106 protein-coding genes and 1 tRNA gene (2 of these 107 only partly in view) are annotated in these 115343 nt (G+C 45.4%); 20 read left to right on the top strand and 87 right to left on the bottom strand.

The window, feature by feature from the left end:
• From acpP to yceD, 7 genes are all read right to left on the bottom strand, one after another.
• Positions 1–58 carry the 5' end (the start) of an acyl carrier protein gene (gene acpP, locus FIU99_RS05010; protein ID WP_004406112.1) on the bottom strand. The gene continues 176 nt to the left of window position 1, outside the view, so only the first 58 of its 234 coding nucleotides appear in the window; its start codon is at positions 56–58; its stop codon lies off the left edge, out of view.
• Between the two features lie 235 nt (positions 59–293).
• Positions 294–1028, bottom strand: a complete 735-nt coding sequence (fabG, locus tag FIU99_RS05005) for a 3-oxoacyl-ACP reductase FabG (protein WP_029236328.1) — start codon at positions 1026–1028, stop codon at positions 294–296.
• Positions 1029–1051: 23 nt separating this feature from the next.
• Positions 1052–1975: an ACP S-malonyltransferase gene (gene fabD, locus FIU99_RS05000; RefSeq protein ID WP_006959286.1), complete on the bottom strand. Its 924-nt coding sequence runs from the start codon at positions 1973–1975 to the stop codon at positions 1052–1054.
• A 77-nt stretch (positions 1976–2052) separates the two neighbouring features.
• Entirely contained in the window at positions 2053–3003 is a 951-nt protein-coding gene (locus tag FIU99_RS04995; protein ID WP_152472068.1) for a beta-ketoacyl-ACP synthase III, read from the bottom strand.
• A 5-nt stretch (positions 3004–3008) separates the two neighbouring features.
• A complete protein-coding gene (gene plsX, locus FIU99_RS04990; protein ID WP_006959288.1) occupies positions 3009–4034 on the bottom strand; it encodes a phosphate acyltransferase PlsX in 1026 nt (341 codons plus the stop codon).
• Between the two features lie 9 nt (positions 4035–4043).
• Positions 4044–4214 (bottom strand): 50S ribosomal protein L32, encoded by a 171-nt coding sequence (rpmF, locus tag FIU99_RS04985; protein ID WP_006959289.1) that lies wholly within the window; start codon positions 4212–4214, stop codon positions 4044–4046.
• 31 nt (positions 4215–4245) lie between these two features.
• Positions 4246–4770 carry a 23S rRNA accumulation protein YceD gene (yceD, locus tag FIU99_RS04980; protein ID WP_006959290.1) on the bottom strand — a complete coding sequence of 175 codons (525 nt, stop codon included), beginning with the start codon at positions 4768–4770 and terminating at the stop codon, positions 4246–4248.
• A gap of 148 nt (positions 4771–4918) precedes the next feature.
• On the opposite strand from yceD, the gene FIU99_RS04975 reads away from it, so the two are divergent.
• Positions 4919–5500: a nucleoside triphosphate pyrophosphatase gene (locus FIU99_RS04975; protein ID WP_099609742.1), complete on the top strand. Its 582-nt coding sequence runs from the start codon at positions 4919–4921 to the stop codon at positions 5498–5500.
• A 75-nt stretch (positions 5501–5575) separates the two neighbouring features.
• Here FIU99_RS04975 and rluC read toward each other — a convergent pair whose 3' ends face one another.
• Positions 5576–6520: a 23S rRNA pseudouridine(955/2504/2580) synthase RluC gene (gene rluC, locus FIU99_RS04970; RefSeq protein WP_152472067.1), complete on the bottom strand. Its 945-nt coding sequence runs from the start codon at positions 6518–6520 to the stop codon at positions 5576–5578.
• Between the two features lie 569 nt (positions 6521–7089).
• On the opposite strand from rluC, the gene rne reads away from it, so the two are divergent.
• Both rne and FIU99_RS04960 read left to right on the top strand, forming a co-directional pair.
• The gene (gene rne / locus FIU99_RS04965; protein WP_152472066.1) at positions 7090–10020 is read left to right on the top strand and encodes a ribonuclease E; all 2931 of its coding nucleotides are present in this window, start codon (positions 7090–7092) and stop codon (positions 10018–10020) included.
• Positions 10021–10319: 299 nt separating this feature from the next.
• The gene (locus FIU99_RS04960) at positions 10320–11879 is read left to right on the top strand and encodes a SulP family inorganic anion transporter (RefSeq protein ID WP_019277913.1); all 1560 of its coding nucleotides are present in this window, start codon (positions 10320–10322) and stop codon (positions 11877–11879) included.
• A gap of 53 nt (positions 11880–11932) precedes the next feature.
• On the opposite strand, the gene rnd is transcribed toward FIU99_RS04960, so the two are convergent.
• The 8 genes from rnd to FIU99_RS04920 all read right to left on the bottom strand — a co-directional run bounded on the left by rnd (position 11933) and on the right by FIU99_RS04920 (position 19662).
• Entirely contained in the window at positions 11933–13048 is a 1116-nt protein-coding gene (gene rnd / locus FIU99_RS04955; RefSeq protein ID WP_043007335.1) for a ribonuclease D, read from the bottom strand.
• Between the two features lie 99 nt (positions 13049–13147).
• The gene (gene fadD / locus FIU99_RS04950) at positions 13148–14836 is read right to left on the bottom strand and encodes a long-chain-fatty-acid--CoA ligase FadD (RefSeq protein ID WP_152472065.1); all 1689 of its coding nucleotides are present in this window, start codon (positions 14834–14836) and stop codon (positions 13148–13150) included.
• A gap of 110 nt (positions 14837–14946) precedes the next feature.
• Positions 14947–15804, bottom strand: coding sequence for an alpha/beta fold hydrolase (locus FIU99_RS04945; RefSeq protein ID WP_152472064.1), 858 nt, complete (start codon positions 15802–15804; stop codon positions 14947–14949).
• Positions 15801–16358, bottom strand: a complete 558-nt coding sequence (locus FIU99_RS04940; RefSeq protein ID WP_152472063.1) for a Slp family lipoprotein — start codon at positions 16356–16358, stop codon at positions 15801–15803. The genes FIU99_RS04945 and FIU99_RS04940 overlap by 4 nt, the downstream gene beginning before the upstream one ends.
• 19 nt (positions 16359–16377) lie before the next feature.
• The gene (locus tag FIU99_RS04935) at positions 16378–16680 is read right to left on the bottom strand and encodes a hypothetical protein (protein ID WP_006959299.1); all 303 of its coding nucleotides are present in this window, start codon (positions 16678–16680) and stop codon (positions 16378–16380) included.
• A 20-nt stretch (positions 16681–16700) separates the two neighbouring features.
• Positions 16701–17402 carry a tRNA (adenosine(37)-N6)-threonylcarbamoyltransferase complex dimerization subunit type 1 TsaB gene (tsaB, locus tag FIU99_RS04930; protein ID WP_043007329.1) on the bottom strand — a complete coding sequence of 234 codons (702 nt, stop codon included), beginning with the start codon at positions 17400–17402 and terminating at the stop codon, positions 16701–16703.
• 12 nt (positions 17403–17414) lie between these two features.
• Positions 17415–19340 (bottom strand): ATP-dependent DNA helicase, encoded by a 1926-nt coding sequence (locus tag FIU99_RS04925; RefSeq protein ID WP_152472062.1) that lies wholly within the window; start codon positions 19338–19340, stop codon positions 17415–17417.
• A gap of 121 nt (positions 19341–19461) precedes the next feature.
• Positions 19462–19662, bottom strand: a complete 201-nt coding sequence (locus FIU99_RS04920) for a hypothetical protein (RefSeq protein WP_006959302.1) — start codon at positions 19660–19662, stop codon at positions 19462–19464.
• A gap of 195 nt (positions 19663–19857) precedes the next feature.
• Here FIU99_RS04920 and purU point away from each other — a divergent pair, with 195 nt between their 5' ends.
• Positions 19858–20691: a formyltetrahydrofolate deformylase gene (gene purU / locus FIU99_RS04915; protein ID WP_006959303.1), complete on the top strand. Its 834-nt coding sequence runs from the start codon at positions 19858–19860 to the stop codon at positions 20689–20691.
• A 70-nt stretch (positions 20692–20761) separates the two neighbouring features.
• Here purU and FIU99_RS04910 read toward each other — a convergent pair whose 3' ends face one another.
• Entirely contained in the window at positions 20762–22774 is a 2013-nt protein-coding gene (locus tag FIU99_RS04910) for an NADPH-dependent 2,4-dienoyl-CoA reductase (RefSeq protein ID WP_172974070.1), read from the bottom strand.
• A gap of 197 nt (positions 22775–22971) precedes the next feature.
• On the opposite strand from FIU99_RS04910, the gene sppA reads away from it, so the two are divergent.
• The 3 genes from sppA (at position 22972) to FIU99_RS04895 (ending at position 26955) form a co-directional block, all read left to right on the top strand.
• Entirely contained in the window at positions 22972–24822 is a 1851-nt protein-coding gene (sppA, locus tag FIU99_RS04905; protein ID WP_152472061.1) for a signal peptide peptidase SppA, read from the top strand.
• Positions 24823–24956: 134 nt separating this feature from the next.
• The gene (gene ansA, locus FIU99_RS04900; protein WP_006959306.1) at positions 24957–25973 is read left to right on the top strand and encodes an asparaginase; all 1017 of its coding nucleotides are present in this window, start codon (positions 24957–24959) and stop codon (positions 25971–25973) included.
• 151 nt (positions 25974–26124) lie between these two features.
• A complete protein-coding gene (locus FIU99_RS04895) occupies positions 26125–26955 on the top strand; it encodes a CPBP family intramembrane glutamic endopeptidase (RefSeq protein ID WP_172974069.1) in 831 nt (276 codons plus the stop codon).
• A 57-nt stretch (positions 26956–27012) separates the two neighbouring features.
• Here FIU99_RS04895 and serS read toward each other — a convergent pair whose 3' ends face one another.
• The 4 genes from serS to FIU99_RS04875 all read right to left on the bottom strand — a co-directional run bounded on the left by serS (position 27013) and on the right by FIU99_RS04875 (position 31059).
• A complete protein-coding gene (serS, locus tag FIU99_RS04890; RefSeq protein WP_152472059.1) occupies positions 27013–28320 on the bottom strand; it encodes a serine--tRNA ligase in 1308 nt (435 codons plus the stop codon).
• 96 nt (positions 28321–28416) lie between these two features.
• Positions 28417–29763, bottom strand: a complete 1347-nt coding sequence (locus tag FIU99_RS04885) for a replication-associated recombination protein A (RefSeq protein ID WP_021457163.1) — start codon at positions 29761–29763, stop codon at positions 28417–28419.
• Positions 29764–29765: 2 nt separating this feature from the next.
• Positions 29766–30362: an outer membrane lipoprotein chaperone LolA gene (gene lolA, locus FIU99_RS04880; protein WP_152472058.1), complete on the bottom strand. Its 597-nt coding sequence runs from the start codon at positions 30360–30362 to the stop codon at positions 29766–29768.
• Positions 30363–30444: 82 nt separating this feature from the next.
• Positions 30445–31059, bottom strand: a complete 615-nt coding sequence (locus tag FIU99_RS04875) for an SEC-C metal-binding domain-containing protein (protein ID WP_099609731.1) — start codon at positions 31057–31059, stop codon at positions 30445–30447.
• A gap of 258 nt (positions 31060–31317) precedes the next feature.
• Between FIU99_RS04875 and FIU99_RS04870 the strand changes: the two genes are divergently transcribed.
• Both FIU99_RS04870 and dusC read left to right on the top strand, forming a co-directional pair.
• The gene (locus tag FIU99_RS04870) at positions 31318–31860 is read left to right on the top strand and encodes a prepilin-type N-terminal cleavage/methylation domain-containing protein (protein WP_006959312.1); all 543 of its coding nucleotides are present in this window, start codon (positions 31318–31320) and stop codon (positions 31858–31860) included.
• 61 nt (positions 31861–31921) lie between these two features.
• On the top strand, positions 31922–32875 hold the full coding sequence (gene dusC / locus FIU99_RS04865) for a tRNA dihydrouridine(16) synthase DusC (protein ID WP_006959313.1): 954 nt from the start codon (positions 31922–31924) through the stop codon (positions 32873–32875).
• Here the strand turns inward: dusC and FIU99_RS04860 are convergent.
• The 6 genes from FIU99_RS04860 to cysB form a co-directional block, all read right to left on the bottom strand.
• Positions 32872–34338 carry a GGDEF domain-containing protein gene (locus FIU99_RS04860; protein WP_006959314.1) on the bottom strand — a complete coding sequence of 489 codons (1467 nt, stop codon included), beginning with the start codon at positions 34336–34338 and terminating at the stop codon, positions 32872–32874. The two genes, dusC and FIU99_RS04860, sit on opposite strands and share 4 nt — an antisense overlap.
• Before the next feature lie 121 nt (positions 34339–34459).
• Positions 34460–35254, bottom strand: coding sequence for an ABC transporter ATP-binding protein (locus FIU99_RS04855; protein ID WP_006959315.1), 795 nt, complete (start codon positions 35252–35254; stop codon positions 34460–34462).
• On the bottom strand, positions 35251–36195 hold the full coding sequence (locus FIU99_RS04850) for an ABC transporter permease (protein ID WP_006959316.1): 945 nt from the start codon (positions 36193–36195) through the stop codon (positions 35251–35253). The genes FIU99_RS04855 and FIU99_RS04850 overlap by 4 nt, the downstream gene beginning before the upstream one ends.
• A 56-nt stretch (positions 36196–36251) precedes the next feature.
• On the bottom strand, positions 36252–37217 hold the full coding sequence (locus FIU99_RS04845; RefSeq protein WP_006959317.1) for an ABC transporter substrate-binding protein: 966 nt from the start codon (positions 37215–37217) through the stop codon (positions 36252–36254).
• 173 nt (positions 37218–37390) lie between these two features.
• Positions 37391–38587, bottom strand: coding sequence for a methyltransferase (locus FIU99_RS04840; protein ID WP_006959320.1), 1197 nt, complete (start codon positions 38585–38587; stop codon positions 37391–37393).
• Positions 38588–38641: 54 nt separating this feature from the next.
• Positions 38642–39616, bottom strand: coding sequence for an HTH-type transcriptional regulator CysB (cysB, locus tag FIU99_RS04835; protein WP_006959323.1), 975 nt, complete (start codon positions 39614–39616; stop codon positions 38642–38644).
• Positions 39617–39912: 296 nt separating this feature from the next.
• Here cysB and FIU99_RS04830 point away from each other — a divergent pair, with 296 nt between their 5' ends.
• On the top strand, positions 39913–40677 hold the full coding sequence (locus tag FIU99_RS04830; RefSeq protein WP_006959324.1) for a hypothetical protein: 765 nt from the start codon (positions 39913–39915) through the stop codon (positions 40675–40677).
• Between the two features lie 66 nt (positions 40678–40743).
• Positions 40744–41520 carry a tRNA isopentenyl-2-thiomethyl-A-37 hydroxylase MiaE gene (locus FIU99_RS04825; RefSeq protein WP_006959326.1) on the top strand — a complete coding sequence of 259 codons (777 nt, stop codon included), beginning with the start codon at positions 40744–40746 and terminating at the stop codon, positions 41518–41520.
• A 62-nt stretch (positions 41521–41582) separates the two neighbouring features.
• Here FIU99_RS04825 and FIU99_RS04820 read toward each other — a convergent pair whose 3' ends face one another.
• From FIU99_RS04820 to tig, 14 genes are all read right to left on the bottom strand, one after another.
• Complete coding sequence (locus tag FIU99_RS04820; protein ID WP_021457154.1) at positions 41583–42785, bottom strand: hypothetical protein; 1203 nt, start codon at positions 42783–42785, stop codon at positions 41583–41585.
• A 149-nt stretch (positions 42786–42934) separates the two neighbouring features.
• A complete protein-coding gene (pyrF, locus tag FIU99_RS04815; RefSeq protein ID WP_006959329.1) occupies positions 42935–43633 on the bottom strand; it encodes an orotidine-5'-phosphate decarboxylase in 699 nt (232 codons plus the stop codon).
• A gap of 88 nt (positions 43634–43721) precedes the next feature.
• On the bottom strand, positions 43722–44891 hold the full coding sequence (lapB, locus tag FIU99_RS04810) for a lipopolysaccharide assembly protein LapB (protein WP_006959331.1): 1170 nt from the start codon (positions 44889–44891) through the stop codon (positions 43722–43724).
• A gap of 25 nt (positions 44892–44916) precedes the next feature.
• A complete protein-coding gene (locus FIU99_RS04805; protein ID WP_006959333.1) occupies positions 44917–45198 on the bottom strand; it encodes a LapA family protein in 282 nt (93 codons plus the stop codon).
• Positions 45199–45336: 138 nt separating this feature from the next.
• Positions 45337–45618, bottom strand: a complete 282-nt coding sequence (ihfB, locus tag FIU99_RS04800) for an integration host factor subunit beta (protein WP_006959336.1) — start codon at positions 45616–45618, stop codon at positions 45337–45339.
• 210 nt (positions 45619–45828) lie between these two features.
• Entirely contained in the window at positions 45829–47499 is a 1671-nt protein-coding gene (gene rpsA / locus FIU99_RS04795) for a 30S ribosomal protein S1 (protein WP_006959338.1), read from the bottom strand.
• A 103-nt stretch (positions 47500–47602) separates the two neighbouring features.
• Positions 47603–48283: a (d)CMP kinase gene (gene cmk / locus FIU99_RS04790; RefSeq protein ID WP_006959340.1), complete on the bottom strand. Its 681-nt coding sequence runs from the start codon at positions 48281–48283 to the stop codon at positions 47603–47605.
• A gap of 140 nt (positions 48284–48423) precedes the next feature.
• Positions 48424–48723: a helix-hairpin-helix domain-containing protein gene (locus FIU99_RS04785; RefSeq protein WP_019277884.1), complete on the bottom strand. Its 300-nt coding sequence runs from the start codon at positions 48721–48723 to the stop codon at positions 48424–48426.
• A gap of 139 nt (positions 48724–48862) precedes the next feature.
• Positions 48863–50722, bottom strand: coding sequence for a peptidylprolyl isomerase (ppiD, locus tag FIU99_RS04780; RefSeq protein ID WP_006959344.1), 1860 nt, complete (start codon positions 50720–50722; stop codon positions 48863–48865).
• A gap of 173 nt (positions 50723–50895) precedes the next feature.
• Complete coding sequence (locus FIU99_RS04775) at positions 50896–51168, bottom strand: HU family DNA-binding protein (protein WP_004414742.1); 273 nt, start codon at positions 51166–51168, stop codon at positions 50896–50898.
• A gap of 192 nt (positions 51169–51360) precedes the next feature.
• A complete protein-coding gene (gene lon / locus FIU99_RS04770; RefSeq protein WP_021457152.1) occupies positions 51361–53712 on the bottom strand; it encodes an endopeptidase La in 2352 nt (783 codons plus the stop codon).
• A gap of 129 nt (positions 53713–53841) precedes the next feature.
• The gene (gene clpX / locus FIU99_RS04765) at positions 53842–55125 is read right to left on the bottom strand and encodes an ATP-dependent protease ATP-binding subunit ClpX (protein WP_006959348.1); all 1284 of its coding nucleotides are present in this window, start codon (positions 55123–55125) and stop codon (positions 53842–53844) included.
• 73 nt (positions 55126–55198) lie between these two features.
• Positions 55199–55825 (bottom strand): ATP-dependent Clp endopeptidase proteolytic subunit ClpP, encoded by a 627-nt coding sequence (clpP, locus tag FIU99_RS04760; RefSeq protein ID WP_006959350.1) that lies wholly within the window; start codon positions 55823–55825, stop codon positions 55199–55201.
• A gap of 105 nt (positions 55826–55930) precedes the next feature.
• Positions 55931–57235, bottom strand: a complete 1305-nt coding sequence (tig, locus tag FIU99_RS04755; protein WP_006959351.1) for a trigger factor — start codon at positions 57233–57235, stop codon at positions 55931–55933.
• Positions 57236–57743: 508 nt separating this feature from the next.
• Between tig and FIU99_RS04750 the strand changes: the two genes are divergently transcribed.
• Positions 57744–59552, top strand: coding sequence for an ATP-binding protein (locus FIU99_RS04750; protein WP_095665645.1), 1809 nt, complete (start codon positions 57744–57746; stop codon positions 59550–59552).
• Positions 59552–60895: a sigma-54 dependent transcriptional regulator gene (locus FIU99_RS04745; RefSeq protein WP_006959356.1), complete on the top strand. Its 1344-nt coding sequence runs from the start codon at positions 59552–59554 to the stop codon at positions 60893–60895. Before FIU99_RS04750 ends, FIU99_RS04745 begins: the two co-directional genes overlap by 1 nt.
• 44 nt (positions 60896–60939) lie before the next feature.
• Here the strand turns inward: FIU99_RS04745 and FIU99_RS04740 are convergent, their stop codons facing one another.
• The 13 genes from FIU99_RS04740 to FIU99_RS04680 all read right to left on the bottom strand — a co-directional run bounded on the left by FIU99_RS04740 (position 60940) and on the right by FIU99_RS04680 (position 74529).
• A complete protein-coding gene (locus FIU99_RS04740; protein WP_006959358.1) occupies positions 60940–61173 on the bottom strand; it encodes a DUF2789 domain-containing protein in 234 nt (77 codons plus the stop codon).
• Positions 61174–61314: 141 nt separating this feature from the next.
• Positions 61315–62676 carry a TRAP transporter large permease gene (locus tag FIU99_RS04735; protein ID WP_006959359.1) on the bottom strand — a complete coding sequence of 454 codons (1362 nt, stop codon included), beginning with the start codon at positions 62674–62676 and terminating at the stop codon, positions 61315–61317.
• Positions 62677–62679: 3 nt separating this feature from the next.
• Entirely contained in the window at positions 62680–63351 is a 672-nt protein-coding gene (locus FIU99_RS04730) for a TRAP transporter small permease (RefSeq protein ID WP_006959361.1), read from the bottom strand.
• Positions 63352–63462: 111 nt separating this feature from the next.
• Positions 63463–64458 carry a TRAP transporter substrate-binding protein gene (locus tag FIU99_RS04725; RefSeq protein ID WP_021457148.1) on the bottom strand — a complete coding sequence of 332 codons (996 nt, stop codon included), beginning with the start codon at positions 64456–64458 and terminating at the stop codon, positions 63463–63465.
• Positions 64459–64949: 491 nt separating this feature from the next.
• Positions 64950–66065 (bottom strand): ABC transporter ATP-binding protein, encoded by a 1116-nt coding sequence (locus tag FIU99_RS04720; RefSeq protein ID WP_152472057.1) that lies wholly within the window; start codon positions 66063–66065, stop codon positions 64950–64952.
• Positions 66066–66070: 5 nt separating this feature from the next.
• On the bottom strand, positions 66071–66928 hold the full coding sequence (locus FIU99_RS04715; RefSeq protein WP_019277875.1) for a carbohydrate ABC transporter permease: 858 nt from the start codon (positions 66926–66928) through the stop codon (positions 66071–66073).
• Complete coding sequence (locus FIU99_RS04710) at positions 66925–67848, bottom strand: carbohydrate ABC transporter permease (RefSeq protein ID WP_019277874.1); 924 nt, start codon at positions 67846–67848, stop codon at positions 66925–66927. The genes FIU99_RS04715 and FIU99_RS04710 overlap by 4 nt, the downstream gene beginning before the upstream one ends.
• Positions 67849–67953: 105 nt before the next feature.
• Positions 67954–69201 carry an ABC transporter substrate-binding protein gene (locus FIU99_RS04705; RefSeq protein ID WP_006959371.1) on the bottom strand — a complete coding sequence of 416 codons (1248 nt, stop codon included), beginning with the start codon at positions 69199–69201 and terminating at the stop codon, positions 67954–67956.
• A 138-nt stretch (positions 69202–69339) separates the two neighbouring features.
• The gene (locus FIU99_RS04700) at positions 69340–70788 is read right to left on the bottom strand and encodes an ATP-binding protein (protein WP_038161026.1); all 1449 of its coding nucleotides are present in this window, start codon (positions 70786–70788) and stop codon (positions 69340–69342) included.
• A gap of 3 nt (positions 70789–70791) precedes the next feature.
• Entirely contained in the window at positions 70792–71514 is a 723-nt protein-coding gene (locus tag FIU99_RS04695; protein WP_152472056.1) for a response regulator, read from the bottom strand.
• Positions 71515–71673: 159 nt separating this feature from the next.
• A complete protein-coding gene (locus tag FIU99_RS04690; RefSeq protein ID WP_152472055.1) occupies positions 71674–73146 on the bottom strand; it encodes a YdiU family protein in 1473 nt (490 codons plus the stop codon).
• A gap of 496 nt (positions 73147–73642) precedes the next feature.
• The gene (locus FIU99_RS04685; protein WP_152472054.1) at positions 73643–74251 is read right to left on the bottom strand and encodes a DUF2913 family protein; all 609 of its coding nucleotides are present in this window, start codon (positions 74249–74251) and stop codon (positions 73643–73645) included.
• 201 nt (positions 74252–74452) lie between these two features.
• Positions 74453–74529, bottom strand: a tRNA-Arg gene (locus FIU99_RS04680).
• 201 nt (positions 74530–74730) lie between these two features.
• Here FIU99_RS04680 and folD point away from each other — a divergent pair.
• Complete coding sequence (gene folD / locus FIU99_RS04675) at positions 74731–75594, top strand: bifunctional methylenetetrahydrofolate dehydrogenase/methenyltetrahydrofolate cyclohydrolase FolD (protein ID WP_006959385.1); 864 nt, start codon at positions 74731–74733, stop codon at positions 75592–75594.
• Between the two features lie 47 nt (positions 75595–75641).
• On the opposite strand, the gene recR is transcribed toward folD, so the two are convergent.
• The 7 genes from recR to FIU99_RS04640 all read right to left on the bottom strand — a co-directional run bounded on the left by recR (position 75642) and on the right by FIU99_RS04640 (position 81275).
• A complete protein-coding gene (gene recR, locus FIU99_RS04670; RefSeq protein ID WP_006959387.1) occupies positions 75642–76241 on the bottom strand; it encodes a recombination mediator RecR in 600 nt (199 codons plus the stop codon).
• 16 nt (positions 76242–76257) lie between these two features.
• Positions 76258–76587 carry a YbaB/EbfC family nucleoid-associated protein gene (locus FIU99_RS04665; RefSeq protein ID WP_006959389.1) on the bottom strand — a complete coding sequence of 110 codons (330 nt, stop codon included), beginning with the start codon at positions 76585–76587 and terminating at the stop codon, positions 76258–76260.
• Between the two features lie 71 nt (positions 76588–76658).
• Positions 76659–78743, bottom strand: a complete 2085-nt coding sequence (gene dnaX, locus FIU99_RS04660) for a DNA polymerase III subunit gamma/tau (protein ID WP_152472053.1) — start codon at positions 78741–78743, stop codon at positions 76659–76661.
• 12 nt (positions 78744–78755) lie between these two features.
• Positions 78756–79301, bottom strand: coding sequence for an adenine phosphoribosyltransferase (gene apt, locus FIU99_RS04655; RefSeq protein ID WP_006959393.1), 546 nt, complete (start codon positions 79299–79301; stop codon positions 78756–78758).
• A 162-nt stretch (positions 79302–79463) separates the two neighbouring features.
• A complete protein-coding gene (locus tag FIU99_RS04650) occupies positions 79464–79829 on the bottom strand; it encodes a YbaN family protein (RefSeq protein ID WP_050778619.1) in 366 nt (121 codons plus the stop codon).
• A 47-nt stretch (positions 79830–79876) separates the two neighbouring features.
• On the bottom strand, positions 79877–80008 hold the full coding sequence (locus tag FIU99_RS27685; protein WP_006959397.1) for a hypothetical protein: 132 nt from the start codon (positions 80006–80008) through the stop codon (positions 79877–79879).
• 166 nt (positions 80009–80174) lie between these two features.
• Entirely contained in the window at positions 80175–81275 is a 1101-nt protein-coding gene (locus tag FIU99_RS04640) for a response regulator (RefSeq protein ID WP_006959399.1), read from the bottom strand.
• Between the two features lie 244 nt (positions 81276–81519).
• On the opposite strand from FIU99_RS04640, the gene FIU99_RS04635 reads away from it, so the two are divergent.
• Positions 81520–82395 carry a LysR family transcriptional regulator gene (locus tag FIU99_RS04635; protein WP_019277863.1) on the top strand — a complete coding sequence of 292 codons (876 nt, stop codon included), beginning with the start codon at positions 81520–81522 and terminating at the stop codon, positions 82393–82395.
• A 43-nt stretch (positions 82396–82438) separates the two neighbouring features.
• Here FIU99_RS04635 and FIU99_RS04630 read toward each other — a convergent pair whose 3' ends face one another.
• The 3 genes from FIU99_RS04630 to fadI all read right to left on the bottom strand — a co-directional run bounded on the left by FIU99_RS04630 (position 82439) and on the right by fadI (position 86522).
• Entirely contained in the window at positions 82439–82987 is a 549-nt protein-coding gene (locus FIU99_RS04630) for an NAD(P)H nitroreductase (protein WP_006959402.1), read from the bottom strand.
• Between the two features lie 104 nt (positions 82988–83091).
• Positions 83092–85215 (bottom strand): fatty acid oxidation complex subunit alpha FadJ, encoded by a 2124-nt coding sequence (fadJ, locus tag FIU99_RS04625; protein WP_006959404.1) that lies wholly within the window; start codon positions 85213–85215, stop codon positions 83092–83094.
• Complete coding sequence (gene fadI, locus FIU99_RS04620; protein WP_006959406.1) at positions 85215–86522, bottom strand: acetyl-CoA C-acyltransferase FadI; 1308 nt, start codon at positions 86520–86522, stop codon at positions 85215–85217. Before fadI ends, fadJ begins: the two co-directional genes overlap by 1 nt.
• Positions 86523–87149: 627 nt before the next feature.
• On the opposite strand from fadI, the gene FIU99_RS04615 reads away from it, so the two are divergent.
• The 4 genes from FIU99_RS04615 to FIU99_RS04600 all read left to right on the top strand — a co-directional run bounded on the left by FIU99_RS04615 (position 87150) and on the right by FIU99_RS04600 (position 91632).
• Positions 87150–87725, top strand: coding sequence for a sigma-70 family RNA polymerase sigma factor (locus FIU99_RS04615; protein WP_029236321.1), 576 nt, complete (start codon positions 87150–87152; stop codon positions 87723–87725).
• Complete coding sequence (locus FIU99_RS04610) at positions 87718–88446, top strand: DUF3379 domain-containing protein (protein ID WP_006959410.1); 729 nt, start codon at positions 87718–87720, stop codon at positions 88444–88446. Before FIU99_RS04615 ends, FIU99_RS04610 begins: the two co-directional genes overlap by 8 nt.
• 265 nt (positions 88447–88711) lie before the next feature.
• Positions 88712–89998 (top strand): outer membrane protein transport protein, encoded by a 1287-nt coding sequence (locus tag FIU99_RS04605; protein ID WP_006959412.1) that lies wholly within the window; start codon positions 88712–88714, stop codon positions 89996–89998.
• A gap of 323 nt (positions 89999–90321) precedes the next feature.
• Complete coding sequence (locus tag FIU99_RS04600) at positions 90322–91632, top strand: outer membrane protein transport protein (RefSeq protein WP_006959414.1); 1311 nt, start codon at positions 90322–90324, stop codon at positions 91630–91632.
• A gap of 51 nt (positions 91633–91683) precedes the next feature.
• Here the strand turns inward: FIU99_RS04600 and FIU99_RS04595 are convergent, their stop codons facing one another.
• From FIU99_RS04595 to sixA, 23 genes are all read right to left on the bottom strand, one after another.
• Positions 91684–92454 (bottom strand): VacJ family lipoprotein, encoded by a 771-nt coding sequence (locus FIU99_RS04595; protein ID WP_006959417.1) that lies wholly within the window; start codon positions 92452–92454, stop codon positions 91684–91686.
• 63 nt (positions 92455–92517) lie between these two features.
• Positions 92518–93738: a c-type cytochrome biogenesis protein CcmI gene (gene ccmI, locus FIU99_RS04590; RefSeq protein ID WP_006959420.1), complete on the bottom strand. Its 1221-nt coding sequence runs from the start codon at positions 93736–93738 to the stop codon at positions 92518–92520.
• Positions 93738–94217, bottom strand: a complete 480-nt coding sequence (locus FIU99_RS04585; protein ID WP_006959423.1) for a cytochrome c-type biogenesis protein — start codon at positions 94215–94217, stop codon at positions 93738–93740. Before FIU99_RS04585 ends, ccmI begins: the two co-directional genes overlap by 1 nt.
• Positions 94214–94768 carry a DsbE family thiol:disulfide interchange protein gene (locus FIU99_RS04580; protein ID WP_006959426.1) on the bottom strand — a complete coding sequence of 185 codons (555 nt, stop codon included), beginning with the start codon at positions 94766–94768 and terminating at the stop codon, positions 94214–94216. The genes FIU99_RS04585 and FIU99_RS04580 overlap by 4 nt, the downstream gene beginning before the upstream one ends.
• Positions 94768–96726: a heme lyase CcmF/NrfE family subunit gene (locus tag FIU99_RS04575; protein WP_006959428.1), complete on the bottom strand. Its 1959-nt coding sequence runs from the start codon at positions 96724–96726 to the stop codon at positions 94768–94770. The genes FIU99_RS04580 and FIU99_RS04575 overlap by 1 nt, the downstream gene beginning before the upstream one ends.
• A complete protein-coding gene (ccmE, locus tag FIU99_RS04570) occupies positions 96723–97208 on the bottom strand; it encodes a cytochrome c maturation protein CcmE (RefSeq protein WP_006959430.1) in 486 nt (161 codons plus the stop codon). Before ccmE ends, FIU99_RS04575 begins: the two co-directional genes overlap by 4 nt.
• Positions 97205–97411: a heme exporter protein CcmD gene (gene ccmD / locus FIU99_RS04565; RefSeq protein ID WP_006959431.1), complete on the bottom strand. Its 207-nt coding sequence runs from the start codon at positions 97409–97411 to the stop codon at positions 97205–97207. Before ccmD ends, ccmE begins: the two co-directional genes overlap by 4 nt.
• A gap of 3 nt (positions 97412–97414) precedes the next feature.
• Positions 97415–98167, bottom strand: a complete 753-nt coding sequence (locus FIU99_RS04560) for a heme ABC transporter permease (RefSeq protein ID WP_006959432.1) — start codon at positions 98165–98167, stop codon at positions 97415–97417.
• Positions 98168–98284: 117 nt separating this feature from the next.
• On the bottom strand, positions 98285–98953 hold the full coding sequence (gene ccmB, locus FIU99_RS04555) for a heme exporter protein CcmB (protein ID WP_006959433.1): 669 nt from the start codon (positions 98951–98953) through the stop codon (positions 98285–98287).
• 2 nt (positions 98954–98955) lie between these two features.
• Positions 98956–99576 carry a cytochrome c biogenesis heme-transporting ATPase CcmA gene (gene ccmA / locus FIU99_RS04550; protein WP_006959434.1) on the bottom strand — a complete coding sequence of 207 codons (621 nt, stop codon included), beginning with the start codon at positions 99574–99576 and terminating at the stop codon, positions 98956–98958.
• Positions 99577–99767: 191 nt separating this feature from the next.
• Positions 99768–100262, bottom strand: coding sequence for a DUF2802 domain-containing protein (locus FIU99_RS04545; RefSeq protein ID WP_006959435.1), 495 nt, complete (start codon positions 100260–100262; stop codon positions 99768–99770).
• Positions 100262–100756: a chemotaxis protein CheW gene (locus FIU99_RS04540; protein ID WP_006959436.1), complete on the bottom strand. Its 495-nt coding sequence runs from the start codon at positions 100754–100756 to the stop codon at positions 100262–100264. Before FIU99_RS04540 ends, FIU99_RS04545 begins: the two co-directional genes overlap by 1 nt.
• A gap of 37 nt (positions 100757–100793) precedes the next feature.
• Positions 100794–101804, bottom strand: a complete 1011-nt coding sequence (locus FIU99_RS04535) for a chemotaxis protein CheW (protein WP_006959437.1) — start codon at positions 101802–101804, stop codon at positions 100794–100796.
• Entirely contained in the window at positions 101797–102573 is a 777-nt protein-coding gene (locus tag FIU99_RS04530) for a ParA family protein (RefSeq protein WP_006959438.1), read from the bottom strand. The genes FIU99_RS04535 and FIU99_RS04530 overlap by 8 nt, the downstream gene beginning before the upstream one ends.
• A 9-nt stretch (positions 102574–102582) precedes the next feature.
• Positions 102583–103713 carry a chemotaxis response regulator protein-glutamate methylesterase gene (locus tag FIU99_RS04525; protein WP_006959439.1) on the bottom strand — a complete coding sequence of 377 codons (1131 nt, stop codon included), beginning with the start codon at positions 103711–103713 and terminating at the stop codon, positions 102583–102585.
• Between the two features lie 24 nt (positions 103714–103737).
• Positions 103738–106032, bottom strand: a complete 2295-nt coding sequence (locus FIU99_RS04520; protein WP_006959440.1) for a chemotaxis protein CheA — start codon at positions 106030–106032, stop codon at positions 103738–103740.
• Positions 106033–106041: 9 nt separating this feature from the next.
• Positions 106042–106761 (bottom strand): protein phosphatase CheZ, encoded by a 720-nt coding sequence (locus FIU99_RS04515; protein WP_006959441.1) that lies wholly within the window; start codon positions 106759–106761, stop codon positions 106042–106044.
• Positions 106762–106801: 40 nt separating this feature from the next.
• Positions 106802–107170, bottom strand: a complete 369-nt coding sequence (cheY, locus tag FIU99_RS04510) for a chemotaxis response regulator CheY (protein ID WP_019277848.1) — start codon at positions 107168–107170, stop codon at positions 106802–106804.
• Positions 107171–107215: 45 nt separating this feature from the next.
• Positions 107216–107950 (bottom strand): RNA polymerase sigma factor FliA, encoded by a 735-nt coding sequence (locus FIU99_RS04505; RefSeq protein WP_006959443.1) that lies wholly within the window; start codon positions 107948–107950, stop codon positions 107216–107218.
• On the bottom strand, positions 107943–108830 hold the full coding sequence (locus FIU99_RS04500; RefSeq protein WP_019277847.1) for a MinD/ParA family protein: 888 nt from the start codon (positions 108828–108830) through the stop codon (positions 107943–107945). Before FIU99_RS04500 ends, FIU99_RS04505 begins: the two co-directional genes overlap by 8 nt.
• 13 nt (positions 108831–108843) lie before the next feature.
• Positions 108844–110325: a flagellar biosynthesis protein FlhF gene (gene flhF, locus FIU99_RS04495; RefSeq protein ID WP_006959445.1), complete on the bottom strand. Its 1482-nt coding sequence runs from the start codon at positions 110323–110325 to the stop codon at positions 108844–108846.
• A gap of 30 nt (positions 110326–110355) precedes the next feature.
• Complete coding sequence (gene flhA / locus FIU99_RS04490; RefSeq protein ID WP_039951694.1) at positions 110356–112449, bottom strand: flagellar biosynthesis protein FlhA; 2094 nt, start codon at positions 112447–112449, stop codon at positions 110356–110358.
• Positions 112450–112602: 153 nt separating this feature from the next.
• Positions 112603–113067 (bottom strand): phosphohistidine phosphatase SixA, encoded by a 465-nt coding sequence (gene sixA / locus FIU99_RS04485; protein WP_006959447.1) that lies wholly within the window; start codon positions 113065–113067, stop codon positions 112603–112605.
• 240 nt (positions 113068–113307) lie between these two features.
• On the opposite strand from sixA, the gene FIU99_RS04480 reads away from it, so the two are divergent.
• Positions 113308–115343: the 5' portion of an insulinase family protein gene (locus FIU99_RS04480; RefSeq protein ID WP_152472052.1), read on the top strand. 739 nt of this gene lie beyond the right edge of the window; the window shows 2036 of its 2775 coding nt (coding positions 1–2036); its start codon is at positions 113308–113310; its stop codon lies off the right edge, out of view.

Genomic DNA, 115343 nt, shown 5'->3' with positions numbered 1-115343 from the left:
CGTCCACACCTAGCTGTTCAACAATGATTTTCTTTACGCGTTCTTCGATGTTGCTCATTTTTTCTTTTCCTTTACAGATTTCGCTCAATGCGATGATTCCGTAGTTTATTCGAACTATTGAAAGTTGCAAGGGGGTCCTTGCTGGTCAAACCACAATTTTCGCGATTTTAACCGAAATTCAATACATTTTTGACTTATATCATGCACAAATGTTGCGCATATCAATGCCAGTTATCACAAACTATAGGCTATTTTTGTGACAGCAAATAGCCCGTTTTGTTCCAACTTAGGCATTAAACCATATACATGCCACCATTAACATGCAGAGTTTCACCAGTAATGTAAGCAGCTTCTGGAGAAGCTAAAAACGCTACTGCTGATGCAATTTCACGAGGGTCACCTAGACGGCCAGCAGGAACGTTCGCTAACGTTGCTGCACGTTGTTCGTCATTTAGCGCCTTGGTCATGTCAGTTTCGATAAATCCTGGTGCAACAGTGTTAACAGTTACACCACGAGAAGCCACTTCACGTGCCATAGATTTAGTGAAACCAATCACACCTGCTTTTGCTGCTGCGTAGTTAGTTTGACCTGCATTACCCATAGTACCAACAACAGAACCAACGTTGATGATACGACCTGCACGCTTCTTCATCATGCCACGAAGTACAGCTTTAGACATGCGGTAGATCGGTGTCAGGTTAGTGTTGATGATGTCATTCCACTCATCGTCTTTCATACGCATAAGTAAGTTATCACGCGTAATACCTGCATTGTTTACCAGAATGTCGATTGCACCAAACTCATCGTTAATGTTTTTCAGAGTTGCTTCAATTGATTCGATATCTGTCACGTTTAGTGCCAGACCTTTACCATTTTCACCAAGGTATTCACTGATTGCAGCGGCACCATTTTCTGAAGTCGCAGTGCCGATAACCGTCGCACCACGTTCAACAAGAATTTCAGCGATAGCACGACCAATACCACGGCTTGCGCCAGTGACCAGTGCAATCTTGCCTTCTAGGTTCATCATGATTGTTATTCCTTAAAAGTTTACTTAGCGGCTTCTAGAGATGCAGCATCATTTACTGCAGCGCCACTTAGTGTCTTCACAATACGTTTTGTCAGACCCGTTAGAACTTTACCTGGGCCTAATTCAAGAAGTTTTTCAACACCTTGCTCGCTCATTAGCTGTACACTTTCAGTCCAGCGGACTGGGCTGTATAGCTGGCGCACAAGTGCATTTTTAATTTTTGCAGGGTCAGTTTCAGCAACAACATCAACGTTATTGATCACTGGCAACTGAGGTGCATTGAATTCAATCTCTTCAAGAGCGACAGCCAGTTTGTCGGCTGCTGGCTTCATCAAAGCACAATGAGAAGGCACGGAAACAGGTAGCGGTAGAGCTCGCTTAGCACCAGCTTCTTTACACAAGGCACCTGCGCGTTCGACTGCGTCTTTACTACCTGCAATCACTACCTGACCTGGTGAGTTGTAGTTTACAGGCGATACCACTTCACCTTGAGCCGCGTCTTCACATGCTTTAGCAATAGATTCGTCATCTAGACCGATGATCGCGAACATAGCACCAGAGCCTGCTGGCACAGCTTCTTGCATCAGTTGACCACGTAGTTCAACCAGTTTGATTGCTTCTTTAAAGTCAATCACACCAGCACATACTAATGCCGAATATTCACCTAGACTGTGGCCCGCAAGGTTTGCTGGCTGTTCTAGGCCAAGCTCTTGCCAAACACGCCAGATAGCCACCGAGGATGCTAACAGTGCTGGCTGAGTACGGAAAGTTTGGTTGAGATCTTCAGCTGGGCCATTTTGAACCAACGCCCATAGGTCGTAACCTAATGCCTCAGATGCTTCCGAAAAAGTGTTTTTTACTACTTCATACTGTTCGCCAAGTTCAGCAAGCATTCCGACTGCTTGTGAGCCCTGACCTGGAAATACGATAGCAAAATTGCTCATTTTCTTTTCCTTTAAAACAAAGTAAGAAAGATTAAGATGCCTAAAAAGGCATCTTAATCTTTTAAATTTGGTTGGGATTAGAACTTAACCAGTGCTGAGCCCCAGGTAAAGCCGCCACCAAATGCTTCTAGTAGAAGCGTCTGACCGCGTTTAATTCGTCCGTCACGAACAGCCTCATCAAGTGCCGTAGGTACAGTAGCTGCAGACGTATTGCCATGTCTGTCTAGTGTAATGACAACTTGATCAAGCGACATAGATAGTTTCTTTGCTGTTGCAGAAATAATGCGATAGTTCGCTTGGTGAGGCACTAGCCAGTCTAGTTCAGACTTATGCATATCGTTGGCAGCCAGCGTATCTTTAACGAGTTTTGATAGCTGTGTCACAGCAACCTTAAAGACTTCGTTACCCGCCATGTGTAGCCACTTGTCAGCATCTTTGCCGCGCTCAGGAACTTCAAGGCTTAGCAACTCACCAAAACGGCCATCCGAGTAGATATGCGTTGAAAGAATCCCAGGCTCTTCACTTGCACCAACAACAACAGCGCCTGCACCATCACCAAACAGAATAATGGTTGAACGATCAGTTGGGTCACAGGTTTTAGACAGAGTATCTGAACCGATTACAAGCACATTTTTACACATGCCTGTTTTAACATGCTGATCTGCAACTGAAAGCGCGTAGACAAAACCTGAACATGCAGCGGCAATATCAAATGCGGGGCAATCTTTAATGTCCAGCTTAGCTTGAACTTGGCAAGCAGAAGAAGGGAAAGTGTGGCTGCTACTGGTGGTCGCTACGATGATCAGGTCAATATCATTCTTATCGATGCCTGCCATTTCGATCGCGTTTTGAGCAGCGATATATCCCATGTCGGCGACGGTTTCATTCTCGGCTGCGATACGACGCTCTTTAATACCTGTGCGAGTGACAATCCACTCATCACTTGTATCTACCATTTTCTCCAAGTCTGCGTTTGAACGCACCTGAGATGGCAGGTAGCTGCCAGTACCTAAAATTTTGCTATACATGAAGACTAATAATGCCTCTCGAGTAAAACCGCTTCCAAACGATCGCTAATACGGCTTGGTACTTGTCGTTTGACCTCGTGTAACGCTTCACCAATGGCATTGATGACCGCGTCTACATCAGCACTTCCGTGGCTTTTTATGACAATGCCGCGCAATCCTAGCAAACTTGCGCCGTTATACTGGTCGGGGTTCAATGTTTTTAGTTCATTAAATAACCCAGAAAATAATTTTCTTGCAATCCAACCCTTTATAGATGAGGCCATCATGCTTGATTTCAACTTATCGATAAATAGCTGGGCTGTACCTTCACATGCTTTGAGGCAAACATTACCAACAAAACCGTCACATACCACCACATCCGCGGCATCGTGGAGTAACTGATTACCTTCAATATAGCCGACAAAATTCACGGACTGCGTCTGAGACAACATTTCAGCACAGCGTTTGACGAGATCGTTGCCTTTGATTTCTTCAGCACCGATATTAAGAATCGCAATACGTGGAGGTCGGTCTAAGTATTGTTCAGTTAACGCACTTCCCATCACAGCAAATTGGAACAATGAATCAGCATCACTGGACACATTGGCTCCTAGGTCAAGCATCCAAGTTCTGCCACCGGAAGCTGTAGGTAAGGCAGAAATTAACGCTGGACGTTCAATTCCTGGTAATAATTTCAACCGAAAACGTGACAAAGCCATGAGTGCACCAGTGTTTCCACTGCTGACACAGGCATCGGCAGTACCTTGAGCGACAGCATCAATCGCCATCCCCATGGAGGTGCCATTGCTGTTTCGAAGTGCGAGAGAAGGCTTTTCTGAGTTTGAGATCACTCGGTCACTATGCTGAATACTCAGGCGAGCATCAGGCTGATAACCAAGAGACAATAATTGAGTTGTGATCGCGGTCTGATCACCTGTGAGGATTACTTTCAGCTCTGGGAAATGCGACAGTGCCTGCACGGCGGCAGGCACTGTGACGCGAGGACCGAAATCCCCGCCCATTGCATCAAGTGCAACGGTTATATTAGGCAAAGGTCAACCTTACTTGTTGATAACCTTTTTACCACGGTAGTAACCTTCAGCAGTTACGTTGTGGCGCAGGTGAGTTTCACCTGAAGTTGCGTCTACAGATAGTGCAGCTGTAGATAGGGCATCGTGTGAACGACGCATGCCACGCTTTGAACGTGATTTCTTGCTCTTTTGTACGGCCATTGACCCTACTCCTATGTTAATTCTTAAAGAATTACTTCTTTAAGTTTTTTAAAACATCGAATGGATTCGGCTTTTCTTCCACAATTTCTTCTGGAATTTCACCAAATACCAAATTGTCTGATTTAACGCTGCAATCCGCTTCTTCGTGCTTTGCGATTTGAGGCAAGTTTAGAATGAACTCGTCTTCAACTAACTGTATCAGGTCAATTTCACCGTACTCGTTCAGATCTACCAAATCGTACTCTTCCGGTGCTTCCTCTTCAGTCTTTTCACCTTTGTAAGGTGTATAAGTGAATTGGACATCGCACTCATGTGCGAAAACCTCATTACAGCGTTGACACTCTAAATCAACTTCGATGTTAGCTTTACCAGAGATAACAACGAGTCGCTGTTCATCTAACTCAAATGACAATGACACTTGAGCGTCGCGTTTAACGCCTTCAACTGATTCGAACAAACGCTTAAAAAGACTAACCTGAATGATACCATCATAATCAAGTCGCTTCTGAGCAGCGCGTGCCGGATCAACCGTTCGCGGTATTTTTACCTTTTGCATAGGGCGCGAATTCTATCTTCCAATTCGTTTTGAGTCAAAGAAAAAGGATAAAAAGTTGCAGTTTTTTTCCTTCTTATTAGAAGAGCTAGGATTACCATCATAATATCCATTAAGCTATCGCTAACTCCCTGAAAGATTGTACTGGAAAATGCCACAATACCAACTTGTTTTAGCATCGACTTCACCGTTTAGAAAACAACTGCTCAATAAACTATCAGTCCCTTTTGAAACCGCCTCACCTGACTGTGACGAAACACCATTTTCTGACGAGCGACCTGAGGATCTAGTGAAACGTCTTGCGAAGGAAAAAGCAGAATCATGCCATACCAATCAGCCTAGTCTTATCATCGGCAGCGACCAGGTCTGTGTGATTGATGGAAAAATCATTGGCAAACCTCTGAATCGAGAAAACGCTATCCAACAATTAAGCCGCCAAAGCGGTAAGGCCATCCAGTTTTATACCGGGCTTGCGCTTCACAACACCGAAACGAATATCACAGATGTCAAACTGGATACGTTCACTGTTCATTTCCGCCAGCTAACCCAACAACAGATCAGCCGCTATGTAGAGAAAGAAGAGCCGTATTACTGCGCTGGCAGTTTTAAAAGTGAGGGGTTGGGTATCGCACTATTTGAAAAGTTAGAAGGGAAAGATCCCAATACTTTGGTTGGGCTACCACTGATTGACTTGATTGATATGCTTGAAACGCAAGGTTTCCCAATCTTGTAAAAGCGGAATAACTAGAGTTGGCCTTCTTAATCGAAGCAAACAACTCTAGTCTTCGAGTGAGAGAGTTCACAGCTCTTACAGCTTACGTAAACTCGCTAGCGCCTTCTCCAACTTTGCTTCCATTGGCGCACTCACTTCCATCCACTCGTCATTGGATGGGTGTTTAAATTTAATATTAGCGGCATGAAGAAACAGTCGGTCTAACCCAACTTTTCCTGTGTAAGCATCAAAACGTCGATCACCATAACGGTCGTCCCAAGCAATTGGATGACCAGTATACTGAGTATGGACACGAATTTGATGCGTACGCCCCGTTATTGGGCTCGCCTGAATCAAAGTAGCCTCAGCAAACTTTTCAATAATCTTAAAACGAGTCTCAGAAGGCTTACCCTGTGGGTTGACGCGAACGATACTGTTCACTTCATTTTTCAATAGTGGTGCGTTTACGACCTTGCAACTACTCTTCCACTGCCCCATCACCAATGCGAAATAGTATTTCTGCACGGTTTTCTCACGAAACTGAGCTTGAAGATGACGCAGCGCTGAACGCTTTTTCGCAACCAAAAGAATTCCCGAAGTATCACGATCAATACGATGCACTAACTCTAGAAAACGAGCTTGCGGTCTCAGTGCCCGTAAAGCTTCAATAGCACCAAATTTAAGCCCACTTCCTCCGTGAACTGCCGTACCCGAAGGTTTATTGAGGATAAGCATATGTTCATCTTCATAGATGATCATATGTTCTAGCTCAGCGACTTTATTCAGTTTGGTACTCGGTGCAACTTCGTCTTGCTTCTCTTCAATCGTAACTGGAGGAATTCTGACCAAATCCCCCGCCTTCAATTTATATTCAGCTTTAATTCGTTTTTTGTTTACGCGAACTTCTCCCTTGCGCAAGATCCGATAAACCATGCTTTTAGGAATACTTTTCAGTTGGTTGCGTAAAAAATTATCGATACGCTGGCCAGCCATATCTTCGTCGATATCGACAAATTGGACTTTTGTTCTAATTTCGCTCATTTCGATATTCTATCATTCTAACTTGCGTAAGTTCACGTTTTCTAGGCAACAATCTGGTAAATCGCTCTCTAAGAATGAATTTCTGTTCAGCTACGGATAAAAATCCATCAACATATTTACAATTCTCAGAAACTATCACACAAAGCCTTTAAATACAGAATCTTACAAAAATTAAAAATGGGTTTTTTAGCGTTTTATAATAAAGCAGATTGCTGAGTTTAATGGGTACTGCTATAGTTCACACCTGCAATGAATGATTAGGTTGCATTTTAATCAAACCCAATCGTTTTTGAGCAAGATATTGAGTAGCCCGCTAATTTACCAAAATGCAGCACACGGCGTAAGACATTTCCGGGATTAGTACAACTTGTTGCCCTACTCATAAATCTTTCATGTTGAGTATTATCCGCCATCATTGCGGCTTACAAGCCAAACTTGTTTGTAAGACTGACGTGCCCAAAGAGCATCCCTCCAGCCGGGAGGCTGCACAAATTTAAGCCATGGGATCCGGCACCGTGAAAGACACATCAAGGCAGCAAGAAAACATAGAATGACAACGAGATTTATCAATGAAAAGAATGTTAATCAACGCAACTCAAAAAGAAGAGTTGCGTGTTGCTTTGGTTGATGGTCAGCGCTTATATGATTTAGATATCGAAAGCCCAGGCCACGAATCCAAAAAAGCAAATATCTACAAAGGACGTATCACTCGCATCGAACCAAGCCTGGAAGCAGCCTTTGTTGACTACGGTGCCGAACGACACGGATTCCTCCCTCTAAAAGAAATTGCCCGCGAATATTTCCCTGAAGGTTACACTTACCAAGGTCGTCCAAGCATTAAAGAAGTGCTGACTGAAGGTCAGGAAGTAATTGTACAGGTTGAGAAAGAAGAACGTGGCAGCAAAGGTGCTGCACTAACGACATTCATTTCTCTTGCAGGTAGTTACCTTGTTCTGATGCCTAATAACCCTCGTGCTGGCGGTATTTCCCGTCGTATCGAAGGTGATGAGCGTACTCAACTGAAAGCTGCACTGGACACCTTGGACCTACCTAAAGGTATGGGCCTTATCGTACGTACAGCAGGTGTAGGCAAAAGCGCTGAAGAATTAGAGTGGGATCTTAACGTTCTACTTAATCACTGGGGTGCCATCAAGCAAGCTTCTGATGCCAACCCTGCGCCACTGCTTATTCACCAAGAAAGTAACGTTATAGTCCGAGCTATTCGCGACTATTTGCGTCGTGACATTGGTGAAATTCTCATCGATAGCAACACCATCTATGAGCGTGCACTAGAGCATATCCAACTAGTTCGTCCAGACTTCGTCAATCGAGTCAAAAAGTACGACGGCGAAGTTCCACTGTTTAGCCACTATCAGATCGAAAGCCAGATTGAATCGGCGTTCCAACGAGAAGTGCGTTTGCCATCTGGTGGCTCAATCGTTATTGACCCAACCGAAGCATTAACGTCAATCGATATCAACTCAGCCCGTGCAACGAAAGGCGGCGATATCGAAGAAACTGCACTGAACACCAACCTTGAAGCAGCCGATGAAATTGCACGTCAACTTCGTCTTCGTGACCTAGGTGGCTTGGTTGTTATCGACTTCATCGATATGACGCCAGTGCGTCACCAACGTGAAGTTGAGAACCGCCTGCGTGACGCAGTTCGCCTCGACCGTGCTCGTGTTCAGATTGGCCGTATCTCACGCTTTGGCCTACTAGAAATGTCTCGCCAACGCTTGAGCCCATCTCTAGCAGAAGCAAGCCATCACATCTGTCCTCGCTGTAGCGGTACAGGTGTGGTTCGTGATAATGAATCTCTTGCTCTTTCTGTTCTTCGTTTGATCGAAGAAGAAGCATTAAAGGACAACACAGCTCAAGTTCTGGCTGTTGTTCCTGTTCCGATTGCGTCTTACCTTCTGAACGAAAAGCGTCGTTCAATCAACCACATTGAACGCATTCAGGAAGTTAAGATCACGGTAGTTCCTAACGCAGATATGGAAACGCCGCATTTCGAAGTGATTCGAGTTCGTGAAGGCGAAGAGTTTGATTTGCTGTCTTACTTGCTGCCTAAGAAGCTCGAGTCGATGAAAGAAGCAGAAGGTCGTGAGGTTGTAGAGCCTGAAGTTAAGCCTAAGAAGCTTGAAGAGCCTGCACTAAAAGGTTTTGCAGCACCGGCTCAATCTGCGCCAGCGCCAAAGCAACCAGTGAAGAAAGCACCAGAGAAAAAGTCAGAGCCTCGTGATGAAAAGCCAGGCTTAGTATCTCGATTCTTCAAAGCTCTGGGTAGCTTCCTATTCAGCTCTGAACCTGAAAAAGAACAGGTTGAAGAGAAACAAGAAAAAGCAGCGAAGAAAGACGGTCAGCGTAACAACCGCAACCGCCGTAATCGCAACGACCAACGTCGTCGCAATTCTCGTGACAATCGTAACGAGAGTCGTGAAGATAAACGCGATAACAAACGCAATAAACCTCAACGCGAACGTGATGAAGCTGCCAATGAAAATAAAGCAGCATCGAACGAACGTAAGCAACAAAATCGCAAGCCTAAGCAGGATCGCCGTAACAAGCAGCGAGACGACGCGAAAGCGAGCAAAGTTGCAGAGGAAGGTTTGAAACTTGCGGCTGAAGCGCAAAAAGACGACAAACCGAATCGTGCAGAAGAAAAAACGACCAAGGTAAAAGAGCGCCGTCAACGTCGTAAACTGAACAAGCAGGTTCGAGTTAAAGACCAGAAAGCGAAAGCTGAAGCGGTTGAAGAAGTAAAACAGGTTAAAGCTGAAGCTGTAGCAGAAGCCATCGAGCAATCGACTGAAGAAATCGCAGCCGAAGATGCAGAACAACCTAAACAACGTCGTAATCGCCGTTCTCCACGTCATCTACGTGCCAGCGGTCAACGTCGTCGTCGTGGTCGCGATCGTCGCCCTAACCCGTTCCGCTTACGCAAAGGTGGTGTTGCTTCTCCAGAAATGGCAATGGGTAAAGTCATGCCAAGCTACGGTATCTCTAAACCAGAACCGAAGCACAAAGCAAAAGCTGAACAGGCTGCGGCACCAGAAGTGGTCACTCAAGCACTTGGTGGGTTCGCTTGCCCTGAAATGGCAATGGGCAAAGTTATCGTACGTCGCCAAGAGCCAGTGATTGAAGAGCCGAAAGTTGTTGAGCAAGCTGCTACGGTTGAAGCCACACCTGTGAAGACACCTGCACCTAAAGCGGTTGAGTCACAAGTTGCTCCAGAACCAGTTGCAGACACGGCTGCTATTGTAGAAGCGGAAGCAGCACCTGCCCCTGTTAATACAAGCTCTGAGATTATCGTACCGACAGCATTTAAAGGCCACGCCTCTGCTCCGATGGCGAAAGCACCAGGAACCACAGAAATGAAAGAGATTACTGTGATTGCTGCACCTTTCCGAGAAGAGCGCTACCTATCTAAAGGTGCAGGCAGCCAGGTTGCTAGCAATAAAGCCAGCGCTGCAATGGCAAAGCCTCAAAGCTTTTAATTAGGTTTGATGAAGAATAAAAACAGCCCCATAACGGGGCTGTTTTTTTATGTATATATGGTAACGAGCATGACTGTTCTCACTATTTGTCACAAATATTAGCCAATATCTGCTTCTTTGTTGAACTTAATCACACTTTTAGGTAGCATTCGCCGACTCGATCTGAATCATTCGCTTGGTTTTCAGTGCTCTTTTACATCGCATTTTGCTCACATGAAAACTAAGCCAGAACCTATACTTAAATCTGTCGTTCTCTGGTATTCAGAATAACCGTAAACATTTAGCATAACTGAGCAAGCATGTTTGAATTCCCTCAATTTTCGAAACACTCTGTAAAAAATGACGTGTTATCAGGCCTGACCGTTGCACTTGCATTGGTTCCTGAAGCCGTTGCCTTTGCCTTCGTGGCTGGTGTCGACCCTATGGTTGGCCTGTATGCAGCATTTATTGTCGGCCTAATTACTTCCATTTTTGGTGGCCGCCCAGGCATGATCTCGGGTGCAACAGGTGCAATGGCAGTCGTAATGGTGTCGCTAGTCGCATCACACGGTGTCCAGTACCTTTTTGCTGCCATATTACTTGCTGGTATCCTTCAAGTAGCCGCAGGTCTATTTAAGTTAGGTAAGTTCATCCGCATAGTGCCGCATCCAGTTATGATTGGCTTCGTTAACGGTCTAGCGATTGTGATTTTCTTAGCTCAGCTTGGTCAGTTCAAAGCGCCAGACATTAACGGCATGCTAACTTGGTTACCTCAAGATCAAATGATGCTGATGCTGGGTTTAGTAGCGCTAACCATGGCTATTATTCACTTCCTGCCAAAATTCACTACCGCCGTACCATCATCCTTGGTAGCGATCGTCACAGTGACAGCTTTGGTAGTAGGCTTAGATCTGGAAACACGTACAGTTGTCGATTTCCTACGTACAATGTCTGGTGATGATGCAGCAACGCTGGCAGGCTCACTACCAACGTTCTCTGTCCCAGCAGTACCGTTAACACTGGAAACACTACAAATCATCCTCCCGTACGCTATCATTCTTGCGGCGATTGGTCTGATTGAATCTCTGCTAACACTGACTGTTCTGGACGAAATGACAAACACTCGTGGTCAGTCTAACCGTGAATGTATCGGTCAGGGCATGGCAAACATGACGTGTTCAGTATTTGGCGCTATGGGTGGCTGTGCGATGATTGGTCAGTCGATGATCAACGTTAACTCAGGTGGTCGTGGTCGTTTGTCAGGCATTGTTGCTGCTTCTGCACTGCTGATATTTATCCTGTTCGCTTCTTCACTTATCGAAATGATCCCACTAGCCGCACTAGTCGGTGTGATGTTCATGGTGGTTATCGGTACTTTTGAGTGGGCAACATTCAAACTGGCTCGTCGCGTACCAAAACAAGACTTCTTTGTAATTGTACTCGTAACGGTCGTAACGGTAATGACCGACCTTGCTATTGCCGTCTTCGTTGGTGTTATTGCCTCTGCTCTGATGTTTGCTTGGCAACACGCTAAACACATCTATGCCGATACAAGTATCAACGCAGAAGGTTCTAAAGAGTACAAAATTCACGGCCCGGTATTCTTCGGTTCAGTCGCAAACTTCCTTGAGATTTTCGATGCGCATGAAGATCCAAGTGATGTTATCGTCGATTTCGCTGATTCACGTGTAACCGACCACTCAGCGATCGAAGCTATCGAAACACTAGCCGAGCGTTATTCTGCTCAGGGTAAGACACTTCATCTACGCCACCTAAGCCCAGATTGTCGTAAGCTTCTCGACAAAGCAGGCAGCTTGGTAGAGATTAACGTCAAGGAAGACCCAAGCTACAAAGTCGCAACCGACGTGCTAGCGGGTTAAGCAGACGAAAAAAGGGCTTCCATTTGGAAGCCCTTTTAACTTATCGTTAATACTTACAACAATTTATTGAGTTTTTCACCCATCAGTTCCAAACGCCAGCTTTGCATCACATCTGGTAATATTGATGGATCGCGATCTTTTTTCCATACCCAGCTAATCAACTGATTCAATTGTTTCTTGGACGCCAAAAACTCCGTCGCCAGCCCAGAAGCCTGAGAGGCTTTTTTCACTTCATCTTTAAGGGTTTTAAACTTCTGCTTGTAGCCTGGCATATCCATCAAGCGCTCAATTTTAGCCGGATACTCATCTACAGGCGTCATTTTGGCTGATTTAACAATCGAGATAATACGTGCGCTGTGGCGTTGCACAGAACGAATATCTAATCCTTCCTGCTCCATTCTTTGTTTGTTCTGTAAGCCTAAACGAGCGACAGTAAGTAGATCATGTTCTTTAAAGACGAAATTCAGTGCTAGGTCACGGCGAATCGCCTCTTTGAAGCGCCAAGTAGCAAGCGGCTTTAATAAAGCTAACTCACTCGGTTTCAGTTGCCAAGCGCCCTTAACATCCAAGTAGGCTTTTTCAGGATCAAGTGACTTGATACGCTTGGTAGCCAGTAAATCACTTTCCTGCTGAGCCGCTTCCCACCAGCCAGCCTGAGTAATTTCTTCAAGCAGCTTTTCATACAATGGCAATAGATAGTGGACATCTGCGGCCGCGTAGTCGAGCTGTTTATCCGTTAGCGGTCTGGCAAGCCAGTCTGTACGAGATTCACTTTTATCCAGTTCTACGCCAAGATAAGACTCAACCAAAGAAGCAAAGCCCGTTGACAATCCGTGGCCCAAGAATGCCGCCATCAGTTGGGTATCCACCATCGGGTAAGGCAGGCAACCAAAGCTGTTGTTAAACACTTCCAAGTCTTCACCACACGCGTGTAAAACCTTTAACACTGATGTGTCCTTTAGAAGGTGAACAAACGCCGTCATATCATCAATGACTGTTGGATCAATCAGAGAAAGTGTTTCACCATCAAATAACTGAATAAGGCCAAGCTGAGGGTAGTAGGTTCGTGTTCGGACAAACTCGGTATCAAGCATGACGACATCTGCATTTCTAGCTTGTTCACACACTTTTTCTAGCTGGTCTGGGCGGGTAATGATTTGATAATTCACAAAGCTCTCACTGTGACTGATGGGGTCTGCAAATAAAAATGCCGACTGGTATTAGTCGGCATTTTAACACTAAACACTTGGTTCTGCTTATTTTTAACTTTAGCTAGCCTTTGCCAAGTTTGCATCATTCTCTTCACGCAAAACACGGCGTAGTATCTTACCGACATTGGTTTTCGGTAATTCATCTTTGAATTCAACTAGCTTAGGCACTTTATAGCCCGTCAGGTGCTGACGACAGTGAGCAATGAGCTCGTCTTTCGTCAGGCTTGGGTCTCGCTTGACAACGTAAATTTTCACGAGCTCACCCGACACTTCATGCGGCTGACCAATCGCTGCGACTTCCAGTACTTTTCCATGCAGTGCCACGACATCTTCAATCTCATTTGGGTACACGTTAAAGCCGGACACCAGAATCATGTCTTTTTTGCGATCCACAATGTGAATCAAACCTTGCTCATCAAACTTAACGATATCGCCCGTCGACAGCCATCCTTCACTATTAATGACTTCTTTGCTGGCTTCTGGTCTTTGCCAATAACCTTGCATCACTTGAGGGCCACGAACCTGCAGTTCACCAACTTCAGTATTCGGTACAGGATTCCCTTCATCATCAACAATACGCACTTCTGTAGAAGGGACAGGCAAACCAATTGCGCCTGTGTATTCTGTGAGGTCATATGGGTTCACCGTCACCAAAGGTGAACATTCGGTAAGACCATAACCTTCTAATAGGTGTACACCAGTTGTCTTCTTCCACTGCTCAGCAACCGCACGTTGAACGGCCATACCGCCACCTACCGCTAACTTTAGATTGCTAAAGTCCAGCTCGTGGAAATCTTCATTATTGACCAAAGCATTGAACAGCGTGTTCACACCGGTAATTGCAGTGAACGGACACTTTTGTAGCTCTTTGACAAAACCTGGGATATCTCTCGGGTTAGTGATCAACAGGTTACGTCCGCCCAGTTCTAGGAACAATAGGCAGTTCACCGTCAAAGCAAATACGTGGTAAAGAGGCAGCGCGGTCACAACAACTTCCCGGCCTTCTTTTAGTACCGGCCCATACATTCCTTTGGCCTGCAAAATGTTTGCAATCATATTGCTATGAGTCAGAATGGCCCCTTTCGCAACCCCTGTCGTACCACCGGTGTACTGAAGGAAAGCAATATCATCCCCGGACATAAAAGGCTTAACGTATTGCAAGCGTCGACCTTTATGCAGTGCCTTACGCATTGAAATTGCCCCTGGTAGGTCATACTTAGGCACCATGCCTTTCACGTACTTAACCACAAAGTCGACCAATGTGCCTTTTGCGCGTGGAAGCATCTGACCTAAGCTGGTCAGTACAACATGCTTAACAGGAGTATTGTTTACGATTTGCTCTAATGTATTCGCAAAGTTAGATACGATTACAATCGCTTTCGCACCAGAGTCATTTAGCTGGTGTTCAAGTTCACGTGGCGTGTATAGAGGGTTCACATTAACAGCGATCAGACCTGCACGCAGGACGCCAAACAATGCCACTGGGTATTGTAGAAGGTTTGGCATCATCAAAGCAACGCGGTCGCCTTTTTCCAGCTTAAGTTCGTTCTGTAGGTAAGCAGCAAAAGCGCGGCTACGCTCTTCAAGCTTACGAAATGTCATTACCGAGCCCATGTTCATAAAGGCAGGCTGATCAGCATATTTCTGTACTGACTGCTCAAACATTTCCACCAATGACGGATATTGATCAGGGTTGATATGCTCAGGCACATCACTTGGATAACGTGATAACCAAGGTTTATCCACGGTAATACTCCTCGAATTAAGCTGACTGTTGTCGACGAAACGCCGTGTTTTTACTGACGACTATTACAACACAGGCAAAGGGGTTGAGCACGAAAGACTCAAACACTTGTTTAAATTTTGTTAACTAAGCCAAAAATTAGGTTAGATACTCTAGAAGGGACTTGTAGATGGCAGTGATGTCCACCCTCAACCGTAAAAATTTCGGCCGGATTAGGAGTGTCATCCTGTGTTTTCTGCAAGTGGGAGAAACCTTGTTCGCCTAGCACAACAATCTGCGGACAGGTGATCTGTCGGCTGATTGATTGTGCATGCTCAAATGACATGCGATACAAAGACTGGCTTTGTAATTTCTCATCGTGACGCCATATCCAACCATCATTGGTCTTTACCAATCCTCGCTGGACGATGGGTCTGATAAGGTCAGAAGCAATTTGATTAACCTTAGCCCTGACATCAACAGCAGTGGCATCAGACTCAAATGCTCTAGTTGGTTTGCTACGAATTCTATGACGACTCAAAACGCCTTCTCTCAAACGAGAAACCGTTTCGCTCTCTTCTTCCGCCAAAGGCCCGTGCCCTTCTATCTGAACCAATCCACTGATCTGTTCAGGAAAGGCGGCACTATAGCAACTTGCAATCAAAGCACCAAGAGAATGACCAACCAACACCAGTCTGTTTGGCGATAAGTTAGCCAAAAACTGATAAACATCGTCAATATAGTCATGAAATGGGTAGAAATTACTGCCTGGCTTATGACTAGAATAACCATGACCGGGCAGGTCAATAGCGCACAAGTGCAGTGAAGGGGCGGATTGATGCAGCTCTTGCATCAAGGATTCAAAGCTGGCGGCATTGTCCAACCAGCCATGAAGAAAAACGATAGAGCAGTCTGCTGTCTGGCTATAACCGTATTCGATTGCGGCTAGGTGACCATCGGCTAAGGGGTAACGTGTGTCTCTACAGGTCATTTGACTTCTTGAATCACCTTGCCCTGCCTGGTACCTCGGGTGAGGTCACGACAATACAAACTGCGGCAAGGGTACATTGATGGCCCAAAGTCATCGTGCACAATCACACGCTCTTCAATTCGCCACAGATGATAACTCTTGATCTTCATGACTGGAAAATCATAGCTATATTCACCCACTTTGGCAGCTTCAGTGCCACTGCTATCACCGAGCAAGGTAATCAATCGCCCTTCTGACAGCGTTACTGGATCGGCGAAGCCATCAATATAGCCTACGAATCGGCCTTGAGGTTCTTGGTCAATATCAGGCTTACCATTGGAACTGATGGGTAAATTAACGACTTCCACTCGCGTCTTGTCTTTCAGGTTAGTCACACTGGCAATCACACCGCCCAAGCGAAGTTCCTGCTTTTTTGCTGCAGAAGCTTGCCAGCCGGAGTAATCCGTTTGTAGGTCTGGGTTATCTGACGCGAGGTTTTCTGGAAGAGTACTGCACGCGGTAAGTGCAACAAGCACACTGGCCATAGAAACAAGTTTAAAAACACGTGGCATCATAAGGACTTACCAAAAAGGGTTATATATAAATATCGACACCTAACAGCTGCGATAGTTCATCACGCTTAGACTGATTCATCACATTCATATACTCTTCCATCGCTTTGCGGCCCTGCCCTTCTGGCAAGTCGTATTGCACTTGAGCTTTATGAATGTCTGACTCATTTACGTGACGGATAGAATGCGCCACCGCGTTGGCGACTTTGGATGGCTGGCCAACGGATGACTTCTCCTGAGATTTTTTTACCTCATTCTTTTTTCCGGTTTTATTGGCCTTATTCGGTCCCGGAACCGAAGGAGGCAATCCATTAATCGAAACCATACTATCCGTCTAATTACACCTTATTCTCTGCCTGGCAATTTCTTCCATGCTACGGTATCACGCAGATACACAGGGCTGGCATCTTCTACCGTCACGGTGTTACCCTGCTCCAATTCGAATTTCGCCAGTGCGACGATATCTTCCGCATCAGGGAAAAGAACCTCTCCCGCCGCGACTTCAAATTTCAGCTCAGCTAGCGCTTCCTGATACGCTTCCCAACCCGTTCCTGCAGTCAACCAGCGTTGTTCATCACTTTGGCTATTTTCAGCCAAAACCGCAGGTGGAATAACACATTCGGCATCAGTAGCCATCCAAGTGCCATCTTCTTGACGCGAAAAACGACCCCAGTAGACTTCGCTCATACGTGCGTCAATCGCACACGCCACGTGGCTTACACCGTGTTTACGGTAACTACCTTGAGCCATTGCTTGCAATGTTGAAACACCAATCATAGGCAGGTCAGCACCAAACGCTAAACCCTGTGCAATACCAATGCCAATGCGGACACCTGTAAAGCTACCCGGTCCACGACCAAACGCGAGCGCGTCAAGTTCAGCCAGAGTGATCCCCGCTTCTTTCAGCACTTCATCTACCATAGGGAGAATCTTTTTGGTGTGGTCTCGCGGTGCTACTTCACTGCGAACATAGATCTGGTCATTAACTAGCAATGCAACAGAACAGTTCTCTGTTGCCGTGTCTAAGGCAAGAATTTTTGCGCTCATTGAATTCTCTGATTATTCGGTTGTTTCTGAAATTTGTTTAAGGAAATCCTGCACTAACTCTAAATCCCGTGTTCGAGGAATTGGAGGTAAGCTGGCAAGGAATACGCCGCCATATTCGCGCGTCACCAATCGATTATCACAAATGATCAGCGCACCTTTGTCTTTCTTATCTCGAATTAAGCGACCAACCCCCTGCTTGAGGGTAATCACAGCATCCGGTATCTGGACCTGAGAAAATGGATCCCCGCCTTTAAGCTGGCAATCTTCTATCCGCGCCTTAAGCAACGGGTCATCAGGTGCAGTGAAAGGTAATTTGTCGATAATAACACAGCTCAGGGTGTCACCTCTAACATCAATCCCTTCCCAAAATGCTCCGGTCGCCACCAGCAAAGCATTACCCAGCTCCATAAACTCTGCCAGTGTTTTTTGTTTACTGGTTTCTCCTTGCAGCAGCACCGGAATACTCAAGCACTCTCGGAACCTTTCACCAAGCTCTCGCATCATGCTATGAGAGGTGCAAAGGAAAAAGCAGCGACCCTGATTCTGTTCAATCAAAGGGCTGAGCATGCGAACAAGCTTATCCGCCATACCCGGGCTGTTCGGCTCAGGAAGGTAACGCGGAACACAAAGCCTTGCCTGACTTTGATAATCAAATGGACTTGGCAAAGACATTTCCGTCTGAGGTTTTAGACCCAGCCGAGAAGTAAAGTGGCCGAAATCCCCTTTAACCCCCAGAGTTGCAGAAGTAAATATCCACGCCCCTTGCTTTAGCTCGATCTGTTCTTGAAACTTATCTGATACCGAAAGCGGGGTGATATGAAGACTAAAATGACGCGGAGTCGTATCGTACCAATAGGAGTATCCCGTAATGGAAACTTCACAAATTCGCTCTAATCGAGCTTGAATCGTGCTGGCCCGTTCATACGCCGTATCCAACAACTGGCTTCGGCCCAGCGCTAATTTGAGCACTTCGAGACAAAAATCCAGCGACTCACGTAATCTTTCTAGTTCTCTGGCAATTGAGGGAGATTGAATCGCTTCACGCCAGTTGCCTCGGAAACCTGGTTCGCCGAGGGCAATTCTTAAGTCCATCGCACTTTGCAGCAATTTCTCACTGATCTTCTGCAATTGGCGCATGTCTTTCGCTTCGGTGCGATAGCCAATTTCAATATCCTTGGATAGCTCCTGAATCTGACGACTGGACAGAGACTGGCCAAAGTACTGACTGGCAATATCAGGTAGCTGATGAGCTTCGTCGAAGATAAACACTTCTGCTTCTGGTATCAGTTCCCCAAACCCCGTTTCTTTTATCGCTAAATCTGCCAAAAACAGGTGATGATTGACGACCACTACATCCGCATCCATGGCTTTTTTGCGAGCCTTAAGAACAAAGCAATCTTGATAACTTGGACACTCTTTACCTAAGCAATTGTCGTTGGTTGAAGTGATTGTTGGGATCACTGGGCTGTCTTCAGCGATTTCGTCACAGTCGCCTAAATCCCCACTTTTGGTCTCGCTCGCCCATGAGCGCACTTTAACCAACTGGCTAAGCAGTGTTGGATCCGCATGATGTCCATGACTCTCTACCATTTGGCGGCTAAGGCGATCTAAACACAAATAGTTTGCTCGGCCTTTAAGTAACGCCACTTGCCCGTAAAAGCCCAAGGCATCGGTCATTAAAGGTAAATCACGATGGAACAACTGTTCCTGCAGGTTTTTCGAGCCCGTGCTGATGATGGTTTTTTTGTCGCTCAGCAAAGCTGGAACCAAATAAGCGAAGGTTTTCCCCGTTCCGGTTCCTGCTTCAATGACCACTTGCTGGTCACTTTTTATCGCTTTAACCACAGATTCAGCCATATCTAGCTGAGCCTGTCGTGGTTGGAACCCAGGAATCGCTTTACCTAGAGCACCATCTGCTGAGAACGTTTTAGAGATCATCAAAGGCTGTAATTTGAGTTGAACAAGATTAGGAACGAGGGATTATGGCAGGTTTAAAGACGTGGCGCGAATGCAAATCTGATCCGCGCCGATAGGTCACTTTATTGATGAGTAAATTGTGTTAACGACGGTTGAGATAACGCGATAGCCAAGCGGGACCAGCAAACTCATTCTGACTATCCATCATGGCTCGAGCTGCTTCACTGGGCGACGCTTTGTTTTCCCACATTTCATTGAGAAGCTCTTCATTGATTTCGTGGTCACCTAGTAGCGCACTGACTCTTTCGGAATACAACTTACGTGCTAGTAGATCTTTATCCATACGTACCACCTGTCGGGCTAAAATCTGACAATTTTTAAACAAATTCGCCAAGCTAATCGGTTAACTCGGATTAATTGTTGAAACCATCTTGATATTAGTTTAATTGTAGCTTCCATATTGTGGGGCGCTTCACCGTTCAACGCCCGACAAAAATTTCAGAATACGAAAAAAATAATTCACGGAAGTTTTAACCCAATGGAAAAGAAAACACTGCTCACTCATTGTACAGATGCACCTGGCTTGATTTCTAAGATCACCAATATCTGTTACAAGCACCAACTCAACATCATCCACAATAATGAATTTGTCGATAATACCAGCGGCCATTTCTTCATGCGTACTGAGCTGGAAGGTTACTTCAATGATCAAACCTTCCTTGCCGATCTCGACCAGGCTCTGCCTCAAGGCGCTAAACGAAAGTTGATTGGCCCAAACCGTAAACGCATTGTCATTCTCGTCACCAAAGAAGCGCACTGTATTGGTGATATCCTAATGAAAAACTACGACGGCAGTCTGGATGTCGATATTGCGGCAGTGGTGGGCAACTATGATACGCTACAGAGCCTGACTGAAAAGTTTGATATTCCATATCATCATGTGTCTCACGAAGGGCTAAACCGTGAAGAACATGAACAGAAGATGCTTGAAGTCATCGATCAGTACAATGCGGACTATCTGGTTCTGGCTAAATACATGCGCGTACTAACACCATCATTCGTCGAAAAGTATCACCATAAGATCATTAATATCCACCATAGCTTCCTGCCCGCTTTCATTGGGGCGAAGCCTTACCAGCAAGCTTACGAGCGAGGCGTTAAGATCATTGGTGCAACAGCGCACTTCGTCACTAATGACCTCGACGAAGGGCCAATCATCAAGCAAGACGTGATTCCGGTCGATCATAACTTTAGCGCGAAAGATATGGCACAAGCAGGACGAGATGTTGAGAAGAATGTACTCAGCAAAGCACTCAATAAGGTGATAAACGACCACGTATTTGTCTATGGCAACAAGACTGTGATTCTTTAATCTTGTATCTAAATGCAAAAAGACCTCCCATTGGAGGTCTTTTTAATTTCAGGACTTTATTCGAACCTACTTAAAGCTTCGCAGCCAGTTCAACACCTTGTCTGATAGCACGAACAGCATCCAACTCACCGGCATGATCGGCGCCTCCTATGATATGAAGCTTGTCACCAAACTGCTGCCACTGGTCCTCAAAAGGTCTCACCGACTCCTGACCCGCACAGATGATTACTTTATCCACTTCAAGTAACTCAGATTTGCCATCATGGCTGATGTGCAGACCAGTATCATCAATCTTGTCGTAGCTAACACCACCCACCAGATTCACGCCACGCTTCTCAAGCGTACGTTTATGAATCCAACCCGTGGTTTTACCCGGCCCTTTACCAACTTTGCCCTTGCGGCGCTGCAGAACCCAAACATCTTTTTCGCTTAGGGATTCAGGATAAGGGTACAAACCGCCCGGATGCGCGATCTCTTTATCAATTCCCCACTCATGCAGCCAGTCGTCTAAATTGTGACCAACTGGCTCTGTCAGCATGGTTGCTACATCCACACCAATGCCACCCGCACCAACAATCGCAACTTTCTCACCAACGTAAGTTTTCTCTTTAATTAGCGTCTGATAATCAATCACTTTTTCTGGGTTGTCGATCCCGTCAATCTTGACTTTACGCGGCTCCACGCCCGATGCCATGACTACTTCATCATACTCGACCAACAGATCAAAGTTGGCATCCGTTTCAAGATGTAGCTTCACGCCTGTTTCATCAATCTGATTGGCAAAATAGCGAATGGTCTCGCGGAATTCCTCTTTACCCGGAATCTGCATGGCTAAGCGGAACTGCCCACCAATTCGGTCATTGCGCTCAAACAGATCAACATGGTGGCCTCGTTTCGCCAGAGTCGTCGCACATGAAAGGCCAGCTGGACCAGCTCCAACTACAGCGATATTCTTCGGCTTATCGGTAGGTGTAATTTTCAGTTCATCTTCACGACAGGCAAGCGGGTTGACCAGACAGCTAGCCCGTTTGCCTTTAAAGACATTATCCAGACACGCTTGGTTACAACCGATACAAGTATTAATCAAATGCGACTGTTTATTTTCAGCCTTAATGACAAAATGCGGATCCGCTAGGAAAGGTCTTGCCATGGACACCATGTCAGCGTGACCACCTGAGAGAATACGCTCAGCTTCTTCTGGCGTATTGATACGGTTACAGGTGACAATCGGCACATTGACATGTGGGCGCACTTTTTCAGTCACCCAAGTAAAGGCTCCTCGCGGCACTTGAGTTGCGATAGTCGGGACTCTTGCTTCATGCCAGCCGATACCGGTATTAATAATGGTCACCCCAGCTTTCTCAAGCTCTTTTGCCAGAGTAATCACTTCGTCAAACGTGCTGCCTTCCTCAACCAAGTCCAGCATAGAAAGTCGGAAGATGATGATAAACTCTTCACCCACTTCTTTACGAATCGCACGCACAACCTCTAATGGCATACGCATGCGATTTTCGTAGCAACCGCCCCACTCGTCATAACGCATGTTGGTACGTTTACAGATGAACTGGTTGATCAGATAACCTTCTGAACCCATCACTTCGACACCATCGTAGCCCGCAGATTGTGCCAGCTTGGCGCTGTTAGCAAATGCATCAATGGTTTTGTGGATCTGACGAGTACTCATCTCACTTGGAGAAAAGCGAGCAATTGGCGCCTTTATGGCAGAAGAGCTTTGTGAAAACGGGTGCATGGCGTAACGCCCTGCATGAAGAAGCTGTAAAGCGATTTTCCCGCCATGTTCGTGAACGGCTTCTGTCACGACTTTGTGCGCTTTAGCATGCTTAGGTTTACTGAATTCCGCACTAAATGGGTGTAAACGACCACGTAGGTTAGGCGAGAAACCACCGGTCACAATCAGACCAACACCACCTTTCGCACGTTCAGCGTAAAAAGCAGCCAGTTTTCCGAGACCTTCTTTGTGCTCCTCCAGACCAGTGTGCATCGAGCCCATTAAGACTCGGTTTCTAATCTGAGTAAATCCTAGATCCAACGGCTCTAACAAGTTTGGGTACATGGCAGACATCACTTTGTTATTTTGTTCTGGTCTGACCAGAATACGGCGAGTTGTAATAAAAATCAAACAAGCGTTTACAATTTTGTAACACCGATCAATCTTGCAGTTGTTTGGGTATACTAGTTTAAGTAGGATATAAGTTATCTGTATTTATAAGGTCTTAGACTATCAAGGCCTATACCTGCGCTAAGCGCAGCGGAGCCCTAATGAAAAAATTATTTAAGTTTATCGGTATGATCTTTAAAGGCATATGGAAGCTGATTACCTTTATTCGTCTTGCCCTAGTTAATCTTATCTTTCTCGCCACTATTGGTATTATCTACTTCATCTACACCAGCGCAGAATCTCCGATCCCATCCGTGCCTCAAGAATCCGCTTTGGTGCTGAATATTTCAGGCCCCATTGTTGAGCAATCAAGATACGTTAACCCAATGGACTCTTTCACTGGCTCGCTATTTGGTCAGGATATGCCAAGAGAAAACGTCTTGTTTGATATTGTTGAGTCAATACGCCATGCCAAAGACGACCCTAAGATCACTGGTATTGTGCTGGCTCTGCGTGACATGCCAGAAACCAACCTGACTAAACTGCGCTACATTGCGAAGGCTCTGAATGAGTTCAAAGCTTCAGGCAAGCCTATTTACGCCGCGGGTGAGTTTTACAACCAAAGTCAGTATTACCTAGCCAGTTATGCCGACAAGATTTACCTAGCTCCAGATGGCGCTGTATTGATTAAAGGCTATAGCGCTTACTCGATGTACTACAAGACGCTGCTAGAAAAGCTGGATGTAAATACTCACGTTTTCCGCGTCGGCACCTATAAATCAGCCATCGAACCTTTTGTACGTGACGATATGTCAGACGCAGCGAAAGAGTCCGCGTCACGCTGGTTAGGCCAGCTATGGGGAGCCTATGTGGATGACGTTGCCACTAATCGTCAGGTTTCCGCCAAAACGCTCAATCCAACTATGGAAGAGTTTTTAGGTTTATTAAAAGAACAAGACGGTGACTTGGCTGCTTTGTCTTTGGAGCTTGGCTTGGTAGATGAGCTGGCGACCCGGCAACAAGTACGTGCCGACTTGACCGAAGTATTTGGTAGTAATGGTGAAGACAGCTACAACTACGTCGATTACTACGAATATCAAACCACAATGAAGCCGAAATTCGATTTGTCGCAAGATGACATTGCGATTGTCGTTGCTAGCGGTGCCATTATGGACGGTTCCCAACCAAGAGGTGCAACCGGTGGTGATACCGTCGCGGCACTTTTACGTCAAGCGCGCAATGACGACAAAATCAAAGCTGTTGTTTTACGTGTGGACAGCCCAGGTGGTAGTGCGTTCGCATCCGAAGTGATTCGTAATGAAATCGAAGCGCTGAAAGAAGCTGGCAAACCTGTGGTTGCGTCTATGTCGAGCTTAGCGGCATCCGGCGGTTACTGGATTTCAATGGGCGCAGATCGAATTGTTGCTCAGCCAACGACGTTGACCGGTTCAATCGGTATCTTCAGTGTGATCACAACGTTTGAAAAAGGCCTAAATAAACTCGGCGTATACACTGATGGTGTCGGGACTTCCCCGTTCTCAGGCGTAGGCATTACCACTGGCTTATCCGACGGTGCTGCCGATGCCTTCCAAATGGGGATTGAACACGGCTATCATCGCTTTATCAGCCTGGTCAGTGAAAGCCGTGAAATTCCATTGAAAGACATGGACAACATTGCTCAAGGCCGCGTATGGACGGGCCAAGATGCAGCGAAGTTGGGCCTGGTTGATAAAATGGGTGACTTTGACGACGCTGTGAAGATGGCTGCTGAGCTGGCAAAAGTCGAAGATTACAACCTGTACTGGGTAGAGGAGCCACTATCGCCTGCTGAACAGTTCATCCAAGACTTCATGAATCAAGTCAAAGTCAATCTTGGTGTCGATGCCAGCGCATTCCTGCCTGCCGCCCTACAGCCTGTGGCTGCACAAGTTGTTCAGGATGCTAGCCTGCTGGACAGTTTCAATGATCCAAAAGGCCAATATGCGTTCTGTTTAAACTGTCAGGTTCAGTAACGATTGAGCGACTGATTCACAAACTGGATTAAGTCTATCTGGGGTATTCCTGTGCGGGATGCCCCTTTTTATTACTACTGATTGATATATAATCCCACGCTCTGTTCCCCCTACAATTAACTGGTTTCTAAGCAATGGCAAGAAAACACATTTATATCGCTTACACTGGCGGAACCATCGGCATGAAAAAGTCAGATGACCATGGTTACGTTCCAGTGGCTGGATTCATGGAAAAACAACTGGCTAGCATGCCAGAGTTCCAGCGCCCAGAAATGCCAGAATTCACTATTCACGAGTATGACCCTCTGATCGATTCATCCGATATGACGCCAAAGGACTGGCAGCAAATCGCAGATGATATTCGCGAGAATTACGACAAATACGATGGTTTCGTTATTCTGCATGGCACAGACACGATGGCGTATACTGCCTCGGCACTGTCTTTCATGCTGGAAAACCTCGGCAAACCTGTGATTGTGACGGGCTCACAAATCCCACTTGCGGAGCTACGTTCGGATGGCCAGGCCAACCTGCTTAACGCTCTGCACATTGCGGCCAACTACCCAATCAATGAAGTCACTCTGTTCTTCAACAACAAATTGATGCGTGGTAACCGCAGTACGAAATCACACGCGGACGGTTTCAATGCCTTTACTTCCCCGAACTTACCACCGCTACTAGAAGCGGGTATCAATATCCAGATCAGCAACGATATTGTGGTGGGTGAAAAACCAGAAGGCGAATTTAAGGTTCATGACATTACGCCTCAGCCAATTGGCGTGATCACCATGTACCCGGGCATCTCACACGAAGTGATCCGTAACACGCTGCTTCAGCCAGTCAATGCGATGATCCTATTGACCTTTGGTGTGGGTAATGCGCCGCAAAACCCAGAGCTACTCGCGCACCTTAAGGATGCCTCAGAGCGTGGTGTTATCGTGGTCAACCTAACTCAATGTTTAGCGGGTAAAGTCAACATGGGCGGTTATGCGACTGGCTGTGCACTGGCTGAAGCTGGTGTAATTAGTGGTTACGACATGACCCCAGAAGCTGCACTTGCCAAACTGCATTACCTCTTGAGTCAAAATCTGACTTACGAACAGGTCAAAGTCCAAATGCAGCAAGTACTGCGCGGTGAAATGTCGATATAGCAACATATCTTCAAGAAATTTTACTGATAAAAAAGTCGACAATATGTCGACTTTTTCTTTTTAATTCAGTGCTCTGATGAGATTCGGCGAGCTTGTTCTGACTGAGGATTCAGTTCATCATACGCTTTTCAATCGCAATCCATTTCACCTTATGCACATCGATCATTCTATATGGGTTTGGCTACTATTCAGCGCTTCCATTCTTGCCGCGTTTCTTAAAGCGCCGAAAGCCTCATTGAGTTTGCTTGCAGCAACTCTCCTCGGTGGCTTTATAGCTGGTGTATTATCACCTCTAGGCTTGATACTCGTAGTTACCTTTCTAGCAGCTACTTACTACCTCAAAAACAAGTCCTCGCTACCACCAGAAATACTCTCAACCGTAGTCATCATTGGGAGCCTCGCACTCTTTCTACATTTGGTGCCTGGCTTTAGCAATCCGCAGGTACTTCAAAATGTGCAAGCTGGTCTTCTGAGTGCCGATTTCAGCATGTATTTGAACCTAGACAAACCACTGGCCTTCTTCGCCCTTCTTTTGGCCTTCCCTGCGTTGCTAGGTGAAAACCGCAAGATCAATTATCGAACCATGCTGTTGATATCAATCCCACTGTTCGCTTTACTGCCTATTGCGTCACTGCTAGGAGCAATCAAACCCGAGTTCTCTATCCCCAACTGGTGGTGGTTGTTCGCCTTTAACAATCTATTCTTCACCTGTGTCGCTGAAGAAGCCCTGTTCCGTGGTTTTATCCAACAAAAGTTAACGAATAAGTATGGTGCCTATATCGGCGTTGTAGTCGCGAGTCTGTTATTTGGATTGGCACACTTTGCAGGTGGCCCACTATTAATTGTTTTCGCGTCACTAGCTGGGCTTGGCTACGGCTTGATCTTCCATACAACAGGAAGATTATGGGCTGCAGTTTTGGTTCATTTTCTATTTAACTTCAGTCATTTGCTCTTCTATACCTACCCAATTCTTCGTGGATAATAAGCAAATACAAAAAAGCCAGCTCACTTGAGCTGGCTTTTTGGTGTTTATTTGAGTTTAACCGATGTGCGTTGCGCCGCCCATGTACTTTTGCAGTACAGCAGGGATTGCGATACGGCCATCCGCTTCTTGATTGTTTTCAAGAATCGCAACCATAGTACGACCAACTGCTAGACCTGAGCCGTTTAGCGTGTGTACTAGCTCTGGCTTCTTCTCGCCCTTACGACGGAAGCGAGCTTGCATACGACGCGCTTGGAAATCCCAAGTGTTTGAACATGAGGAGATCTCACGGTACGTCTCTTGAGCAGGAACCCAAACTTCAAGGTCATAAGTTTTACGAGCACCAAAGCCCATGTCACCTGTACATAGAACCACTTTACGGTAAGGAAGCTCTAGAAGTTGTAGCACTTTCTCAGCATGACCTGTCAGCTCTTCAAGTGCTGCCATTGACTCTTCTGGCTTAGTGATTTGTACTAGCTCAACTTTGTCAAACTGGTGCATACGAATAAGACCACGAGTATCACGACCGTAAGAACCTGCTTCAGAACGGAAGCAAGGAGTGTGTGCTGTCATCTTAATTGGCAGATCCGCTTCATCAACGATAGTGTCACGCACCATGTTGGTTACCGGTACTTCTGCCGTTGGGATAAGAGACAGTTTACGTGGTTCTTCATCATTCACTTTTTCAGTCAATGGCTCAGTATGGAACAGATCTTCACCAAACTTAGGTAACTGACCAGTACCTAACAAGCTGTCAGAATTCACTAGGTAAGGTACATACATTTCCGTATAGCCATGCTCTTCTGTATGAAGATCCAGCATGAACTGAGCAATTGCACGGTGTAGACGAGCAAATTGGCCTTTCATGATGATAAAGCGAGCGCCAGTGATCTTTGTTGCGCTAGCGAAATCTAGGCCATCGCCCATTTCACCTAAATCAACGTGATCTTTTACTTCAAAATCGTAAGACTTAGGCTCACCCCAACGAGAGATTTCAACGTTCTCGTTTTCATCTTTGCCATCTGGCACTTCATCGTCTGGCAGGTTTGGCACAGACAGCGTGATGTCTTCCAGTTTGTTCTGGATTTCCACCAGCTCAGCTTTTTTCGCTTCCAGATCGCTACCTAACGTACCAATCTGCTTTTTAATCTCTTCAGCACCTTCTTTGTCTCCAGCAGCCATTTTCTGACCAATTTGCTTGGAGATGGAGTTACGCGTGGATTGTAAATTTTCAACTTCTACTTGAATGGACTTACGTTGTTCTTCAAGTGTACGGATTGTCTCTACGTCTAGCTTAAAGCCACGACGCGCCAGTTTAGCAGCTGTTTCATCCAGCTCTGTACGAAGTAATTTAGAATCCAGCATTGTTAATCCTATGCTTTTTTGGTTGTGAAAGTGCGTCCAAACTTCATGCTCAAACGCTTTTATAATTAACCGAACAAATGTATCCAAAAAAGACGCTTATTCATAGCGCTTTTGTGGGCTTTTTGCATCTAAACTAGCCAAGTAATCTAACTTTTCGCCAATTTTCGCCTCTAAGCCTCGGTTTGTAGGAGAATAGTAACGAATCTCCCCCATTTCTGGTGGTAGATATTTCTCTCCAGCCGCGTAAGCACCGGGTTCGTCATGAGCGTAACGATATTCCGCTCCATAACCAAGATCTTTCATTAAACTTGTCGGTGCATTGCGAAGATGAGGTGGTACTTCGTACTCAGGTTGATTGTGAGCATCACGCAGGGCTTGTTTCCAAGCGGTATAAACCGCATTACTTTTAGGTGCACAAGCAAGATATACAATAGCCTGGGCAATGGCTCTCTCACCTTCTGCCGGGCCCACTCTGGTAAAGCAATCCCACGCTGACAGCGCGACCTGCATTGCTCGCGGATCGGCATTACCAATGTCCTCAGATGCAATCGCTAACAATCGGCGAGCGATATACAAAGGGTCACAACCTGCGGCAATCATACGTGCTGACCAGTAAAGTGCCGCATCTGGATTCGAACCACGAATCGATTTATGCACTGCTGAGATCAAGTCGTACCATATGTCTCCTTTGTTATCAAAGCGCGACACTTTTTCGCCAGCCACTTCAGCAAGGAGCTCTAACGTGATTTGCTTAACGCCCTTATCATCCTCTTGCGCCATGTCATACAGCAGCTCAAGATAGTTAAGTGACATGCGTGCATCACCATTCACTAACTCAGATAAGCGATCCAATACGTTATCGACGAAGTGGGCTTCAAACTGACCTAATCCACGCTCAGCATCACTGATTGCTTGCTCTAACGCCAGACGAATATCTTGCTGAGCTAAAGAGGTGAGTTTGTAAACTCGAGCACGCGACAGCAAAGCATTGTTAAGCTCAAAGGAGGGATTCTCCGTTGTCGCGCCAATAAAAGTCACGGTGCCATCTTCAATATGAGGGAGAAACGCATCTTGTTGGGATTTGTTAAAGCGATGAACCTCATCAACAAACAAAATCGTTCTTCGACCAGTTAGTTTATTTTCACGAGCTTTATCAATCGCCGCACGAATGTCTTTGACGCCAGAGGTCACCGCTGAAACTCGCTCGACTTCCGCATTGGCATAATTTGCCGCAACTTCAGCTAGAGTTGTTTTTCCGGTTCCAGGCGGCCCCCAAAGAATCATCGAATGAATATGACCTGCCTCCAGCGCACGGCGCAGGGGCTTACCTAGACCAAGAATATGTTGCTGACCGATGTATTGGTCCAGCGTTTCTGGGCGCATTCTAGCAGCAAGGGGACGAAAATCTTCGTCCCCTGAAAAGTCCAATGAATAGTTGCTCACTATTAATTCCTTTGGTCGTCGACCTCTACCCCTTCAGGAATGGTAAAGGTAAAGCGATCGGCACTTGGTTTAGCCAGTTTGATGTTATTAAACTTGAAGGTACTTTTTTGGCCATCTTGCTCTATAACACTAAAGCCTTTCACCGCACCTTTACCATCAATCTCTAGCTCAAACTGCCCCTGATTGGTGTCCACTGCGGTCGGTACCAGTGTAAACACATCGCCTTGTTGTGACACTTTGTAGTTTTCCCAATCGCTGGCGCGGTTGCGAGTCAGCAGAACAAAAGGGGTTTGCTCAGTAGCTTGCTCCTGCCAGTAAATACTAACTTGTTCGATGAAAGGGCTGTAATACCACAGAGATTCACCATCTGACACCAAGACATTCTCATCTGGTGCCGTGGTAGTCCAACGGAACAAGCTTGGACGCGCAATTTCGACTTTGCCTTCACCTTCCGTCAACATTTCCCCTTCCGGGCTGATCAACTGCTGTGAAAAATCCGCACTAAACCCGTCAGTCAGTTGCAGTCGCTGGCTCAATTCATCTTTGGGCGCTGCGATGACGGAGAAGCTAAGGAAAAACAACGCGGCTAATTTCTTCATTCTTTATCATCCTATTTCGTCGCGAATACGACGTTATACCTCGGTTTCGATACTGTTTTGACCGGGTAACGTTAACTTTGTTCTACTGACCGCAACACTGTTTGAATTTTTTACCACTACCACACGGGCAATTGTCGTTACGCCCGATATCTTTAAATGGGTTTACACTTTGTGCTTTGGCACCGACCATGGCTTCATCTGCCGCTTGTGCGACTTCATTAATCATCAAATCCAGCTGACCAAGAAAGTCATTTAGTGCCGGTGGCGTTTCGATACCTGCCTCTTTCATTTGTGCTTGAGTCTGCTCTTCATCGATTGCCAACATCATTGTGGTTAGCAAAGCTTGTAGCATGCGTAATGTCCCATCACCGATAGACGTTTCCGCCCATTGCTCTTCGATGGTGGGCCAGAGCATCATAAAACCTTCAGCGAAATCAGCGAGCTGCTCGTCGCGCTGCTCTTCATTAAGCAAGGACAACAAAGAATATTCATTGCTCTTTAAATAGCTGTATTGCTGATTTATATGACCTTCAACCTCCGCCTTAACAGACTGTGCTTGCTCGGAAAAAAGGCTAGGCAACCAACTTTCTGGTGCGAGAGGCTTTGTCGCCAAGTTTGCGGCCAAAGTGATCCCTTCAAGATACAGTGCAGATTCTTCAGTTTTGGATGGTTCAAGTGTCAGTAGTTGATAAGTCATTATCTGATTCAATGTTGCTAGATTCTCACGCCATTATAACCCTATGCGCCGCTGTGGGTCACCCAAGTCTTGGTAAGGAACATAGACGGCTCCATTGGTTCATTTTTGAGAAGTCGTTCATTTCATTTAACAAACTTAGACCTAAATGGAGTAAATATTCAATTCAATGACTTATTTCACTTTGAGAATTAGAATGATGAATGCAAAATCCCGTCGATTATAGTTTTAGCAACCTATTTGGATGCAGTCGGGTTAACCATGAAAAAGCACAAACCCAGCGGCTTTACGCTGATTGAACTGGTGGTCGTGATTGTTATTCTCGGCGTGCTTGCCGTCACCGCCGCCCCCAGATTTTTGAATTACCAACGTGATGCTCATGTTTCGAGGGCCGACGCTGCGTTTGCCAGTTTTGCCAATGCCATTCAGCTCTATCAAGCGAAATGGCTCATAGAAGGTGAACCTACCAGTCACGTCGATTATGGGATTGAAGACATATACCCTTCTGCACTGGGCTTCCCTATGTCAGTCAATCATGAGCCTTCTGATCCCGCTTTAGGACCTATCCGAGGGGAAGATTGTGTCGCAATGTGGAATGCACTGATGCAGGTGGATTTAACAATCAGGCCACTGACTTCTACCATATTGCCTTCCGATACCGATATTGTCGCTTGGTATACCGCCAACAATGAGTGCACGTATTACTACACCAGCGGCTATGACGAAGATGAAGAGTTCCCGATGTTGCGCTACTCACCCTTAACTGGAGTCATTGAGAAGGCGATCGGAAGAAATAACGCCTAGTTGTTAGACATCTCGTAATGAAGTCACTAAAATCACGCCTCCTAATTCGGAGGCGTTTTTTATGCGAGTTGTTCTGGGCCCTATGGAGGGCGTTTTAGACCATTTGATGCGAGAGATATTAACTGACATCAACGACTATGATCTGTGTGTCACAGAATTCGTTCGCGTGGTCGATCAGTTATTGCCAGAACACGTATTCTATCGCCTCTGCCCAGAGCTAAAACAAGGCTCACACACCAAATCCGGTGTCCCAGTTCATATCCAGCTGTTAGGACAAGACCCTCATTGGATGGCTGAAAATGCGGTTCGCGCCGCTGAACTGGGAGCGAAAGGCGTTGATATCAACTTCGGTTGCCCAGCAAAGCTAGTAAACAAAAGTAAGGGCGGAGCTGCACTACTTCAGCATCCTGAGCTTATTCATCGCGTGGTCAAAGCCTGTCGTGAAGCCGTACCAGAAGGTACTCCGCTCACAGCCAAAATTCGCCTTGGTTGGGATAACCCAGAAGATTGCTTCGAGATCGTAGATGCGATTCAAAGCGCTGGTGCAGACGAACTTACTGTTCACGCACGCACAAAAACGGGTGGTTATAAGGCCAGCGAAATTAAGTGGAACTATATAAACCAGATTCGTCAGCGCTTTACTATTCCATTAATCGCCAATGGGGAGATTTGGAACTACGAAGATGGCCAAGCCTGTATCAAAGCCACGGGTGTCGACTCTTTAATGGTATGCCGTGGCGCATTCAATGTGCCTAACTTAGGCAATGTGGTTAAGCACAACCATACCGTGATGCCTTGGACAGAAGTGGTCAAACTGCTGCTGCTTTACTCGCAGTACGAAATGAAAGGCGATAAAGGCCTCTACTACCCGAACCGCGTCAAACAATGGTTCTCCTACTTACGACACGAGTACCCTGAAGCCAACGAACTCTTTCGTGAAATTCGTACCTTTAACAAGGCTGAACCAATCGTAGAACGTATTAAGGAATACCAAACTCAGTTATGTGTGGCCTAAAACACTAACCTGTTTTTACCACTGTTTTTGGCCTCATAAAGCTTTTCGTCAGCGGCTTTGAATAGACGTTCAAAGTCGCTGTTTTCTTCAGTTCTGACTATCTCGACTCCCCCCGAGACCGTGAATCCCCCCTCGACAACATTTGCAGAATATCGACTGATCGCTTCGCGGACACGCTCCATCGTCATGCGCATCTTTTCAACATCTCGACCACGAAGATAAACCACGAATTCTTCGCCACCAAACCGTGCTACAGCATCACTGTCGCGAATATTTTTTTCAATTTGCTCCGCCATAAAACAGATCGCATCGTCACCGACATCATGGCCATAAGCGTCATTGATCGATTTAAAGTTATCAATATCCAGCACAGAAAGCGCAAGATACTCACTATGAGTTGTGTTTCGAAGGAAGGCTTCCATTCCACGCCGGTTTAGCAGCCCTGTCATCGGGTCTCTGGCCGCAAGTTCTCGAAAATAACTGCGTTCAACTCGTGTATTGACATAAAAAAGTACCGTCACCAACAATATGTAGAGCGACCCCGTGACAATCAAGCTGTACTTTTCAAACACAAAGAAATTCTTAATCTCGGCTCGCAAATCCAGTTCGTAATACAACATATGGCTAGAGACAATGCCGTTGATCCCAAGTACGTATTCTCTAACGGCTCTTCCAGAAGGCTTTGAATTTGAAGTGTTTATAAGATGAATATCGCTTGCTAATTTGACTTCAGATTGCAGCAAGCGCGCAAGATCAATCTGCAAGGTAAGGAGACCTTCATAATCGATCTGACTAACAACCGGAGAACTAATGTTCAAGCGCTTCTTGGCGGGATTGGTTAACGTTTCAGGACCATAGATGACAATATTATCCTTACTAATATCGTGTTTCCTAAATAAACCACGCGCTCGAACTAATGTACTATTCAATAGGGGCTTGGTAATCTGTTTTGCAAGCGTATCTGGCGACGACATGATGAAACCATCGAAATCAATGTAGTGAACACCCGATAAAAAATCATCAATATCATGTAAGAATGAGAGAAGCGGCGCCATAGACACATGGTCGGTCACATTCTGATACAGCGCACTTTCCTGCTGACACAAAGACTTGTCACCCACCAGCATATAACTGATGTCGACTGAAGGAATGTCGAGTGTTTTGTTCTCTGCCAAAAGGAGGGCGTCAATCGGCCACATTTTACATAAGCCGTCTTCAATCTTCCTGTTGTGCTCCAGTAAAAGGCCAGTTCCTGACTTGTAGTAATTACTGAAACTGTAATCCAGCGCAGTAACCACTTTTGTTGCCCGTTCAAGAGAAGTTTCGATGCGCTGATATTCATCATCGATATCGCGATTGACCGCATCTAGATAGTTTTTTACCGTGAGAGCAAGCAATATGCTGGCGATCACTGCGGGAACAAAAATAACAAACTTAAGACTGAAATGCCCTTTCACCTTCATTAGGGGGAGTGCCTTGCAAATTAATAAAGCCCATTCATAGGATAATCTACAAAATGGGCTTTAGATAGAAACTTGTTAGAACTCAAAGCAATAAGGTTAAGGTATCGTTAACTTCCACTAATCAGTTAAGGAGAAGGCTATCGTCCGCCAGTTCCTCTCCTCTTACTTTAGAGAACATCTCTAATAAATCTGGCACTTGCATATTCGCTCTTTGCTCACCTGCTACATCAAGCACAATCTCTCCCTGATGGAGCATCACGGTGCGATCACCACACGCTAGCGCATCCTTCATTGAGTGCGTCACCATCATCACGGTCAGATTAAACTCAGTCACAATTTTCTTTGTCAAATCAATGATGAATGCCGCCATTCTTGGATCAAGCGCCGCAGTATGCTCATCAAGTAATAGCAGCTTGCTATCAGATAGCGTTGCCATCACTAGGCTTACAGCCTGACGCTGACCACCCGATAGCAGGCCGATGTTGTCCCCCAAACGGTCTTCCAGCCCTAGCCCAAGAATGCTGATACGCTCTTGAAACAGTTTGCGACGCTTACTTGACAAAGACAGACTCCAGCCACGCTTTTTTCCTCGCATATAAGCTAAAGCCATGTTTTCTTCTATCGTAAGATCACCGCAGGTTCCCGCCAGTGGGTCCTGGAATACTCGAGCACATTGACGCGCTCTTTGATCAACAGTTTGCCGTGTGACATCCAACTCATTAATGACGACTCGTCCCCCCACCATTGGCGTTTCACCCGTCACAGCTCCTAACAATGTTGACTTACCGGCGCCATTAGAGCCAATAACCGTCAAAAATTGATGTTCAGGGACTTCCAGTGAAACACCTTTCAGTGCTGGATTTTCAAGAATGGTTCCAGGATTAAAAGTGACTTGAATGTTCTCAAGCTGAATCATGCTGCATCTCCTGATTTTTCTACCTGCTTAGATATGACTTTGTTCTGAGCAGGTGAACTAGGCTTTTTTGATTTGAAGTTTCCTTTTAGCTTCGGCGCAATCAGCGCAATTGCTACCAAAATCGCTGTAACCAAGTTAAGATCAGAGGCTTGTAGACCAAACATGCCTGTACTTAATGCAAATGCTACAGCCAGTCGATATAGCACAGAGCCTACAATAACAGCCAACACAGCCACCCATATCTTTCTTCCAGGAATGAGCGTCTGTCCCAAGATAACTGCAGCAAGACCAACAACAATAGTCCCCACTCCAGAAGTCACATCTGCAAAGCTGTTAGTCTGGGCAAATAGAGCACCAGCAAAACCAACAAAGCCATTTGATAGAGCAAGACCAAAATAAGTGTAAAAGGACGTGCTGCCACCTTGTGCGGATACCATACGCGCATTAACACCCGTTGCACGTAAACCTAAGCCAAAATCACTGTTAAGGAGCCTAACAACAAACCATGCCGAAACGAGCACGAGTATCCCAACCAACAATGGCCGCATTAGCATCGGGTCACCAATTGCTTCAAATGGAGTCAGAATCGTTTCTTCCCCCAATAAGGCCATATTCGGGCGACCCATAATGCGAATGTTGATCGAGAATGCAGCGATCATGGTAAGAATGGAGGCGAGAAGATGAAGGATCCCACACCTAACCGCTAGAAAAGCCGTCACCCAGCCGGTTGCCGCTCCCGCTAAGATAGCCATTGCGGTTGCAACCCAAGGGTTGATACCCGCAACGATTGCCGTCGCAGCCACAGCGGCTCCCATAGGGAAACTGCCGTCAACACTGAGGTCGGGGAAATCCAATACCCGAAAAGTCAGGTAAACGCCCAATGCCACTAACCCGTAAAGCAGGCCAATCTCAAGCGCACCAAAAAAAGCAAAAGCAGACATAACAACTCCCTTTTCTGCCTTAAAAAAAAGAACGCATAGCGCGTTCTCTTTTTGGGTTACTTAACGCTAGTTGCGCGATCAAGTACTGATGCTGGAATCGTCACACCCAGCTTTTTCGCCGCCGTCTCATTAACGACTAAATCAGACCCTTTGGCAACTTTAACGTCTAATGAACCTGGCGCCGAACCTTCAAGAATCGCCGCAACATAGTCTGCTGTCTGAACGCCAACTTGATAGTAATCAAAACCTAAGCTAGCAATCGCGCCTTTTTCAACATATGAAGTCGCACCACCCAGAACAGGTGTCTTGGCCTGATTCGCCGCTACAATCATACCTTCAATCGCACTGGCAACAGTATTATCTGTCGGTGCATAAATCACATCAGACTTCTCCGCAATTGCCTGAGTCGCAGACTGGACATCAGCACTCTTTAGCGCCGTAGCTTCTACAATTTCAATACCCTGCGCTTTTGCACTCTCTTTGAGTAGTTCCACTAAAGTGACAGCATTCGCTTCTCCAGGGTTAAACACAACACCGATGGATTTCACATCTGGCATGATTTCCTTAATCAGTTCGACATGTTGACTCACTGGGGAAAGATCAGATAAGCCCGTGACGTTCTTTCCTGGTTTCTCCATGCTTTTGACTAATTTAGCGCCTACTGGGTCCGTAACGGCCGTGAATACAACAGGAATTGAGCGCGTTGCTGATACTAATGCTTGTGCGGTCGGAGTAGCGATACCAACTAAAACGTCAGGCTTTTCACCGACAAACTGACGAGCAATCTGTACGGCAATCGCAGGGTTGCCTTGGGCCGTTTTGTAGTCAAACTCGAGATTTTTTCCTTGCTCATAGCCCTTTGATTTCAAGCCATCAATAAGCCCCTGGCGAGTGGCATCCAGTGCCGGGTGTTCAACGATCTGTGATACAGCTACTTTGGCTGTCTTCGCCATGATGCTTGTTGATGACAGTAGTGCTGCTCCTGCCAATACAGCGGTAGCAATAACTTTTCCTGCTTTCATCTCGACTCCTTGATTACAGCATTATTGATGTGATGTTGTGTGCGGTTAGTGTTTATATAATTATTGATTGAGTTGCACATTTTCTGTGCACATCATTCATTATTACCAATAACTTAGAAAAATTGGAAGGGAGTTTTAACAATTAATCAACAAACTTAGAGGTGTGTATACGGCTAATTTTTAATCGCCTGAATCAGGATATTTCTCGGCGTAATTTTTTTAGCACAAAAAGCTTCAACAGATACTTGGTAACCATGCTCTGCAAGATACAAAGCCTTATCTAGTACCAACCACATTTCCAGACTGCGACGAAACTGTTGTTGAACAAGGCTGAGCCTCTCCATTTTCCAATAACGTTGTTCACCTTTCGCTTCAAATTCCGCGAACGACACATTCGTTGGCAAATCCAGCTGTTTCTGATCGGCCGCCCATTGGCAAAAAGCGCCGAATCCATCGGCCAACAAGGACTTTTTAACACTTGGTACTGGTATGTAATCTTGATGACCACCGACTTCTTTCAATAGCAGGTCCAAACCGAGCCGGTAGCTCATTTCGAGAAAGCGATGCCGTTTAACTCGCTCACCACCTGTAACGGTTTCCTGAAGTGGTATACGCAGCTCTGGCTTTGTTAGCTTAAGTGCTGACGAACAAGCAAGCTTAGACAAAGGGCAATACTTATCCTGTTGGATAAGGTGGTAACAACAAGGCGAGATGCTTAATGCTGGCAATCCAACCGAAACTGCCTTTTCAATCAAAGAAACATGCAAATCGCCGCATGCATGTAATGCAACCGCATGCTGTTTAGGGTTAAGTGCTTGCTTTGCGTCAGCGGAAAGCGCATCTCCTTGGACAAACCTCATGGGTAAGTTCTGTTTATCCGCTTCTTGCTGACCCGAATCACACAGCATTTGTTGAAATTCGAAGCTGGTCACTGGCTGCTGACTTTGACTGGCAAGTATACGGCCCAAGAAGCCTTTACCTGAGCACCATTCAAGCCATTCACTGCCTTGGTGAGAGCGTAACGCCGCCTCCCCCATCGACACAATCTGTTCAAGCTTTCTGCCCGGAACTCCTGTTTCAATACCTCGTTCCAATTGCAAACCGTATAAAGCAGAGCTGGTGAGCTGAGTGAGGTCATGAACGATAGATAGAGCAGGGATAAATTGCTCAAGGGCTTTATGGAGTTGCTCGGGGGCAGATTTCAACTCTTCAATTTGTTGAGGGCAAAGTTCAGTAAGCCATTGGCACAACTGAGGGTGTTCAGCTTGCCAAGGTAATTGATCATCATAGCTAGAAAAGAAGGGCTCAAAGCGCCAAAATTTCTGATGAGATAAGAGAAATGAATCGAGTTGTTGAAATGTGTCTTGCATGCTTCCCCCTGACAAGGGTTTATTCTAGAGGGAAGCAAGGTGAGAAGAAAGTTTCTAGCGTACCGGTAGTTCAATATCTTTAAACATTTCTTCAATTTCCGAGCTCGACTTCAGAGAGAGAGCTTGCTCAACGACTGGACGAGTCAAATGCGGAGCAAATCGCTCCATAAAATCGAACATGTACGAGCGAAGGAAAGTGCCTCGGCGGAAACCAATGCTGGTCGTACTCGCACCGAAAATATGGCTAGCGTCGATCGCAACTAAATCTTCATCCTGCTCTTTATCGATAGCCATGCTAGCAATCACGCCAACCCCAATCCCCATACGAACATAGGTCTTAATCACATCGGCGTCTGTCGCAGTGAAAACTACTCGTGGCGTCAAGCCGACCTTATTGAAGGCTGTATCCAATTCTGAACGTCCGGTAAAGCCGAACACGTATGTAACCAACGGATAAGAGGCGAGATCTTCAATTGAGATTTTACCTTTCTGAGCCAAAGGGTGCTCTTTGGGTACAACAATTGAACGATTCCAGTGATAACAAGGCAGCATGATGGCATCTTGATACAAATGCAGAGCTTCCGTCGCAATCGCAAAATTTGCCGTTCCCTTAGCTATCGCTTCAGACATCTGTGTCGGCGTACCTTGATGCATGTGAAGCGACACTTTAGGATATCGAGCGGTAAAACCTTTAATTACGTCCGGCAACGCATAACGTGCTTGAGTATGGGTGGTCGATATATTCAAGGTTCCCATTTCAGGATGCGTGTGCTCTCCAGCAACCGCTTTAATACTTTCAACACGTGCAAGAATTTCCTGAGAAATGCGGATAATATCTTCGCCCGCTGAAGTCACTTGAGTCAGGTGTTTACCACTTCGCTCAAAAATCTGAATGCCAAGCTCATCTTCAAGCAAACGGACCTGCTTACTGATGCCAGGTTGTGAGGTATATAAACTCTCGGCAGTAGCAGATACATTCAGATTGTGGTTAACTACCTCAACAATATACTTCAGTTGTTGTAACTTCATTCTCGACCCCGTAATCCCTTACTCGACGCCCCATTCTGAGCAAATATAGTTTATAATATTTAGTTATAACGCCTCTTGGTTAAAATTGATAGCACAATTGACTATTTGGGTACTTTATAAAGAGTAAATTCTGATTTGGATGACTTTTTTGTAAGCAATAACTCAAAAATTACCCATAGATCAGAGTTTTCGTTAATAATTAGCCATGGAAACGTAATAATACAAAACAGGTGCAGTGGTTCTTAAGAATCGTGTATCCTTACTCGCTAGCCAACAAAACATAAGATACGGAATTTATGAATATTGGGTTAATCATAGCTTTAGTTGCCATCTTACTGGTGTTAGTGCTTGGCTATAACATCATGCTCCAGTACAAAGTCAAAGTTGAAACTGCAAGAAAGCAAGAAGGTGCCAGATACCTCGCCATCATCGATGCGACAGAAGAGCTGATTGGCCACGCACACCACATGCCGTACAGCAAAGAACTACTGGTTTGTCTGAATACTCGAATTCTTGACGCTGTCGAAAGCATGTTTGAGCTGGATCCAAAGAATAAGCAGCTGGAACAACGTGTTGAACATGTTAAGCAGCAAATACAGCAATTAAAGAACGACAAAAAAGGGGGCGAAAGCACCTCGTTCAAGACGCCAAGTAGTGACAAGCAAGCAATAGTGATGTTGAAGCTGGTGAAGCGTTTACGTGACACTATCCGTAGTGAACATAATAAAGGCCGATTTGAGACTCAAGCTTATGTCGCTGAAAACGCTCGTCTAGAGACAATTCAGATTCGTATTAACATCGAGAACGTAATTAAACGCGCTAATGATGCTATTGTTCGTGGTCAACCTGGCACTGCGATTCAGTTACTGCGTAAAGGCCTCGATGCTCTGAGTAATAAAAACGATAATTACTCGAATCAAGCCAGAGAAAAGCTTCAAGAAATGTACGATGACCTAGAGCAGAAACGTCAATCTAAAAATGCAGAAGAGCTTCATCAGATTGAAGAAGACCAACGCAAAAATGATATGGACGAGCTCTTTGGCGAAAAGAAAAAATGGTAATATAATCCACTCAGTCCGTTTCCAAAAGGTCGCTTATGCGGCCTTTTCTATTTATTGAATAACATCATGATCGATTTGAAAAGCTACGACACCTTACTGGAACCAATCAACAGTTTTCTTCAGTGTGCCACACCGGAAGAGTGGATCACCGAAGCCAGTAAACCAGATAACCTAAAAACCGTTCTTATCGATCATTTATTGTGTGAGCTTAAGGCTGGCCAATCGGCAATGTATTTAATTCGTAAGTATGCGGTAGACAAAAGCAGCGCTCACAACTTGCTGAACTGGTTTAAGCCCTACGAAGATTTCGCTTATAGAAAAACAGGTAGCTTGGAAACTCTCAAGGGTAAGAGCAATATTTCGAAAGCGATCATGGCCAAATCTGATTCGCCTTATAGTCAGGACTTGATAGACAAAATGGTGTTGCTAATCAAAGAAGAGTTACATCACTTCTATCAGGTTTTGGAAATTATGGATAGCCGAGGCATTGCCTACGAACCTGTACAAGCGAGCCGCTACGCAAAAGGGCTACTTGCAAGTATGGCAACTCACGAACCGCAAACACTCATAGACAAATTGATCATTGGAGCATACATTGAAGCACGTTCCTGTGAACGCTTTGCAAAGCTCGCTCCTCATATGGATGAAGATATTGCTAAATTCTATATCTCGCTGCTTCGTTCGGAAGCACGCCATTATCAGGACTACTTAAGCCTTGCTGAAGAGATCGCTGGCGAAGATATCTCACATAGAGTCGCTTACTTTGGTCAACTCGAAGCCGACTTAATCACCAGTCCTGATAGCGACTTTAAATTCCACAGCGGTACTCCCCTTAAAAACTAACCACTCTGCACTAAATATTAAAAAGGATGCCAAATTGGCATCCTTTCTTTTGCTTAGATTATTTATTTGGAGGCGGGACTCGGGTCCAAAAGTGCATTGCCCAACCCAGCAGCATACAACTTCTTACTCACTCGATTGAGTGCCTCTGCTTCATTGGCACCAATCACCAAACTCCCTTTGCTGCGTAAAACTTCAATCATAGATTCAATGCAGTTAGCATCGCTGTCGACACCTGACAGTTTTGAGCGAATAAAGCCAAACCAGTCATCGTTCATCTTCTCTTTTACTTTATCGAGAACTTCTTGGCTAGCGACCTGAAACTCGGCTCTGGAGTCAAATGCTTCCTGATTGGTCCGTGCGATATCATAGATAATGTGTGCTTTTTTCTTCGCAACCAGCATACCCGGGATATTGAGCTGTAGTTCAGCGATTTGGCCGTTACTCATCTTAAGAAAGAACTTGATATCCTTATAGCCACTGCCATCGGCCTCGACATTAAATCGCTCTAAATTAGAGCCCGATTTAGCGAGCTGGTAACGGTCTTTCAATGCTTTTTGATATTGAGCAACAGCCCTGAACTCCTCAGTACGGCAGATGAACAGTTTCGCCCCCTGAAGGTCTCTAAAGCTTTTTACTTTCACTGTAATACGAGCACAGTCCTTTAAGTCGCCAACATCGTTAGTACGCTCTCGGGTGGTAATTTTTGCCAAGGCTCCACTGTAGCTCTTAATACCGCCGTAAGCACCGGGAGGAAAGCTGATTTCAGCGCCAAATGCCACTTTCAATCTTTGAGCAAAGGTATTCAATTCGACCTGAGCTTGAATGATCTCTTTGAACATAAGGAACAGCTGCTTGCGCTTTAACTTAGCATTGGCAACCTGATTTTTAGCCTTAAAATCCATCGCGCTTGTATCGAGTACTTTCTTCCCTGCATCATTGGTCACTAAATACTGGGACAAATCTTCGTCTAGATATTCCGCAAGATGAGCATCATCGGTCAATATGTCGAGCATCAGCTTACACATCTTGCCTTCTTCAGTTCGTTGGAAGCTCTTCGATTTCAATTTGGCTTTGAGCTCTGCGAGACCAGACTGATAATCCGCTTGGTTCACCAGACGGAAGCCCTGAGATAAGTGAGTGGATTGTTCGATGCGCTTTAAAACCTCCGCTTTCACCTTAGCCACATCTGCTGGTGTTACTTTTTTGGTTGCTGCATCAGTCAAAGCTTCGCTAGCGCCAACTGACGCCGATAATGTATCAGTCATAACCAACTCCTTGTTTAGAGGTTCATTATAGTCACTAAATCCAAGCTAAACGAAAAGCAGACTAATAACTAGCATGAATGTTTATAATATCGAGAGGTTGTACCTGTAACGAAAAAAAATCGCCAGTCAAACTGGCGATTTACAAAACTCTAGATACTGAGTGACTGGTTGATATCCATCAAGACTTTGTCAGGATCTGCAGCTTGAGTAATTGGACGACCGATAACTAAATAATCTGAACCTGCTTGAATTGCATCGACTGGCGTCATGATGCGTTTCTGATCCCCTACAGCAGCCCCTGCTGGACGGATGCCTGGTGTAATCAACTTGAACTCACGCCCTAACTCACTCTTCAGCATTGAAGACTCTTGAGCAGAGCACACAACCCCATCCAACCCAGAGTTTTTGGTCAATGTTGCTAGACGAATAACTTGCTCTTTTGGCTCAACGTTGAGTCCGATGCCGGTAAGATCACTTTGCTCCATGCTGGTTAACACAGTCACACCAATCAGTAACGGGCGGTCTTTACCATATGGCTCTAGGATATCGCGTGAAGCCGCCATCATGCGCTCCCCTCCACTCGCATGAACATTCACCATCCATACACCAAGCTCCGCGGCTGCTCGCACTGCTTTCGAGCATGTGTTCGGAATATCATGGAATTTTAGATCCAGGAATACTGAAAAGCCGCGCTTGTGTAGCTCTTTAACGAAATCAGGACCAAACAGCGTGAACATTTCTTTACCAACTTTCAATCGACAAGAGCTTGGATCAATTCTGTCTACGAAAGTAAGGGCGTCAGCTTGATTGTCGTAATCCAGTGCAACAATAACTTTTTGGTCAATCATTTCATCTCCTACTAACTAATTACATGCCTAAAAAAAGCAGCGGGATCACCGCTGCTATTTTCTTGATTGGAATCCCCAATCGAATTTCTTATTCACCATCAAGGCCTCTAATTGGCTTGATGGTTCCCCAACCTTTACATGATGGACAATGCCAGTACATTGAATGGGTAGAGAAACCACACTTACGACATCGGTAATGAGGTTTAACTTTTAACTGCTCTCCCACCAGTTTTTGCAACGTCTGCAAACTCGCTTTTGCTCGGCCTTCTTCCGCGTCGGCCAAATGATAATCCATCAAACGATAAAAACCTTTCATGGTTGGATTTTTAACGAGCTGACGAGTGAGTAGCTCCTGCGCAGAACCAGAACCTTCATGTTGAGCAACCATTTGAGCAAGCATGAGCTCTGCCGAGACGCCAGCCTTGGAGACAATACATTGGCGTAAAAAGTCCAGTAACTCCTCTTCCTGCCCTAAATGATGGTAACAGTCTGCCAATGTTGGGAGTACTTCGCTAATAAAGTCGATGTCCTGCTCAATCACCATCTCCATGTACTTAATGGTCTGAGCATAATCTTCAACCTCAAGATAGAGCTTACCTAGGGCGATGCTGGCACGAACACATTTTGGATCTTCAGATAGTGCGCGCTTAAAGTGCTGAATTGCGCGACTATTATCACCATCCGCTTTTTCTTGCATTGCAAGCTCACACCAAAAATGTGCGATGCTTGTACGCATACGTTTTCTACCTAATTTTACCAACTGGGTCGCGTATTGGATCGCTTTGCCCCATTCCCGTGTTTGTTGGTAGATCGACACTAGCTGTTGCAATGCTGCTTCACGATGATCAGGTTCATCAACGAGCTGCTCAAAGATTTTCTCTGCGCGGTCAAGAAAGCCCGATGCCATGTAATCCTTAGCTAGTTGCTGAAGAGCTATGTTTTTTTGGTCTATGGTCAGCCCAGAACGAGAAATTAAATTCTGGTGAATACGGATGGCGCGATCGACTTCTCCACGAGAACGGAAAAGGTTACCTAAGGCCAAATGTGTATCTATCGTTTCGTTGTCGACCTGAAGAAGTTCGATAAAGTGGTCTACCGCTTTATCCGATTGATCGGACAATAGCAGGTTAAGACCCGTCACATACTGACGAGAGATTTGGTTGGAGTGCTTCTGCTTGTCTTGCTGGGCACTGCGATTACCCATATACCAACCGTATGCTGCTGCGATTGGTAGTAACAAGAAGAGTATTTCTAACATTGAGTAAAAAGCCTACCTATACAACTTATTGGGCTTTAACCTGTTGAGGTTCACTCTCTGGAGGTGAAAGTTTTTTCACTTGTTTTTTCAGCTTGCGTAGTTGCATTTGAGAACGTAGATGTAAACTACCGAAGATAATCCAAGCCAAAACAAAGCCAGTCACAAACACTACACCTAGTAGTGTCGAAAGATGAAACTCACCTTGTGCCATTAAGTAGTTAAAGTTGACTACTTCCTGGTTCTGAGAGCCTAAAGCCAGTGCAATTAAAAATAGGGCCAGCACGATAACAATTTTTATAATTTTCATGTTCTATCACCTAAGTCGATATCTGCCGATACGATTATGCAGTAAAACCCTTGAACAAACCATGCCTATCTCAGAATTTCATTTCATAAAAAAGCGGCATACACTACGTATGCCGCCTCAATAATAAGTATTTTGAAATTAGTCGAGGTTAACGCGCTCTCGTAATTCCTTGCCTGGTTTAAAGTGAGGGACGTATTTGCCCTCCAGCTCTACTTTCTCGCCCGTTTTTGGGTTTCGGCCTACACGAGGCTCGCGGTAATGCAGAGAGAAACTACCGAATCCACGAATTTCGATTCTATCGCCAGTTTCTAGTGTCGAAGCCATATGCTCTAAAATGTCTTTCACAGCATCTTCAATCTCTTTCGCTGAAAGATGGGTTTGCTCAGCGCAGAGTCTCTCAATCAGTTCAGACTTAGTCATAGTTTCCCTCGTAGAGTAGTTTATCACTTATTATAGTAAGTAATACCAATTCCAACAAACACTTGCTATCAATTCTAGACACAAACCAACAATTTGCGCAATTCCAAATCGCGTTTTATCAGAGTCACTTGCTGAGATTGGTATTAAGACTATTTTAGCTCAATCCATAAAAAAGGAGCCTTTCGGCTCCTTTTTCAATAAAGCGAGATATTATTCGCCTTTAGCTGCTTTGAAAGCGTCAGCCATTGCGTTACCGAACGAAGCGTCATCTGCTTTGTTCAGAGAAGCCATTGCTTCTTGCTCTTCTGCTTCATCTTTAGCTTTAACAGATAGGTTGATTACGCGGTTCTTACGGTCTACACCAGTGAACTTCGCTTCAACGCTATCGCCAACGCTTAGGATTAGAGAAGCGTCTTCTACGCGGTCGCGAGAAACTTCAGAAGCGCGGATGTAACCTTCTACGCCTTCTTCAAGCTCGATAGTTGCACCTTTAGCGTCTACTGCAGTAACAGTACCGTTAACTAGTACACCTTTCTTCTTCTCAGAAACGTAAGCATTGAATGGGTCATTTTCCATTTGCTTAACGCCTAGAGAGATACGCTCACGCTCTGCGTCTACTGCTAGAACAACTGCAGAGATTTCGTCGCCTTTCTTGTACTCACGTACTGCTTCTTCACCTGCAACATTCCAAGAAATGTCAGATAGGTGAACAAGACCGTCGATGCCGCCTTCTAGACCGATGAAGATACCGAAGTCAGTGATAGACTTGATCTTACCAGTAACTTTGTCGCCTTTAGCTTGCGCTTCAGCGAAAGACTGCCATGGGTTAGCTTTACACTGTTTCAGACCTAGAGAGATACGACGACGTTCTTCGTCGATTTCAAGAACCATAACCTCAACTTCGTCGCCAACATTAACAACTTTAGATGGGTGGATGTTCTTGTTAGTCCAATCCATTTCAGAAACGTGTACTAGACCTTCAACGCCTTCTTCGATTTCAACGAAACAGCCGTAGTCAGTTAGGTTAGTAACGCGACCAGATAGTTTGTGACCTTCTGGGTAACGCTTAGCGATTGCTACCCATGGATCTTCGCCTAGCTGCTTAAGACCTAGTGAAACGCGAGTACGCTCACGGTCGAACTTAAGAACTTTAACTTGGATCTCGTCACCAACGTTCACGATCTCAGAAGGGTGCTTAACGCGCTTCCAAGCCATGTCTGTGATGTGTAGAAGACCGTCAACACCACCTAGATCTACGAATGCACCGTAGTCTGTTAGGTTCTTAACGATACCTTTAACTTCTGCGCCTTCTTGTAGAGACTCAAGAAGCTCATCACGCTCAACGCTGTTCTCAGACTCGATTACCGCACGGCGAGAAACAACTACGTTGTTACGCTTCTGGTCAAGTTTGATAACTTTGAACTCTAGCTCTTTGTTTTCTAGGTGAGCAGTGTCGCGGATTGGACGTACGTCTACTAGAGAACCAGGAAGGAAAGCACGGATACCGTTTAGTTCAACAGTGAAACCGCCTTTAACTTTACCGTTGATGATACCAACAACAGTTTCAGCTTCTTCGTAAGCTTTCTCAAGAACGATCCAAGCTTCGTGACGCTTCGCTTTCTCGCGAGAAAGTTGAGTCTCACCGAAACCGTCTTCAACAGCGTCTAGCGCTACGTCTACTTCAGAACCAACTTCAACTTCAAGTTCGCCAGCAGCGTTCTTGAACTGTTCAGCAGGGATTGCAGACTCAGACTTAAGACCAGCGTCCACAAGAACGAAACCGTTCTCGATAGCTACTACAGTACCTTTAACGATAGTACCTTGTTGGAATTCAGTCTCGTTTAGAAACTCTTCAAAGAGTTGAGCAAAAGATTCAGTCATTTATTTAATCTTCAATAAATTAAACGTCCACGGGTATCCTACCGCGTGGGGTTATTAAATTCGCCAGTCATCATCCATGCGACCAACGCTCTGACCTAGCCGCCTAAACGACTAGCTTAGATTCGATATATTGTAGTGCCTTTTCTACCACTTCGTCGATACTCATCGAAGTAGAATCTAGCAACAGCGCATCCTCAGCGGGGCGTAATGGCGCCACCTGGCGGTTACGATCTCGATCGTCACGCTCTTGGATCTCGCTCAAAAGGTCGTCAAATTTAACATCTAACCCTTTGCCTTGCAACTGTTTAAGGCGGCGGTTCGCACGCTCTTCAGCACTAGCATCAAGGAAGATTTTGGCTTCAGCTTCAGTGAACACTACAGTTCCCATATCACGGCCATCAGCTACAAGGCCGGAGCCTTCAGCAAAAGCACGCTGACGACGCAGTAAAGCTTCACGAACGCGAGGAAACGCAGCTACTTTTGAAGCGGCCATTCCGGTTTCTTCTTTGCGTAACTCACCTGAAACATCTTCGCCTTCCAAGATGACTTTCACTAAGTCACCTTCTGCGATGAACTGTACGTCTAGATGAGTGGCCAAGGGGACAAGCGCATCTTCAGATTCTAGGTCAACGCCATGATGAATCGCAGCTAAAGCCAATACTCGATAAATCGCACCGGAATCCAGTAAGTGAAAGCCAAGCTTCTTCGCCAGAAGCATACAGAGAGTGCCTTTACCTGCACCACTTGGTCCATCAACGGTTACAACCGGCGTATGAGACGACATGTTTTACTCCACATTAGTTGAAAATAATAGCCATTGAGCTGACCAATATTCGGCGTGAATTATAGTGGGATTCGCCTCTTCGCACCAGAGAGTATTGACAGTAAAAAGCCAAAAAATAGAGCGCTTAGCGCTCTATCAATTTACAACTTTATACGACTGAGGTTTTTGTCTATTAAAGCGGGGCCAATACCTTTAACCAAAGCCAAATCAGTCACCTTCAAAAAGGGACCGTTTTCGTCCCTATATTGAACAATAGCCTCAGCTTTTTTCGCACCAACACCAGTTAGTAGCGCCGCTAATTCAGCCGCTTCAGCCGTATTAACATTCACTGTAATCTCTATTCCAGCGTATTCTGAGTTGGTGGTTTTTTCAGCCGATACAGTAGTTGGGCTATATACCGCGAGCACCATTAAAAGACTCGTCCAAAGTATGCGTAGCATTTCCCATATTCCTCTATGTCACTTGGTGGAATAGATACCGTAGAGGAACCTAACAATAGGAGTAGAGAAAACAGCGCATAATAAAACGGGCTGCAAATGCAGCCCGTTATGAGTAGTCTATCAATTACATCAACTAGGATTACTGAGTCACAACGTAATATTCGATATCGATAGTTTTACGAAGAATATTGATTAAGCCAGAAAGATCTTGTTGTGCGTTCATCTGGGTTAACTGAGTACCAATCTGTTCGTTGTACTGCGCATTAACATCAGATTTCACGTTGGTCAGCTCAACCACAACGATGTCACCGTTGAAATCTTTAGCTTGAGCGAACTCCACTTGACCACTACTTGGCTTCTTCATCGAGAAGACAACATCAGCCAACGGAGAGCTACGATCAATGTTTTCCGAGTCACTGAACGCAAGACCATTTTCAGTCATTAGGTCTTTGTTACCCTTCTTCAGCTCTGCAACCAAATTGTCGGCAAGCTTAATTGCGCTTTGCTCCCCTTTCACTTTCGCCAGCGCCGTTGTCACTTGCTCACGAACTTCGTCTAGTGGAAGCACTGTTTCGTCACGCGCATCTTCTACACGAACAACAATCACGTGTTCAGGTGCCACTTCAATCACTTCTGAGTTCAACCCGTCTTCTTTTACTTCAGGGCTTAAAATGGCCTGCATTACAGCAGGTGCTTTTAACAACTCTGGCGCATCAGCTTGAGAAATGAAGTCTGTCGTGTGAATTTCAGCTTTGATTGCGTCAGCAGCATCATCCAGAGAATCAGGGTACTCAAATGCGACCGTTTCTAGCTGACTTTGTAACTCATAGAACTGGTCGATCGCTTGCTGATCTTTTAGCTCTTGCTTGATTTCTGAAGCCACTTCTTCATATGGCTTAGCTACCGAATCTTTCAACTCGTCCAGTTTAATGATGTGATAGCCAAAATCAGATTTCACCAAACCTGTCACGTCACCAGCCTTCTTCAGAGCAAACGCGGCCTCTTCAAATGCTGGGTCCATAACATCACGCTCGATCCAACCTAGAGAGCCGCCTTCTGAAGCACTGCCAAAGTCATCAGATTTCTCTTCTGCTAGCGTCGCAAAATCTGCACCAGCATTGAGCTCATCCAAAATCGCTTGAGCTTTCGCTTCGTCATCACCTTCAATCAGGATATGACTAACACGACGCTGCTCTTCCGATGAGTACTTATCAAGATGCTCTTGGTAATATTGTTTTGCCTGCTCATCAGAAACGTCAATAGCGTCTTTCAACTGCTGAGCAGAAAGCTCAACATACGCCACTTTAACCTGTTCAGGACGAGTATAACGCTCTGGGTTTTGAGTGTAGTAGTCGTTAATTTCCTGTTCTGACAATTCAGCTTTAGATGCAAAGTCTGACAATGAAAGCGTTACTTTCTTGATTTCACGCGTTTGAGTCAAAAGCTTGCTTTGAGCTTCCACTTCTCCCTCAAGAGAAAAGTCGCTCGCCTGAATTGCAGTCAGGAGTTGATTGCGAACCAAGTCTCTGCGCAGATATTCGGCAAAGCTATCTGGCGAGAAGCCTGCACGACGAAGAGACGCTTGGTAAATCTCTTGGTCAAACTTTCCATCGACTTGGAACTGTGGCATATCGACAATCATGCTACGAACTTGAGAATCACTGACACGTAGACCTAAAGACTCAGCGTGTTGCTCTAGCAGCAAATCGTTAATCATTCGGTCAAGCACTGACTTGCGGAAAGACTCAACGTAGTTTGGGTCTGCTAGCAGAGTTGAGAAATAATCACCAAGCTGAGCTTGCATGCGATTACGTTCGTTCTGATAAGCTTGTTCAAACTCACCACGACCAATCTCAACGTTACCAACCTTTGCTGCTGAGTTATTGCTACCGCCAACGATGTAGCTGCCAACACCGGCAAAGACAAAAGATAGGATGATTAATCCAAGGATAATTTTAACCGCGATGCTATTAACGCCTTCGCGTAATCGATCCATCATATTTAAAACACTCTCCGCGTGTAGACCGCACTAGCTCTAATCGTTGCTAACACGACGTACGTTATAATTAAAATCAGATAGCGCGATAATACCAGAAAAAGAAATGCGCATCAGTATGATGCGCATAATTTAAAAAGGTTCGATAAAAACTGCCGCTATCGGCAATTTTCAGACTAGTTGCAAGAGTCTTTTAGAGCTTTACCAGCTTTGAACGCAGGAACTTTTGCTTCTGCGATTTGAATTTCTTCACCAGTCTTTGGGTTACGACCTGTACGAGCGGCACGAGTACGTACGCTGAATGTACCGAAACCAACTAGAGCAACTTGGTCGCCAGACTGAAGAGTGTCGCCCACAGCTTCAATGAATGCGTCTAGAGCGCGGCCTGCTGAAGCTTTTGAAAGGTCAGCGTTTTCTGCAATTTTTTCTACTAATTGTGTTTTATTCACTGTGATTCCCCTTTGCGCCACCTGTTATTATTTTTAAAGGCAGCTTTCGTTCCATTTCAATTTTAAAGTAACTCCAACCCCTTATACAACAAGGCCTGAAGCTATGTGGGTAACGTTAGCGTCCAAAAAAAACGCTGACAAGCCTTTTTATGCTTATCAGCGTAATCTTTTACTTATTTTTGCTGCACATCACTATTTTACAGCAGCAATTTCGACACCTGACGGGTCTTTTTCTAGCGCAACTTTAAGAACATCATCAATCCATTGCACCGGAATCACCTTAAGATCAGCGATAACGTTGTCTGGAATCTCTTCCAAATCACGCTCATTATCTTTAGGAATCAGTACCGTTTTGATGCCTCCACGGTGTGCCGCCAGTAGTTTTTCTTTCAAACCACCAATAGGTAAAACTTCACCACGAAGGGTAATTTCACCTGTCATTGCCACTTCAGCTTTTACCGGGTTACCTGTCAGGCTAGAAACAAGCGCTGTACACATTGCGATACCTGCACTTGGGCCATCTTTCGGCGTTGCACCTTCAGGAACGTGGACATGAATATCACGTTTCTCATAAAAGTCAGAGTTGATGCCCAATTTCACCGCACGAGAACGAACTACTGTCATCGCCGCTTGAATCGATTCTTGCATCACATCGCCAAGAGAGCCAGTTTGAGTCAATTTACCTTTGCCCGGCATCGCTTCTGTTTCAATCGTGAGAAGATCACCACCGACTTCAGTCCAAGCCAGACCCGTTACCTGACCAATACGATTGCTGTCGTCCGCTTTTCCGTAATCGTGACGCTGAACACCTAAGTACTCTTTTAGGTTATCCATGTTCACAGTGACCGTTTTAAGGCTGCTGTCGAGCAGGATGTTTTTCACCGCTTTACGGCAGATCTTCGAGATTTCACGCTCTAGGCTACGTACACCCGCTTCACGTGTGTAGTAACGAATAATGCCGATGATTGCAGAATCTTCAATCTCAATTTCACCCAGTTTCAAACCGTTACGTTTGATCTGTTTCTCTACTAAGTGACGTTTCGCAATATTGAGTTTCTCGTCTTCGGTGTAACCAGATAGACGAATTACTTCCATACGGTCTAACAGAGGACCTGGAATGTTCATTGAGTTAGACGTCGCAACGAACATCACGTCAGATAGGTCGTAATCCACCTCTAGGTAGTGATCGTTAAATGCGTTGTTTTGCTCTGGATCGAGTACCTCTAATAGAGCTGATGAAGGATCGCCGCGCATGTCAGAAGACATTTTGTCGATCTCATCCAAAAGAAACAGCGGGTTTTTAACACCGACTTTGGACATTTTCTGAATCAGCTTACCTGGCATGGAACCAATGTAAGTACGGCGGTGACCGCGGATTTCAGCTTCATCACGTACACCACCCAGCGCCATGCGAGTGTATTTACGGCCAGTAGCCGCCGCAATTGAGCGACCCAAGGATGTTTTACCAACACCTGGAGGCCCTACTAGACACAAGATAGGCCCTTTCAACTTGTTAATGCGATTCTGTACCGCTAAGTACTCTAGGATACGTTCTTTAACGCGCTCCAGACCGTAGTGATCTTCATTCAGCACTTCTTCGGCTTTTGCCAGATTCTTCTTAACTTTTGAGCGTTTGTGCCACGGTACACCCAGCATCCAATCAATGTAGCCACGAACAACCGTTGCTTCCGCAGACATTGGCGACATCATCTTCAGCTTCTGTAGCTCTTGCTCGGTCTTTTCGCGCGCTTCTTGCGGCATCTTAGAGTCGACGATTTTCTGCTTCAGCGTTTCAAACTCATCAACACCATCTTCAGTCTCACCCAGTTCTTTCTGGATGGCTTTCATCTGCTCATTCAGATAGTACTCACGCTGAGATTTTTCCATCTGCTTTTTAACGCGTGTACGAATACGTTTTTCAACTTGAAGCAGGTCAATCTCCGATTCCATCTGCCCCATCAGGAACTCAAGACGGTCGGTCACGTCCAACGTTTCCAGCACGATTTGCTTATCTGCCAGTTTTAGTGGCATGTGAGCAGCAATCGTATCAGCAAGGCGAGCCGCTTCGTCGATACCGTTGAGTGATGTTAGAACTTCAGGTGGAATTTTCTTGTTTAGCTTGATGAAGCCTTCAAACTGATTAATCGCACTGCGAACAATCACTTCTTCTTCGCGTTCATCGAGCTGCTCTGTCGTCAGATATTCTGCGTCAGCAGTAAAGAATTCGTCTTCTTCAAATTTATGAATTTTTGCTCGTTGCTGGCCTTCAACCAACACTTTTACTGTCCCATCCGGCAGCTTTAGCAATTGAAGAATGGTTGCCACGGTACCAACATCAAACAAATCGTCTTTTGCTGGCTCATCGGTTTCGGCTTTTTTCTGCGCAACTAGCAGTATTTGCTTGTTGTTATCCATTGCCGCTTCAAGGCAAGCAATCGACTTTTCACGTCCAACAAACAAAGGAATTACCATGTGCGGGTAAACGACTACATCTCTTAGAGGTAGTACGGGGATCTCGATACGTTCGGAACGTTCCAAGTTCATATTCTTCTCTCTTCCGCTTAGTCTTATGAGCAGTATATGGGGGCTAATTGGTTGGATTCAATGAAAGAATAAAAAAAAGGAGGTAAATGATTACCTCCTTAAATTATTCATTAATTTATGTGAATCTGATTAAGATTCTGCGCCCGCGGCCTGATTATCCGAGTTGCTGTAAATCAGCAGTGGGTCAGACTCACCATTAATCACTGATTCATCAATGACGACTTTGCTAACGTCATTCATGGATGGAAGCTCATACATGGTTTCCAACAGGACGCCTTCCAAGATTGAACGTAATCCACGAGCACCTGTTTTACGTTCCATCGCTTTCTTCGCAATAGCACGTAGAGCGTCTTCGCGGAATTCAAGCTCAGAGTCTTCTAGCTCGAACAACGCTGCGTACTGTTTGGTCAACGCGTTCTTAGGCTCACACAAGATCTGAATCAGTGCTTCTTCATCCAGCTCTGTTAGCGTTGTTGTCACAGGTAGACGACCGATGAACTCTGGGATCAGGCCATATTTAACCAAATCTTCTGGTTCAACCTGAGTGAAGAGCTCACCTACTGTCTTCGTTTCGTCTTTAGAGCGGACTTCAGCTCCAAAACCAATACCTGTACCCGTCGCAACACGCTGCTCAATCACTTTATCTAGGCCCGCAAATGCACCACCACAGATAAATAGGATCTTAGATGTGTCAACTTGAAGGAATTCTTGTTGAGGATGCTTACGCCCACCTTGAGGTGGAACTGAAGCCACAGTACCTTCAATCAGTTTTAGCAACGCCTGCTGAACACCTTCACCGGACACGTCACGAGTGATTGATGGGTTTTCAGCCTTACGTGAAATCTTATCGATTTCATCAATGTACACGATGCCGCGTTCGGCTTTTGCTACGTCATAGTCACATTTCTGCAGTAGCTTCTGAATGATGTTTTCAACATCTTCACCTACGTAACCGGCTTCGGTTAGCGTAGTGGCATCCGCCATTGTAAATGGTACATCTAGGAAACGCGCTAATGTCTCAGCCAGTAGTGTTTTACCACTACCCGTAGGACCAATAAGAAGGATGTTACTCTTACCGAGCTCAACACCTTCACTTGTCGTGTCTCCATTACGTAAACGCTTATAGTGGTTATAAACGGCTACTGCTAGCACTTTCTTAGCGTAATCTTGGCCAATCACGTAATCATCAAGGTGTTCACGAATCTCTCTTGGCACTGGCAGTGCTTCCGATTGTTTCTTCGGCAGAACATCTTTGATTTCTTCACGAATAATGTCGTTACACAAATCGACACATTCGTCACAAATGTAAACGGATGGACCAGCGATTAGCTTGCGAACTTCGTGCTGGCTTTTGCCGCAGAAAGAGCAGTAAAGAAGCTTACTACTACCGCTCTCTTTGCTTTTGTCTGTCATTCGCTAACCTCTTAGCCTTTACTCTTTATGATCTGAGTGTATATCAATTATAGCCAAAATGCTCTGGCAATTATTACTCACCGCGATGAGTTAGCACTGCATCAACCAAACCGTATTCAACAGCTTGATCAGCGGCCATAAAGTTATCACGGTCAGTGTCACGCTCAATCACCTCAAGAGGTTGACCTGTGTGTTCAGCAAGTAACTTGTTCAGTTTCTGTTTGATGGTCAGGATTTCCTGAGCGTGGATTTGGATGTCAGACGCCTGGCCCTGGAAACCGCCCAGAGGCTGGTGAATCATCACGCGAGAATTTGGTAGTACATAACGCTTGCCTGGCGCACCACCAGCAAGAAGGAAAGCACCCATTGAGCACGCTTGGCCCATACATACTGTACTAACGTTTGGCTTGATGAACTGCATCGTATCGTAGATCGACATACCTGCAGTTACACTGCCGCCCGGCGAGTTGATGTAGAGGAAAATATCTTTATCAGGATTTTCAGATTCTAAGAAAAGCAGCTGCGCCACGACAAGATTTGCCATGTGGTCTTCCACTTGACCAGTTAAGAAAATCACGCGCTCTTTTAATAAACGAGAGTAAATATCGTAAGAACGTTCACCGCGGGAAGTCTGTTCAACCACCATTGGTACCAGCGCGTCTAAAATTGGTGACATTGCATTTTTTTCTTGGTAGCTCATATTCTTATGTCCCTAAAATAAATGGCCCGGATGATAAATATCATACGGACCATTGTTAGCAGAATAGTTAACGTTCCGTCAACCTTCTACGCAAGATATTGCTTATTAAGCTGGCTGCTGTTGGTTCATTAGCTCGTTGAAGCTAACTTCTTTCTCAGAAACCTGTGCTTTAGCGATGATTGCATCGATGGCTTGCTCTTCAAGCGCAACGTTACGCATGTTGTCCATCATCTGAGTGTTTTGCTCGTAGTAAGCAATTACTTCTGATGGATCTTCGTATGCTGTAGCCATTTCTTCGATAAGCGCTTTCACTTTCTCATCGTCAGCTTTTAGCTCTTCAGACTTGATTACTTCACCTAGAAGAAGACCAACAACTACGCGACGCTTAGCTTGCTCTTCGAACAGTTCACGTGGAAGTTGCTCAGCTGCTTCTGGGTTGCCACCAAAACGCTGTGCAGCTTGCTGACGTAGTGTACCGATCTCTTGATCGATAAGTGCAGCTGGTACGTCGATTTCATTTTCGTTAACTAGACCGTCAATCGCTTGCTCTTTGATGCGGTTTTTAACTGCTTGCTTAAGCTCACGCTCCATGTTCTTACGAACTTCAGCTTTAAGAGCGTCAACGCCACCTTCAGCTACACCGAACTTAGAAACGAACTCATCGTTGATTTCTGGAAGTTCACGTGCTTCAACCTTGTTCACTTTGATCGCGAACTTAGCTGCTTTACCTTTTAGGTTTTCAGCGTGGTAATCTTCTGGGAATGTTACATCGATGTCGAATTCCATACCCGCTGTTTTACCAGTGATACCGTCTTCGAAACCAGGAATCATGCGACCTGCGCCCATTTCTAGTGGGAAGTTCTCAGCTTTACCACCTTCGAACTCTTCGCCGTCGATAGAACCAACGAAATCGATAGTTGCACGAGTACCTTCTTCAGCAGCTGAATCAACTTCTGCCCAAGTAGCTTGTTGCTTACGTAGAGTTTCGATCATCTCTTCAACGTCAGCATCTTGAACTTCAGTCGTTGGCTTTTCAACAGTGATGTTCTCTAGACCTTTCAGCTCAACTTCTGGGTAAACTTCAAAAGTTGCGTTGAATACTAGGTCTTCACCTTCTTTGCTCTCTACTGGAGCGAAAGTTGGTGCGCCTGCTGGGTTGATTTTTTCTTTAACGATCGCTTCGATGAAGTGGCGTTGCATTACTTCACCCATTACGTCTTGACGTACTGCTTTGCCGTACATCTTCGCAACCATTTTCAGAGGCACTTTGCCTTTACGGAAACCATCGAAACGACGGTTTTTAGCGATGTTGCGTAGTTCAGCTGTTACAGCATCTTCGATGTTAGCAGCAGGAACAGTAATGTTTAGACGGCGCTCTAGGCCCTCTAGCGTTTCAACAGTAACTTGCATTATTCATTAACCTCAAAACTGGCTCAGACTGAGCTGAGCGTATGTGCCCTAAAACCTTGAAAAGTTCAGGACCCATCCTTGTTTGCGCTCTAAGAGCACTCTTCGTAAATCGAGTATCGATAACCAAACGAGTCAGTTACCGGACTAATTAGCGATATCTTTCCAACCAAGTTGGTGAAAGGTATCTCCGATTAGCCTCAGGATAAAAATTCAGACGCAGCATTCTACCGACCTCGTCGGTCACTGTCGAGCCGATCACTAACATAGGTCAGGCTTTACCCTAAAAACTCAGTTAACTGCTATAAAAAACATCAATCAAACAGCTAGCCGTTCCAGAAATGGGGACATTAATCGGTTTTTCAAGAGAAACTAATCTTTTTTCTGAATTAAACGAGAAAACTAGATCCAAGTCCGGTTTTGTTCCTCATTTTCGTTACACAACTAAACACACCCGTAACAAAAAACATTACCCTAAGTTATCAGTAGTACCTCAGTTACAGGGAATGTAATGTCACCTTTTCGTCGGGCAAATGCCTACCTGCTCATTCTTTACCTGTTCTGCCTAATTGTTGGCTCTCAATGGGTATGGAATTACCACTATCAATCCCTACTCGACGAACATCAGGCACAACTTGATCGCTTTGCTAGCCATATCGCCTCAAGACTGGATAAGTACGCCCACCTCCCCCAGTTACTTGCTAAAGATACTGAGCTAATTTCTGCCTTAATGCAGCCTGACAACCCGGCTCAACTTGACATCACAAACCGCTATCTAGAAAACGTCAATAACATCATCCAAGCGTCCGATACTTATCTGATAGATCGGGTCGGCAACACCATTGCTGCCAGCAACTGGAATTTGGAGCGCTCGTTTATTGGCAAAAACTTTTCGTGGCGCCCCTATTTTTCAGAAGCGGTGAAAGGCAACTCCAGCCAGTATTTCGCACTTGGTTCAACGTCTGGGCAAAGAGGCTACTACTATTCATTCCCCGTTGTGTACGCAGGTGAAATAGCCGGCGTTATTGTGGTCAAGATGGACCTGTCTGCAATCGAAGAGAACTGGAAGGGTAAGCAAAATACGTTTGTTGCGACCGACAGCTACGACGTGATTTTCATGTCGAGTAACCCGCAGTGGTTATTTAAAAGCCTGCTCACTCTGACAGAAGCGGAACGGAATCAAATTTCTAACAGCCGTCAATACCTAGATAAAGACATAAAATCTCTCGGGCTGGTTGGACAGCTCGATAAGGCTCAGTCTGAACTCGAAAACCATTTGCTCGGCTGGATACAAGGCGACTACATTGTCTCCAGTCGCACGCTTTCCTTGCTCGATCTTACCATTCGTGTATTGACTGAAAAGATAACGGTTTTTTGGTCTACGCTAAGTTTCGCTCTGATACTGACTCTGCTGTTTGTAATTGCATTTTTAACACTGCAACTTACCTACCAAAGGCATCTCAAAAAGCGCCAGTTTGAGCAACTGCAGTCTGAAGCAAAACAAAAGCTGGAATTTCTGGTTCTTGAACGAACGTCAGAATTACAGGCCGAAGTGTTAGAGCGTTCTCGCACCGAACAAATGTTGCGTCAAACACAAGACGAATTAATCCAAGCCGCTAAACTGGCGGTTCTTGGTCAAATGTCTGCCAGTATTAGCCATGAGTTAAATAATCCACTAGCCGCGATTCGAAGCTTTGCAGACAATGGCCGCCGCTTTTTGGATAAGAACAAACTTGATCGTGTCGACGATAATCTCAGTCGAATCTCAGCATTGACTGACCGGATGGCCAAAATCAGCAATCAATTAAAATCCTTTACACGCAAATCAGACACCAGCGACAAAAGCGTTCTCGATATCGAACCTATTTTGCTCTCAGCGAAAGAACTGGTTGCACCTCAGATAAAATCTTATCGGGTAGAATTAGCCACGCACTTTAATCACACCACAGGCTCCGCCGAGGTAAACGCGATTCAGCTGGAACAGGTTTTGATTAATCTAATCACCAACGCTGCGCAAGCTGTGGAAGAACAGGACGAACGCATTGTCGAACTCCGCACTGAACAAACAGAGGCATCGATCATGATCTACATCGATGACAACGGCCCTGGGATTAAAAAAGATCAAGCTAAGCACCTATTTGAGCCATTCTTTACTACGAAGAAAAATGGCTTGGGTCTGGGCCTATCGATTTCCCAACAGATTATTAAAGCAATGGATGGCCAGTTAACCGTGGAAACCTCACCATATGGCGGAGCAAGGTTTGCCATACAGCTACCATTTCATGTTTCGACTGTAAGAGACAACGCAAAGGAATCTTGATGTACGACGTCTTTTTTATCGATGACGAAAGCGATATTCGCTTAGCCATAGAGCAGAGCTTCGAGTTAGAAGAAATATCCGCACTATTTTTTTCCAGTGCCGAAGATGCACTTCTTGCCATTAAGCAGGACGGTTTGCCAAAAGTAGTCATTTCCGATATCTGCTTGCCCGGTCTTTCCGGTGAAAACCTGCTTTCAACGGTACTACATCAGGACAAAGATGTTCCCGTCATTCTCATTACGGGCCATGGAGATATATCCATGGCGGTCAATGCTCTCAGAAATGGGGCTTATGACTTTATCGAGAAACCCTTCCCCATCGACCGGCTGATCGATACCACACGACGAGGATTGGAAAAGCGTGACCTCACTCTGGAGAATCAGGAACTCAAGCGTAGTCTCAAAGCAAGCCAGACCCTCGGCCCTCGGATCATAGGTGACACACCGTCTATCCAAATGCTGAGAGAAACCATTTCACATATTGCCGATACCGACGCCGATATTCTCTTATTTGGTGAAACTGGGACAGGCAAAGAGCTGGTTGCTCGTTCGATTCACGAACAAAGTTCAAGACGCGACGCGAACTTTGTCGCCATCAACTGTGGCGCAGTGCCTGAAAACCTCATCGAGAGTGAACTCTATGGCCACGAAAAAGGAGCATTTACTGGTGCAGAAACTAAACGTATCGGTAAGTTTGAGCATGCTCAGGGCGGAACATTATTCCTTGATGAGATTGAATCCATGCCGATGCAGGCACAAATACGACTGTTACGCGTCCTTCAGGAACGCGTAATTGAACGAGTGGGCTCGAATGAGCTGTTACCACTGGATATAAGAGTCATTGCTGCTACAAAAATGGATCTGAAGAAAGCGGCAGAGGCAGGGGAATTTCGTCAAGATCTCTACTACCGCCTTAACATCGTCACGCTTGATTTGCCTGCACTGAGAGAGCGTAAAGAAGACATCGCGGCTCTGTTCCACCACTTCCTGTTGGTTGCCGCTTCACGCTATGGAAAAAGCGCCCCTGCGCTTCCAAACAGCGCGCTGAGTCAGCTTTTAAGCCACGATTGGCCCGGTAACGTCCGCGAGCTAAGAAACGCCGCCGAACGTTTCGTCTTGCTGGGTAAGCTGACTCAATTTGGGGAAAGTATCGAGCAAAGTAATCAACCACTCTCACTGGCGACACAAGTGGCTGAGTTCGAAAGAAGTGCAATAGAGCAAGCCTTGCTTGAGTCTGGGGGTAGTATCAAACAAACCATGGACAAACTCAGTCTGGCGAGAAAAACGCTCTACGACAAAATGCAGCGTTACGGGCTAGACAAGGCCAACTACAAAGCCGATTAATCGTAGCAATAACAAAGCCAGCATCAGATGCTGGCTTTTTTAATTTAGGTCCGCAACATCACATCGAGCTGATCGACCAGTTCTGCCCAATCGGCATCTTCTTCTATCGCTTCTTTTAGAAACGCGGCCTGTGAAGGCGACCAGAAAAAGGCTTCATGCAGTGCAGTGCCGACCACCAGCCCACTGTGGTGATTAACAAATTCCCGAATGCTGTCGTCAGAGCTCGCTAATCCAAGTTGCTGAAACAAATCACGCATTGAGTGTTGGTGCATTTCCATAATGTCCTCACTCGATTCTTACAACAAACAACTAAGCCACAATTACAGTAGCTATTCCTCTTTAACTATAGACCGAATCGCTCCGAGCAAAAAAAGCCTCACATCGACAGTGAGGCTTTATCATTAGAATTCTGGGCAAGTTTACTTGGTTATGATTTCAGGCCCCATTAGTGTCGTTGGAAGCCAAGTCGATACCCATGGTACGTAAGTAACGATAATGAGGAACAAGAACATCACCGCCACCCAAGGGAGTGCTGCTTTGACCACTTGCATCATCGACATTTTGGCGACCCCGGCCGTCACAAACAGGTTGAGCCCGACAGGCGGTGTGATCATCCCGATTTCCATGTTCACGACCATCATGATACCTAGGTGAATAGGGTCGATGCCCAGTGCAATCGCAATTGGGAACACCAACGGAGCAACAATGATCAGCAGACCCGACGGCTCCATAAACTGACCACCAATCAGAAGCAAGACATTAACCACGATTAGGAAGGTGATCGGCCCAAGGCCAGCAGATAACATCGACTCAGTAATCATCTGCGGGATGCGCTCTTCTGTTAGTACGTGCTTAAGAATCAAGGCATTTGCAATGATAAACAGCAACATAATAGTCAGCTTGCCCGCTTCATACAGCGTATGCTTAGTGTCTTTATGGACAAATGCTTGGAAAATCTTGACGATGGCTGGTTTACCATTCTCTTTCTCTGCGAAAGGACCCATGTCTTTGTAGACGAAATTCGCAATAAAGAAAGAATAGACCGCTGCAACCGCTGCAGCTTCAGTCGGCGTGAAAATACCACCGTAGATACCGCCTAGAATGATCACAACCAGTAGTAGACCCCAGCTTGCGTCTTTCGCGGCATCAAACATTTCACCCCAGCCAACAAATGGCTGTTTTGGCAGATTTTTAACACGCGCGGCAATATAGATAGCGATCATCAGCATCACGCCCGCCAGAAGACCTGGAATCACACCGCCGAGGAACATACGACCAACCGACACGTCCGTCGCAGCGGCGTATACAACCATAACGATTGACGGTGGAATCAATATACCTAACGTACCCGCGTTACAAATCACCCCAGCGGCAAAGTCTTTGGAGTAACCGTTTTTGATCATACCTGCGATAACGATACTACCGATGGCAACAACCGTGGCCGGAGACGAACCTGATAACGCGGCGAACATCATACACGCGACGACAGAAGCCATCGCTAATCCGCCACGGAACCAACCGACCATTGCAATAGCAAAACGAATAATTCGCTTAGCCACACCACCTGTCGACATAAAGCTTGATGCCAAAATAAAGAATGGAATAGCGAGTAAGGTGTAGTGGCCTGCGAACGCGTTAAACAGAGTTTGGGCTACTGAGGCTAAAGAAGCGTCAGAGTGCATCATCAAAAACAGGATGCTCGATAGACCAAGCGATACAGCGATTGGCACACCAATCAGCATAAAGCCAACCACCATTACGAATAAAAACAAAATATCCATGGCTTAGCTCTCCTTGCTCTTATCGTCGGCTTTTTTCGGCTCCATCGCTTCACCAGCGTCTTTGAGCTCTTCTTTTAGCGCCTCAAGTTCTTCTTCCGCTTCATGACCTGCAATCAAACGGTCTAGTTTGCCTGTTGCAATTTGTACGGTGATTTGAATAAAACGGAATGTCATCAGCGCCATGCCAATTGGCAGCGCCATATAAGGAATAAAGCGTGGAAGCTTTTCGTAGCGCTCACCTTCATTCAGCCAGTCAGCTAGGAACTGCAATATTTCTGGCATTGGAATATCGTCGGTTTCATACCAAGCCCGTTCAGTGACAAACGGATACCAATAGTTCCAAGAACCAACCAGAAGAAGAATTGAGAATGCTAAACAGCAAGCCGCTGCAAGTAACGCGTAGACTTTACGCAGTTGGTCTGGTGCCATGTTGATGATGACATCGACACCAATGTGAAAGTGTTTTTTTACGCCATAAGACGCACCGACCAGAACCATCCAGGCAAAAAGGAAAACGGTGAGCTCAAGAGCCCAAAGAATATTGTCGTTAAAGACATATCGAAAAATTACATTAGCAAAGGTCAGCAGTGTCATTGCTCCCAAGAAAAACGCAATCAGCGTTTCCTCGATAGCATCTGTCACCTTTCCTATTCTGGCAAAAATTGACTGTTCCATAGTTACATCGCTTTGATCACCCGTTGGCCGCGCCTAACAGGTATTGCAGGGTAAAAAAGGCCCTCTTCCCGATTCGGAGGGCCAATAGTCAGGGATGTTTTTATTATCGTGTTACTGGTTTGAAGCCAATGCAGCTTCGATTAGGTCAGAGCCGATGTCTTTTTCAAACTTCTTCCAAACAGGTTGCAACGCAGTAACCCATTGCTGACGCTGCTCTGGCGTCAATGTACGAACTTCACCACCCGCTTCAATGATGTTGTTCTTATTAGCTAGGTTCACCTTAGCTGACTCTGCATTACGCTGTGCAGTGACTTCCTGAATAATGGTATTCAGTTGTTCACGCTGATCTGCTGGGAGTTTTTTCCAGAAGTCGTTCGAGGTAACCACAAGGTAATCTAGGATACCGTGGTTGGTTTCTGTAATACCGTCCTGAACTTCAAAGAACTTCTTACCGTAAATGTTTGACCAAGTGTTTTCTTGGCCGTCAATAACCTTAGTTTGTAGACCGCCATACACTTCTTTAAACGACATCTTCTGTGGGTTCGCACCTAGTTGCTCAAACTGCGCTACCAATACATCAGAAGCCTGAACACGGAATTTAAGACCTTTAGCATCTTCAGGTGACAGTAGTGGCTTGTTTGCCGACATTTGCTTCATGCCGTTATGCCAGAAAGCTAGGCCTTGCAGACCACGACGCTTCATTGCATTTTTCAGCTTCTCACCAGACTCTGAGTTTTGGAAACGGTCAACGGCGTCAACGTCTTCGAATAGGAATGGCAGATCGAAAATGCGGTATTTCTTCGTGAACTTTTCAAACTTAGAAAGAGAAGGGGCAGCAAGTTGCACGTCACCGTTTAGAAGCGCTTCCAGTACTTTGTTGTCATCGTAAAGTGTCGAGTTCGGGAAAACCTGCATACACACTTTTCCGTTCATCTCTTCGTTAACACGTTTTTCCAGCAGTGAAGCCGCAATACCTTTAGGGTGCTTATCTGTATTCGTTACGTGGCTGAACTTGATCACAGTCTCGCCTGGGTCACAGTTAGCGGCCGCATTAAAACTGGTTACAGCGAGAATCGAAGCAGATAGTAGGGTCAAAGGCTTTAGCATTGTTTTTCTCCTTGTTAATAGAACAACCCCATCACTGGGTGTTGATATATTTATAAGGGCAATAACTAAGCCAACTTATGAAAATAAATTTAATCTTTATATTTCAATGAATTAAATTCAGTCCTATGCGGAAAAATAATTATAAACAGATTTATTAGATAAAAATGGGTGGGAAATGACACATCGAAACTTCTCGAATGTGTCATTTTACACATATTTAACATTGCCCAAACGTTAGATAAACAAATGGCAGCGCCCTGCTGCCATTTTTATTACATGAGATTTGAGAGTCAGCAAGGAGACAGACTGGCTCCCACTCTCAAGACAAACACGAATTTCATATTCATGTTGATGCTATAAGCATAGTCGGTATTAATATTTTTATTAATAATCATTTTTATCTAGCTGGATTAAGGGCGAACACACTCCCAATTCGGACAGCAAGCCAGTCCGATTCTCCCCCGTACTGATTGGGAGTGTGTTCAATCTTATTAATGGAACTCAATCCTTTGTTCTGTTTGCGCATCAAAGAATACCGCTTTTGAAAGATCAAAATGCAGAGGAGCAACCTGGCCAACACGAGCATCAAACTCCGGAGACAGTCGACATGCCACCTCCTGATCGTTAACCTTAATCATTGCGATAGTATCTGGCCCAGTGGGTTCCAGAACCTCAAGTTGCAGATCAAGTTGCGTGGTAGCGCTCGATTCCTCATTTTCTTTTTCTGTAATGTGCTCTGGGCGTAAACCAATCACAACTTCCTTACCATCTTGCTCACGCATTGAGTTAGGTAAACGGATATGGTGTTCCTGATCGTTACCACCTTTAACTTTAATCACAGGCTGCTGCTCATCATCAAGATCAACCATGGTCTTAATGAAGTTCATCGATGGTGATCCCATAAAACCGGCAACAAACATATTGTTGGGCGTATTGTAGATTTCCTGAGGTGTGCCCAGTTGCTGCAATTCACCATCTTTCATCACGGCAATGCGATCAGCCAAAGTCATGGCTTCAATCTGATCATGAGTAACATAAACAATGGTGGTATTGAGTTGCTGATGAAGGCGTTTGATCTGATGACGCATTTCGACACGGAGTTTTGCATCCAGATTCGATAATGGTTCATCAAACAGATATAACTTAGGTCGACGCGCTAAGGCTCGTCCCATCGCAACACGCTGACGCTGACCGCCTGATAGCTGAGACGGCTTGCGGTCCAGCAAATGGTCGATTTGTAGCATCTCTGCCACACGCTGCACTTCAGCATCGATCTCAGCATCCGGCATTTTACGGATCTTAAGGCCAAACGCGATGTTGCCACGCACTGTCATGTTCGGGTACAAAGCGTATGACTGGAAAACCATCGCAATGTCACGATCTTTTGGCTCCACGACTGAGACATCACGGCCATCGATCACGATCTCACCTGAACTGATACCCTCTAGGCCAGCAATGGTATTCATCAAGGTTGATTTACCACAGCCCGATGGGCCAACCAAAATCAGAAACTCCCCCGAGTCAATGCTGATATCGATTCCCTTAAGGGTTTCCTGTTCCGCTTTTGGGTAGGTTTTACGGATCTGTTTGAGTTCTAAAGTTGCCATTATGATTATCCTTTTACTGATCCGGCGGTCAGGCCACGAACAAAATATTTTCCTGCCAACACGTAAACCAGCAACGTCGGTAGAGCGGCGATGATGGCTGCGGCCATATCCACGTTGTATTCCTTCACACCTGTACTGGTATTCACCAAGTTGTTAAGTGCTACGGTAATCGGCTGTGTATCGGATCCTGAATACACAACACCAAACAAGAAGTCGTTCCAGATCGATGTGAACTGCCAAATCACGGTCACCATGATGATTGGCGTTGAAAGTGGCAGCAAGATTTTGAAGAAGATGGTAAAGAAACCCGCCCCATCCAATTTTGCTGCTTTGATCAACTCATCAGGAATGCTGATGTAGAAGTTGCGGAAGAACAACGTCGTAAAGGCCATACCGTAGATAACGTGAACGGTCACCAAGCCCGCCGTTGTATTCGCTAAGCCCAACTTTCCTAGTACCGCCGCCATAGGCAGCAAGATCACCTGAAATGGGATAAAACAGCCAAACAGCAATAAGCTAAAGAAGAGGTTCGAACCACGGAACTGCCACTTAGTCACAACATAGCCATTGAAAGCGCCAAGTAAGGTTGAGATCGCAACAGCAGGTATCACCATCTGGAAAGAGTTCCAGAAATAACCTTTCACACCTTCACATTTCACTCCAGTGCAAGCTCCGTCCCAAGCTTTATACCAAGCATCAAACACCCACTCTTTAGGTAGGCTCATCAAATTACCCGCTTTGATATCTGGTAAGGTTTTGAATGACGTGATGACCATGACAAACAATGGCATCAGGTAAACCAGACAGAAGAAAATCAGCGCTGAGTATATGAACAGGCGAGCAAAATTCATGTTATTGGTCATGATTTTTTCTCCCTAAGCTCGGAATACAAATACGGCACCAGAATGGCAAGAATTCCGGCTAGCATCATCATGGCACTGGCAGCACCAAGGCCAATCTGACCACGCGTAAATGAATGGGCATACATAAACAATGCAGGTAAATCCGAGGAATAACCCGGCCCCCCAGCCGTCATTGCGGTCACTAAATCAAAACTCTTAATCGCTATATGCGATGTAATGATTACCGCGCTGAAGAACACAGGCCTTAGGCAAGGAAGAATAATTTTTACGTAAATCGTCGGTAGGTTAGCACCATCAATTTGAGCGGCTTTGATGATCGATGAATCGATACCACGAAGACCCGCGAGGAACATCGCCATTACAAAACCAGAAGATTGCCATACTGCAGCGATGACTAGCGTGTAAACCGCCATATCAGAGTCTACCAACCAGTCGAATTTGAAGTCTGTAAATCCCCAGTCGTGCATCAGTTTCTCGATGCCCAGACCTGGGTTTAGAATCCATTTCCAAGCCGTACCCGTAACAATGAACGACAACGCCATCGGATAGAGATAAATAGTACGAATCGCCCCTTCCTGACGAATATTTTGATCTAACAATATTGCTAGACCGACACCTAAGCCGATTGCGATCAACATAAACAGCAGGCCAAAAATGCCCAAGTTTGAAATCGAAGTGATCCAACGGTCGTTATCCATTAGCTTTTCGTACTGGGTAAAACCGACAAAATTAAAGCTAGGTAGAAATCGAGAGTTGGTCATAGATAGTGCGGCAGTCCAGAAGATGTAACCGTAAATACACACCACAGTAACCAACATGGTCGGTGCTAATACGATCTTCGGTAGCCAGGTTTGTAGCCTGTCAGCAAAGCTTGGCTTATAAACAGACTGACTTTTTGACCCAGTCAAAACATGCTCCATAACGAATCCTTGTGACACTTTCCCTGAAAGTAAGTCTTAGAATGAAAGGACAAGCAGGCTCCCCACAAGCCTGCCTGCCCTTGGGGGTGACAGAATAAAGCGCCGTTAGATCGCCGCTTTTACTGCTTTCGCCAGTTTCTGCGCGGCGTCTTGCGGATTGGCATCTTTGTCGTTAAAGAAGTTAGTCACAACGTCAAAGATCGCGCCTTGTGCGTAGCTGGTTGTTGACATGCCGTGCGCCATACTTGGTACGAGATCACCGGATTTCGCCGTCGCTTTAAACTCGTCCATTGAATCCAGTGCACACTTATCAAACTTCGACATATCCATATCCAGACGCACTGGAATAGAACCTTTATTCAGGTTGAACACTTCTTGGAATTTAGGGTCAAGAATGGTGGCTGCCAACGCTTTTTGCGCTTGTTGGTTGCCTGATTCGCCTAGCTCAAAGAAAGCAAAGCTGTCGACGTTATGAGTAAACTGACCTGCGGTACCCGGAGCTGGCACACAGACATAATCTTTACCTGCCACTTTGCCGGCTGCTGAGAATTCGCCTTTCGCCCAGTCACCCATGATTTGCATCGCCGCTTCACCATTGATCACCATAGAAGTCGCAACATTCCAGTCACGACCCGGCGAGTTCGAGTCGATGTAATCATGCATTTTCTGGAATTTGGCAAACACTTCGACCATCTTATCGCCAGACAGAACGTCCATATCCAGCTCAACAAAGGCTTTTACGTAGTCTTCGCTACCTAGAACATCAAGCGCAACCGCTTCAAACACGGTTGCGTCCTGCCATGGCTGACCACCATGAGCCAGCGGGATTAGACCTGCTGCTTTAATTTTGTCACCTGCGACAAAAAACTCATCCAAGGTCGTTGGGACTTTTGCGCCCGCTTTTTCAAATACCGCCGGGTTTGCCCAAAGCCAGTTCACACGGTGAACGTTGACTGGTACAGCCACAAAATCACCGTCCCACTTCATAACGTCGGTCACCATTTTTGGTACAACGCCATCCCAGTTACCTTTTTCTGCAACGTCATCAAGGTTAGTCAGAAAGCCCAGACCACCCCACTCTTGAATGTCGTGACCTTTGATCTGCGCCGCTGAAGGTGGGTTGCCTGACACCGCGCGAGTTTTCAGTACCGTCATCGCACTTTCACCACCGCCACCAGCAACCGCAAAATCTTTCCAGCTGTGGCCTTGCTCTTCCAACATGTCTTTCAGAACAGAAATGGATTTAGCTTCGCCCCCCGAAGTCCACCAGTGAAGCACTTCAACTTCACCCGCTTGAGTCATAGAAGCCGCTGATAAAAGGGATAAGGTAAGTAGGGTTTTATTCATTTTCATTATTATCTTCCATGTATTGGATTAGACACAGGGCTGACAGCGAAAAAGCCCCTGTTTCATGTGTTCGAAAATGAGTGTATAGATTTGCACAGATTAGATTGAAACAAACCGTAATAGGAATGTAACAACAATGTTACATTAAACTTCAAGTGTCGGTGGAATAAAGAGTTGCGCTCTTAAACCGCCTTGTGGACGATTGCTAATAATGAGATCTCCACCATGCCCATGCAGAATGTTACGGCAGATACCTAAGCCTAAACCGTGGCCCTGGTCATCAGAAGCTAAGCGAAAATACGGCTCAAAAACGGCTTCGAGCTTATCACTTGGTATGCCCGGTCCAACATCGTCAATCGAGACGGAAATCCATTCATCCGTCACTTCAATCGACACAGTGGCACTCTCTCCATATTTAACCGCATTATCGATTAAATTGGTCAACACTCGCTTAATGGCTAAGGGCTTAGCCACCATAGGTTCCATTTCGATTGGAGTAAAAGTGACACAATCGCTCTTAAAGTTCATCGGTTCGATTACCGACTGAATCATGGCATTGAGATCAATAAAGGCATTGTTCTCGTGTAAATCAGTGTCTTTCACACATTGAAGTGCGCCTTTGACCATCATCTCCAGCTCATCTAAGTCCTGATTGAATTTATGACGTTTTTTGTCGTCATCAAGTAGCTCAGCTCTTAAACGTAATCGAGTGATCGGCGTTTTGAGATCATGGGATATGGACGAAAACAGGTGCTCCCTATCAGCCACATAGCGCCTAATACGCTGCTGCATTCTGTTAAACGCTCGAGTCGCGGTGACCAGTTCACTCGCCCCTTCTTCACCTAGTGGCGGCTGATCAATATCCATGCTCATTTCATTGGCCGCTTTTGCTAAACGCTTTAACGGTTTGACTTGTCGGCGCATTAATAGATAAGTCAGACCAAGCAACAAGGTCGTCGAGAAGAAGATAAACAGGATCTGCTCTCGGCCAATTAAGGTGTCATCCAATGTGACGTAAGGTGCGGGAAGTAACGCGGCGATGTAGACCCATTCATTGCTCTTGAGCTCGATCTGTACCACCAGAACGGGAGGATCGATGGGCGATAATGTTAAAGTATGATGCGCCCATGATTTGGGTAAATCACTAAGGTAGATATCATTCTTTAGTAGACGAAGATTGTGCGCATGAGAAAAGTCGACAGATATCGAAGACACCTTAGGTAACTTGTCGTTGAGCACAGATTCCACCGCAGAAAGAGAGGCTCTTTTTAATTGTGTATCTGGAATGGGCTCAACAATCAGCTTTTCTTTATTGAATGACACAAAGAAACGCGTGCCACCCATATTACGAATCTGATCCAGCACAATATGACGATACCGCGTCGGTAGGGATTGGAAAAACGTCACGGTTGAAGCAAACATGTTCGCCATGCTTTCAGAGGCTGACTGAATACCCGCCAGCTCTTTTTGCTTCGATTCGGTATACCAGATCGCCGTGGCAATACCCTGCGCTAATATCACCGCTAATAACGCTAACCCTAGAGTACGGGTTACCAAGGAATTGGGTTTTAGCCTACTTAACAGAGTGTTCATCTATCAATGTTCAATACTGACAGGTACGGCGAGGATATAGCCATTTCCGCGCATAGTTTTAATATATTGCGGGTATTTTCCGCTATCACCCAGACGCTGACGCAAGCGACTCAACTGGACGTCAATACCTCGCTCAAAAGGAAGTGCCTCTCGTCCTCTGGTCGCAAAAGAGATCGTATCGCGATCTAAAACTTCATTCGGACGCGAGAGAAACAACATTAAGAGTGCAAAGTCACTGCCCGACAGATCGTGTTCTTCTTGAGTATCACTATGGGTAATTTTGTGCGCTAAGGTATCAAGTTGCCAGTCACCAAACGTAATCTGTTTCGGTAGAGCGTCTGAACCTTTTTCTTCATTGATTTGAACTCGTCGCAAGACTGCTTTGATTCGAGCGATGAGCTGACGTGGATTAAATGGCTTGGCAATGTAGTCATCGGCACCAATTTCCAGACCAATGATCTGATCAGTTTCGTCCGACACTGCGGTCAGCATAATAATAGGTACATTAGAGTCGCGACGAATGTGTTGGCACAAAGTAAAGCCATCATCACCCGGTAGCATCACGTCAAGAAGCACCATATCAGGGTAGCCTTCTTGATCGAGGTGCGCTTTTAATTCATCGCCATCCGCCACGGAGTTGACCTGATAACCCGCTTTGGTCAGGTATTCACCCAACAGCTCCCGTATTTCTAGATCATCATCTACAACAAGTATCTTTGCGTTCATTCACTTCAATTATTACTTACGATGTCTGGCTCTAGTTTAGAGATTAATAGGAATGGGGCAGATTGATAATATTGGATTATTTGATCACAAAACAGATTCAGATCACAACCTATTAACAAATATAAAAGTAATTCAGTGCTTTTTCACAAGAGAGGTCAATTAGGAAGAGCAGCTGATCTCCATTTTCTTCCCCCATTCGGGTGGCAGCTTAGCGTACTCGTCCATTTCCGGCTGCTCATCATAAGGATATTTGAGTAGTTCAGCGACTCGGTTCACTTCACTAAAATCGCCTTCTTCCGCTTTATCAATCGCAAGTTGAGCGAGATAATTACGCAATATGTATTTAGGGTTTACGCGCCGCATGGCTTCGCAGCGCTCTGATGCCTCATTAGGAGAACCAAATTCATCGACCTCTTGTTCACATCGGGCAAGATAGTCTGTAAGCCATACTTTTACCGCTTCACGATCGAAAAACAAATCGACCACGACTTGGGGATCCTTACGGTCTAGATTGGATACCTCACGCATAAAGCGTGTGTAATCGACTTGGTTTTTCTCTAACAATTTGAACATCGATTGGAAGAGCTCACTGTCCTTTTCTCGCTTGCTCTGAAGGCCGAGTTTACTTCGCATTAGTTGGCTGAAACTCTTGCCAAGTATGCCTTCATACTGCTCCAGTACTGATTCTAAGTCGTTCTTCTCAATGAGCGGGGTTAACGCGTGGGCAAGGGCCGATAAGTTCCACAATCCCACTCTAGGTTGCTGATCAAACGCATAACGGCCTTCGTAGTCAGAGTGGTTGCTGATGTAACTAGGATCATAATCGTCAAGAAACCCAAACGGGCCATAATCAAACGTCTCGCCAAGAATAGACATATTGTCGGTATTCATCACGCCGTGTGCAAAACCGTAAGCCTGCCAGTGCGCAATCAAATTCGCCGTTCCTTTTACAACATGTTCAAACATCGCTAAGTAAGGCTTGTCAGCTTCGATGCAGTCGGGCCAGTACCACTCAATCACTTTATCAGCTAACAACTTCAGTTCTGTTATCTGGTTGGTGTAAAAGAAATGCTCAAAATGCCCAAAACGAATATGGCTTTGAGACATTCGCAGTAAAAGCGCGCCCTGTTCGGCTTTTTCACGGTAAACAAGAGTATCGCTGGTTAACATCCCTAACGCACGCGTCGTTGGGATCCCTAAGCCTGCCATTGCCTCACTGCACAAATACTCTCTGATCGTGGAGCGCAATACCGCGCGCCCGTCGCCCATTCTCGAATAAGGCGTTAATCCAGCACCTTTAAGGTGGATGTCAAATAAGATGCCTGACTGATTAGAAATTTCGCCCAGTAACAATCCCCGACCATCACCTAAATCAGGGTTGTAGATACCAAACTGATGACCCGCATACTTCATGGCCAAACAAGGGATAGGCATAGGTTTAAGTTCGCCAGCAAGAAAAGATTTCAGTGAGTCTTGTGGCGCTTGCAAAGGTAGGCTGAATTGGCGAGCAAGCTCACTGTTCCAAGCCACCCAGCGACTGTTGTCGAGCGCTTGCGGCTGAACATGGGTATAGAATGCTGAAGGAAATTGACTAAAGCGGTAGTTAAGGTTGAGCGACGACAGAGAAGACATATGCAGTCCAATTACAAAGCTGTTATCGCAAAAAGTAGCATAAAGCGGAAAAATATGCTTTGAAAGCTGCCCTAATAAATGATTTTAAAAGTAAGTAGTTACACACCTATTAAGGCTTAGCTTCACTGACGTCCAATGTTAGATAAGAGCAAAAACACCCACAATACCAACAAGTGAAAATAGACAAGTACGGCTGATAACGCCAAAGTTAGAAGGTTGGATCATTTCTTGATGCTGCATACGTTCTCCTCGTTGTTTTTATTACATCTTAATTACAATATGATGAATTCGAAGACTTTTCTCAATACACACCAAGATTAAATTTTTATGACAATCTGAAAAATTTGAGAGCTTAGGCTAGTTTTTTTGAGTTTTAAAAAGTGTAAACAATTGGCTCCAGTGCAAACTTTGTAGTTAAATTGCGGCTAAAATTCGCGAAACTCGAATCAAATAACAACAATCGAATTTTAGGCTCGAACAGGTGGGAAGCAATTAATTATTTCAAGCCTAAGCTAATACGCACAAAGTTATCATCTTCGTAATCAACTTTATGTTCAAAAATTGCAGAAGTGTAAATGGTTCGAAGAATGGCATGCTTTTCGCCACGAGTGCCACGAAATAGCATTGAAATATCAGCAGATAGACGATTACGATTGTCAAAATGCGTATTCAAATCCGGTGACAGCACACACAATAGGCAACCTTTAGGATTAAAGGCTAAGTCCACCTCCTCTGCACTAGACACCAATACCGTCGTATTAAGCTCTTTCTCCAGCATGTTAATCAGCAGTAAAAAGCTATCTAGATGCGGCAATTCATCGCCATGAATGGGCGAGAACAGATTGCCTAGCATTGATTCCATATCCAGATGCTGAGATCGAGCGTGGCTAACCAGAGAACGAACTTTCTTCTTAAAAGGCTTATATTTCTTGCTATTAGCCGCTTTGTTCAGCCAAGCAGAAAGAATGTCGTTAATGTCCGAGCGCGATTTTCGGCCTAAGGCATGTGCAGAATGATTGGTGTGCAGATGAAGCAATGCATGCAATGCTAGCTCAGACAGGAGAGGCTCAAACTCGGGTTTAATTTTAGTATGGATACTGCGCATGTTGTCTGAACGTATGGTGCCCTGTTCAAGCTTTAATCAATTTAGGTACTTTGAGAAGGAACGCTATGCTACAGAAAAGCTCAGCTTATGTACAGGTCGAATTTAGTGCAATCATCACGCAATGGTTACAACCCAATTTTCATCCTTCTACGAAACGACAAAACCCTGACAGCCTTTAAGCTATCAGGGTTTCTAAATAAATGGCACGCCCTGCAGGATTCGAACCTGCGACCACATGCTTAGAAGGCACGTGCTCTATCCAACTGAGCTAAGGGCGCGCTACAGGAAAAGGATTATACGAGTTCGAGTCCTTAAAACAAGGTCTTTTCTTAACATTCTGATCTGAATGACTAAAAAAAGGTCACCGAACTTCATTTTGATTAAAAACACCCCAAAGCAAACGTTTGCTTATAGATGTTCGTCAAATTTTTTGCGACAATGCGCAGCAACTAAATAGCCATTCTATTTAAAGGAACGCCATGACTGCTCAAAATATTGATGGAACACTTATTTCTCAAACCGTTCGATCGGAAGTTGCCGCTCGTGTAAAAGCTCGGGTTAATGCGGGCTTAAGAGCGCCTGGCCTGGCTGTTGTGCTGGTCGGTGAAGATCCAGCGTCGCAAGTGTACGTTGGAAGCAAGCGCCGCGCGTGTGAAGAAGTAGGATTCGTATCAAAATCATTTGATCTTTCCGCTTCAACATCAGAAGAAGAGTTGCTGTCTCTAATCGATGAGTTGAATGCTGACGAAGAAATTGATGGCATTCTGGTCCAGCTGCCATTACCCGCTGGTATCGATGCAACACATGTTTTAGAGCGTATTCACCCAGAAAAAGACGTTGATGGTTTCCACCCTTATAACGTTGGTCGTCTTGCTCAGCGCATTCCTAAGCTTCGTTCATGCACACCAAAAGGCATCATCACGTTACTTGACCGCTACAATATTAATCTTCGCGGTATGCATGCTGTTGTTGTTGGTGCTTCCAATATTGTTGGCCGCCCTATGACGCTTGAACTTCTGCTAGCTGGCTGTACAACGACCACTTGCCACCGATTCACCAAAGATCTAGAAAGCCATGTTCGTCAAGCAGACTTGGTGGTAGTGGCTGTGGGTAAACCTAACTTTATTCCAGGTAATTGGATCAAAGAAGGCGCCGTGGTAGTCGATGTCGGTATCAACCGCTTAGAATCTGGCAAATTAGTAGGTGACGTCGATTACAAAAACGCAAAGGAAAGCGCGAGCTTTATTACTCCCGTTCCTGGTGGCGTTGGGCCAATGACAGTGGCCAGCTTGATTGAGAACACTATGTTGGCTTGTGAGCAGTTTCACACTAAAAAGAAATAACAAAAAAGCCACTCGCAAGAGTGGCTTTTTCAATCATCCGATATGAATCACAGCTTTTGTCGGCCTAATAGGGAATGTGAAAGCGTTGTTCCGTCCACTAGCTCCAATTCACCACCAACAGGGACACCATGAGCAATTCTGCTCGCCTGAACCTGATGTTCCTTACACAATTCAGCGATATAGTGAGCCGTTGCTTCCCCTTCGACCGTTGGGTTAGTTGCGAGAATAACCTCAGATACATCCCCTCGGCGTAAGCGGTAATCGAGCACATCAAGGCCTATGTCACTCGGACCAATTCCGTCAAGTGGTGACAAATGGCCCATAAGAACAAAATAACGGCCAGAGAACTGACCTGTAGATTCCACTGCAGCTATATCAGCTGGGCTTTCAACCACACAAATTTGACCATTTTCCTGACGTTTAGGATTGGTACAAATATGACATGTTTCTTCTTCGGTAAAAGTGCGACATTCATTGCAGTGGCCGATTTCCGTCATTGCTTGGCTTAGCGCATCCGCTAGCTGCAAACCACCCTTTCTATCGCGCTGTAACAAATGAAAGGCCATACGCTGAGCTGACTTGGGGCCAACCCCAGGCAGACAACGTAAGGCCTCCATCAATTGCTCCAGCATATGACTGGTGCGCATTAACTAACCCTATCGATTAGAAAGGCATTTTCATGCCTGGTGGTAGTTGCATACCTCCAGTCACGCCAGCCATTTTTTCTTTCTGAGTTTCTTCAACACGACGAGCAGCGTCGTTGAAAGCAGCAGCGATAAGGTCTTCTAGCATTTCTTTGTCGTCTTCCATCAGACTTTCATCAATCTCAACGCGACGCACACTGTGGCTACCCGTGATAGTGACTTTTACTAGACCAGCACCAGACTCACCTGTCACTTCCATATTTGCAATTTCTTCTTGAAGCTTTTGCATACGCTCTTGCATTTGCTGGGCTTGCTTCATTAGATTGCCCATACCGCCTTTACCAAACATGATTATCTCTCTGGTTATTTAGCTTATTTCGTTAATAGATGGGGTCGAAGTGTAAGTTTTCAACCCCAGACTTAAATTGGTCGTACACTGTCTTTATCCAGTTCAGCAGCAAATCGCTGCTCTATAAACTGGACATGATTGTCATTTTCTAGGCTGATAAAAGCCTGTTGCAATCTGCCTTGATAAAGCTTTTCTCTCAGCTCTAAAGGTGTTTCTCCACTGTCACCTACCTCAACAGTAAGATGGCATTCCTCACCGGTAGCTCTGTTGACTGCCTCGAGTAACTCACTTTGCGCGCGCTCAGTATTTAAATGCGCTTGCTGAGGCCTTAATGTCAGTGCAATTGATGGGCCTTGTTTTTCAAAATGAGAGTTCAGAGCCAATTGTTCGGTCAGCTTTGCCGTATCCAACTGGCTAATCAGCTTCGCCCACTCATTTTTCTCTAAGCTCTCTTCTGCCAATTTTTGGGCCATTTCAGGCGTTTTTTCATGTTCCAACGCCTTTTTTATCTGAGTTGGAGTAAGTTCACTGCCCTGTTTTTCGACTTGAGGCAGTGTCGGCTTCCACTGATAAGGCTCATTCTTATCCAGCTCAGGTGTCGCTACCGACTGTGAGTTTGACAATGGCGACACCGGCATAGTTCCTGAGTGTCGCTGAGCAACTCGGTCAAGAACAGAATCTGATTTTTTTGCTGATGTCGCGTTAGCCTTTTTTGGCGTATTTCCTTGATTGATCCCTTTGCGTTGAGAACGAAGCTGGTGACGCAATCCACTCACAGGCGACGTAAGTTGGTTCTGTTGCACTGAAGGCGGAACCTGCTGCTCTTGAGGCATAGGTTGAACCGGTGCTTCATACTGCGGAGGAGTGTAATCCATAGGCTCAGGACTATATTGCTCAGGCATGTAACCAGCCGGAGGTAACTCTTCTCGCTCCTGCGAATAGGAAGGAGTCGGTGCGACAGGCGGCGTTACATTGGGAGCAGGCGCACTAGAGACAGGCTGAGAGACTGAAACTGGTGTCGACGGTTCTGACTGAACAACATCTGTCGAGATAGCATGTGCATGAGGTTTTGCCGACGGTCTGAATGCCATCATTCTCAGCACAATCATCTCTAGGCCGATGCGCTCTGAAGGCGCTAAAGGTAGATCTTGGCGGCCTTTCAAAGCAATTTGATAATACAGCTGAACATCTTGAGGTGCTAACGCACGGCTCAAGAGCTCTACTTTTTCTGCGTCAGGTTGCGCCTTGTCTAGGGTCGCAGGCAGTGCCTGATACATTGCTAATCGGTGTAACTGAGTCGCAAGCTGTTGGAGTAGCCCATCCCATTCAACACCGTTTTGCGCTAAAGCCGATAAACTGTCCATCGCAACCTGAGGTTGCTTTGAGCTGATCGCCTCAAGCAAATGCAACGCCTGATCGGTATCCAGTGTACCCAACATATGCGCCACACTGTCGGCAAGCACCTGTCCATTCCCCAATGCAATAGCCTGATCACTTAAGCTTAGTGCATCACGCATACTGCCATCTGCGGCATGCGCAATCATTCCAAGCGCTCGGGGCTCAGAAGAAACTTGCTCATGCTTTAAAATATGATCCAATTGCTCATGGATATTATCAACACTGATTGGCTTAAGATGGAACTGCAAACAGCGAGATAAAATGGTAACTGGCAGTTTCTGAGGATCGGTTGTCGCCAGAAGGAATTTCACATACTCAGGCGGCTCTTCAAGTGTTTTAAGCAACGCATTAAAACTATGGCGCGAGAGCATGTGAACTTCATCGATTAGATAGACCTTAAATCGACCACGTGCAGGTTTGTATTGCACGTTATCAAGCAATTCACGAGTATCTTCAACTTTAGTGCGTGACGCTGCGTCGATTTCTAATAGATCGACAAATCGACCTTCATCGATTTCTCTACAAGTATCACAGATGCCACATGGCGTAGCGGTAATCCCTGTTTCACAGTTCAGCCCCTTGGCAAACAATCGACCTATGGTCGTTTTACCGACACCACGTGTCCCGCTAAACAAGTAGGCATGATGAAGCCTGTTCTGGGCTAAAGCATTTTCTAATGCTGTCAAAACATGGCGTTGCCCTACAACTTCATTAAACTTTGTAGGTCGCCACTTTCGAGCTAAAGCAAGATAACTCATGAATATATCCGATTAATGGCCGTCAAATTCACAAATACTGTATACGTCGAGGCCTAAACCTTCTAGACGCTTGTCGCCACCAATCTCTGGAAGATTGATAACGAATGCAGCATGTTCTACAACGCCACCCAACTGACGAATCAGTTTAGTGGTAGCTTCAATCGTTCCACCAGTCGCAAGCAGATCATCAACAACTAACACTTTATCACCTTCTGCAATCGCGTCAGTGTGAATTTCCAGTGTGTCAGTGCCGTACTCAAGCTCATAAGATTGTGCAACCGTCTCACGTGGCAATTTACCCGGCTTACGAACAGGCACAAAGCCTAGCCCTAGCTCAAGTGCAAGAGGAGCGCCAAAAAGAAAACCGCGCGCTTCTGTACCAACAATCTTGGTAAAGCCCATGTCCTTGTACTTTTCAACTAATAGTTGGATCGTCGCTTGGTAAGCAGGAGCGTCTTCCATCAAGCTAGTCACGTCACGAAATAGAATGCCTGGCTTTGGGTAATCTGGAATACTTTTGATGCTAGATTTGATCAGTGAGATTGTTTCAGTTGTCATAACTCATTTCTTAGATTGGCTAAGCTTGTACTTTATTGTGTCATTATGTGGCAAGCGCTAGCGGGGTTCTCAGCACAATTGGGTCATTAACAGCTGACTTAAATTATCTGTGCCTACAATAACAAACGCCCACTCGAAGAGCGGGCACACTTCCCTGCAATCTTAGTGATTTTCTTGCTTGTCAGCAAGGCGCTCAATCACAGGCAAACGAATAAACCAAGTCAATAAGATGATCAGCATGACCACCAGCATAATCTTTAACCAAAAGTGAGGAACAATCCAAATAGAAAAAGTAAAGCTCGCGACCATACAGATAGCACCACGTGTTTTTACTTTGCTGGTTACAGCACCATGCTGATGCCAATTGTCTAGAATAGGTCCGAACGTTTTGTGTTCATGCAACCAACGATGAAAAGTTGGACTACTGCGCATAAAACAAGCGCTAGCAAGAAGAATAAAAGGAGTCGTTGGAAGAAGAGGGAGGAATATGCCCAGAAAGCCTAGGCACAAACTTAAGCCACCAACAATATTTAAGCCAAATCTTTGAATACTGATGGTAAGCTCCGAGAAATCAGTTAGAAGCCCGCGTATCCGTTTACTACACGAATCCAAGTTAACGTGGCTGGTAGTGTTGGAATCAATAGAGCTGCAATAAAACCTAGAAAGTAGAAAATATTATAAGGTTCTTTGAAATCTTTGTCTGCCATGGGATTACTTCTCTAATGTAAGTGACGATTTTTCAAACCACGAGTTAAACTTTCGTTAAAACATTGGGTCATTTTTGTTTTGGCGGACTATACCTTAATCTCTTGCTCATAAACACCGAGCAAAAGAAGGGTTATTTCGATATTGAGCTCAATAACGAGGCAGCGCTTATGCACTGCCTCCGCGGAAAATGTCCAAGCTGAAACTACTTGACCCAAGACAGCTCAAAGTTAGCTGGCAAGCAGACTGTATTGGCAAATCGGTGGTAATAAAGTTCTTCGCGCAACTATCCCCTAGCCTCACACCCGCCGGGATGTGCTGAGAAAAATAGCCATTAGACCATTGGGCATCCAGCCCTGCCGGCAAAATAGACAAAGTACCTTCAGAGACATCAGCAATACCAAACATGGCATGTACTGGGCTAGCACAGTCTGAACAGGCTAAACCTTTCTCCAGCAAATCTGCAATGTCTTTGAGATCCGCGTTAAAACATTTAAGGTTACGTAAATAGTCATGGAATAGAGCGCGGACTAGTAAAGTAGTTGCCGCACCATGCTGGCCTTCACTTGCTGAATCAACAAGATAAAACGCAAACTGACCATTCATTAGCCACGCATAATCGAACACCAAAGGCATAACATCTGTTGACTGCAACAAGCGGTAGCTGCACTTCCAATCCCCCTGAGAGGTATCCTTATCTGGAAGTAATGCGTGAAGTAAATCTTTCGCAGCCATGGGATTATCTTCGAGATATTCTAGGTGCCAATGTAATTCCTGCTCTTCAGGCATATCGCCACTGTCTACACGAAACCATTGACTGGCGAAATCACGCTGGTCACACAGATGGTTGTCTGAATCATCAAGTGTATTTTCGATCGCACTCGCAAGGTGCTCATGATTAGAAATTGGTTTTGGTAGGAAATCTTTAATACCAAAGCGAAGTGCTTTAGCAACATCAGACATTTCATCTGTTGCTGACACCACAATTAAAGGAAGAGATGGGTACTCTAAACTCACCTCTTCAACAAATTCGATACCGTCTAAAACAGGCATAGACAGATCACAAAGGATGAGATCTGGCTCAGCGCTTCTTAACTTTTTCAGACCTTCTAAACCATTTTCAGCTTCGACAACCTGATAACCTTGAGCCTTAAGGAATCCACAAGTGATCTTACGGAAGACAGGATCATCATCGACTAGCATGATCAATTTTTGGCTGGCAGCCAGCTGAGTTGAGGGCGTTGTCGCCACTTCATATGTTTTATGCATAAACCTTCGCCTCACGCAACTAAAAACGTACAACTGCTGTTATTATTGTTTTTGTAAATTGTTTCAAACACTCATTTAAAAGTAGTCGCGAAAGTGTATTTATACAAATCTTCCACTTTGCGCCCTTGTTGCATACTATATGTATGCAATGTCAAAGATCGTAAAACTTGTTGATGTGACTCAACCTTTGACATCTGTTATAGATATAAATTACCCAAATTCGTAAAAAAATGTGTCGGACGTAATGAAATTAGATGATCTCAACCTTTTTAGGCTAGTCGTTGAAAATGGGAGTTATACTGCGACATCTCGCAAGACAATGATTCCCGTTGCAACAATCACACGACGCATACAAGCGTTAGAAGAGGCACTTAACCTTAGGTTATTAAACCGCCATGCACGTAAACTTTCCCTTACGGAAGCCGGTGAACGTTTCTACAACGAATGCTCTCCCCTACTTAACCGATTAACCTCTGCAGCCGAAGAGATCACTGACGAATGCCGAGGCGCTGCAGGCAAAATCCGCATTTCCGCTCCCTCAAACCTCACTAAGCGTAGAATGATGCCTATGCTGAATGAGTTTATGAAACACTACCCTGACATCAACATTGAACTAACGACTAGCAATCATGCTGATCAACTTGATCCGACAGAGTGGGATGTCATTTTCCGTGTTGGCCCTCAGAGAGACTCAAGCCTGATTGCGCGTAAGATAAGCTCAGTTGAGGACATCTTAGTTGCCAGTCCTGAGTACCTAAAAAACAACCCTACTCCAAAACATGCAGAAGATTTGCACAATCATTCCCTATTAAAAGGCGCACCTCTTCTTAAATGGCAACTAACCAACAGCAACGGTGAAACCGTCGTCAACAATGACAAAGGACGCTTCCAAGCAAGTACTCTGGATGTCGTACGCAGCGCGTGTTCCAACGGATTAGGGATCACCCTTATGCCAGATGCTATGCTTAAAAAGTACATTGAAGATGGCAGTTTAACGCGCGTACTCGAAGACTGGAGTGCAAACCCCCGCGATATCTATATGCTTTACAATCATAAAGATCACCTACCAGAAAAAGTACGCTTACTTATCGACTTTGTTATTGCCTACAATATTCACTAGATGAAAAAAAGAGCTTGGACAAACCAAGCTCTTTTCCTAATCCCTACAGATACTCAACAAACTTACTCAGGTCGCGCTCTGGTACCTTCATCGGTGTGCAAGCTGGTGTACCCAAATAGAGAAAACCGACAATTTCGTCGTCGCCTTCCAGTCCAAATGCTTGATGAACCGCTTGATGGAACATCCACTTGCCTGAACGCCAAAAACCTTGAAAACCTTGAGCAACTGCCGCCATTTGCATCGCCTGAACCGCACAACCCGCAGATAAGTACTGCTCTAATGCCGGTACTTTTTCGTGCTCGGTAACTTTGGCAATCACTGTGATAACCATAGGTGCACGGAATGGCGCATTTTTCAGTTTCTCTATTACCGCTTCTTCGCTGCTCTCTGCTTTGGCGGCTGAAACCAGAATGTCTGACAGCTTGTTCAGCCCTTCTCCCTGGGAAATAACAAAGCGCCAAGGCGTCAGGCCTGCATGATCCGGGGCTCTCAATCCTGCGCGGATTATGTTCTCAAGCACATGACCTTCTGGCGCTGGGCCAGACAGTTTTGCTATTGAACGGCGGTTGAGCAACAAATCTAAAGCATCCATTTGAAATCCTTACTGAGTTTTTATAATTGCTTTGGTTTGATCATAACCTCAGGTTACAAAAAAGGCGAACCTTACGGCTCGCCTGATTGTCATCTAGTCGTGTATTACTCGTAGAACGATTTCTCTAACCCCGCTCGGGTCAACAAACCGTCACATGGAGCGAAACGATCACCATATTTCTGTGCGTTCTCGTTCATCATTTCTACCAGTTTCTTCACGCCAATCTGATCCATGTAGCGGAAAGGGCCGCCAAGGAAAGGAGGGAAGCCAATACCAAAAATAGCACCAATGTCACCGTCTCTAGGGCTACGAATAATGCCTTCGTCCAGACAACGAACCGCTTCGTTCAACATAGGTAGCACACAGCGCATCGCGATGTCTTTCTCTGCCATCTTAGACTCTGGTGATAAGCTCAATAGCTTATACACTGACTTGTCGACTTCCTTCTTCTTACCTTTATAGGTATAGAAACCTTTACCTGTCTTACGCCCTTTACGATTGTCATTCAGCAAGATATCGAACACGTCAGGACCTTGGAAACGTTCACCTAATTCTTCAACCAGAATCGGCATAATCTTAGCACCGATATCGACGCCGACTTCGTCAAGCAAGGTGATAGGGCCTACTGGGAAGCCAAAGTTCAGCAAAGCTTTATCCAGTTGCTCTATCGGCTCACCAGACATCAACACTTGCGCTGCTTCATTCATGTACGGAGCAAGAATACGGTTCACGTAGAAACCAGCGCAATCTTTAACAACAATCGGCGTTTTACCTTGCTTACGTGCAAACTCAACTACAGTCGAGATTGTTTCATCAGACGTTGTTTCATGAGGAATCACCTCAACCAACGGCATTTTTTCTACTGGGCTAAAGTAATGAAGACCTACGATGTTTTCAGGTCGCTGCGCTTTGTCCGCTATCTGATGAATAGGCAGCGAAGAGGTATTAGTAGCAAAAATGGTGGTATCTTTCGCATTCTTTTCCACATCAGCAACCATTTGCTGCTTCAGGTTCAAATCTTCAAATACGGCTTCAACGACAACATCCGCGTGATTGAAACTGGTGAAATCTGTACCACCTGACATTTGAAGCATTTTGGATTGCAGTTGTGCTTTAGAAATAATGCGACGCTTACGCTGCTTATCAAACAACTTGTAGTTGTACTTCAATGCGTTAAGAACACCATCATTAGAGACATCTTTAATACGCACTGGAACTTTCGCTTTCGAGACGCTGACGTGGCTAATTCCAGCACCCATCAGGCCACCACCAAGAACCGCTGCACGTTCAATCGCTTTAGGCTCAGCATCGCTGCCATTCTCTTTCTTCATTTCTGTTGTCGCGAAGAAAATAGAACGAAGTGCTTTCGACTCTGAGGTCATCACTAACTCACCAAAGCGCTGCGCTTCTTTTTGCTGGCCTTTCTCAAACCCTTTCTCTAGGCCGTGGCGAATCACTTCTAGGATTGCCTCTGCCGCTGGGTAATTGCCACGAGTCTTTTCGATGGTCTTCTTAGATGCTTGTTCAAAGATCACTTTACGACCAAGACCGGTATTAGCGATTAGCTTCTCTTTCGTTGAAACCTTGCGTTTAGCTCGCGATTTTCCGGCATGCTTTTCGACAAAGCTCTTCGCTACCTCAAGTAAAATAGTCTCAGGTACCACAGCATCCACGACACCAAGCTTCTTGGCTTTTTTAGCGCGTAACTGCTTACCTGTAAGAATCATATCCAGAGATGGCAACAAACCGATCAGACGTGGCAGTCGCTGCGTACCACCAGAGCCCGGCAGAAGACCAAGTTGCACTTCTGGCAAGCCTAAACGGGTTTTATCTGAATTTGTACAAACACGGTAATCACATGCAAGAGCAAGCTCTAAACCACCTCCTAAGCACGGACCGTGAATGGCAGCAATAACAGGATAAGGTAGGTCAGATAGCTGTTGAAACATCTGCTGGCCTTGCTCAGCTAAAGCTTGAGCTTCTGACGCGCTGTTACATGCATCTAGCATCCTAACATCAGCACCTGCGATGAAGTTATCAGGTTTCAGAGAGTGGACAATCAAACCTTTTACTGAGGATTTTTTCTCCTTCAGTTGAGTAAAGATGTCTTCCATTTCCTGAGCAAACGCTGCCTGCAAGGTGTTCATTTTCTCACCCGGAACATCAATAGACAGCCAGGCGATATCTTGTTCGTCTATTTTTAACTCAAACGCTTTGTGCTCGCTCATTACTCAACCTCCAAAACCATAGCTGCACCCAAACCACCTGCGGCACACGCTGTATTCAGCGCCAGTCCACCACCTCGACGTTTTAGCTCTCTCAACGTCTGAGTAATCATTCGTGCGCCAGTGGCTGCAAATGGGTGACCATAGGCAATCGAACCACCAAGCACATTGAACTTATCCATATCGATTTCACCAATCGCTTTAGAGCGGCCCAGTTGCTCTTGTGCAAACTTATCAGAAGCAAACATCTTCACATTGGATAAGGTTTGAGCAGCGAATGCTTCATGCATGTCAATTAAGGTAAGATCGGACAGTTCGATACCCGCTCTGTCGAGCGCCATCGGCGTTGAGTAAGAAGGCCCCATCAGCATATCGGTTTCAACGCCAATAGCGGAAAATGCGTAAGAGCGGATGTAGCCCATAATTTCAAGGCCCAGCTCTTTCGCTTTACCTTCACGCATCAGCATAATTGCCGCTGCGCCATCTGTAAGTGGAGTACTGTTGGCGGCGGTTACGCTGCCATATTGACGATCAAAAGCAGGGCGTAGTTTCGCGTAACCTTCAAGGGTAGAATCATGGCGAATATTATTATCTTGCGAGAGCCACTTTTTGTACGGCTCAGGGAATGCCGTCATGACTTCCCCTTCTATTTTCCCGTCATTCCAAGCCTGAGCCGCAAGAGTATGCGAGCGATGCGCTAACGCATCCTGCTCTAGGCGGGTAATCGAATGTGATTTCGCCATCTGTTCAGCAGTTTGGCCCATCGACAAGCCTGTTGAGTACTCTGCAACCGCTGGAGGCACTGGCATCAGATCTTTAAACGACAGGCTTTTAAGAATTTTGAGCTTTTGACCCATGGTCTTGGTTTTGCTCAGCGCCAGTAGGTTCGCGGCAAGCTTTTTAGAAACGCCAATAGGTAAAACAGAAGAAGAATCCGCACCGCCCGCGATACCCACATCAATTGTGCCTGACATAATGCTCTCTGCCACGTTCACTGCCGACTGAAAGCTCGTCGCACAAGCGCGCGTCACACTGTAAGCATCGGTATGAATGTTCATTCCCGTTCCCAGTACAATCTCACGTGCGATGTTCGGAGCTTCCGGCATTTGCACAACCTGACCGAATACCACTTGATCAATCAACTTTGGTTCAATCTCGGTGCGAGCCATCATTTCACTCACTACCATTTTACCTAGATCAACCGCTGGAACTTGGCTGAACTCAGTACTTTGGCGTGCAAATGGCGTACGCAAACCAGCGACGACTGCGACGCGCTCTCCGGAACGCGTTTTCACTTCCTGCTTGCCCATTGTTTCTCCTTTAAGAATGAGAGGTCTGACCAGAAACATTGTAATCAGAATGTTAACACAATCAAACAACCGTTTAAATAAACGTGACTTAGGATGGAAAAGCAATTTAAACCAAGAGAATGAACTAAAGCTGAACGCAGCAGTCATTTATAGAACAAATAGCTTGCAGACAAAGACTTAGTCCAGACAATCTGTGAGCAAAAAGCTCTATCATCTATAATTGCTATACAAGAATTAAGTGTGGGCAAAAAAAAACCACACAGAACTGTGTGGTCGGAATATATAAAACAATTAACTTACGCCAATTGAAAATAATCAGTTTCCTGATTAGGAGAAAGTAAAGTCAGCCTTCAAAAGGAAGTGTCATCTTGCTCAACTTGTTAGTCATAAGACCAACTAGATGACAAGGAGTACTATAACCTTTGAAATTCATCGGATTTTGAAATAGATCAAGTTTAGGTGTATTTATCCCCCTAATTCGATTTTATAAAATAATCCTATTCACTTTCACTCTATCAGTAGCTATGAGAACATTCGCTTGCACATAAAGTTGGACATACCCGTTTGATTTAGGTCTCACGCTATAGCCTTTACTTACAGGCGTACAACAAAAACCACAGAGCAAATTTGGAGGCTCATGTGTCAGTCATCAATTTTTTTGGGAAGAAAAAGTCCAGTAGTCCGGTCAACTCGGATATGGACAGACAAAGAAAGTACGAAGCGCTTGTCAGAGCGTATCACAGAGATCTGTACCGCTACGCTTACTGGTTGTGCAAAGATCAGTCTGTGGCAGAGGATTTGGTACAAGAAACTTGCCTAAGGGCATGGAAATCTCTAGATAGCTTACAGGACGAAAAAGCAGCAAAATCTTGGCTCATTACTATTTTGAGACGAGAAAATGCTCGCCGCTTCGAAAGAAAACAGTTTGATCTGGTCGATATTGATGATCATGGTAATGATGCAAAGGTCAGCGATGACCCACACCATCAGTCGGAATGGGTCCAGGCACAGATCATGAAGCTGGAAGATGAATATCGCGAACCACTTTTCTTACAAGTCGTCGGTGGCTTTAGCGGTGAAGAGATTGGTGAGATACTAGGTCTGAATAAGAATACTGTGATGACTCGTCTGTTCAGAGCAAGAAATCAATTGAAAGACATGTTAGATACAGAAAACAGTCACAGAGGGCAGCAAAATGGATGAGTTAGAATTTCGTCGTCGCATCATGTCCGATCCTAAAGACCGGGACAGCGATATCTTAGAAGCAATGAAGTCGAATGATGCCAATGGCAAGTTCGCCGATGATATTCTGGATCTCGACGCTCAGATTGCCAAAGCAATGAATGTAGATGTCCCTGAAGATCTGGCCGACAGAATATTATTCAATCAGACATCAAGCACAGAATCAAACGTAGTTAGACCGAACTTTGCTAAACGTGCCATGGCCATGGCAGCATCGATTGCTTTTGTTTTTGGTTTGCTCGTTGGACAGGTGAATTGGGGGAACATCGTTGTATCTCCAGCACAAGCTAGCCTAGCTGATACAGCCATTAAGCACGTCATCGATGAAAAGCCATTTGTTCAAAATTTAGATGAAAACGTCGCTTCATCACAAATAAACGCCAAGATGATGCCGTTCGATCATCAGCTTGGTGAAAACTTCCCTTACCACGTCTACTACCTAAATCATTGTGGGTTTGGTAAGTCGAATGCACTTCACATGGTCTTCCGTGGTGAAAAAGGTAAAGTTACCTTGTTCTTAACGGGCATCGCTTCAGACAAGACGGTCGACTTCGAGAAAGAAGGTATGGCGGGTGTTGTAGAACCTGTCGGTCAGACCAGTTTAATCTTGGTCGGAGAAGAAGGTGAAGATGTTGCCAAAATCGCCGAAAATCTGATGACTATCATCAAACCGATGAGTTAACCAAATTTTAACATTTTGTGACCTACCTCATGGCTTGAACGAATCGTTTAAGCCATTTTTTTAGCATAAAATTAGAGCTCAAGCTCTAAAAAGAAGAATTTTTCAGCATTTTCTTGCCAGATACACATCATTTCCATAATTTTATCATCCAATTAGGCAATGGTCGGATTTCTATCTTTTATACTTGAGTCTAGTATCAGCCACCACTGAGCTTTTGCTCGAGTATAACGTCCGGTAGAGACGAACAAAAAAGGAAAAAGCAAAAATGAACAAGACGCGTCTGTTTAAAAAATCACTTTTAGCAGTGACCATTGCCACAACTACAATGGCTTCTCAGCAAGCTCTCGCTGCAGGTTTCCAACTTAATGCTCAATCAGCAACAGGCCTTGGCCGAGCATTCGCTGGTGATGCTGTAATTGCTGATAACGCTTCATCAATGGCTCGTAACCCAGCGACAATGGCATTGTTTGATGAAATGTCTCTATCTCTAGGTTTCGTTTCAATTACGTCTCAAATTGAAGTAAAAGATGCTCAATATAGAGTATTCAATGGCACAGGTTACACAACTTCCGCTTCTAACTATGATGATGCAGGCGATACATCAATTGCCCCTAACATTCATCTTATCGTCCCAGTAAATGACAAGTTTGCTTGGGGTGTGAACGCATACACCAACTTTGGCACGAAAACAGAGTTCGATAGCTCATTTGCTGCTTCAGAGTACGGCGGTCTAACAGATGTAAAAAGTATGAACCTCGGCGTTGCTGGTTCTTACCGTTTAAATGAGCAATGGAGTTTTGGCGCCGGCATCGACTTTATTTATGGTGAAGGTAAGCTTCAACGTACAGCTAGTCCGACTCTATCTAGCGTTTTAACTAGCGGAGCATCAACTTCATTTACAGCACTTGATACTAAAGCAGACGGTTGGGCTGTGGGTTTTAATGTCGGTACAGTTTATGAAATGGATGATAAAAACCGTTTCGGATTTTCTTACCGCTATAGCCCTGATTTAGAAGCAGAAGGTGATATTACCAAGCTGGGTACTACTTACACCTCCGATACGCTACATATGCCACTACCAGATATGGCTGAATTTTCAGGTTACCATCGCCTTAATGACAAATACGCTGTGCATTATAGCGTACAGTGGATAAACTGGAGTGAATTCGATAAGTTAGTCGCGGACAAAGCAGGTGATATTAATGACTACAAATGGCAAAATGGTATGCACTATGCTATCGGTGGTACATATTACTTGAACCAAGACTGGACATTGCGTGCTGGTTATATGCATGACACAAGTGCCCAAGATCAAGTGACTTCTATCTCTGTTCCGGACTCAGACCGTAACTGGCTGTCCGCTGGATTTACTTACCACCTAGATGAAAAATCTGACATCGATTTTGGCTTCACTTATCTCATGGGTGAGGATGTTAAAGTCGAAGAAACAACATATAGCCCAACCAACTCTGCCCTACTTCTTTCAGAAGTAACTGGTACAACTCGTGCGGATGCTATCTTGTTAGGCCTACAGTACAGCCGTAGCTTCTAAGTTAGAAAGTTAGCATAATTTATCTCTTGAAAGGGTCAGGAAACTGACCCTTTTCTTTTACAGCAAGTCTTACACTCTACTCAACCCACTGTTTCTACTCTATTTTCAGCTTACACATGTACTCAAAAATACCCCTTTCATAGTACGTATGTACGCTCAACATCGAAAACAAGCCATTAACATTTAGTCAATTAGAAAGGGATATGACCACATTACAATATTTTATGCCAAATATAGAGTTAACACTGTTTTTAATTTTTAAAGTAATAGCTCTAAACTTATGATCGCACGACAAATTATCAATACGTTCAGCGAACATAAAAATGAAAACAAACAAAACTCTCTTATCTCTTGCAGTGGCAGGTAGCCTTCTTTCAGCATCTGCATCAGTAAACGCAGCAGGATTCCAGCTCGCTGAATATTCAGCAACAGGTTTAGGTCGTGCATACGCTGGTGAAGCAGCTATGGCCGACAACGCGAGCGCACAGTGGCGCAACCCAGCAATGCTAACCTATCTCGAAGGTACTCAGATTTCTGTCGGTGCTATCTATGTAAATCCTAATGTTGATGTTAGTGGTAGTGTGGATGGCTCAAAGTCTTTAAGCCCTTTACTTCCTACATCTAATGCATCTTCCGATGATTTCGCGAATGATGCCGTTATTCCTAACTTTTATATCTCTCACAAGTACTCTGAAAAAGTCGCTGTCGGTTTTGCAATGGGTACCAACTACGGCATGGAAACTAATCTAGGCGATGACTTTGCAGCAGCACATTTTGGTAATGAAGCTAGCGTCACAACCATGGAAGCCAACCTGAACGCTGCTTACAAGCTTAATGAGCAGTTCAGTTTTGGTGGTGGTATCCGCTACGTAATAGGTGAAGGCAGCTTTGGCGCAAAAACACCGCAATACAATGTATTGTCACAGCCGCAAGGCACTACTCTAAAGTACATGGAAGGTGATGATACCGCTTGGGGTTGGCAAGTCGGTACAGCTTGGCAAATTAATGAAGAGCATAGAGTTGGTTTTACTTACAAATCTGAAATTGATCTTAAACTTGAGGGCTACGCAACGGGTATTGGTTTTGACTCAGCCCTTAGGGACGGGAACCGTGACAACGGCTCTATGGATCTCGCCTTACCTGCAACTGCAGAAATAGCAAGCTTCCATCAGCTAACGGAAAAACTGGCGATCCATGCTAGCTTAAACTGGACAGATTGGAGCAGCTTCGAGAAACTTGAAGCACAGCTTGATACCTATGGCACTAAAATGGTTAAGGTTGAAAATTGGGAAGACAATTACCGCTTTGCTATCGGTGCTACCTATCAGGTTGACCAAAAACTAACTCTACGCACAGGCGCGGCATACGACACGTCAGCAGTTAGTGATAAAAACCGTACAATTACCATTCCAGAAACCGATCGTACATGGCTGAGCCTTGGTGCAAGCTACGAGTTTACTAAACAGTTCACATTGGATGGCGGATTAACCTACATCCTTGCGAAAGATGCACCAATCACCGAATCACGTGGATACGCATCGGATGATGAAGCACAAAATGTTGCAGGCCAATTCGTCGGCGAGACTAAAGGCAACATCTGGCTAATCGGTGTTCAAGCTAATTACAAATTCTAAATAAATTATCCCGCAAAGAAAAAAGGCTTGGTCATAACCAAGCCTTTTTAATTAGAAATCTTCATCCAGATATTCATCTAGGTAAGCTTCTTCATCTGCATCGTAATCGTCCTTAGGCTCGATTTCTGCTTTAAAGTCTTGCCTTTGAAGAAATGCATCGCGTGTAAGCGCATAAGGATCGGGAGAGTTCTCCAACATCGCTTCTTGAGATACTAATGCAGCGCGTGTTTCCATACCTTCGAGCGCCCATTTACCTAGCCCAGCCCAGAAATTGAGTAATGACAGTGGGACATATAAGCCATCAACAATGTCTGTAGATTCGCGCACAGTCCAAGGACCATAGCCTGGTACCATCACATATGGCCCATTACCTACCCCATAATGGCCAACGGCGTCACTGAAAGCTTTCTCATTATGGTCGGTGATCCCCGCTTCAGACGCGATATCAATGATGCCTAAAAGCCCAAAGGTACTGTTAATCCAAAAGCGATTGAAATGATCGAGTGCTTTCTCACCATTCCCCATTAAGATGTTGTTCACCATACTTGCTGGCTCATCTAAGTTGCCAAGGAAGTTGGATACGCCATGACGCAGAGGATCAGGCACGTAGTTAACGTATGCCAACGAAACCGGACGAACGAAGTAAGGGTCTAAATAGTCATAGTTAATTGTCCACATCGTGCGGTTAAACCCCTCAAATGGGTCATTGACCTCAGATTCGGCTGACGTTGAGTGTTCACTTTCCTGAGGTGAGCCCGCGCAGCCAAATAGAAAAATTGACGTACAAGCAATCACCCATATCTGAGACTTAAAGCTCTTCATTATTATAATTTCCATAAAAAAGGCCGGTGTAGTCACCGGCCTTCGTACATTCATAAGGGGTATCTATTGATACTGCTTATCAATTATAACTTCAACAGGTTCGCCCATTTTAACGGCTTCGCTCTCTCCAAACCAGTCCCCTTGTTTGGTTGCCACATTTCCATCGCTATCTAGACGCACTCTTACCATCAAAGATTCAAGTGAAGACAGTTTACGGTCTTGCAACATGCTGTTTCCATCATCCAAAACAACGGTTCTTGGGAAAGAGCCCATCGGGTACCTGGCAGCAGCTACTGGCATCGGAGAACCATCGGCAGTGTGAACTGAAACGATCAGCGCTGAATTGGGATCAGCCTGAACCTCAGCGCTCAACGCGATAGAGACAGAAACAGATTTACCGCTCGAAACGTGATCACCCATTTGTTTCTGAGCATTTTCAATGCTGCGAGAGAGCATCTCATAACGACTGTCCTGCGGACCGATCATCTGCTGCATAACACTCCAGTAGCGAACTGCTGCTGGGTAGTCTTTGCGTTCATATGCATCGAAAGCTAACAATGAGAATACGCGTAAATCAACGTAATCGCTCTGAACCAGCTGACCAAGAATCTTACGTGCTTTGTCTTGATCGATATCATCCTGAGACAACATCAAAGCTTGCGCATAACCCAATTTGACATCTGCGTTGTCTGGTTCAAGTCTGTACGCTTTTTTCATTGACCCAATTGCCGTTTCCACATCCCTATTGGCTAGTGCAATACGACCAAGGAGCAACCAGCCTGTAGAATCATCAGGTTGGTAGTGCAGACGGGTACGAAGTGCCAGAGTCAGATCCTGCATTTCGTCGTCGCTCAATGCCGTACCTTCTGGTGCCATAAGCTTTTTAGACAAAGCAGGAAGATTTGCACTCACTTGCTGCCATTCCACAACTTCATCCGAAGCACCGAATTTCATGTACATGGTGTAAGACAACACTACAACCAAAAGAACCGATGGAATAAGCACTGCCATTGGTGAGATGCCGTTTTCACGCTCGACTTTCTGATCTTCCGGGATATCGTCTAATAGCGATTGTTTCAAATCGTCGATCAGATCTTGTTGGTTTTCAACTAACCCTTCTTCGGCTTCTTCTTCGAGCTCCGATAAACGGTCTTTGTAAAACGCCTTGTTTAACTCATCACGCAATGCTTCATCATTATTCGCTTTTTTTCTAATGATCGGCAAAGCAATCAGCAGTGAGCTCAGTACCACAAGAATGACTGAAGCTACCCAAAATAGTGTCATTACTGCTTATCTCCATCATTCTTATTATCCAGCAGCTCTTTCAAGCGCGCTTCTTTCTCTTTATCCCAAGATTCTGCCTGTTCAGGTTGCACCTTACGTGCTCGAGCTCTTAGGACAATAAAGCCAAAGCCAAATACCACGACAAAAATCGGCCCTAGCCATAAAATTGATGTCGCCATTGTGAATGGTGGATTGTAGGTAACAAAATTGCCGTAACGAGCAATCATATAATCAACGATTTCCTGTTTTGACTTACCTTCTTTGGTCATTTCATACACTTTTTGACGTAAGTCGACAGCCAACTCTGCGTTGGAATCCGCGATAGTATTGTTTTGACACTTAGGACAACGAAGGGTGTTCCCGAGTTCTTTGAACTGCTGCTCTTGTTCCAAGTCATCAAACTCATAGATTTGGATTGTGGCATGTGCTGCCAAAGACAAAGTCATCGCAGCAAACAGAGCCAATATCATCTTTTTCATTGTCCAGCCTCCGCCAGAACTTGCTCATACATCGGCTTCAGTGTTTCGTTCCAGTTACGGTCATTCACATCACCGACATGGCGATAACGAATTTTGCCTTGCGCATCAATAAGGAATGTTTCTGGAGCACCATATACGCCCAAATCTAAACCAAGCATTCCGTTACCATCGAATAAGCTGATCAGGTATGGATTACCAAGTTCATTCAGCCACTGAACGGCTTTATCACGTTCATCTTTGTAGTTCATGCCAATGATCTTAACACCTTGCGACGCTAACTCATTCAGGTACTGGTGCTCTGCATAACAAGTTGGACACCAAGTCGCCCATACGTTTAGCAGTAGTGGCTCACCTTTAAAGATGGACTGATCGTAAAGCTTGCCTGGCTCGGCGAGATCTTCAAGACGAAACTCAGGAACCGATTTGCCGACAAGTACCGACTCTAGCTTGGTAGGATCATCGCCATGTGAGTTTTTAACAAGTTGGGTGGCGAAAACTGCCACCAACCCCAAAAACGCCAACAGTGGGATGAATAGTAATTTCTTATTCATTATGCCTCCTGCGTTTTTGCACTTTTTCTGAAACGATAACGCTTGTCACTGATTGCAATAGCACCGCCTAGAGCCATTAGCAATGAACCAGCCCAGATCCAGCGAACAAACGGTTTGTAATAGATACGTACTGCCCAAGACTTGTTATCGTCTAGACGTTCGCCCATCGCGATATACAAATCACGAGTCACACCACGATCAATCGCAGCTTCTGTCATCATCGAGCGTGCAGTGCGATAGAAGCGTTTTTCTGCATGAAGTGTATTGATGTACTTGCCGTTATGAGTGATTTCAAAGTCTGCAATATAACCATCATAGTTAGGGCCATCTTTGTCACGAAGTCCTTCAAAGTAGAAGTCATAGCCTTGAATGTTGTAATGCTGACCAGGAGCCAAACGTACATCTCGCTCGATACTGTAGTTCTGAACCATCGCAATACCAATGATGCTTACAGCAAGCCCAATATGCCCCATCATCATAGCCCAGTGGCTACGTTGAAGTTTCTTGATACCAACAGAAAAACTGTGACGGTGAGTCGCACGCTCATGCAACTCAAAACCGTGCATGAAGATAATCCACAACGCCATCACCCAGCCTAAATAAGCCATAAACTGGAAGAAATCGGCAAACAAGTAAACAAACACACCTGCAAGTACAAGTGACGCTACACCGGAAACCAGCATAGGCTTGATCAAGCTTGATAAGCTATCTCGTTTCCAACGAATCAGCGGACCGATACCTAGCAAGAAAGAGAAAGGAATCATCAGCCACGCAAACAACATATTGAAGAATGGTGCACCGATAGACACTGAGCCCAAGCCAATCTGTTTATGAACTAGCGGTAACAATGTGCCGACCAAAACCACCACCAAAGCAGCAATCAACAAGACATTGTTTGATAGCAGGGCATTCTCACGTGAAACTAAGCTAAAGTTACCTCGGACACGAACGGTTGCCCCTTTCAGAGCGAACAGCAGTAACGAACCACCAATAACAAACACTAGGAAACCGAGAATAAACATGCCGCGTGATGGATCAGATGCAAACGCGTGAACTGAAACCAAAATACCCGAACGTACTAGGAAAGTACCTAATAAACTCAGCGAGAACGCGGAGATTGCCAAAAGCACAGTCCAAGCTTTAAAGGTGCCGCGTTTTTCAGTTACAGCTAATGAGTGCATTAACGCTGTACCCGCAAGCCAAGGCATAAAGGAGGCGTTTTCTACTGGATCCCAGAACCACCAGCCACCCCAGCCGAGTTCGTAGTACGCCCACCAAGAACCTAGTGCAATACCTAGAGTCAGGAATAGCCAAGCCGCTGTCGTCCAAGGTCGAGACCAACGAGCCCAAGCCGTATCAAGTCGACCTGTCATCAATGACGCAATAGCAAAAGAGAACGCAACTGAGAAGCCTACGTAACCCATGTAAAGCATTGGTGGGTGAATAATCAAACCTGGGTCTTGAAGCAGTGGGTTTAAGTCACGACCATCGACAGGAAAGAATGGCAAGGTACGTAGGAACGGGTTAGATGTAACGATGATGAACAGTAAGAATCCAACCGTAATCATGCCCATTACAGCAAGAACACGAGCAACCGACTCTTGTGGCATGCCACGACTAAATGTCGCAACGGCAACTGTCCAAGCGGCTTGAATCAAAACCCAAAGAAGCAAAGAGCCTTCATGTGCTCCCCAAACCGCTGTCAGGCGATAGTACCAAGGTAACTGACTGTTTGAGTTGGTAGCAACATAGTTGAGCGTGAAGTCATTGGTGTAGAACGCCCAAAGCAGCACACAGAAAGATAAAAGAAGTAGCAGGAACATGCCCCAAGACAGAGGTCTTGCGGTGTTCATCAGCATAGTATTATTTCGAGACGCACCGACTAACGGCAGTATGCTCAACAGCACTGCCATTGCCAGTGAAACGATCATTGCAAAATGACCAATTTCAGCAATCATTGACCGCTTCCTTGTTTTTGTTGTTCTGTATACTCAAGCGGTTGGTGATTTTTCTTCATCGCTTCCGCTATCTCTGGCGGCATGTATTCTTCATCATGCTTTGCTAACACTTCAAAAGCTTCAACGGTCGTCGCATCTTTCAACACACCCTGAGCAACAATGCCCTGCCCTTCACGGAACAGATCTGGAAGAATACCGTCATAGACGATGGTGACCTTAGGGCCGACATCATGCAAATCGAAAGAAACACGCAGTGATTCAGGGTCTCGTCGAACCGAACCTTCAACCACCATACCGCCAATTCGTAGACGTTGGCCGACTTCAGGTTTGGTGCCATCAGGTTTACCGTCAACCAACTCTGTTGGTGTATAGAACAAATCCATATTCTGATTTAGTGCGTAAAGCATTAAACCAACGGTAGCGCTAATACCAATGAAAATTGCTAAGACAATGCCCAGCCTTTTCTTTCGCCTAGGGTTCATAATGTGTTCTCCAAATTTTTAGCCGCATCAATACGCGCTTGCCTGTCTACCTTCGACTGCACTTCATTCAACAGGTTTTTACCACGGCGGATACTGACCAGAAGCAGAACAAACATCGAAAAGAATGTGATACCAAAAGCGCTCCAAACATAGCCGGCATAACCGCCCATCGCGAAAAAATCGCTCAAAGATTCAAAATGCATCGTTTAGTTACCTCGCTGAGATTTAGCCTGAGCTAAAGCAATCACCCACGGGCGGTGACTCTCTTTGCTAATAATCTCATTGCGTAGACGAATCATCGTCACTACACCAAAGAAAAATGCAAAACCGAAAATGTTCAGCAATAGAGGCCAAAGCATATCGCTAGAGATGGAAGGTTTTGCAAATTTAGTGATAGTCGCTCCCTGATGTAGGGTATTCCACCACTCTACTGAGAAATGAATAATCGGTAAGTTCACAACACCAACAATCGCCAGAATACCTGCCGCTTTGGCTGCTGTTTTCTGATCATCAAACGCGTGATAAAGCGCGATGACACCGAGGTAAAGGAACAAGAGGATCAGTTCAGAGGTTAAACGTGCATCCCATACCCACCATGCACCCCACATCGGCTTACCCCATACAGCCCCTGTAAGCAGAGCAATGAAGGTATAAACCGCACCGATTGGAGCCATTGCAGAGGCGGCCATGTCTGACAGCTTGACCTGCCAGACTAAGCCAATAAACGCAGCAATCGCCATAGACATGTAAACACCCATAGACCAAATCGCAGAAGGGACATGGATATAAATAATCCGGAAGCTATCACCTTGTTGATAGTCAGAAGGGGCGAAGGCCAGTCCCCATACCGTTCCTACCGATAAACACAGTAGGGCTAATATGGAAAACCAGGGCAATAGCTTACCACACAGCTGATAAGCGGTTTCGGGCTTGGCATAAGGATGGAGCCATTTCCACATCGTCGTTCTCACTCTTACTTCAGTGTTGTCTTATTTACGTCTCTTGGACTTTTTTTTGACAATTATTAGTTTTGTAATTTATAGAAAGGGGGAAATTTCGTGCTTGATCGAAAACAATTAATTGACACTTACTCTCAACGCAGCACTAATCGCAAATGGTGTCAGTGTCATAGCTCCCATAAACATCGCCCCTAGTATTGCAAGCTGACCGTTATACGCCATTCCAAGTGAAGCAGCGTCAATAGCCGAGGTCGCAAAGATCAATACGGGAATGTACAGCGGTAAAACCAACAAGCTGAGTAGCACGCCCCCTTTTTGTAGACCGACTGTCAACGCGACACCAATAGCACCTATAAAACTCAACGTTGGTGTACCTATCAGTAATGTTGTAACAACAGCCAGCCAAGAATTCATATCAAGAGAAAGTAAAATAGCCAGCAAAGGGCTAATCAGAATCAACGGTAAGCCTGTCAAAACCCAATGTGCAATCACTTTTGAAATCACGACTATAGGCAATGGGACAGGCATTAACATCATTTGTTCCAGTGAACCATCCTGAAAGTCATCCCTGAATAATCGTTCAAGAGATAACAGTGCAGACAGCAATGCCGCAACCCAAACAATACCAGCAGCAATACGAGCTAGCAGGTTGGGTTCTGGGCCAATACTGAGTGGGAAAAGTGTAATCACTATGATGAAAAACCACAGTGGATTGAATATGTCTGCCTGACGGCGAAACGCTATAAGCAATTCACGTCGAATAATGCTGTTCATTGTTGCAAACATAGCTAATCACCCAGTTTTATTTTTCTTAGTTTTGGATTGTCAGCGAACATGTCCTGATGCGTTGTAAGTATCACAATGCCACCATCTTCAGCATGACTAAGGAAGAGAGATTCCAGAACTTTCACTCCCTGTTTATCAATCGCCGTCAGCGGCTCATCCAAGATCCAAAGTTTATGGTCGCTCAGCCACAAACGGGCCAATGCAACTCGACGTTGTTGTCCAGCAGAAAGCTGAGCAACGGGTACATCTTCACGACCCACTAACCCTACTTTCATCAAAGCGCTATAGATAGTCTCTTTACCTACAGGCTTACGAGAATGAATATTGAGATAGAACCTTAAATTTTCATAAGCAGTTAGCTCACGCTTCACACCTGTTTGATGGCCCAAAAACAGCAGATCCTGATGATAAGCATCTCGGTTTGACTCAATATTTTCGCCGTTCCAGAAAATCTCACCACTATCACGATCTCCGAGCCCAGTTACGATACGCAACAACGTTGTTTTGCCCGTACCATTTCGGCCTTCAATCTGTACTAACTCACCGGAATTTATAGTAAAAGATAGGGATTCGAAGAGAATTCTTTCATCTCTGATGGCAGTCAGTTGAGATACTTCTAACATGAACGTTCACTACATAAATTTCGTGCGGGTATAGTACCACAGCCGTACTCACACAAAATAGAATTAGCCCCATACGAATCACGAAACTCGGTAAGATTCTGTTAATAATCTATCACAGCCCCATTTAACTACCACTAAATGGTTACAAATGAACACAAAAAAAGGATGCTGTTTGCATCCTTTTTCAATCGTTATTTTCTCGCGCTTTTTCGCCGCACTGATGTTTTTCGTTGTTCATTGCCAGCTCTTAGGGGAGGAATCTTCTCTTTCCCTGCAATCTTCTTTTGCAAGGATAACATCAATTCAGCTTCAGCTTTAGGCAATTCACACTCTTCAATAAGCTCGTTAACGTCAGCGCCTAACTGAACCATTTTTGTGGCTCTCGAGTACAATCGACCATCACCATCTTCCTGTTCTAGTTCTGATATTCTTTCATTCAGGTGCTGGATGAGATCCTGTTGCTCACTGACTCGTTGCCCTAAGCCGACAACCACAGAGCGTACTTCAAGCAGTTGTTTTGTAGCCTTCTGCAGCTCTTTATCGAGGTGGCGATTCTGTTGCCGCCAATGATCGGCCATTAGCCGCTGACTTTTCTTAATTCGAAAAAGAGCCAATACAAACAACAGTACAACTAACGCAATAGCTCCTGCGATCACAGGAGCATTTGCAAATACAACTGCATCCATTACAGGTGAGCCATCTCATCCCATTCTTCGTCAGTCAGAAGTTTGTTCAGATCAACCAAGATTAGTAGCTTACCGTCGCGGTTGCTCACACCCTGAATGAACTTAGCACTTTCATCAGTACCAACACTTGGCGTGGTATCAATTTCAGAAGAACGCAAATAAACCACTTCCGCAACACTATCCACTAGAATACCAATCACCTGATGTTCAGATTCAATCACAATGATGCGCGTATTATCGGTAATTTCACCTTCCATCAAGCCGAAGCGTGAACGAGTATCGATTACCGTTACGACGTTACCACGTAGATTAATAATACCTAGAACATAATCAGGGGCGCCCGGTACAGGAGCAATCTCTGTATAGCGAAGTACTTCACGTACCTGCATTACGTTGATACCGTAAGTTTCTTCTTCTAGCTGGAACGTCACCCACTGAAGTACTTCGTCATTGGACTGATCTTTTCTTACTTCGACTTCATTAGTTTGAGACATACCTATTCCTCTCTAAGCCTAAATCGGCATAAATGTTTTATTTATCTAAGGCTTTTACATCAAGTCCTGCATTAAGCATAGCTATCAATGCTTCAACATGGATCAAAGCACACATTTTTTCTTTAACCATTCCAGCTAGCCACGGACGCTTCCCTGCCGTTTTGCGCCAGCGGACTTTCTCTGGATTAAGCGATTCTGTTCCTTTTAGCTGTGTTGAAGCGAGCCCCCACATACTTTCATCTAGCATCACTATGTATTGATATTCATCCTTATAGCTATCATCTATCAGCTTTTCGGCCATCACCCACTTTGCCGTGTCTACCACATCTAGCTGAGCCTCTCGGCTTGTTTGGAGGCCTAAATACCATTCAGGACGCCCTATCAGATGATTCAATTCCGCTATTCGGTGTATACCACCTAGTTCGTCTAGGGGAACCGCAAAAGTCACGCTATTCACATCAAAGTAAAGTACCTGAAACTCTGCGTCACGCTCAGTCGAATGCCAAATACCTAATGCGCTGCCACCAGCTTGAGTCTCAGGTTCGACAGAAGCTTCTTCTGCCAATTCAACTTCTGGCTCTTCAATTTGAATTTCAGCTTCTGATTCTACTTGGATGGTTTCTTCAACAAGGTCAGAAGCGTCCAACTCAGCCTCAACTTTCGGCTCGTCTAAGTCAGGAACTTCAACTTCCCAATCCTGAACTTCTTCAGCAACCTCTTTGGCTTCAGCAATCTGAACCGTGTTTTGCTCCATCACCTCTTCAAGCTGAAGCTCTGCAACAGGGTTGGTGGACTCCAGTTGTTCCAGCAGTCTTTCCACATCATCTAAATTGGGAACTTCTACTTCCGCAGTTGGTGCTGAATAGTAGCTTTTCTCTTCAACTGACTGAACAACGGGCTCCAGTTCCATCTCTTCCGGCGCTGGTAAGGTATCTGGAGCGCTTTCGGGAACCTCTGACAATTCTTCAATTTCAATTGATTCGTCGAGTAACGCTGAAAAATACTCATCCAGCGCTTGTTCACTTGAGAGTAAAGTATTGCTACTCATCCACTGCTAACCTCTCTAAATAGATCAACAGTTGCTTGTATGCGAAAACACCCCGACTACCCGATGCAAAATGTGAAACTGGAAGATGTTTTAAACTGGCATCTCGGAACTTGGTATCGATCGGTACAGCCGATGTCCAAACCTGATTAGGGTAATCCTTCTTCAGTTGCTGTAATGTCTGCAATGATGCTCGCGTTCGCTTATCATACATTGTCGGAACAATGGTTACTTTAAATTCACGATTACGCGATTTTTGCATAATCGCCAATGTTCGAACCATACGCTCCAAGCCTTTCATCGCCAAGAACTCTGTCTGGACTGGAATCAATATACGATTGCTCGCAGCCAACGCATTGACCATCATGACCCCTAAAATCGGCGGGCAATCAATGAGCACATAGTCATAATGCTCTTTTATTGCCATTAGAGCTCGCTTGAGGATCAACCCCATTCCACTGCGATTGCCCATTACACGGTCAAGCGTCGCAAGCGACATATGGGCAGGTATTAAATCAATGCCTTCAATATCTGACTTCATGACCAAAGGTAAAACGCTTTGTTCACTAAACTCTTTGAGTTGGAAAAGATCGAACAGGCTTGAAGCCACACCGTCGGAGTCATAACCTAAATACGTAGTCAGAGATGCATGCGGATCCGTATCTACAAGTAGAACGCGTTTTCCTTGTTTGCTAAGCAAACCAGCCAACGTGATCGTCGTTGTCGTTTTACCAACACCGCCTTTCTGGTTTGCAATACTCCAAACAATCATGCGATACCTCTACGACAGGCCAACTTCTACCAGAATGCGCTCAGCAATGCGCTCTAATGGTAAGTCTTCGGTGGAAATACCCGCTTTAGCCACAGCTTGAGGCATGCCATAGACAACACAACTCTCTTCGTCTTGCGCCCAAATTGTTGAGCCTGCGCTTTTCAACATACGAGCGCCTTCTCTTCCATCTGCTCCCATACCAGTCAGAACCATTGAAAGTACTTGATCAGAATAGATTTTCGCTGCACTGCCAAAGGTTACATCAACACAAGGCTTGTAATTCATTCGCTCACCGCCATCGATGACACGTAACTTTGCAGAGCCAGGGCGCCCGTCAATCATCATCTGTTTACCACCAGGCGCTAGGTATGCAACTCCTGGTTTGAGCGCATCGCCATCGGCCGCTTCTTTAACCTGAATTTTACATAGCGAGTTTAAACGACTCGCAAACGCAGCCGTAAACGTTGCTGGCATATGCTGAATCAACACGATTGGATGCGGATAGTTAGCAGGTAGCTTTGTAAGTATTTTTTGTAGTGCAACAGGCCCTCCGGTGGAAGTTCCGATTGCAGTCAGCTGGTATTTTTTGCCACTTGCTTTAAATCTCGCAGCTGAAGACGGCTTAGAGGCGGTCGCTGCTGGGCGCGTCGGTCGCTGCGTGGGAGCTGTCGACGTAGAAGGTTGCCTTGCCGTCGGAGTAGCCGTTGGTGCTGGTTTTGCCGCAGGGCGACGCATAAAGGTACGGCGTGACGAGATTTGAATTACGCGCTGCTGTAACAGAGAAACTGCATCATCACGGTTACGTGCAATATCCTCAAACTTCTTCGGCAAAAAGTCCAATGCACCTGCATCAAGCGCATCTAACGTTGCTTTAGCACCATCATGAGTCAAAGAAGAGAACATCAAAATTGGAACCGGACTTTTTGCCATGATCTCACGAACGGCTGTTATACCGTCCATGACTGGCATTTCAATGTCCATAGTAATGACGTCTGGCTTCAATCTGATCGCTTTTTCGACCGCTTCTTTACCATTGGTCGCAACATCCATCACCTCTAGTCTAGGCTCTGAATTGATTATTTCACTGACTCGGCGACGGAAAAAACTCGAATCATCTACCACTAAAACTTTAATCGCCATAGCAATCCTTTTTTGTTCTACGACTTAGATTCGAGAAGCAGCTGCATACTGCTTAAGCAAATCCGGCACATCCAGAATTAGAGCGATATGACCATCGCTGGTAATCGTTGCACCTGCCATTCCTGGCGTGCCTTGAAGCATGCTATCAAGCGGTTTAATAACCACTTCTTCTTGCCCAATCAAGGTATCCACAACAAAACCAACACGTTGGCTACCGATCTGGACAATCACAACATGCCCATGACCTTTACGAAGCTCTACATCTCCAGCTTGAGGCGCTAACCAATTCTGTAAGTAGAACAACGGAATCGATTTTTCACGAACGATAATAGTCAACTGACCGTCTACGACGTTAGTCCTGCTCAAGTCGAGGTGGAAAATTTCATTCACGCTTGCCAGTGGTAGCGCAAACGGATGTCCAGCAACACCGACCATCAAGGTAGGAAGAATAGCCAGAGTTAACGGAACTTTAATCGTAATCTTAGTTCCTTTACCCATTTCTGAATCGATGTCGATGGAGCCATTAAGGGTGTTAATAGCGGTTTTCACCACATCCATACCCACACCACGACCAGAAATGTCTGAGATTTGTTCTTTACTAGAGAAGCCAGGCATAAAGATCAGGTTAAAACATTCTTTATTGGTCAAGCGAGAAGCTGCATCCTCATCCATGATACCGCGCTTGACCGCAATGCCTCGAAGCTTATCTGGGTCCATACCACCACCATCATCTACAATGGCTAATTCGATATGGTCGCCCTCTTGAGAAGCAGACAGGATAACTTTACCCGTTCTCGGCTTACCGGCCTTGACTCGGTCATCAGGCATTTCAACGCCGTGGTCGACAGAGTTACGTACCAAGTGAATCAGTGGATCCGCTAGTGCTTCAACTAGATTTTTATCCAAGTCTGTATCTTCACCACGCATCTCAAGATTAATATCTTTCTTCAGACTACGAGCCAAATCTCGAACAACACGAGGAAAACGACCGAATACCTTCTTTATGGGCTGCATGCGTGTTTTCATCACAGCGCCTTGAAGATCAGCAGTAACAACATCCAAGTTCGCTACCGCTTTTGACATTTCTTCATCATTGCTGTTGAGGCCCAAACTTAGTAGTCGGTTACGAACAAGCACCAATTCACCGACCATATTCATAATGGTATCTAGTGTTGATGTATCGACTCGAACCGTTGCTTCCGCTTGAGGTTTTTTAGCTTGTGTCGCTGGCGGCGCAGCTTCTTTTTTAGCCGGCGGTGCAGCTTTCTCTTTTGGTTTTGGGGCAGATGCAACTGTTGAAGCTGCAGGTGCTGCCGCCTTAGGAGCTGGTGCCGCAGCTTTTTGGGCTGAAGCCGGCTTAGCAGGTTCTGGGCCTTGCTCTACATTTTGTGTTGCGGGCTTAGTTGCTGCATCAAGCTCTTCAACTGAAGGCCCCTTACCTGAACCGTGTAAATCATCAAGTAGCTTTTCAAACTCAGCGTCTGTCATTAAATCGCTATCGCCACCACTGGCAGCAGCTGCAGGTGCAGGCGTTTCAGGTTTACTCGGCGGTGGCGGGGCAGGAGTGGCTGCCGAACCTTCACCGGGAGCTTTCCCGCTACCATGTAGCTCATCTAAAAGCTTTTCAAATTCATCATCAGTAATGTCACCGCTCATATCACCATCAAGCACAGACGGAGCGGCCGGAGCTTCTGTTGCTGCAGCGGCTTCAGAGGTCCCTGGTGCACTACCTTCACCATGAAGCTCGTCTAATAATTTTTCAAATTCATCTTGTGTAATTTCGTCAATAGAACCAGCGGACACGGCTTGCGTACTAGGTGCTTCTGGTGATGCTGCCACTGGTTCTGAAGCGACAGGCTCTTCGACAATAGGCTCTTCCACCACTGGAGCAGCAGGCGCTTCTGCCGTAGGTTCCGCTTCATCTTCAGTTTGAGGTTTGCTTAGACGATGCAACTCATCAAGCAGTGCTTGGTCTGCTGGAGTCAGAGGCTCTCTATCCTGTACTGCCTGAAACTGCTCGTTAACAGTATCCAGTGCATTCAGCATGGTATCCATTAGACTTGCTGTTACCTGACGCTGACCGTTACGCAAAATATCAAACACGTTTTCAGCACCGTGGCAGGTATCAACCAGTTCGGTTAATGATAAGAAACCCGCCCCGCCTTTGACAGTGTGGAAACCACGAAATATTGCATTTAAAAGGTCTTTGTCGTCAGGGTTGTTTTCTAGTTCTACCAACTGTTCAGAAAGAAGCTCTAGTATCTCGCCAGCTTCAACCAAAAAGTCCTGTAGAATATCTTCGTCTAATTCATAGCTCATAAGTTACCTCTAAAACCCAAGACTTGAGAGTAAGTCGTCGACTTCGTCTTGTGATGAAACCGCATCTTCCCTTTCATGAGGGTTGAGTATTGGCCCCTCTGGGTCTATCGATGATTTGTTCTTATCGTTTGCAGCGTCTTGTAGTTGACTTGCGCCAAACGCTGTCAGAATTTCCACTAGTCTCTTTTCAACTTCATTAACGAGGGTAATCACTCTACGAATGATTTGACCTGTCAAATCTTGAAAATCCTGCGCCATTAGAATTTCTGTTAGCTGCCCTCTAAGCTCGGAGCTATCTCCTTCTACTTCACCAAGTAGACCATCAATGCGATGGCACAGAGCTTTAAATTCTGCAAGTTCAATACGCCCATGCATTAATTCGTTCCACTGAGGGCGGACCTGGAGCAACCCTTCATGCAGGTTGTCTGCTATTGGCATGCAGCGGTCAACAGCATCCATGGTTTTATTCGCCGCAGTTTCTGTCTTATCAATGACATACTGGAGTCTGTCCCTAGCATCAGGGATTTCATCGTTCGCAATCTCACTCATGCGTTCATCAATGCTAAATTGCTTGATAGATTCGTGAAGATCACGCGTCAGCTCGCCTATTTCCTGTAGCATTGGATTAGAAGAGCCTTCGTGTATGTCTTTGACAAGTTGGTCAGCTTCTTTCTGCTGATCGTTTTCTAACAACTCTACGAGGTGCTTTGCCTGTTCTAATGAAATCATTCTGAATTGGCCTTTCGCGTTACGTCGTCAATTCCTTGACTTATAAACGCTCAAAGATTTTATCTAATTTTTCTTTTAGTGTAGCTGCGGTAAATGGCTTAACGATATAGCCATTAACACCTGCTTGCGCAGCTTCAATGATTTGTTCGCGCTTCGCTTCTGCTGTGATCATAAGAACAGGTAGATGCTTAAGCTCCTCGTCGGCACGAATATGCTTCAGAAGGTCGATACCTTGCATACCAGGCATGTTCCAGTCTGTTACTACAAAGTCGAACTCACCTTTCTTAAGCATTGGTAACGCCGTTAAGCCGTCATCCGCTTCTTGAGTATTATTGAAACCCAAGTCACGAAGTAAGTTCTTAACGATACGGCGCATTGTTGAAAAGTCGTCAACAATAAGGATCTTCATGTTTTTATTCAAAATTGCCTCCACTGAGTTCGATATCAGTGATTTTTAGTCATTATTTGTCCAAACACTCAACTTTGTGCGTAGACGCTGCATTGATTGGCTTAGTATTTGGCTAACGCGCGACTCGCTAACACCAATAACTTCGCCGATTTCCTTCAAGTTTAACTCTTCATCATAATAAAGCGAAAGTACTAGAGCTTCTCTTTCAGGAAGTGATTTAATTGATTCTACTAGTGCAGTACGAAAATATTCATCTGCGACGCCCTGAAAAGGGATATTTTCTTCGTCAGCATCTTCGTGCGATATCGCATCTTCTGACACACCTAAATCGTCAATACCAATGAGACGAGAACTGTTAATATCCGTTAATGCACTGTGGTATTGCTCAAGGCTCATTTCTAAGCGCTTGGCGACCTCTGCATCGGTTGGGTCCCGATTGAGTTCACCTTCTAACTGCGCAATGGCCTGACTGATTTCTCGACTGTTTTTGTGTACTGAGCGGGGAACCCAATCCCCACGGCGTATATCATCAAGCATAGCACCACGGATGCGAATGCCAGCATAGGTTTCAAAACTGGCGCCTTTACTGCCGTCGTAGTTCTTTTGAGCTTCTAATAAGCCGATCATTCCGGCTTGAATTAGGTCTTCGACCTGTACGCTCGGAGGTAATCGCCCGAGCAAATGGTGAGCAATGCGCTTTACCAGCACCGAGTATTTTTCTAAAAATGCTCGCTGGCTGTCTTGATTTGCGTATTGGTCATAGGTCAATGCCTTATTCACCAAATGGTTCCTCTAACATCTCTGTTCTATGAAGTAAGCGTTCTACAAAAAACTCCAGATGTCCACTCGGTGTCTTAGGAATTGGCCAAGTTAGCGCTTTATTTGCTAACGATCCCAAAGCTAATGACGCTGGCGAGCGAGGGAATGCATCCACGACAATCTTTTGTTTTTTCACAGCTTGTCGAACTTTATCATCCAATGGAATACATGCTACGAGCTCAAGGCTAACATTCAAGAATCGCTCTGTGACCAAGGTCAACTTTGCGAACAATTCTCTCCCTTCACGATAGCTTCTGACCATATTTGCAACAATTTTAAATCGTTGAACTTGGTGTTCTTTACTCAAAAGTTTGATCAGAGCATATGCATCCGTGATAGAAGTCGGTTCGTCACAAACCACAACTACCACATCCTGAGCTGCGCGTGAAAAGCTCACTACCATATCTGAGATCCCGGCAGCAGTATCAATGAGTAACACGTCCATCTCATCTTCTAGGCTGCCAAAAGCACGAATTAAACCGACATGTTGCGCATGAGACAATTCGGTCATTGACTGAGTGCCAGAAGTCGCCGGAATAATTTTTATTCCATACGGTCCTTCAACAATAGCATCTTGTAAGTCACATTCGCCTGCTAATACATGGCCGAGGTTTTTCTTCGACCGTATACCCAGCATTACATCAACATTTGCCAAACCAAGGTCAGCATCAAGCACCATGACCTTTTTGCCTTGGCGCGCCATACATATCGCCAGGCCTAAAGTCACATTTGATTTACCCACGCCGCCCTTACCACCAGTAACCGCAATTACTTTAGTCAGTGAAGGTTGTGTTAAGCGGCGTAGTCCGCTTGCTTGGTCTTGTATCATATTCTTAGTCATAATCGTCCGCCGCCTAGAACCTTTCTGATTCACTATTCCAATAGTGAGGTTCGTCATCTGTCGACTTCTCTAACAATTCATTTGCCTTCGCAACCATGTACTTAGGCTGCGCTATCACTATGTCTTCTGGAACTCGCTGTCCATTCGCGATATAAGCCACAGGTAATGAGTTTTGTACTACGACGCTGACAAACTCCCCTAGGCTTAACGACTCATCCAGTTTGGTGAGAATACAACCCGAAAGTGGAATTCTCTTAAAGTGGTCGATGGTCTCTTGCAGTACCTTTCGCTGCGCGGTAGCAGGTAAAACTAGGTAGCTATGAATCACTTCACCGCTTTCATGCATGAGCGTATCAAGCTGCTCTGATAAGCGAACATCACGCTGTCCCATACCTGCTGTATCAACCAGAATTAGGCGACGATTTCTCAATTGATATATTACATCGGCTAACTCTTTGGAATCTTTAGCAACTTTTACAGCACATCCCATAATGCGACCGTAAATCGATAATTGCTCGTGTGCACCGATACGATAAGTATCCGTTGTAACTAACGCGACGTTGTCTGAGCCAAACTCCATTGCAGCTCTTGCTGCAAGCTTGGCAACCGTCGTCGTTTTACCCACACCTGTAGGCCCTAGTAAGGCAACCACGCCACCACGCTTAAGAATATCCTGTTTGGAAATAGGAATTTGGTCCGAAACTAGACCCAGCAACGCTTTCCATGCTTTTGTTGGTGGCGTATCTTCAGGAATATAACATGCGAGTTGATCCGCTAGCTCAGCAGAAACCCCCATACGTTCAAGTCGTTTAATCAACATCGCACGAAGAGGTTCGCGGCGCTCAACTTCCTGCCACATAAGTCCAGATACTTGATGCTCAAGAAGTCGGCGAATTGACGTCATCTCTTCACGCATATCTTCAAGATCTTCGCCGCGCACATTCTGCTCTTCGGCACGACTGCGTTCATAACGTGTCGGGTCAAGACGTGGAGCTGGTCGCTCTGCGCTTCGGTCTTCTGCAATGAGTCGGGCTAACGGAGAGTCTTCACGTACCTGAACGCCGTTATTATCCCCTCGAGCAGCAGATTGTCTCTTAAGTAATGCCGATAGTGAGTCCGCACTTTCTGGCTCATTGCCATCGGCTTCTCCAGCACCATTACTGTATTGCTTAAGCATGGTAGCAAAGCGCTTCGTCATGGAGCGGCCTGAGTCCGCCTTACCTTGCAGACTCACTCTATCTTCGTCTAACTGACGTTGCTTGGGAGCTGGCGCGCTCTTCATATTCGCAGCGGCCTGAGAGTTGTTGTAGCGAGGTTGGGAGTTATAGTTAGCGCCTGAGCGCGCCGCGGCTGTCTCATTGTCGACCGCCGCAACAATCTCCACACCACCAGCGACTTTTTTATTAGACATGATAACCGCATCATCACCTAACTCCCCTTTGACTTGGAGTAAGGCGGTCCGCATGTCTTTGGCAAAAAATCGTTTAATCTTCAAAGTAGATATCCATCTATTCACGCATTACTGCTAGTTACCAACGGCTTGAACAATACGTATTTGTTTCTCGTCTGGGATTTCCTGATAAGAGAGCACTCGCAGCGATGGGATTGTGTTCTTCACAAACTTAGCCAATGTTGAACGCAATACGCCAGAGGTCAGAAGGACGGCTGGCTCTCCTTTCAACTCTTGCTCTTGAGTTGCCTGAGTTAAAGAAGATTGTAGTCGTTCTGCCAAACCTGGTTCGATGCCTGCAGACTCTCCCCCAGATGCTTGCATTGTTTGATGCAATATTTGTTCCAGCTCTGGAATCAATGTAATAACTGGCAACTCTGGCTCTATTCCATTGATTTCCTGAACAATTAATCGTTTTAAAGAAATGCGAACGGCTGCTGTGAGGATGTCAGGTTCTTGACTCTTGCTTGAATATTCAGCCAAGGTTTGGACGATAGTTCGGATGTCTCGGATAGGTACCGCTTCATTAAGCAAGTTCTGTAATACTTTCACCACAACGCCAAGCTGAAGCTGATCCGGCACAAAGTTCTCTACCAATTTAGGCGCACTTCGTCCAAGCATCTCTAGCAGGTTTTGCACTTCCTCATGACCAATCAGATTTGAAGCGTTGTTCGTTAGTAGTTGGCTTAAATGAGTAGCAAGAACGGTAGAAGAGTCCACGACGGTATAACCAAGTGCTTGGGCGTGCTCTCGCTGCTCATCTTTGATCCACACCGCCTCAAGACCAAAAGCAGGGTCAATGGTTGGTTCGCCTTCCACCATGCCATATACCTGCCCCGGGTTAATAGCCAACTCCATATCAGGGCGAATCTCTGCTTCACCTACTGCAACGCCCATCAAAGTAATCCGATAACTATTGGGAGTCAGCTCCAAGTTGTCGCGAATGTGGACCGCAGGAATAAGAAAACCAAAATCTTGAGAAAGCTTTTTGCGAACCCCTTTAACCCGTTCTAACAACTCGCCTCCTTGGTCTTTGTCCACTAACGGGATCAAGCGGTAACCTACCTCAAGACCAATGATGTCAACGGGTTGAACGTCATCCCAAGACAATTCTTTAGGTGTCGGAGCATCTTGCTCTGTGGTGGCTGGTAGATTGGATTTCTCCGCTTCCTGTTTCTGTTTTCGATGAATCCAGTACGCACCAGCACCTGCTAAAATCGCAAGCAACAGAAACGCAAAATGCGGCATACCAGGAACGACACCCATCACGCCAAGAATACCAGCGGTAATCATCAGTGCTTTCGGGTTGTCGAACATCTGGAACACAACCTGCTGTCCCATATCTTCGTCAGTGTTCTGACGAGTTACCATGATTGCGGCACCAATCGACAAGAGTAGCGACGGTATCTGGGCAACCAAGCCATCACCAATAGTCAACAAGGTATAAATCTGGATGGCGTCACTGAATGCCAATCCATACTGGGCCATACCAATCGATAGACCACCGATGATGTTGATAAACAAAATCAGGATACCTGCAATGGCATCACCCTTAACAAATTTTGATGCACCGTCCATCGAACCGTAAAAGTCAGCTTCTTTCGTCACTTCCTGGCGACGAGTGCGCGCTTGGTCTTGATCGATCAATCCTGCGTTCAAGTCAGCATCAATCGCCATTTGCTTACCTGGTAAAGCATCCAAGGTAAAACGTGCGCTCACTTCAGAAATACGGCCTGCACCTTTGGTCACAACCATAAAGTTGATGATCATCAGGATGAGGAAGACAACAAGACCGACGGCATAATTACCACCAATCACCACGCTACCAAACGCTTCAATCACACTACCTGCCGCTCCGGTACCTTCGTGGCCATACAACAAAACAACTCGAGTTGAAGCAACGTTCAACGCTAGGCGCAGTAAGGTCGCGATAAGAAGTACGGTTGGAAACGCAGCGAAATCTAATGGCCTACGGGTGTAGACTGTGACCAATAACACCACCATCGCCAGTGCGATGTTAAATGTGAAGAATAAGTCGAGCAGGAATGGCGGTATTGGCAGCACAACCATCGCCAGTGTCGCCAATACCATGACAGGCGCACCTATCGCTGGCATCGCTCTCTGAGGGATGGGAGGTAACTTATCCGCGAACGGCAATGTAAACTTCATAGAAGAGAAATCTATAATTTAACCAAAATTAAGGGACTTAGGCGGTTATGCAAGTTCCAGTCCATAAGTCCTGTCAATTTTATGGCTAAACAGAAAAGTCGCAGAAAGCTGTAACTCATTGAATTACATTACTTCCTACACAAGCAATGTACTTTAAGGTTGGATATTAAAAATCAGCTCACCACGTCGTTTATTCAGATCGTAATCAACACATACGATACCGGAGGTAGGGAACATCGGTGGCACCATATCTGGCACAAATTCCGCCGTCAGATAGCCGACCAATGGCAAGTGTGAGACTAAAAGGATCGATTCAAGACCTTCCACTTCAGCAACCGCTGCCACATAATCGGCCACATGTGTCGATTCACCATATGGCGTGATATCTTCAAATGTTTGGATTTGTTTGGCATTGAAACTTCGGGATACTTCCTGCCAGGTTTGTTGGGCCCGCAAGTAAGGGCTTACTAGTACTTTATCAAACTGGGCATAGCCTTGTTCTGCACAAGCTCTGGCCACTGCGGCTGAGGCAGTGCGTCCTCTTTCTGTTAGCGCACGCTCAGCGTCAGAAGCTGCGTAATGCTCTGCTTCTCCGTGGCGCATTATAAATATTTTCATGGCTTCTTCCTAAATCGGTGACTGCTTACTAACCGCAATTGTTATTCTTTAATACACGGACTTTTGCTGTCCGTTTAAAAATAATTATATCAAGTACCTTGCTAAAGACTTCGACTTTCTTAACAATCTTAAGGAATGGATAATTAAATTACGTATGCTTATATTTCTCAAAGAGATAGTTGGCACTCGTTCACATCCCGTACATACTAGTATCTAAGCATCTTCAGCGGAGAGACCCTTGTGCATATAAGCCCAAATGACACCAACCAATATCGCTACCTCACGTTGGAAAACGGGCTCAGAGTCTTGGTGGTTCAGGATCGCGATGCACAAAAATCAGCCGCCGCGCTTGCAGTCAATGTAGGGCATTTTGATGACCCGATGGATCGTCAGGGGCTCGCTCATTACCTAGAACATATGCTGTTTTTGGGTACAGAAAAATACCCTAAAGTCGGGGAGTTTCAAAGCTATATTAATCAGCACGGTGGCAGCAATAATGCTTGGACTGGCACCGAGCACACTTGCTACTTTTTTGACGTTACTCCTTCAGCCTTTGAGGATAGCCTCGACCGGTTTAGCCAATTTTTTACTGCACCACTGTTTAACCCTGAAGCGCTAGATAAAGAACGCCAAGCGGTTGAATCTGAATATAAGCTCAAACTTAAAGATGATTCTCGTCGTCTGTATCAGGTTCACAAGGAGCTGGTGAATCCAGAACATCCGTTTGCCAAGTTTTCGGTCGGTAACCTAGAAACACTAGGTGATCGTGATGGGCAGTCGATCCGTGACGAGATTGTCGAATTTCACTATCAGCAATACTCTGCGGATTTGATGACGCTAACCGTTATGGGTCCTCAATCTCCAGACGAGCTTGCGCTCTGGGTGGAAGAAAGATTTTCGTCCATCCCAACCCATGGTCTGGCGGGTAAATCTATCAGCACACCCTATACGGACGAAAACTCCACCAGCATTATGGTGAATGTGGAGCCAATCAAAGAAATCCGCAAACTGATTCTGACCTTTCCAATGCCAAGCATGAATGAGCATTATCGTCAGAAACCTCTCTCTTATTTCGCGCATTTGCTTGGTTATGAGGGTGAAGGCAGCCTGATGTTAGCGTTGAAGGAAGCTGGTTGGATAACTTCCCTTTCTGCCGGTGGTGGCACCAGTGGCAGCAACTATCGTGAATTTACGGTTAGCTGCGCGTTAACCACAGAGGGGCTTGGCTGTGTTGATGAAATTGTACAGGCGATCTTCTCCTATTTAACACTATTAAGCCGCGATGGGTTTGATGAGTGGCGTTACCTTGAAAAGCAGGCCGTGCTCGAGTCGGCTTTCCGCTTTCAAGAGCCGACACGACCATTAGACTTGGTCAGTCACCTTGTGGTCAATATGCAACATTACGCGCCAGAAGATACAATCTACGGCGACTTTATGATGAATGAGTATGACGAACCTCTGCTCAAAGAGCTGCTGCAATATTTAACGCCTGAGAACCTTCGCATTACTCTAATTGCGCAGGGCTTCAAGTATGATAAGCAAGCCCAATGGTACGCATCTCCCTACTCTGTCACTCCATTTAATTCAGAGAAGTTAGCCTACTATAAAGCAACAAGCGAATTGAGCTTTTGCCTGCCGCCAAAGAACCCGTTTATTTGTTACGACTTAGATCCGCAGCCCATCGATTCTCGGTCTGATATCCCTGAAATCATTGAAGAGCTTCCAGGCTTCAAATTATGGCACCTCCAAGACCATGAATTCCGCGTACCTAAAGGTGTTATCTATGTAGCGATTGATAGCCCGCATGCGGTCGCTAATCCGAGAAACATTGTCAAAACACGCTTATGTGTAGAGATGTTTCTCGATTCGCTGGCTAAAGAGACCTATCAGGCGGAAATTGCCGGTATGGGCTACAACATGTATGCCCATCAAGGTGGCGTGACGTTAACACTGTCCGGATTTAGCAAGAAGCAGCCCGAGTTGATGAAAATGATCCTCAACCGCTTTGCTAAACGTGAGTTCAGTGCCAAACGCTTTGAGACCATCAAAACTCAGTTAATCAGGAACTGGCGTAACGCAGCCCAAGACAAACCCATTTCTCAGTTGTTCAACGCCATGACTGGCCTGTTGCAACCCAATAACCCACCTTACGTGGCATTGTTGGGAGCGCTTGAAACCATTCATGTCGAAGAATTAGCCGAGTTCGTTCAGGAAATTTTGGCCGAATTGCATGTCGAGATGTTTGTTTATGGTGATTGGACTCGCACTGACGCAAT

This window comes from Vibrio sp. THAF64, assembly GCF_009363455.1.
In the GTDB taxonomy this organism is placed as follows: Bacteria; Pseudomonadota; Gammaproteobacteria; order Enterobacterales; family Vibrionaceae; genus Vibrio; species Vibrio coralliilyticus.
This window is presented reverse-complemented; position numbering and strand designations above follow the sequence as displayed.

Bases quoted from the DNA above. Each gene is read 5' to 3' on its own strand.
- fabG (WP_029236328.1), bottom strand. From the start codon at position 1,028: ATGAACCTAGAAGGCAAGATTGCACTGGTCACTGGCGCAAGCCGTGGT.
- fabD (WP_006959286.1), bottom strand. From the start codon at position 1,975: ATGAGCAATTTTGCTATCGTATTTCCAGGTCAGGGCTCACAAGCAGTC.
- FIU99_RS04995 (WP_152472068.1), bottom strand. From the start codon at position 3,003: ATGTATAGCAAAATTTTAGGTACTGGCAGCTACCTGCCATCTCAGGTG.
- rpmF (WP_006959289.1), bottom strand. From the start codon at position 4,214: ATGGCCGTACAAAAGAGCAAGAAATCACGTTCAAAGCGTGGCATGCGT.
- yceD (WP_006959290.1), bottom strand. From the start codon at position 4,770: ATGCAAAAGGTAAAAATACCGCGAACGGTTGATCCGGCACGCGCTGCT.
- FIU99_RS04975 (WP_099609742.1), top strand. From the start codon at position 4,919: ATGCCACAATACCAACTTGTTTTAGCATCGACTTCACCGTTTAGAAAA.
- rluC (WP_152472067.1), bottom strand. From the start codon at position 6,520: ATGAGCGAAATTAGAACAAAAGTCCAATTTGTCGATATCGACGAAGAT.
- rne (WP_152472066.1), top strand. From the start codon at position 7,090: ATGAAAAGAATGTTAATCAACGCAACTCAAAAAGAAGAGTTGCGTGTT.
- FIU99_RS04960 (WP_019277913.1), top strand. From the start codon at position 10,320: ATGTTTGAATTCCCTCAATTTTCGAAACACTCTGTAAAAAATGACGTG.
- FIU99_RS04945 (WP_152472064.1), bottom strand. From the start codon at position 15,804: ATGACCTGTAGAGACACACGTTACCCCTTAGCCGATGGTCACCTAGCC.
- FIU99_RS04940 (WP_152472063.1), bottom strand. From the start codon at position 16,358: ATGATGCCACGTGTTTTTAAACTTGTTTCTATGGCCAGTGTGCTTGTT.
- FIU99_RS04935 (WP_006959299.1), bottom strand. From the start codon at position 16,680: ATGGTTTCGATTAATGGATTGCCTCCTTCGGTTCCGGGACCGAATAAG.
- tsaB (WP_043007329.1), bottom strand. From the start codon at position 17,402: ATGAGCGCAAAAATTCTTGCCTTAGACACGGCAACAGAGAACTGTTCT.
- FIU99_RS04925 (WP_152472062.1), bottom strand. From the start codon at position 19,340: ATGATCTCTAAAACGTTCTCAGCAGATGGTGCTCTAGGTAAAGCGATT.
- FIU99_RS04920 (WP_006959302.1), bottom strand. From the start codon at position 19,662: ATGGATAAAGATCTACTAGCACGTAAGTTGTATTCCGAAAGAGTCAGT.
- purU (WP_006959303.1), top strand. From the start codon at position 19,858: ATGGAAAAGAAAACACTGCTCACTCATTGTACAGATGCACCTGGCTTG.
- FIU99_RS04910 (WP_172974070.1), bottom strand. From the start codon at position 22,774: ATGTCTGCCATGTACCCAAACTTGTTAGAGCCGTTGGATCTAGGATTT.
- sppA (WP_152472061.1), top strand. From the start codon at position 22,972: ATGAAAAAATTATTTAAGTTTATCGGTATGATCTTTAAAGGCATATGG.
- ansA (WP_006959306.1), top strand. From the start codon at position 24,957: ATGGCAAGAAAACACATTTATATCGCTTACACTGGCGGAACCATCGGC.
- FIU99_RS04895 (WP_172974069.1), top strand. From the start codon at position 26,125: ATGCACATCGATCATTCTATATGGGTTTGGCTACTATTCAGCGCTTCC.
- serS (WP_152472059.1), bottom strand. From the start codon at position 28,320: ATGCTGGATTCTAAATTACTTCGTACAGAGCTGGATGAAACAGCTGCT.
- lolA (WP_152472058.1), bottom strand. From the start codon at position 30,362: ATGAAGAAATTAGCCGCGTTGTTTTTCCTTAGCTTCTCCGTCATCGCA.
- FIU99_RS04875 (WP_099609731.1), bottom strand. From the start codon at position 31,059: ATGACTTATCAACTACTGACACTTGAACCATCCAAAACTGAAGAATCT.
- FIU99_RS04870 (WP_006959312.1), top strand. From the start codon at position 31,318: ATGAAAAAGCACAAACCCAGCGGCTTTACGCTGATTGAACTGGTGGTC.
- dusC (WP_006959313.1), top strand. From the start codon at position 31,922: ATGCGAGTTGTTCTGGGCCCTATGGAGGGCGTTTTAGACCATTTGATG.
- FIU99_RS04860 (WP_006959314.1), bottom strand. From the start codon at position 34,338: ATGAAGGTGAAAGGGCATTTCAGTCTTAAGTTTGTTATTTTTGTTCCC.
- FIU99_RS04855 (WP_006959315.1), bottom strand. From the start codon at position 35,254: ATGATTCAGCTTGAGAACATTCAAGTCACTTTTAATCCTGGAACCATT.
- FIU99_RS04850 (WP_006959316.1), bottom strand. From the start codon at position 36,195: ATGTCTGCTTTTGCTTTTTTTGGTGCGCTTGAGATTGGCCTGCTTTAC.
- FIU99_RS04845 (WP_006959317.1), bottom strand. From the start codon at position 37,217: ATGAAAGCAGGAAAAGTTATTGCTACCGCTGTATTGGCAGGAGCAGCA.
- FIU99_RS04840 (WP_006959320.1), bottom strand. From the start codon at position 38,587: ATGCAAGACACATTTCAACAACTCGATTCATTTCTCTTATCTCATCAG.
- cysB (WP_006959323.1), bottom strand. From the start codon at position 39,616: ATGAAGTTACAACAACTGAAGTATATTGTTGAGGTAGTTAACCACAAT.
- FIU99_RS04830 (WP_006959324.1), top strand. From the start codon at position 39,913: ATGAATATTGGGTTAATCATAGCTTTAGTTGCCATCTTACTGGTGTTA.
- FIU99_RS04825 (WP_006959326.1), top strand. From the start codon at position 40,744: ATGATCGATTTGAAAAGCTACGACACCTTACTGGAACCAATCAACAGT.
- FIU99_RS04820 (WP_021457154.1), bottom strand. From the start codon at position 42,785: ATGACTGATACATTATCGGCGTCAGTTGGCGCTAGCGAAGCTTTGACT.
- pyrF (WP_006959329.1), bottom strand. From the start codon at position 43,633: ATGATTGACCAAAAAGTTATTGTTGCACTGGATTACGACAATCAAGCT.
- lapB (WP_006959331.1), bottom strand. From the start codon at position 44,891: ATGTTAGAAATACTCTTCTTGTTACTACCAATCGCAGCAGCATACGGT.
- FIU99_RS04805 (WP_006959333.1), bottom strand. From the start codon at position 45,198: ATGAAAATTATAAAAATTGTTATCGTGCTGGCCCTATTTTTAATTGCA.
- ihfB (WP_006959336.1), bottom strand. From the start codon at position 45,618: ATGACTAAGTCTGAACTGATTGAGAGACTCTGCGCTGAGCAAACCCAT.
- rpsA (WP_006959338.1), bottom strand. From the start codon at position 47,499: ATGACTGAATCTTTTGCTCAACTCTTTGAAGAGTTTCTAAACGAGACT.
- cmk (WP_006959340.1), bottom strand. From the start codon at position 48,283: ATGTCGTCTCATACGCCGGTTGTAACCGTTGATGGACCAAGTGGTGCA.
- FIU99_RS04785 (WP_019277884.1), bottom strand. From the start codon at position 48,723: ATGCTACGCATACTTTGGACGAGTCTTTTAATGGTGCTCGCGGTATAT.
- ppiD (WP_006959344.1), bottom strand. From the start codon at position 50,722: ATGATGGATCGATTACGCGAAGGCGTTAATAGCATCGCGGTTAAAATT.
- lon (WP_021457152.1), bottom strand. From the start codon at position 53,712: ATGAACTTGGAACGTTCCGAACGTATCGAGATCCCCGTACTACCTCTA.
- clpX (WP_006959348.1), bottom strand. From the start codon at position 55,125: ATGACAGACAAAAGCAAAGAGAGCGGTAGTAGTAAGCTTCTTTACTGC.
- clpP (WP_006959350.1), bottom strand. From the start codon at position 55,825: ATGAGCTACCAAGAAAAAAATGCAATGTCACCAATTTTAGACGCGCTG.
- tig (WP_006959351.1), bottom strand. From the start codon at position 57,235: ATGCAAGTTACTGTTGAAACGCTAGAGGGCCTAGAGCGCCGTCTAAAC.
- FIU99_RS04750 (WP_095665645.1), top strand. From the start codon at position 57,744: ATGTCACCTTTTCGTCGGGCAAATGCCTACCTGCTCATTCTTTACCTG.
- FIU99_RS04745 (WP_006959356.1), top strand. From the start codon at position 59,552: ATGTACGACGTCTTTTTTATCGATGACGAAAGCGATATTCGCTTAGCC.
- FIU99_RS04740 (WP_006959358.1), bottom strand. From the start codon at position 61,173: ATGGAAATGCACCAACACTCAATGCGTGATTTGTTTCAGCAACTTGGA.
- FIU99_RS04735 (WP_006959359.1), bottom strand. From the start codon at position 62,676: ATGGATATTTTGTTTTTATTCGTAATGGTGGTTGGCTTTATGCTGATT.
- FIU99_RS04730 (WP_006959361.1), bottom strand. From the start codon at position 63,351: ATGGAACAGTCAATTTTTGCCAGAATAGGAAAGGTGACAGATGCTATC.
- FIU99_RS04725 (WP_021457148.1), bottom strand. From the start codon at position 64,458: ATGCTAAAGCCTTTGACCCTACTATCTGCTTCGATTCTCGCTGTAACC.
- FIU99_RS04720 (WP_152472057.1), bottom strand. From the start codon at position 66,065: ATGGCAACTTTAGAACTCAAACAGATCCGTAAAACCTACCCAAAAGCG.
- FIU99_RS04715 (WP_019277875.1), bottom strand. From the start codon at position 66,928: ATGACCAATAACATGAATTTTGCTCGCCTGTTCATATACTCAGCGCTG.
- FIU99_RS04710 (WP_019277874.1), bottom strand. From the start codon at position 67,848: ATGGAGCATGTTTTGACTGGGTCAAAAAGTCAGTCTGTTTATAAGCCA.
- FIU99_RS04705 (WP_006959371.1), bottom strand. From the start codon at position 69,201: ATGAAAATGAATAAAACCCTACTTACCTTATCCCTTTTATCAGCGGCT.
- FIU99_RS04700 (WP_038161026.1), bottom strand. From the start codon at position 70,788: ATGAACACTCTGTTAAGTAGGCTAAAACCCAATTCCTTGGTAACCCGT.
- FIU99_RS04695 (WP_152472056.1), bottom strand. From the start codon at position 71,514: ATGAACGCAAAGATACTTGTTGTAGATGATGATCTAGAAATACGGGAG.
- FIU99_RS04690 (WP_152472055.1), bottom strand. From the start codon at position 73,146: ATGTCTTCTCTGTCGTCGCTCAACCTTAACTACCGCTTTAGTCAATTT.
- FIU99_RS04685 (WP_152472054.1), bottom strand. From the start codon at position 74,251: ATGCGCAGTATCCATACTAAAATTAAACCCGAGTTTGAGCCTCTCCTG.
- folD (WP_006959385.1), top strand. From the start codon at position 74,731: ATGACTGCTCAAAATATTGATGGAACACTTATTTCTCAAACCGTTCGA.
- recR (WP_006959387.1), bottom strand. From the start codon at position 76,241: ATGCGCACCAGTCATATGCTGGAGCAATTGATGGAGGCCTTACGTTGT.
- FIU99_RS04665 (WP_006959389.1), bottom strand. From the start codon at position 76,587: ATGTTTGGTAAAGGCGGTATGGGCAATCTAATGAAGCAAGCCCAGCAA.
- dnaX (WP_152472053.1), bottom strand. From the start codon at position 78,743: ATGAGTTATCTTGCTTTAGCTCGAAAGTGGCGACCTACAAAGTTTAAT.
- apt (WP_006959393.1), bottom strand. From the start codon at position 79,301: ATGACAACTGAAACAATCTCACTGATCAAATCTAGCATCAAAAGTATT.
- FIU99_RS27685 (WP_006959397.1), bottom strand. From the start codon at position 80,008: ATGGCAGACAAAGATTTCAAAGAACCTTATAATATTTTCTACTTTCTA.
- FIU99_RS04640 (WP_006959399.1), bottom strand. From the start codon at position 81,275: ATGCATAAAACATATGAAGTGGCGACAACGCCCTCAACTCAGCTGGCT.
- FIU99_RS04635 (WP_019277863.1), top strand. From the start codon at position 81,520: ATGAAATTAGATGATCTCAACCTTTTTAGGCTAGTCGTTGAAAATGGG.
- FIU99_RS04630 (WP_006959402.1), bottom strand. From the start codon at position 82,987: ATGGATGCTTTAGATTTGTTGCTCAACCGCCGTTCAATAGCAAAACTG.
- fadJ (WP_006959404.1), bottom strand. From the start codon at position 85,215: ATGAGCGAGCACAAAGCGTTTGAGTTAAAAATAGACGAACAAGATATC.
- fadI (WP_006959406.1), bottom strand. From the start codon at position 86,522: ATGGGCAAGCAGGAAGTGAAAACGCGTTCCGGAGAGCGCGTCGCAGTC.
- FIU99_RS04610 (WP_006959410.1), top strand. From the start codon at position 87,718: ATGGATGAGTTAGAATTTCGTCGTCGCATCATGTCCGATCCTAAAGAC.
- FIU99_RS04605 (WP_006959412.1), top strand. From the start codon at position 88,712: ATGAACAAGACGCGTCTGTTTAAAAAATCACTTTTAGCAGTGACCATT.
- FIU99_RS04600 (WP_006959414.1), top strand. From the start codon at position 90,322: ATGAAAACAAACAAAACTCTCTTATCTCTTGCAGTGGCAGGTAGCCTT.
- FIU99_RS04595 (WP_006959417.1), bottom strand. From the start codon at position 92,454: ATGAAGAGCTTTAAGTCTCAGATATGGGTGATTGCTTGTACGTCAATT.
- ccmI (WP_006959420.1), bottom strand. From the start codon at position 93,738: ATGACACTATTTTGGGTAGCTTCAGTCATTCTTGTGGTACTGAGCTCA.
- FIU99_RS04585 (WP_006959423.1), bottom strand. From the start codon at position 94,217: ATGAAAAAGATGATATTGGCTCTGTTTGCTGCGATGACTTTGTCTTTG.
- FIU99_RS04580 (WP_006959426.1), bottom strand. From the start codon at position 94,768: ATGAATAAGAAATTACTATTCATCCCACTGTTGGCGTTTTTGGGGTTG.
- FIU99_RS04575 (WP_006959428.1), bottom strand. From the start codon at position 96,726: ATGATTGCTGAAATTGGTCATTTTGCAATGATCGTTTCACTGGCAATG.
- ccmE (WP_006959430.1), bottom strand. From the start codon at position 97,208: ATGAACCCTAGGCGAAAGAAAAGGCTGGGCATTGTCTTAGCAATTTTC.
- ccmD (WP_006959431.1), bottom strand. From the start codon at position 97,411: ATGCATTTTGAATCTTTGAGCGATTTTTTCGCGATGGGCGGTTATGCC.
- FIU99_RS04560 (WP_006959432.1), bottom strand. From the start codon at position 98,167: ATGTGGAAATGGCTCCATCCTTATGCCAAGCCCGAAACCGCTTATCAG.
- ccmB (WP_006959433.1), bottom strand. From the start codon at position 98,953: ATGTTTGCAACAATGAACAGCATTATTCGACGTGAATTGCTTATAGCG.
- ccmA (WP_006959434.1), bottom strand. From the start codon at position 99,576: ATGTTAGAAGTATCTCAACTGACTGCCATCAGAGATGAAAGAATTCTC.
- FIU99_RS04545 (WP_006959435.1), bottom strand. From the start codon at position 100,262: ATGGATGCAGTTGTATTTGCAAATGCTCCTGTGATCGCAGGAGCTATT.
- FIU99_RS04540 (WP_006959436.1), bottom strand. From the start codon at position 100,756: ATGTCTCAAACTAATGAAGTCGAAGTAAGAAAAGATCAGTCCAATGAC.
- FIU99_RS04535 (WP_006959437.1), bottom strand. From the start codon at position 101,804: ATGAGTAGCAATACTTTACTCTCAAGTGAACAAGCGCTGGATGAGTAT.
- FIU99_RS04530 (WP_006959438.1), bottom strand. From the start codon at position 102,573: ATGATTGTTTGGAGTATTGCAAACCAGAAAGGCGGTGTTGGTAAAACG.
- FIU99_RS04525 (WP_006959439.1), bottom strand. From the start codon at position 103,713: ATGGCGATTAAAGTTTTAGTGGTAGATGATTCGAGTTTTTTCCGTCGC.
- FIU99_RS04520 (WP_006959440.1), bottom strand. From the start codon at position 106,032: ATGAGCTATGAATTAGACGAAGATATTCTACAGGACTTTTTGGTTGAA.
- FIU99_RS04515 (WP_006959441.1), bottom strand. From the start codon at position 106,761: ATGATTTCATTAGAACAGGCAAAGCACCTCGTAGAGTTGTTAGAAAAC.
- cheY (WP_019277848.1), bottom strand. From the start codon at position 107,170: ATGAAGATCCTTATTGTTGACGACTTTTCAACAATGCGCCGTATCGTT.
- FIU99_RS04500 (WP_019277847.1), bottom strand. From the start codon at position 108,830: ATGACTAAGAATATGATACAAGACCAAGCAAGCGGACTACGCCGCTTA.
- flhA (WP_039951694.1), bottom strand. From the start codon at position 112,449: ATGAAGTTTACATTGCCGTTCGCGGATAAGTTACCTCCCATCCCTCAG.
- sixA (WP_006959447.1), bottom strand. From the start codon at position 113,067: ATGAAAATATTTATAATGCGCCACGGAGAAGCAGAGCATTACGCAGCT.